The 89,431-nt window shown below is 66.0% G+C and carries 86 protein-coding genes, 2 tRNA genes and 1 riboswitch (1 of these 89 cut by a window edge); of the genes, 32 read left to right on the top strand and 56 right to left on the bottom strand.

Annotated elements, in window-relative coordinates:
• Positions 1–27: 27 nt before the first annotated feature.
• From ACZI8W_RS00995 to ACZI8W_RS00950, 10 genes are all read right to left on the bottom strand, one after another.
• Positions 28–390: a glycosyltransferase family 2 protein gene (locus tag ACZI8W_RS00995; protein ID WP_463366609.1), complete on the bottom strand. Its 363-nt coding sequence runs from the start codon at positions 388–390 to the stop codon at positions 28–30.
• Entirely contained in the window at positions 387–803 is a 417-nt protein-coding gene (locus tag ACZI8W_RS00990) for a hypothetical protein (protein WP_463366608.1), read from the bottom strand. The genes ACZI8W_RS00995 and ACZI8W_RS00990 overlap by 4 nt, the downstream gene beginning before the upstream one ends.
• A complete protein-coding gene (locus ACZI8W_RS00985) occupies positions 793–1,596 on the bottom strand; it encodes an NAD-dependent epimerase/dehydratase family protein (protein ID WP_463366607.1) in 804 nt (267 codons plus the stop codon). Before ACZI8W_RS00985 ends, ACZI8W_RS00990 begins: the two co-directional genes overlap by 11 nt.
• A 3-nt stretch (positions 1,597–1,599) precedes the next feature.
• Complete coding sequence (locus tag ACZI8W_RS00980; protein ID WP_463366606.1) at positions 1,600–2,493, bottom strand: glycosyltransferase family 2 protein; 894 nt, start codon at positions 2,491–2,493, stop codon at positions 1,600–1,602.
• 220 nt (positions 2,494–2,713) lie between these two features.
• Positions 2,714–3,373 carry a nucleoside triphosphate pyrophosphohydrolase gene (locus ACZI8W_RS00975; protein WP_463366605.1) on the bottom strand — a complete coding sequence of 220 codons (660 nt, stop codon included), beginning with the start codon at positions 3,371–3,373 and terminating at the stop codon, positions 2,714–2,716.
• Positions 3,374–3,380: 7 nt separating this feature from the next.
• Positions 3,381–7,037: a transcription-repair coupling factor gene (mfd, locus tag ACZI8W_RS00970; protein ID WP_463366604.1), complete on the bottom strand. Its 3,657-nt coding sequence runs from the start codon at positions 7,035–7,037 to the stop codon at positions 3,381–3,383.
• A gap of 113 nt (positions 7,038–7,150) precedes the next feature.
• Positions 7,151–7,636 carry a PIN domain-containing protein gene (locus ACZI8W_RS00965; protein WP_463366603.1) on the bottom strand — a complete coding sequence of 162 codons (486 nt, stop codon included), beginning with the start codon at positions 7,634–7,636 and terminating at the stop codon, positions 7,151–7,153.
• Positions 7,637–7,791: 155 nt separating this feature from the next.
• Positions 7,792–8,121 (bottom strand): helix-turn-helix domain-containing protein, encoded by a 330-nt coding sequence (locus ACZI8W_RS00960; RefSeq protein WP_463366602.1) that lies wholly within the window; start codon positions 8,119–8,121, stop codon positions 7,792–7,794.
• 44 nt (positions 8,122–8,165) lie between these two features.
• A complete protein-coding gene (locus tag ACZI8W_RS00955; RefSeq protein ID WP_463366601.1) occupies positions 8,166–8,804 on the bottom strand; it encodes a ScbR family autoregulator-binding transcription factor in 639 nt (212 codons plus the stop codon).
• Between the two features lie 231 nt (positions 8,805–9,035).
• Positions 9,036–9,629: a TetR/AcrR family transcriptional regulator gene (locus tag ACZI8W_RS00950; RefSeq protein ID WP_463366600.1), complete on the bottom strand. Its 594-nt coding sequence runs from the start codon at positions 9,627–9,629 to the stop codon at positions 9,036–9,038.
• A 215-nt stretch (positions 9,630–9,844) separates the two neighbouring features.
• Between ACZI8W_RS00950 and ACZI8W_RS00945 the strand changes: the two genes are divergently transcribed.
• From ACZI8W_RS00945 to ACZI8W_RS00930, 4 genes are all read left to right on the top strand, one after another.
• A tRNA-Gln gene (locus ACZI8W_RS00945) sits at positions 9,845–9,916 on the top strand.
• An 83-nt stretch (positions 9,917–9,999) separates the two neighbouring features.
• Entirely contained in the window at positions 10,000–11,478 is a 1,479-nt protein-coding gene (glmU, locus tag ACZI8W_RS00940) for a bifunctional UDP-N-acetylglucosamine diphosphorylase/glucosamine-1-phosphate N-acetyltransferase GlmU (protein ID WP_463366599.1), read from the top strand.
• Positions 11,475–12,452, top strand: a complete 978-nt coding sequence (locus ACZI8W_RS00935; protein WP_463366598.1) for a ribose-phosphate diphosphokinase — start codon at positions 11,475–11,477, stop codon at positions 12,450–12,452. Before glmU ends, ACZI8W_RS00935 begins: the two co-directional genes overlap by 4 nt.
• Before the next feature lie 389 nt (positions 12,453–12,841).
• On the top strand, positions 12,842–13,507 hold the full coding sequence (locus tag ACZI8W_RS00930; RefSeq protein WP_463366597.1) for a hypothetical protein: 666 nt from the start codon (positions 12,842–12,844) through the stop codon (positions 13,505–13,507).
• On the opposite strand, the gene ACZI8W_RS00925 is transcribed toward ACZI8W_RS00930, so the two are convergent.
• Positions 13,500–14,561 carry a hypothetical protein gene (locus ACZI8W_RS00925; protein ID WP_463366596.1) on the bottom strand — a complete coding sequence of 354 codons (1,062 nt, stop codon included), beginning with the start codon at positions 14,559–14,561 and terminating at the stop codon, positions 13,500–13,502. The two genes, ACZI8W_RS00930 and ACZI8W_RS00925, sit on opposite strands and share 8 nt — an antisense overlap.
• 256 nt (positions 14,562–14,817) lie before the next feature.
• Between ACZI8W_RS00925 and ACZI8W_RS00920 the strand changes: the two genes are divergently transcribed.
• Together ACZI8W_RS00920 and ACZI8W_RS00915 are read left to right on the top strand one after the other, a co-directional pair.
• A complete protein-coding gene (locus ACZI8W_RS00920; protein WP_463366595.1) occupies positions 14,818–15,492 on the top strand; it encodes a hypothetical protein in 675 nt (224 codons plus the stop codon).
• 2 nt (positions 15,493–15,494) lie between these two features.
• On the top strand, positions 15,495–17,267 hold the full coding sequence (locus tag ACZI8W_RS00915) for a GMC family oxidoreductase N-terminal domain-containing protein (protein WP_463366619.1): 1,773 nt from the start codon (positions 15,495–15,497) through the stop codon (positions 17,265–17,267).
• 36 nt (positions 17,268–17,303) lie between these two features.
• On the opposite strand, the gene ACZI8W_RS00910 is transcribed toward ACZI8W_RS00915, so the two are convergent.
• The 6 genes from ACZI8W_RS00910 to ACZI8W_RS00885 all read right to left on the bottom strand — a co-directional run bounded on the left by ACZI8W_RS00910 (position 17,304) and on the right by ACZI8W_RS00885 (position 24,280).
• Positions 17,304–18,146 carry a mycofactocin-coupled SDR family oxidoreductase gene (locus tag ACZI8W_RS00910; RefSeq protein ID WP_463366594.1) on the bottom strand — a complete coding sequence of 281 codons (843 nt, stop codon included), beginning with the start codon at positions 18,144–18,146 and terminating at the stop codon, positions 17,304–17,306.
• A gap of 101 nt (positions 18,147–18,247) precedes the next feature.
• Positions 18,248–20,215 (bottom strand): oxidoreductase, encoded by a 1,968-nt coding sequence (locus ACZI8W_RS00905; RefSeq protein WP_463366593.1) that lies wholly within the window; start codon positions 20,213–20,215, stop codon positions 18,248–18,250.
• Positions 20,216–20,231: 16 nt separating this feature from the next.
• A complete protein-coding gene (locus tag ACZI8W_RS00900; protein WP_463366592.1) occupies positions 20,232–20,702 on the bottom strand; it encodes a nuclear transport factor 2 family protein in 471 nt (156 codons plus the stop codon).
• A 295-nt stretch (positions 20,703–20,997) separates the two neighbouring features.
• On the bottom strand, positions 20,998–21,648 hold the full coding sequence (locus ACZI8W_RS00895) for an NAD(P)-dependent oxidoreductase (RefSeq protein WP_463366591.1): 651 nt from the start codon (positions 21,646–21,648) through the stop codon (positions 20,998–21,000).
• Positions 21,649–21,664: 16 nt separating this feature from the next.
• Positions 21,665–23,287 carry an FAD-dependent monooxygenase gene (locus tag ACZI8W_RS00890; protein ID WP_463366590.1) on the bottom strand — a complete coding sequence of 541 codons (1,623 nt, stop codon included), beginning with the start codon at positions 23,285–23,287 and terminating at the stop codon, positions 21,665–21,667.
• A 33-nt stretch (positions 23,288–23,320) separates the two neighbouring features.
• Positions 23,321–24,280 (bottom strand): MBL fold metallo-hydrolase, encoded by a 960-nt coding sequence (locus tag ACZI8W_RS00885; protein ID WP_463366589.1) that lies wholly within the window; start codon positions 24,278–24,280, stop codon positions 23,321–23,323.
• Positions 24,281–24,400: 120 nt separating this feature from the next.
• On the opposite strand from ACZI8W_RS00885, the gene ACZI8W_RS00880 reads away from it, so the two are divergent.
• Positions 24,401–24,940, top strand: a complete 540-nt coding sequence (locus ACZI8W_RS00880; RefSeq protein ID WP_463366588.1) for a MarR family winged helix-turn-helix transcriptional regulator — start codon at positions 24,401–24,403, stop codon at positions 24,938–24,940.
• A gap of 66 nt (positions 24,941–25,006) precedes the next feature.
• Here the strand turns inward: ACZI8W_RS00880 and ACZI8W_RS00875 are convergent, their stop codons facing one another.
• Together ACZI8W_RS00875 and ACZI8W_RS00870 are read right to left on the bottom strand one after the other, a co-directional pair.
• A complete protein-coding gene (locus ACZI8W_RS00875) occupies positions 25,007–26,101 on the bottom strand; it encodes an NADH:flavin oxidoreductase/NADH oxidase (protein WP_463366587.1) in 1,095 nt (364 codons plus the stop codon).
• A 124-nt stretch (positions 26,102–26,225) separates the two neighbouring features.
• Positions 26,226–27,299: an SMP-30/gluconolactonase/LRE family protein gene (locus ACZI8W_RS00870; RefSeq protein WP_463366586.1), complete on the bottom strand. Its 1,074-nt coding sequence runs from the start codon at positions 27,297–27,299 to the stop codon at positions 26,226–26,228.
• Positions 27,300–27,749: 450 nt separating this feature from the next.
• On the opposite strand from ACZI8W_RS00870, the gene ACZI8W_RS00865 reads away from it, so the two are divergent.
• Complete coding sequence (locus ACZI8W_RS00865) at positions 27,750–28,730, top strand: AraC-like ligand-binding domain-containing protein (RefSeq protein ID WP_463366585.1); 981 nt, start codon at positions 27,750–27,752, stop codon at positions 28,728–28,730.
• A gap of 10 nt (positions 28,731–28,740) precedes the next feature.
• Here the strand turns inward: ACZI8W_RS00865 and egtD are convergent, their stop codons facing one another.
• From egtD to egtA, 4 genes are read right to left on the bottom strand one after another with little or no spacing between them, the layout of a single operon-like run.
• Positions 28,741–29,697, bottom strand: a complete 957-nt coding sequence (gene egtD, locus ACZI8W_RS00860) for an L-histidine N(alpha)-methyltransferase (RefSeq protein WP_463366584.1) — start codon at positions 29,695–29,697, stop codon at positions 28,741–28,743.
• Entirely contained in the window at positions 29,694–30,443 is a 750-nt protein-coding gene (egtC, locus tag ACZI8W_RS00855; protein WP_463366583.1) for an ergothioneine biosynthesis protein EgtC, read from the bottom strand. Before egtC ends, egtD begins: the two co-directional genes overlap by 4 nt.
• Complete coding sequence (gene egtB / locus ACZI8W_RS00850; protein ID WP_463366618.1) at positions 30,436–31,743, bottom strand: ergothioneine biosynthesis protein EgtB; 1,308 nt, start codon at positions 31,741–31,743, stop codon at positions 30,436–30,438. The genes egtC and egtB overlap by 8 nt, the downstream gene beginning before the upstream one ends.
• Before the next feature lie 2 nt (positions 31,744–31,745).
• On the bottom strand, positions 31,746–32,972 hold the full coding sequence (gene egtA, locus ACZI8W_RS00845) for an ergothioneine biosynthesis glutamate--cysteine ligase EgtA (protein ID WP_463366617.1): 1,227 nt from the start codon (positions 32,970–32,972) through the stop codon (positions 31,746–31,748).
• 154 nt (positions 32,973–33,126) lie between these two features.
• Between egtA and ACZI8W_RS00840 the strand changes: the two genes are divergently transcribed.
• From ACZI8W_RS00840 to pth, 3 genes are all read left to right on the top strand, one after another.
• Positions 33,127–34,299 (top strand): aminotransferase class V-fold PLP-dependent enzyme, encoded by a 1,173-nt coding sequence (locus ACZI8W_RS00840; protein ID WP_463366616.1) that lies wholly within the window; start codon positions 33,127–33,129, stop codon positions 34,297–34,299.
• A 209-nt stretch (positions 34,300–34,508) separates the two neighbouring features.
• Complete coding sequence (locus ACZI8W_RS00835; protein WP_463366582.1) at positions 34,509–35,108, top strand: 50S ribosomal protein L25/general stress protein Ctc; 600 nt, start codon at positions 34,509–34,511, stop codon at positions 35,106–35,108.
• Positions 35,109–35,256: 148 nt separating this feature from the next.
• Positions 35,257–35,829 (top strand): aminoacyl-tRNA hydrolase, encoded by a 573-nt coding sequence (pth, locus tag ACZI8W_RS00830; RefSeq protein ID WP_463366581.1) that lies wholly within the window; start codon positions 35,257–35,259, stop codon positions 35,827–35,829.
• 51 nt (positions 35,830–35,880) lie between these two features.
• Here the strand turns inward: pth and ACZI8W_RS00825 are convergent, their stop codons facing one another.
• A complete protein-coding gene (locus tag ACZI8W_RS00825; RefSeq protein WP_463366580.1) occupies positions 35,881–37,515 on the bottom strand; it encodes a fatty acyl-AMP ligase in 1,635 nt (544 codons plus the stop codon).
• A 203-nt stretch (positions 37,516–37,718) separates the two neighbouring features.
• Here ACZI8W_RS00825 and ACZI8W_RS00820 point away from each other — a divergent pair, with 203 nt between their 5' ends.
• Positions 37,719–39,437 carry a peptide chain release factor 3 gene (locus tag ACZI8W_RS00820; protein WP_463366579.1) on the top strand — a complete coding sequence of 573 codons (1,719 nt, stop codon included), beginning with the start codon at positions 37,719–37,721 and terminating at the stop codon, positions 39,435–39,437.
• A gap of 105 nt (positions 39,438–39,542) precedes the next feature.
• On the top strand, positions 39,543–40,166 hold the full coding sequence (locus tag ACZI8W_RS00815; RefSeq protein WP_463366578.1) for a hypothetical protein: 624 nt from the start codon (positions 39,543–39,545) through the stop codon (positions 40,164–40,166).
• An 84-nt stretch (positions 40,167–40,250) separates the two neighbouring features.
• Here ACZI8W_RS00815 and ACZI8W_RS00810 read toward each other — a convergent pair whose 3' ends face one another.
• Genes ACZI8W_RS00810 through ACZI8W_RS00800 form a run of 3 tightly spaced genes read right to left on the bottom strand, consistent with a single transcriptional unit; the run spans position 40,251 to position 42,306 of the window.
• Entirely contained in the window at positions 40,251–41,291 is a 1,041-nt protein-coding gene (locus tag ACZI8W_RS00810; RefSeq protein ID WP_463366577.1) for an enoyl-CoA hydratase/isomerase family protein, read from the bottom strand.
• Between the two features lie 56 nt (positions 41,292–41,347).
• Entirely contained in the window at positions 41,348–41,782 is a 435-nt protein-coding gene (locus tag ACZI8W_RS00805; protein WP_463366576.1) for a VOC family protein, read from the bottom strand.
• 38 nt (positions 41,783–41,820) lie between these two features.
• Positions 41,821–42,306, bottom strand: a complete 486-nt coding sequence (locus ACZI8W_RS00800; protein WP_463366575.1) for a nuclear transport factor 2 family protein — start codon at positions 42,304–42,306, stop codon at positions 41,821–41,823.
• Between the two features lie 205 nt (positions 42,307–42,511).
• On the opposite strand from ACZI8W_RS00800, the gene ACZI8W_RS00795 reads away from it, so the two are divergent.
• On the top strand, positions 42,512–43,423 hold the full coding sequence (locus ACZI8W_RS00795; protein ID WP_463366574.1) for a universal stress protein: 912 nt from the start codon (positions 42,512–42,514) through the stop codon (positions 43,421–43,423).
• A 108-nt stretch (positions 43,424–43,531) separates the two neighbouring features.
• Here ACZI8W_RS00795 and ACZI8W_RS00790 read toward each other — a convergent pair whose 3' ends face one another.
• The 3 genes from ACZI8W_RS00790 to ACZI8W_RS00780 all read right to left on the bottom strand — a co-directional run bounded on the left by ACZI8W_RS00790 (position 43,532) and on the right by ACZI8W_RS00780 (position 46,829).
• On the bottom strand, positions 43,532–43,966 hold the full coding sequence (locus ACZI8W_RS00790) for a DUF6069 family protein (protein ID WP_463366573.1): 435 nt from the start codon (positions 43,964–43,966) through the stop codon (positions 43,532–43,534).
• 95 nt (positions 43,967–44,061) lie between these two features.
• Positions 44,062–45,849, bottom strand: coding sequence for an ABC-F family ATP-binding cassette domain-containing protein (locus ACZI8W_RS00785; protein WP_463366572.1), 1,788 nt, complete (start codon positions 45,847–45,849; stop codon positions 44,062–44,064).
• Between the two features lie 53 nt (positions 45,850–45,902).
• Complete coding sequence (locus ACZI8W_RS00780; protein WP_463366571.1) at positions 45,903–46,829, bottom strand: 4-(cytidine 5'-diphospho)-2-C-methyl-D-erythritol kinase; 927 nt, start codon at positions 46,827–46,829, stop codon at positions 45,903–45,905.
• Between the two features lie 86 nt (positions 46,830–46,915).
• Between ACZI8W_RS00780 and ACZI8W_RS00775 the strand changes: the two genes are divergently transcribed.
• Positions 46,916–47,884, top strand: coding sequence for a helix-turn-helix transcriptional regulator (locus ACZI8W_RS00775; protein ID WP_463366570.1), 969 nt, complete (start codon positions 46,916–46,918; stop codon positions 47,882–47,884).
• Between the two features lie 61 nt (positions 47,885–47,945).
• On the opposite strand, the gene ACZI8W_RS00770 is transcribed toward ACZI8W_RS00775, so the two are convergent.
• The 6 genes from ACZI8W_RS00770 to ACZI8W_RS00745 all read right to left on the bottom strand — a co-directional run bounded on the left by ACZI8W_RS00770 (position 47,946) and on the right by ACZI8W_RS00745 (position 53,309).
• On the bottom strand, positions 47,946–48,152 hold the full coding sequence (locus tag ACZI8W_RS00770) for a cold-shock protein (protein ID WP_463366569.1): 207 nt from the start codon (positions 48,150–48,152) through the stop codon (positions 47,946–47,948).
• A 219-nt stretch (positions 48,153–48,371) separates the two neighbouring features.
• The gene (gene rsmA / locus ACZI8W_RS00765) at positions 48,372–49,277 is read right to left on the bottom strand and encodes a 16S rRNA (adenine(1518)-N(6)/adenine(1519)-N(6))-dimethyltransferase RsmA (protein ID WP_463366568.1); all 906 of its coding nucleotides are present in this window, start codon (positions 49,275–49,277) and stop codon (positions 48,372–48,374) included.
• A 39-nt stretch (positions 49,278–49,316) separates the two neighbouring features.
• The gene (locus ACZI8W_RS00760) at positions 49,317–50,444 is read right to left on the bottom strand and encodes a resuscitation-promoting factor (RefSeq protein ID WP_463366567.1); all 1,128 of its coding nucleotides are present in this window, start codon (positions 50,442–50,444) and stop codon (positions 49,317–49,319) included.
• A gap of 373 nt (positions 50,445–50,817) precedes the next feature.
• Complete coding sequence (locus ACZI8W_RS00755) at positions 50,818–51,267, bottom strand: DoxX family protein (RefSeq protein WP_463366566.1); 450 nt, start codon at positions 51,265–51,267, stop codon at positions 50,818–50,820.
• 110 nt (positions 51,268–51,377) lie between these two features.
• On the bottom strand, positions 51,378–52,436 hold the full coding sequence (locus ACZI8W_RS00750; RefSeq protein ID WP_463366565.1) for a maleylacetate reductase: 1,059 nt from the start codon (positions 52,434–52,436) through the stop codon (positions 51,378–51,380).
• A gap of 42 nt (positions 52,437–52,478) precedes the next feature.
• Positions 52,479–53,309: a TatD family hydrolase gene (locus tag ACZI8W_RS00745; protein WP_463366564.1), complete on the bottom strand. Its 831-nt coding sequence runs from the start codon at positions 53,307–53,309 to the stop codon at positions 52,479–52,481.
• Positions 53,310–53,331: 22 nt separating this feature from the next.
• Between ACZI8W_RS00745 and metG the strand changes: the two genes are divergently transcribed.
• The 4 genes from metG to ACZI8W_RS00725 all read left to right on the top strand — a co-directional run bounded on the left by metG (position 53,332) and on the right by ACZI8W_RS00725 (position 58,261).
• Complete coding sequence (gene metG, locus ACZI8W_RS00740; protein WP_463366563.1) at positions 53,332–54,912, top strand: methionine--tRNA ligase; 1,581 nt, start codon at positions 53,332–53,334, stop codon at positions 54,910–54,912.
• Between the two features lie 55 nt (positions 54,913–54,967).
• On the top strand, positions 54,968–56,113 hold the full coding sequence (locus ACZI8W_RS00735) for a DUF2786 domain-containing protein (RefSeq protein ID WP_463366562.1): 1,146 nt from the start codon (positions 54,968–54,970) through the stop codon (positions 56,111–56,113).
• Between the two features lie 103 nt (positions 56,114–56,216).
• A complete protein-coding gene (locus ACZI8W_RS00730) occupies positions 56,217–57,365 on the top strand; it encodes an NAD(P)/FAD-dependent oxidoreductase (RefSeq protein ID WP_463366561.1) in 1,149 nt (382 codons plus the stop codon).
• A complete protein-coding gene (locus ACZI8W_RS00725; protein WP_463366560.1) occupies positions 57,362–58,261 on the top strand; it encodes an RNA polymerase sigma-70 factor in 900 nt (299 codons plus the stop codon). Before ACZI8W_RS00730 ends, ACZI8W_RS00725 begins: the two co-directional genes overlap by 4 nt.
• A 92-nt stretch (positions 58,262–58,353) precedes the next feature.
• Here the strand turns inward: ACZI8W_RS00725 and ACZI8W_RS00720 are convergent, their stop codons facing one another.
• From ACZI8W_RS00720 to rsmI, 3 genes are all read right to left on the bottom strand, one after another.
• Positions 58,354–62,355 carry an NACHT and WD repeat domain-containing protein gene (locus ACZI8W_RS00720; protein ID WP_463366559.1) on the bottom strand — a complete coding sequence of 1,334 codons (4,002 nt, stop codon included), beginning with the start codon at positions 62,353–62,355 and terminating at the stop codon, positions 58,354–58,356.
• 310 nt (positions 62,356–62,665) lie between these two features.
• Positions 62,666–64,063 (bottom strand): alanine/glycine:cation symporter family protein, encoded by a 1,398-nt coding sequence (locus ACZI8W_RS00715; RefSeq protein WP_463366558.1) that lies wholly within the window; start codon positions 64,061–64,063, stop codon positions 62,666–62,668.
• 77 nt (positions 64,064–64,140) lie between these two features.
• Positions 64,141–65,007 carry a 16S rRNA (cytidine(1402)-2'-O)-methyltransferase gene (rsmI, locus tag ACZI8W_RS00710; protein ID WP_463366557.1) on the bottom strand — a complete coding sequence of 289 codons (867 nt, stop codon included), beginning with the start codon at positions 65,005–65,007 and terminating at the stop codon, positions 64,141–64,143.
• Between the two features lie 23 nt (positions 65,008–65,030).
• Here rsmI and ACZI8W_RS00705 point away from each other — a divergent pair, with 23 nt between their 5' ends.
• Positions 65,031–66,584, top strand: coding sequence for a dolichyl-phosphate-mannose--protein mannosyltransferase (locus ACZI8W_RS00705; RefSeq protein WP_463366556.1), 1,554 nt, complete (start codon positions 65,031–65,033; stop codon positions 66,582–66,584).
• A gap of 57 nt (positions 66,585–66,641) precedes the next feature.
• Here the strand turns inward: ACZI8W_RS00705 and ACZI8W_RS00700 are convergent, their stop codons facing one another.
• From ACZI8W_RS00700 to mscL (ACZI8W_RS00675), 6 genes are all read right to left on the bottom strand, one after another.
• Positions 66,642–67,418, bottom strand: coding sequence for a T3SS (YopN, CesT) and YbjN peptide-binding chaperone 1 (locus ACZI8W_RS00700; RefSeq protein ID WP_463366555.1), 777 nt, complete (start codon positions 67,416–67,418; stop codon positions 66,642–66,644).
• A gap of 86 nt (positions 67,419–67,504) precedes the next feature.
• On the bottom strand, positions 67,505–68,806 hold the full coding sequence (locus ACZI8W_RS00695) for a class I SAM-dependent methyltransferase (RefSeq protein ID WP_463366554.1): 1,302 nt from the start codon (positions 68,804–68,806) through the stop codon (positions 67,505–67,507).
• On the bottom strand, positions 68,803–69,216 hold the full coding sequence (locus ACZI8W_RS00690; RefSeq protein ID WP_463366553.1) for a hypothetical protein: 414 nt from the start codon (positions 69,214–69,216) through the stop codon (positions 68,803–68,805). Before ACZI8W_RS00690 ends, ACZI8W_RS00695 begins: the two co-directional genes overlap by 4 nt.
• A complete protein-coding gene (locus ACZI8W_RS00685) occupies positions 69,213–70,817 on the bottom strand; it encodes a BCCT family transporter (RefSeq protein WP_463366552.1) in 1,605 nt (534 codons plus the stop codon). Before ACZI8W_RS00685 ends, ACZI8W_RS00690 begins: the two co-directional genes overlap by 4 nt.
• Before the next feature lie 524 nt (positions 70,818–71,341).
• On the bottom strand, positions 71,342–71,701 hold the full coding sequence (locus tag ACZI8W_RS00680) for a GntR family transcriptional regulator (protein WP_463366551.1): 360 nt from the start codon (positions 71,699–71,701) through the stop codon (positions 71,342–71,344).
• 99 nt (positions 71,702–71,800) lie between these two features.
• On the bottom strand, positions 71,801–72,253 hold the full coding sequence (gene mscL / locus ACZI8W_RS00675) for a large conductance mechanosensitive channel protein MscL (protein ID WP_463366550.1): 453 nt from the start codon (positions 72,251–72,253) through the stop codon (positions 71,801–71,803).
• Positions 72,254–72,378: 125 nt separating this feature from the next.
• Here mscL (ACZI8W_RS00675) and arsC point away from each other — a divergent pair, with 125 nt between their 5' ends.
• Positions 72,379–72,726, top strand: a complete 348-nt coding sequence (arsC, locus tag ACZI8W_RS00670; protein WP_463366549.1) for an arsenate reductase (glutaredoxin) — start codon at positions 72,379–72,381, stop codon at positions 72,724–72,726.
• Positions 72,727–72,733: 7 nt separating this feature from the next.
• Here the strand turns inward: arsC and arcA are convergent, their stop codons facing one another.
• Positions 72,734–73,945, bottom strand: a complete 1,212-nt coding sequence (gene arcA / locus ACZI8W_RS00665; RefSeq protein WP_463366548.1) for an arginine deiminase — start codon at positions 73,943–73,945, stop codon at positions 72,734–72,736.
• 69 nt (positions 73,946–74,014) lie between these two features.
• Here arcA and ACZI8W_RS00660 point away from each other — a divergent pair, with 69 nt between their 5' ends.
• Positions 74,015–74,509, top strand: coding sequence for a heme-binding beta-barrel domain-containing protein (locus ACZI8W_RS00660; protein ID WP_463366547.1), 495 nt, complete (start codon positions 74,015–74,017; stop codon positions 74,507–74,509).
• Between the two features lie 140 nt (positions 74,510–74,649).
• Here the strand turns inward: ACZI8W_RS00660 and ACZI8W_RS00655 are convergent, their stop codons facing one another.
• From ACZI8W_RS00655 to ACZI8W_RS00640, 4 genes are all read right to left on the bottom strand, one after another.
• On the bottom strand, positions 74,650–75,507 hold the full coding sequence (locus ACZI8W_RS00655; protein WP_463366546.1) for an SDR family oxidoreductase: 858 nt from the start codon (positions 75,505–75,507) through the stop codon (positions 74,650–74,652).
• Between the two features lie 75 nt (positions 75,508–75,582).
• Positions 75,583–75,726, bottom strand: a complete 144-nt coding sequence (locus tag ACZI8W_RS00650) for a hypothetical protein (RefSeq protein WP_463366545.1) — start codon at positions 75,724–75,726, stop codon at positions 75,583–75,585.
• 101 nt (positions 75,727–75,827) lie between these two features.
• Complete coding sequence (locus ACZI8W_RS00645; RefSeq protein ID WP_463366544.1) at positions 75,828–76,472, bottom strand: response regulator; 645 nt, start codon at positions 76,470–76,472, stop codon at positions 75,828–75,830.
• A complete protein-coding gene (locus tag ACZI8W_RS00640; protein WP_463366543.1) occupies positions 76,469–77,569 on the bottom strand; it encodes a sensor histidine kinase in 1,101 nt (366 codons plus the stop codon). Before ACZI8W_RS00640 ends, ACZI8W_RS00645 begins: the two co-directional genes overlap by 4 nt.
• A 187-nt stretch (positions 77,570–77,756) precedes the next feature.
• Between ACZI8W_RS00640 and ACZI8W_RS00635 the strand changes: the two genes are divergently transcribed.
• The 6 genes from ACZI8W_RS00635 to ACZI8W_RS00610 all read left to right on the top strand — a co-directional run bounded on the left by ACZI8W_RS00635 (position 77,757) and on the right by ACZI8W_RS00610 (position 82,258).
• Positions 77,757–78,434 (top strand): ABC transporter ATP-binding protein, encoded by a 678-nt coding sequence (locus ACZI8W_RS00635; protein ID WP_463366542.1) that lies wholly within the window; start codon positions 77,757–77,759, stop codon positions 78,432–78,434.
• A complete protein-coding gene (locus ACZI8W_RS00630; RefSeq protein ID WP_463366541.1) occupies positions 78,431–79,198 on the top strand; it encodes an ABC transporter permease in 768 nt (255 codons plus the stop codon). Before ACZI8W_RS00635 ends, ACZI8W_RS00630 begins: the two co-directional genes overlap by 4 nt.
• Position 79,199: 1 nt before the next feature.
• Positions 79,200–79,784, top strand: a complete 585-nt coding sequence (locus ACZI8W_RS00625; RefSeq protein WP_463366540.1) for a DUF998 domain-containing protein — start codon at positions 79,200–79,202, stop codon at positions 79,782–79,784.
• A gap of 3 nt (positions 79,785–79,787) precedes the next feature.
• Positions 79,788–79,985: an alcohol dehydrogenase catalytic domain-containing protein gene (locus ACZI8W_RS00620; RefSeq protein WP_463366615.1), complete on the top strand. Its 198-nt coding sequence runs from the start codon at positions 79,788–79,790 to the stop codon at positions 79,983–79,985.
• Between the two features lie 6 nt (positions 79,986–79,991).
• Positions 79,992–80,083, top strand: a riboswitch (TPP riboswitch).
• Positions 80,084–80,141: 58 nt separating this feature from the next.
• A complete protein-coding gene (locus ACZI8W_RS00615; protein WP_463366539.1) occupies positions 80,142–80,918 on the top strand; it encodes a 3-oxoacyl-ACP reductase in 777 nt (258 codons plus the stop codon).
• A complete protein-coding gene (locus tag ACZI8W_RS00610; protein ID WP_463366614.1) occupies positions 80,915–82,258 on the top strand; it encodes an LLM class flavin-dependent oxidoreductase in 1,344 nt (447 codons plus the stop codon). Before ACZI8W_RS00615 ends, ACZI8W_RS00610 begins: the two co-directional genes overlap by 4 nt.
• Positions 82,259–82,340: 82 nt before the next feature.
• On the opposite strand, the gene ACZI8W_RS00605 is transcribed toward ACZI8W_RS00610, so the two are convergent.
• The 5 genes from ACZI8W_RS00605 to ACZI8W_RS00585 all read right to left on the bottom strand — a co-directional run bounded on the left by ACZI8W_RS00605 (position 82,341) and on the right by ACZI8W_RS00585 (position 86,585).
• Positions 82,341–82,416, bottom strand: a tRNA-Ala gene (locus tag ACZI8W_RS00605).
• Positions 82,417–82,565: 149 nt separating this feature from the next.
• Positions 82,566–83,450, bottom strand: coding sequence for a divisome protein SepX/GlpR (sepX, locus tag ACZI8W_RS00600; RefSeq protein ID WP_463366538.1), 885 nt, complete (start codon positions 83,448–83,450; stop codon positions 82,566–82,568).
• Between the two features lie 265 nt (positions 83,451–83,715).
• On the bottom strand, positions 83,716–84,351 hold the full coding sequence (locus ACZI8W_RS00595; RefSeq protein WP_463366537.1) for a GNAT family N-acetyltransferase: 636 nt from the start codon (positions 84,349–84,351) through the stop codon (positions 83,716–83,718).
• On the bottom strand, positions 84,348–85,610 hold the full coding sequence (gene glp, locus ACZI8W_RS00590) for a molybdotransferase-like divisome protein Glp (protein WP_463366536.1): 1,263 nt from the start codon (positions 85,608–85,610) through the stop codon (positions 84,348–84,350). Before glp ends, ACZI8W_RS00595 begins: the two co-directional genes overlap by 4 nt.
• 63 nt (positions 85,611–85,673) lie before the next feature.
• Entirely contained in the window at positions 85,674–86,585 is a 912-nt protein-coding gene (locus ACZI8W_RS00585) for a UTP--glucose-1-phosphate uridylyltransferase (protein WP_463366535.1), read from the bottom strand.
• A 59-nt stretch (positions 86,586–86,644) separates the two neighbouring features.
• On the opposite strand from ACZI8W_RS00585, the gene ACZI8W_RS00580 reads away from it, so the two are divergent.
• The 4 genes from ACZI8W_RS00580 (at position 86,645) to mscL (ACZI8W_RS00565) (ending at position 89,017) form a co-directional block, all read left to right on the top strand.
• Positions 86,645–87,247, top strand: coding sequence for a 5-formyltetrahydrofolate cyclo-ligase (locus ACZI8W_RS00580; protein ID WP_463366534.1), 603 nt, complete (start codon positions 86,645–86,647; stop codon positions 87,245–87,247).
• A gap of 62 nt (positions 87,248–87,309) precedes the next feature.
• Positions 87,310–87,597, top strand: a complete 288-nt coding sequence (locus ACZI8W_RS00575) for an FmdB family zinc ribbon protein (protein WP_463366533.1) — start codon at positions 87,310–87,312, stop codon at positions 87,595–87,597.
• 114 nt (positions 87,598–87,711) lie between these two features.
• Positions 87,712–88,464 carry an SAF domain-containing protein gene (locus ACZI8W_RS00570; protein WP_463366532.1) on the top strand — a complete coding sequence of 251 codons (753 nt, stop codon included), beginning with the start codon at positions 87,712–87,714 and terminating at the stop codon, positions 88,462–88,464.
• A 118-nt stretch (positions 88,465–88,582) separates the two neighbouring features.
• On the top strand, positions 88,583–89,017 hold the full coding sequence (mscL, locus tag ACZI8W_RS00565; protein WP_463366531.1) for a large conductance mechanosensitive channel protein MscL: 435 nt from the start codon (positions 88,583–88,585) through the stop codon (positions 89,015–89,017).
• Positions 89,018–89,175: 158 nt separating this feature from the next.
• On the opposite strand, the gene ACZI8W_RS00560 is transcribed toward mscL (ACZI8W_RS00565), so the two are convergent.
• Positions 89,176–89,431 carry the 3' portion of an MspA family porin gene (locus tag ACZI8W_RS00560; protein ID WP_463366530.1) on the bottom strand. Its footprint extends 383 nt past the window's final position, so 256 of the gene's 639 nt are visible here — the last part of the coding sequence; the start codon falls outside the window, past its right edge; its stop codon occupies positions 89,176–89,178.

Below are 89,431 nucleotides of genomic sequence, written 5' to 3'. Positions count from 1 at the left end.
TTCCCTGGGGGGCTTGTTCGGCCCTCATCACGCCATTATGTGCTCGTCGGTGTAGGAGGCACGGAAGTGCCCGAGCCAGTCGTGGTGAGCCACTGCGTCGTCGTCCAAGAAGGCCACAACGTCACCGGTGGTCACCTGGACGCCGGTGTCCTTGCCACCGGATAGTCCGCGTTGCTTCCGGTTTTCGACGACCGTCACATCGGGTAGGGCGGCACGGAAGCGTTCGTACAGGTCGGGATTGTGATCGACGACGAGCACGATCTCGTGGGGCGGCGTCGTCTGGTTCCGCACCGAGTCGACGGCAGCGAGGGTGTCGTCCCATCGCTCGAGTGTGTATGCGCAGATCACCACGTCCATGGTCATGCTGCGCGGAGGAATTTCGGCGGTCATGGAACCATGCCCTTCGTATGTGGAATCGAGTGGTGTCCATTCGGCACCAGCCACAGCATGGCCGCGGCACTACCCACTACGACCACTCCTGCGTGAGTCGACCATGCATCTGCCGACAACATCGTCTGCACGACCAGAACGTTGACCACGACAGCACCGGCGGCACCGACGATCAGCACAGGTACAGCGTTGACACCAGGCAGCAGACGGACGATCGCGATCAGCGGTGCCGCAACAACGAACAGCACCACCCACAGCCGACCAGAGTGCCCCGATGAATCGGGAATATTCACGGCGATCGCCACACTTGCGAGAGCAGTCACCGCCGCGGCGAGGAGACGGTGTTCGAGTCGCGGAGTTCGTCGGGGCGGTCTGATCACCATGAGAAGCCGCGCGGCGATGTCACGAAGCACGACGGGCCTCCTCTCCCGATGGGTGCGGGTCTGCTGTCCGGGTCCAGTCGAGATCCCGGCCCGCATACGTGTCGATCCCCCGGCTGTCACCGATTCCGATGTAGTAAGTGCCCGTGATCGAGAGCGGGGCCCGGCCCGCGTGAACGAACGCCTCGACGGCGTCGTCGACGCAGATTCGGTCTCGGGTGAAATCCGCCTGCTCGCCGTCCTCCTCACGCGGATCGTAGACATCGGCGAGGGCCAGGCAGATCGGTGCCAGACCGTACATCTGTGCGTAAGCGGCCAAGTAGAATTCACCCGCGAGTTTCGCTGCCTCGTAGGGTGATCGCGGAGCCGAAGAATTCTCTACCGCTGAGCCCGGGGTTGTTGCGCTGTGCCCGGCGGCAAATCCGCCGGCCTGCCGCCCGGGACTGCCCCATGTGGCATAGACAATTCTGCGTACGCCGGCCCGTCTACCCGCTTCGCACAGATTGATTGTGCCGAGCACGTTGATGCGGGCATCGAATTGCGGATCGGACAACGACACCGCGAGATTCGTCTGTGCGGCGAGGTGGAAGATGACGTCCGGATTCACTCCGGCCACGATGCCGATCAGTTCTGGGCACTGAATATCCCGCTGCACCAGACTGAATCGACCCGCATTGGGATTCCGCCGGAAAGTTGCACGCTCGCCACCTTCGGTGGCACCCGCGTTGACATGGTCGATTCCGACCACGTGGTGCCCCTCGGCGAGGAGTCTATCGACCAGGGCGGACCCGATGAACCCTGCGGCACCGGTGACCAGTGTCCGCACTGTTCATTCTTTCGCGAACTCGGGGGCGCCGCCGCGGGACAGGGCCTGAGCGAGGTAGCCAGACATTCCCGAGTTGTGTCCGCGGAGGACGGTGCGTAGCACCCTGATGCCGTCACGGACCGCGTGGAGGTTCGACTTTCCGGACCGACGCGGCATTTCCAGGCTCGGCACCTCAACGACCCGCAACCCACCCTGCATGGCATGCACCACCATTTCCGCCTCGATCTCGAACCCTGGCGCAGAAAGGGACAACAGGTCCAGGTAGCGACGATGGAATGCGCAGAAGCCGTAACAGAGGTCGGTGAGCTCGGCGTCGTAGAGAGTGTTGAAGACGGTCAGGAGGAAGCGGTTGCCGAGCCGACGGAAGGGAGTGATGTCGAGCGAACCACCGCCTACGATAAACCGAGAGCCCTTGACGAAATCGTATCCGTTGTTGAGGAAGTGCAGATAGTGCCGAATCTCTTGGGGCGCCATACTTCCATCGGCATCCATCATCACGATGATGTCACCGGTCGCAGCCTGGAACCCGGTCCTGAGCGCGCTCCCCTTGCCGGTACCCTCCTGGGGAACGACCTTGATGTCCGGTCTACAGCTGTTGGCAGTGATGAGTGTCGAGTCGGTCGAGTTCCCGTCGACCAGGATGATTTCACCGACCTCGTCGGCGACCTGCTCGAGGACCCAGGCGATGTTCCGCCCCTCGTTTCTGACCGGGATGATCAAACTGACGATGGGCGTCTGCGTGGGGGATGCTGGATCACCTCGGTCGGGGTGTGCGCTGTCGGCGGTCGCTCCGGAGCCCTGCGGGGAACTCCCCTGCCGATAGTGTTCGGCTGGGTCGACAATCCGGGCGGGCGACACTCCGGTCACGAGCCCATTGGGCGGGCGTACCTGGGTCATGCTGGACTCCGATCTACTCCGGGCACGGCGATTTCCGGCGCGTGTGGCAAATTCCGCTTTGTCCGAACCCGACCTTCGTTGACCGGCATTTGCCTTTCCCGACGATTAACCTGTGACAAGTACGATCGTAGGGCATAAAACAGAATCTGGGTTGGTTTTGAGCCGGGAAATAATCTGCGCGTTCTTTCAGTGGGAGAACACGAGGCCGATCGACCCGTATTCAGCGCCCCCAGTGACGACGCCACCCTCCCGCATCGAGGATGGGAGCGGCCTCATCACCACCCGCTGCCGACTTCTCTGCCGCACGGATCGCCGCGGCGAACTCCAATACTGCGCTGCGGAATGTCGCTTCCGTATCGCCGGACTCGCTGATACGAACGCACCCGAGAGCATCCGGCACGAGATCGTCCGGAACCCCCGCCCGTCGCGCCCGCTCGAGCACCTTGTCGGCCAACGCGAGTGCCGGTTGCGTCATGGCGATGCCGTCGAGGCACGACGGTCGCGATTTCTCCAGCGCCTTCGCCGCCTCCCATGCCGCCTCCTGTTCGGCCACCTCGAGCGGGCCGGTGTGCCCGTTGGTCAAATGCGGACTCCGCGCAGCCAGCTTTGCGACTAGCGTCGCCGCGACATCGTCGACGGTGAACTGCCCCGCGGCTTCCGCGATCCGCGAGTGGAACAGCACCTGCAGCAACAGGTCTCCGAGTTCTTCGCGGAGGGCACCGGGGTCACCGGAGTCGATGGCGTCGAGAACCTCGTAGGTTTCTTCGACGAGATACCGCCGCAGACTCTCGTGTGTCTGGTTGACTTCCCACCCACCGAAAGACCAGAGCCGGTCCATCACCTCAGCGGCTATGCTCAGCGCGTCTCCTGTACCGGTCATTGCCGGCTCACACCTGTGCCCCGGCCTCGACCCGCACATCCACCGAACCCTGTGGTTTCCCGTCCATCGCAAGCAGGAAATCGGCGATGAACTGGAGCAATTCGACATCGCGGACGCGGTCGGATGCGATGCCACCGGTGCGGGGCAACGGCAACTGCACGATGCCGCTCGTGGCACGGTACTGCGCCGTCGGGTAGAGGCGCTTGAGTCGCATCTGCTTCGAATCCGGAAGCTCCATCGGCGAGAGCTTCAATTGCGTACCGGTGACCGCCACCTCCTCGAGACCGTACTCGCGAGCGAGCAACCGCAGCTTCGCGACCGAGACGAGCCGGCACACCTCCTCGGGCAGCGGGCCGTAGCGGTCGACGAGTTCGTCGATGACCGTACCGATCGCTGCGTCGTCGCCGGCGGCAGCCAGCTTCCGGTACGCCTCGAGCCGCAGACGGTCGGAGGTGACGTAATCGGCGGGGATGTGCGCGTCGACAGGAAGATCGACCCGCACCTCTTTCGGTGCCTCGTCCGTCGTGATCGGCGTGCCGTCGGCTGCGGCGCGGAACGCCTCCACTGCTTCGCCGACGAGCCGGACGTACAGATCGAATCCGACGCCCGCGACGTGACCGGACTGTTCGGCGCCGAGCACGTTGCCGGCACCGCGAATCTCGAGGTCCTTCATCGCGACGGCCATACCTGCACCGAGGTCGGAGTTCTGCGAGATCGTCGCGAGCCGGTCGTATGCCGTTTCGGTGAGCGGTTTTTCCGGCGGGTAGAGAAAGTACGCGTAACCGCGCTCGCGGGACCGGCCGACGCGGCCGCGCAACTGGTGCAGCTGCGACAGGCCGAGCGCATCGGCCCGCTCGACGATGAGGGTGTTGGCGTTGGAGATATCGAGACCGGTCTCGACGATCGTCGTGCACACCAGAACATCGAATTCGCGTTCCCAGAATCCCTGCACGGTCTTCTCGAGGATGTCCTCGTTCATCTGCCCGTGCGCCACCACGACACGTGCCTCGGGGACGAGGTCGCGAATCTTCTTGGCGGCCTTCTCGATCGAACTGACCCGGTTGTGCACATAGAACACCTGACCGTCGCGCAGCAACTCCCGGCGGATGGCCGCGGCCACCTGTTTGTCGGCGTACCCGCCCACATACGTCAGAATCGGGTGCCGCTCCTCGGGTGGAGTGAGGATCGTCGACATCTCACGGATCCCCGCCATGCTCATCTCGAGAGTGCGCGGAATCGGGGTCGCGGACATCGTGAGGACGTCGACGTGGGTGCGCAGTGCTTTGATGTGCTCCTTGTGTTCGACACCGAATCGCTGCTCTTCGTCGACGATGACGAGACCGAGATCTTTCCAGCGCACCCCGGTCTGCAACAGGCGATGGGTGCCGACGACGATGTCGACCTCACCGTCGGCCATGCCCGCGAGGATCTCCTTGGAGTCGCCGGCATCGGTGAAGCGGCTCAGCCCCTTCACCACCACGGGGAACGACGCCATGCGCTCGGTGAACGTCTGAAGGTGCTGCTGCGCGAGGAGGGTCGTGGGCACCAGCACCGCGACCTGTTTGCCGTCCTGCACGGCCTTGAATGCCGCGCGCACAGCGATCTCGGTCTTGCCGTAACCGACGTCGCCGATCACCACGCGATCCATCGGCACAGGTTTCTCCATGTCGTTCTTGACTTCGGAGACCACCGTGAGCTGATCCTGCGTCTCGGTGAAGGGGAAGGCGTCCTCCATCTCCTTCTGCCACGGGGTGTCGGGGCCGAACTGATGTCCGGGCGAGGCCTGGCGCGCCGCGTACAGGCGTACGAGCTCACCGGCGATCTCCCGAACGGCTTTGCGGGCCTTACGTTTCGTGTTTGCCCAGTCGGACCCGCCGAGCTTGCTGATCGCGGGCAACTCGCCGCCGACATAGCGGGAGAGCTGATCGAGCGACTCCATCGGGACGAACAGCCGGTCGCCGGGCTGGCCGCGTTTGCTCGCGGCGTACTCGATGACGAGGTATTCACGGCGGGCACCGCCGACGGTGCGTTCGACCATCTCCACGAACCGACCGATGCCGTGCTGGTCGTGAACCACGTAGTCACCGGCGGTCAGTGCCAGTGGATCGACCTGGTTACGGCGTTTGACCGGGGTCTTGCGGCCTTCCGTGGCAGTGACGCGATTGCCGGTGAGATCGGCCTCGGTGACCAGTACCAGTCCGGGGACCTGGTTGTCGCCGTTGCCCGCGAGCACGAGGCCCTCGTGAAGCGCACCCTTGATGACCCCGACCTGCCCGCGGACCGGCTCGGTTCCGGGTTCGAGCTTGGCCGCAGGGACCTCGTTCTCCTTCAGCCGCTCGAGGATGCGCAGCCCGGTGCCGGTACCGGCGACGACGATCGCGGCGCGTCCACCGGTGGTGACGTGGGCGCGCAGGTTCACGAACAGCATCGACAGCAGTTCCTCGGAACCGCGCACCTCGGGGGCCGACTGCACCGTGAGCACCGTTTCGGTATCGGCTCCCGACGCGAGCGGCGACAGCGTCCACCACGGGGTGCCGTTCGCCTGCGCAGTGTCGCGCACCTGCCGCAGCGACCGGTAGGCCGACGCCGCGAGGTCCATCGGCTTACCGTCGACACCTTTGAGGTTGCTCGCGTCCAACGGTGCGGCACCGCCGATCGATGCGGCCGTCCACGATGCTTCGAGAAATTCCTGGCCGGTGCGCACCAGGTCGGTCGCGCGGGTCCGTACCTTCTCGGGGTCGCACAGCAGCACGTGCGTGCCGGACGGCAGGACATCGGTGAGCAGTTGCAGTTCGCCGGGCTGCAGGACGGGCAGGAGAGCCTCCATACCCTCGACGGGAATACCTCCGGCCATCTTGTCGAGCATCTCGACGAGCGATGCGTCGGCCGGATTGTCCTTCGCAAGCTGCGCCGCCCGTTCCTTGACGGTCTGGGTGAGGAGTAGTTCCCGGCATGGAGTGGCGATGACTGTGGACACCTCGACGTCGGTGATCGATCGTTGATCGGCGACCGAGAACGGACGCAACTCGGTGACCTCGTCGCCCCAGAACTCGACACGAACGGGATGGTCGGCGGTAGGCGGGAAGAGATCGAGGATGCCGCCGCGCACCGCGAACTCACCGCGCTTACCCACCATGTCGACACGCGCATAGGCGAGCTCGACGAGCCGCTCGACGAGGGAATCGAAATCGTGCTCGGAGCCGACTCGCAGGGTGACCGGTTCGATCTCGCCGAGACCCGGCGCCATGGGCTGCACGAGCGAACGCACGGTCGCGACGATGACACGCAGTTCGGCGCCGAGTTCGCGGTCGTCGGGCCGCGCCAGCCGGCGCAACACCTGGAGTCGCTTGCCCACGGTGTCGGCGCTCGGCGACAGCCGCTCGTGCGGCAGCGTCTCCCACGACGGGAACTGCACGACGGACTGACCGAGCATCTCTGCGAGTTCGGCGGCGAGGTCGTCGGCTTCGCGACCGGTGGCGGTGACGACGAGCAGCGGCGCCTTCTCGGCCAGGGCAGCGGCGACGAACGGGCGCACGGCGGGCGGCGCGACCAGAGCTTGTTCTGCGGATCCGGCAAGTTCGGCGACCGTGCGGAACTGGTCGTCGGCCAGCGCGATCCGCGCCAATCCGGACAGAGGGGTGGCGGCCGGGGACACAGCGGACAAGGAAAGCGCTCCTGGGTGTGAGACGAAGACCGTGACGAGTCTATGCCGTGGGAGTGACATGCGCGGACGGCATAGGGACGAACTGCGCCGACCGGCGTCCCGCTGCGCGGTTGCTACCGCTCCCGGAACCGCGCATCGGCGGCGTATGCGGCGAGCAGGTCGGCGCTGCTGTCGCCGAGCGCGCGCCGAGCCCACCCCGAAAGCCGGCTCAGCAACTCGGCGTCATCGGGTCCGTCGGTCTCCGGTGCCCCGGGCTGCGACGGCAACCATCTGCGGCGCACCAACCGCATCAGCGTGCGCTGCGCGGCTTCGGGTGCCGCGTCGAGGACGAAGGTGACGAAGGCATCGACGGTCCACGACTCGACATCGATCCGTTCGAGTGCGTCCGCGAGGACGGCTGTCTCGGTGACCACGGCGTCGGCGTGGGCGAGCAACGCCACCGACATCACATGGGTCTCTGCGGGGCCGACGACATACGGGACCTCACGCAATACCGTGGCCGGCCACGTGACCCGAGCCTCGGGAAACGCACGCTCGAGTTCCGCAAAGAGATAGTCTCGGGCAGCCCGCGGCAGCTCTGGTGGCAATCTCCGATCCACCTCCGCGATGATGCCGTCGCTCCAGAACGGTCGACAGTGACCGTCTTCAGCAAAAGCCAACGCGACATCACGGATTCGTGGACGAACCAGCGCCGTAGCGCCCAAAACCACCCGAACCGGCACAGTCGTCTCCGCTTCCTTCGAACCGAACAGTGTCAGAACTCGTCGTACAGCCCTTCTCGGTGCGACATTTCGGCCAGGCTGTCGAGGACCTCGGTGCGGATCCGGTTCTGCCGGTCGGCGAGAGCCAGGATGTCCACGCGCGAGACCCTGCGGTGCAGTCCGTGGAACTCGGCGAACAGCGCACCGGAATCGATCAGGTGTGCAATGTGGTGCCGTGAACTCCCGAGAACGTCGGCCGCCTGCCGCACCGTCAGGAGCGCGGGCACCGCGGCGAGGGTGATCGCCGCGTCGGGTCCGAGGAGGTCGATCACGCGCGCGAGGGCTTTCGGGGCCTGAGGTGCGTCGAAAGGTCCGAAGGTCACGGCGGCGATGCTGTCATTCGATGCGTGCTGCACGCAACGGCACGTTACGAGACGCGCAATCTGCGCGACACGAACTGCAGGAAGTATCCGAGCTTGTCGGCAGGTACCAGCGCGGGCAGCAGGATCAACCACATCGATTCGATCTGCTCACTCAGCCGATCCGCACGCCCGATCGCCTCGGACACCGTCCGTGCTCCGATCAACGACTGCAGCAGAAACAGAGAAACCGCTTCCACGTCGACGGTGTCGACGAGGTCGCCTTCCTCGCGGGCTCGTGCCATGAGTTGCAGCATCGACGCAATCCAACGATCGAACGGCACTGCTTCGACGCCGCGGTAGTCGCCGATCTCCACGACCAGCCGGAACATCGCGCGCACGACGTGGTCGGACTCGGACAACGTGGCGTTGAGGACGGAGACCTCGATGACTGATTCGAGTGCTGGAGCGCGTTGCGCCATCTTGTTGCTCGCGGCGACGCCGAATCTCTCGACACCGGCGTCGATGACACCCCGGGCAAGATCTTCCTTGGAGCTGAAATGGAAGTACAATGCGCCTTTGGTCACACCCGCTTCGTCGATGATCTCGTTGAGGCTCGCATTGGCGTAACCGAGCCGCACGAAGATCTCCGCTGCGCCACTGAGAACGGCCTCACGCGTCGCTTCCGCTCGAACCTGACGCGGCATCGGCGTGACCTCCCTCGCTCAACGACCCCGGCATACCTGAACTACCAAAGCCGACGGCAAGTCCGAAACAGCAAATCTCGCCTTACCTCAACTCGGCTATCACTCCGTCTGAACGACAACTCACCTACCGTAACACCGCCGGACAGACTGCATGCAGGTGACGTAGGTCCCGAGTCGGACACGATGCGCTGTATGCACTCTGGCGACCGAACATGATCAGGCGAAGGACGATCAGTCGGATCCCAGCGCGGGATCGGCCTCGAGGCGTGTCAGCCCGTTCCAGCACAGATTCACCAGGTGCGCGGCCACCACTTCCTTCGACGGCGTCCGCTCGTCGAGCCACCAGGTCGCCGTCGTCGCAACCATGCCCACCAGCGCTTGCGCGTACAAGGGCGCGAGCTCGGGATTGAGACCCCGGCGTGAGAAGTCTCCGGTGAGCAACTGCCCGACCTGGCGCATGGCCTCGTTGAGCAGACTCGAGTACGTGCCCTCCTCTGCCGCCATCGGCGAGTCGCGCACCAGAATGCGGAAACCCTCGGTGCGCTCCTCGACGTAGGTGAGCAGCGCGAGAGCGGCACGCTCGACACGCACACGCGAGCGGTTGCGGGTCAGGGATTCGGTGACCATCGACATCAAGATCGTCATCTCCCGATCCACGACCACGGCGTACAGGCCCTCTTTACCTCCGAAGTGCTCGTACACGACAGGCTTGGATACCTGAGCCCGCTGCGCGATCTCCTCGATCGACGCACCCTCGTATCCACGCTCGGCGAACAGGGCGCGACCGATCTCGATCAGTTGCTCACGCCGCTGAGTACCGGTCATGCGGGTACGCGGATTCCGTTCAGCGGAAGGTTGCGATGATCGCGACACCTGGCTCCTTCCCAACGGCACCATTCTCCGGCTTGTCCCGACCACCCTAACGACACCCACGACGTCGCACCCCGCACATTCGACCCACCCCCACATTCGCTCTCCGTACCGTCTCGTGCGAGGATCAGGGGCGCACGTCCGGGGCCCGCGTTCCGGGGATGCCGTAGTCCGCCGTGGTGTAATCGGCAGCACCTCTGATTTTGGTTCAGATAGTTCAGGTTCGAGTCCTGGCGGCGGAGCGGGGGACATTTGCCGGAGCCGTCGAGCTCCAGTGCGCACGTCGTCGGGGCGTGCGCAGGGTACGCCGCGCCGAGGGAGCTACATGCAAGTGCAGACCGCGATGATCGTCCTGGCCGCCGGAGCGGGAACGCGAATGCGATCCAAGACCCCGAAGGTCCTGCACACTCTCTGCGGCCGCTCGATGCTCTCACATTCTCTGCATGCTGCCGCCGCCGCAGATCCAACCCACCTCGTCGTGGTGGTCGGTCACGAACGCGAACGCGTCGAGGCGGCTGTCACCGACATCGCGAAAGAACTCGGACGCACCGTCGCCATCGCGATCCAGGACTCCCAGAACGGTACCGGTCACGCCGTCCAGTGCGCCCTGACGCAGCTACCCGAGGACTTCACCGGCACCGTCGTCGTCACCGCAGCCGACGTGCCGCTGCTCGACGCCGACACGATCGGCGAGCTCCTCGAAACCCATACCGACCCCGAGCCCGCAGCGGTCACCGTCCTGACCACGACGGTGACCGAGCCCACCGGCTACGGACGCATCGTCCGCACCACCGACGGCGAGGTGGCGTCGATCGTCGAGGAGAAGGACGCCACCACCACGGAGCGCGCCATCTGCGAGGTCAACTCCGGTGTGTACGCATTCGACGTCGCACGGCTGCGGACGGCGCTCGGCGAGCTGAGCACCGACAACGCCCAAGGCGAGTTGTACCTGACCGATGTGATCGGCATCGCCCGCGGCCACGGCGACGTCGTCCGCGCTGTACACACCGCCGATGCGATGCGCGTTTCCGGCGTCAACGACCGCGTACAGCTCGCCGCGCTGACGTCCGAACTCAACCGGCACCTCCTCGAACAGTGGATGCGCTCCGGCGTGACCGTTCTCGACCCGTCCACGACGTGGGTGGACGTCGAAGTCGTCCTTGCCCCCGACGTGACCCTGTATCCCGGCGTCCATCTCCGCGGCCGCACCGTCATTGCCGAGGATGCCGAGATCGGCCCCGACACCACGCTCACCGATGTGCAGGTGGGCTCGGGAGCATCGGTGATCCGCACCCACGGATCCGGCTCGTCGATCGGCGCGTACGCGACCGTCGGCCCGTTCACCTACCTGCGTCCCGGCACCGAACTGGGCGCACACGGCAAGCTCGGCGGGTTCGTCGAGACCAAGAATGCGCAGATCGGTGCGTATTCGAAGGTCCCCCACCTCACCTACGTGGGCGACGCCGAGATCGGCGAACACTCCAATATCGGAGCCTCCAGCGTGTTCGTGAACTACGACGGGGTGGAGAAGTACCGGACAGTGGTGGGGTCGCACGTCCGCACGGGTTCCGACACGATGTTCGTAGCGCCGGTGAACGTCGGTGACGGGGCCTACACGGGCGCCGGAACGGTGCTGCGTCGGGACGTTCCGCCGGGGGCACTGGCAGTGTCGGGCGCGCCACAGCGCAATATTGAGGGGTGGGTCCAGCGAAACCGCGCTGGGACCGCAGCTGCCGAGGCAGCAGAGCACGCACAGCAAGCACAGCACGAGAACGAGCGCCAGAAGGACGGCCAGGACCAGTGACCAATTGGATCGACAACCAGAAGAACCTGATGCTCTTCTCCGGCCGGGCACACCCCGAGCTGGCAGAGCAGGTCGCTAAGGAACTCGGTGTCCCCCTGACCCCGCAGACCGCCCGCGACTTCGCGAACGGCGAGACCTTCGTCCGCTTCGAGGAGTCCGTCCGCGGCTCCGACGCGTTCGTGCTGCAGAGCCACCCCTTCCCACTCAACGAGTGGGTGATGGAGCAGCTCATCATGATCGACGCGCTCAAGCGTGGCTCCGCCAAACGCATCACCGCGATCCTGCCGTTCTACCCGTACGCCCGCCAGGACAAGAAGCACCGCGGTCGCGAACCCATCTCGGCACGCCTCATCGCCGACCTCCTCAAGACCGCCGGAGCCGACCGCATCATCACGGTCGACCTGCACACCGATCAGATCCAGGGCTTCTTCGACGGCCCGGTCGACCACATGCACGCGCAGGGTCAGCTCGCCGAATACATCCGCGGCAAGTACGGCGTCGACAACATCGCTGTGGTCTCGCCCGACTCGGGTCGTGTGCGTGTCGCCGAGAAGTGGGCCGACATCCTCGGGGGCGCTCCTCTCGCGTTCATCCACAAGACCCGCGACCCGCTGGTACCCAACCAGGTGAAGTCGAACCGCGTGGTCGGCGAAGTCGAGGGCCACACCTGCATCCTGATCGACGACATGATCGACACCGGTGGCACCATCGCGGGCGCCGTCAAGATCCTGCGAGAGGCCGGCGCGGGCGATGTCATCATCGCCGCCACGCACGGCGTACTCTCCGATCCGGCCGCCGAGCGTCTCGCCGCGTGCGGCGCTCAGGAGGTCATCGTCACCAACACGCTGCCGATCCCGCCAGAGAAGCAGTTCGACTCGCTCACCGTGCTCTCGATCGCGCCGCTGCTTGCCCAGACGATCCGCGAGGTGTTCGAGAACGGCTCCGTCACGTCGCTGTTCAACGGCGTCGCCTGACACTTTCTCGAACCGTTCTGCCCGGCGCAGGGCAGCACACCGACGGGAAGTGTCCAGCGCTCCTCCTCCGGCGCTCGACGTCGGCGAAGACAACACAGCACAGCAATCCGGGCCGCGTACATGGCCGTCCACGACGGCCGGGTACGCGGCCCGATGCGTGCCTTCCCTCACGTATGCGACGGCCCGACCACCGCCGGGGCAGGCCGACCACCGGGCAAACCGATCGGTATGCAAATGCCGTGCGGCGCAATACTTTGTCGTCACCGTCACGCCGCCCGGCCGACCCCGCACGCGCACGGATGATCTTCGTCACGCCACTGGGAAACATCGCAGGTCGGATCGGACCCCGGTCGACCGGGTCCGGTGCGTTTGACCTAAGGTGGCTCCTCGTGATCGACGCGCAGACTCTCGAGGCCCCCATGGAAACCCCGACAAATCGGATTGCGCGAAGGTGGTCGCCCGGCGCGTGCGTGTGGTGCGGTGGCACCGACTCGGTCGAGGAGTTTCGGAACGAACCCCGTTGCGCCACTTGCCACCGTCACGAGTCTGTGATCGACGAGGCGAGACGGTTCATGGGCACCTACGGTCTGCGTCCCATCGGCGGAACACTGCAGTCCGACGACGAAGAAGAGCACGAGCACCGAGTCGCCGCACGCGATGCGCGCCGCGCCCTCAACGACATCCGCCTCGACGAACTGCCGGACCCCGCCGTCGTCCGCAAGGCTCTGCGTCCCCGCGCTGCAGCCATCGTCGCCGACAAGCCCGCGGCGACCAAGTCGAGTTCCGCGCCGCGCTCGTCGAGTGCGCAGTCATCGACTCCGCGCCGTACCACCACCGCGGCCCCAGCAACCACGAGCGTCGATCTGGACGAGATCCAGAGTCGCGCACTCAATTTGCTCGATCAACTCGCCACGATCGATTCGCAACTCGCGTCGGTCGCCGAGCAGTCCGGTCTTGCGGCCCGCGCTCGCCGCAGCGATCTCGAGAAGCAGAAGGCGACCGTGCTACGCACACTCGCTGCGCTGGAAAAGGCTCGGCTCAGCGCCGTCAAGTAAGGGCCCCGTCGGCGATGTCGACCGTCAGCGGAACCAGGTCGCCGCAGGTCGGGGTGTCGCTCATCAGGATCACCGAGGGGACGTTGCGGCCACGCGACCTGTTGTGACGCTCCACACCGGGCCGATTGGTGTCGATCACCGATTCGATGGGCGTCGAGATGCGGCAGGAGTCGCCTTCCTCGCGGACATGCAGTGTCAGGCCGTCGAACGTCACCTCACGGGTGCCGTCACCTTCCCTCGGCACGAATTCGGGTTCGAGCCCGTAGTGGATGCTCCAGGTGGGCGTCGTTCCGTCCTGATTCGGAGTGAGGACGCACCGGTACGGGTCGCTGCCGATCTCCCACCCGACGAGTTCGTCCGGTGCGAAGCTGCCGACGATTTCGCACGGGTCGGCTGCTGCGAGCCGGATTCGGCCCGCGCCGCTGGTCGGCCGCGCCGGCAGCGTGGGCACAAGAGCCAACGTTTCCGACAGGACATCGGCCGCGACCGCGCACACCGGCACACTCTCGCCACCCGTTGCCTCTGAGCGGTACTGCGCGACCGCGATCGTCGCGAACCGCGTGGGTGGGGTCGCGTCGGCGGTCACCGTGACGGGGATGTCGAGCCCGAAGGTCAATGTGCAGCCGAGGGAGGTGTCGTGCGCGGTCGTGGTCCGATACACCTCGGTGTCGCCGAACGACAGATCGTGCTCACCATCGGTATTCACCACTGGCGACAGGTCGATGGTCACCTCCAACTCGTCGTACTTCGAACCCCCGGACGGATGCGCGACGGCGGTGCACGTGTCGAGCGCTTGTTGCGGCCCGAACTGACGCACCTCGCCGTACCTGGCAACCACAGGTTCCGAGAGCAGCCCGCACGGATCGAGGCGTCGGAGCCGCTCCGCGACCTCGAGCAGCATCTTGTCGGATGGGGTGATCGAGCGACTGTGAGTGTTGGGGGCGAGATAGTCGACGTGGGTCGGCGGAGGCTCCACCGGCGTTCCGGCCAGCACGGTCGCGCATCCCGTCAAAGCCGACGGCACGACAACGCCCGCGATGACGGCAGCGGCCATCGAACGCGTTACTCCCAGCACGCCGACCACCGACTTCCCAAGTAATCGTCAACTGATCGCCAAGGACGACGGCACCAACCTAACCCATTGCCCGAAATTCGTCCTCGCTCGGCACGGGCATTCCGAGCGCCGGACGAGACGGTCACCGTACGGCTCGGATCGTCGCACTGCTCTCGCTCGTCCGAGCGTGCCACGCCGTTCCCGGAGATCCCCCGCGAAGTTCCGTAAGCTTCGCCCGGACCGGGAGGGAAGTGGCATGGAGACGAATGCACCGTGGAGTCGACGACGATTCCTGGGGGGTGTCGTCGCGACAGGCGCGGCGCTGGTCGGAGTGGCCTGGTCGTTCACCGGCGAGGCCCGGGCACAACCGACGCCGACGAGTGGCTCCGTCCGCGACACGATCAACGGAATCCTCGCGTTCGTAGCGCCCGGAAGCGACCCGTACTCGCAGCACCAGGGCGTGTCGACCGAGGTGCCCGGCGGAGTCACACCGGGTGCCGCCGAAACGCTCGAACACACCTTCGATCTCGCCGTCCCGATCCCCCTGATCGACATGCTCGGCATAGACGTCACAGGCACGTCGGCGATCACAGCGCTGGTGAACCTGTTCGCGGTGACGGCCGAACCGGCATCCGTGGCGGGACCGTTCGCATCGCCGTTTGCGAATCTGTCGTACGCCACCAAGGCGCACGTGTTCGAACTCCTCGACACCGAGCCGCAGTTCCCCGGTCGCCCCATCGAATACGCGGTCAATGCCATTCCCACGCTCGCCGCGTTCGTCGCCTACTCGGAGGTCTCCGCGTTCGATGGCGACCTTCGTGCGCTGACCGGCCGCCCGGCGGGCTGGGAGCTGACCGGATACGAGGGCGCCAGCGACGGGTGGGACGAGTTCCAGGGCTACTACGGCGGCGTCGATCGATTGGAGGGATGACGTTGACCGATGTGATCGTGATCGGCGCCGGTGGTGGCGGACCGGTCGTCGCGAAAGAGCTCGCCGCGCACGGTCTCGACGTGCTGGTACTCGAATCCGGGCCACGCTTCGACGACCCGGAGAATCAGTGGACGCATTTCGAGAACGACGCCAACAACCCGATCACCGGATTTCTCCGCGAAGGCCCCGGCGACCGGTCGAAGGGCCCGTGGCTGCGCGACCTGCCGCAGAATTCGTTCGTGTGGCAGGTCTCCGGTGTGGGGGGCGCAACGCTGCACTACTTCGGCAACTCACCCCGCGCGGTGCCCGGCGTCTTCCAGGGATACGACGGCGCCGACCGCGAAATGTACGACACCGAGCACCTGTTCCCGTTCGGATACGGGGAACTGCGCCGCTACTACGAGTGGGTCGAGGCGACACTGCCTGTGCAGACAGCGCCGATGGGCACGAAGGAGCAGATTTTCCTGCGCGGGGCCGCGGCACTGGGTCTCCCCCACCTGACATCGCCGGATATCGCCGGAGCCGCGCATCGCGCGCAGCAGAACGCAATCCTGCAACCCGGTGGCACGGCCGGACGCACCCGCGACCCCGCACTGCTCCATCACCCTCAGGCTCGCGGCTGCACCATGTGTGGGCATTGCTACCAGGGCTGCTACCTGCCGCTGGGTGCGCCGCGGAATCTGAAGGCCCGCCGCTCCACCGACAACTCGTATGTGCCGATGATGCTCACCGCCGACGCCTGGTCTCCGCACGGTAGGCCGGTGACTCTCATGACCGACGCCGGGGTCACGAAGATCCTCGTCCACGAGGTCCACGGGGAGACGATCGCCCACGGCGTGCGTTTCCGGACCGCCGACGGCGAGGAACACGAAGCGGAGGCCGACGTCGTCGTTCTTGCTGCAGGGGCCATCGAATCGCCGCGGCTGTGGCTCAATTCGGAACTCCCCGACCCGGACGAGTGGGTGGGTCGCGGGCTGACCGACCATCACATGGACGCGGTGTTCGGAGTGTTCGACGAGTACACGGGAGAGACGCGAGGTGCCGGCTCCAATGCGCGCGTCGACCTTCCGGGATACGGCGCGATCGAGCAGGTAGGCATGCCGCCGGCACTGCTCGCGTACTCCCTGGGCTTCAGCGACTCGGGCATCCACGGCTACGGTCGTGCGGGCGGTGTGGTCGATGCCGCGGGCGCCGACAGCCTCGGCCGGCTGGTCGGTCGCGATCTGCTGACCACTCTCTCCGACGCCGACCGGGTGCTCGGCGCCCTCGTGATCACCGACGACGACGTGGAGCCCGGCAACCGGGTGAGCGTGCCCGGTCTGCTTCCGGCCGACGAGCACGGCGTGGTTCCACGGGTGACGGTACGACACCGTGAAAGATCAGAACGTACCCGACGCAACCGGGAATACTGCACCCGCACGGCCGTCGAATTGATGCGCGCGGCGGGCGCGAAGTCGGTGCACCGCTGCGATTGGCCGCCCCTGATCCTGCACGCACAGTCGAGCATGAGAATGGGTGTGGACGAGAAGGATTCGATCCTGGACTCCTCCGCGGAAGCACGCTGGGTCAAGCGTCTCTACATCGCCGACAACTCGGCGCTCCCGAACAGCCTGGGCGGCCCCAACCCGACCCTGACCACTCAGGCTCTCGCGACCCGCACCGCCGAGAAGATCATCGAGACCTACTTCGGTGGCGACGGATGGGTGGGACGCGAAGCCCCGGTCTCGTCGATCGACGACCGCGTCACGCACGCGGTCGTCTCCCGCGGGTTGTAGTGTCCTTCCGGTGTGCTGCGGCGTCACAGGCTGTCCTCATGCACCGGGCCATTTCACCACTGTCCCGGTGTCGACAGGAAGCGTCACCCCGGTCAGGTACCGCGCTTCGTCCGAGCACAGCCAGAGCACGGCGTTGCTGACGTCGTCACATTCGACCCAGGGCGTGTCGAGCAGGTTGTAGGAGGAGAACGCGCTGATCGCGTCCTCTTGAGTCGCACCGGGGACGTCGGGGCGGAAGTGTTGGTATGTCGCCTCGTTGAGAATCATGGGAGTGGCAACATTGGTCGGGTTGACGCTGTTCACGCGAATACTGTGTGGGGCAAGCTCGTTCGCCAGCGACTTCACCAAACCGTTGACACCGTGCTTGGCGGCGGCATAGTGCGCGAGATACGGCATCCCGATGATGCCGGCGACCGAACCGGTGAGAACGACCGCACCCGGGCCATTCCGCTGCACCATCGAGGGCAGTGCCGCGCGTAAGGTGCGCCACACCCCGGAGAGGTTGATCGCGATCATCTCGTCCCATTGATTCTCGGTCAGTTCCCACGTCGCGGCGAGGGACGTGATCCCGGCGGTCGGAAGCACGATGTCGATGGCGCCGAAGCTGTCGAGCCCGTCGGAGACAGCGGCTTCGAGCGCGGGCAGGTCGCGCACATCGGCCTGGCGCAACCGGAACTCGGCCCCCATCTCAGCCAGGAGTTCACGGGTTTCGTCGAGGTCTGCCTCGGTGGCCCCGGGATAGTGGGTGGTGTCGGCCGGTCCAGCGAGATCGACACCGATGATCCGCGCACCCTCTCGGGCAAATCTGACGGCATGGTTGCGCCCCTGACCGCGGGCGACCCCGGTGATGAACACCGTTTTGTTCTCGAATCGGTTCATGTTGTACTCCTCCGTCGAGGCGGTGCCGATTTCCAATCGGCATCATCGCCCCGGCAATGGTCGACACTGTGTCGTGATCGTCATCGGGCCCCACCCGGTGATCAGATATCGGCTGTTGCCCAGAACCCGTCCTGGGTCGCCTGATAGAGGCGCCCGGCCGGGGTGGCCACACTGCCCAGGAAGCGCAGCTCTTCTGTGCGCTCCCACTGTTGCACGCCGGATCTCGGTACGGCGGAAACCACCACGTTCGAGACAGGTAGAGAGGTGACGCCGTCGGGCCCACACACCTCGACCTCCCAGCCGATCCCATTGCGGGCGGCGGACGTCACGGTCGACCCCTCCATCAGGTGCACACCGGCACGGCGCGCCTGGTCCAGCATTTCGTTGCGCATGAGGTCGCTGATCTCGGCACCGATCACCGCCGGCTCCACCAGTGTCGTGTCCCGGCCCACCTCGGCCAACGCCAGCGCCGCATTGAGGCCGGCTTCGGTCCCACCAACGACGAGAACGGATCCATCGACCTGCGTCGGGTCCAGCAACACGTCGTGTGAGGTGGGCCCCGGACCGAACACCTCGAGCAGATGCTGCGGAATCTCCCACAGCGCCCCGGACGCAACGAGCACCTGATCAGCCGAGAATTCCTGCAGCATAGCCCGATTCACACGAGTACCGACTCTGACGTCAACCTCGAGCCGCTCCAGTTCACCCTTCCACCACGCCAGCAGGGCCGACATCTCACGGTGGTGGAACCGGGGACGTGTGGAATGGCGCAACTGACCACCCACCTCGTGTTCGGCCTCGAGCAACACCACGTCGTGCCCGCGGAGCGCCGCCGAACGTGCGGCTTCCATGCCCGCCGGGCCTGCACCCACCACCGCGATGCGACGCTTCGGCCCACTCTGCCGCAGCGTGCGACGGAACTCGTTGCCCAGTTCGGGATTGACCACACACTGCATTCGCTTCTGCTTGGCGATGAACTCGCGAGCGCACTCTGCGCACGCGATGCACGGCCGGATCTCCCCGGCACGGCCCTGCCGTGTCTTGGCGACGGTGAACGGATCCGCGAGTTGACTGCGCCCCATCCCGACCAGATCAATGGCACCGGAAGCCACGAAACCCGCAGCCCTGTCCAAATCCATTCCGAGGCGGCTGATGCCGATGACCGGCTTGCCTGTCGCCTGCCGTACCGCGGTCGCGAGCGGAACCAGCACACCGGGCTCGACCCCTGCCGGAGGATAGATCCACTGTCGGGCCTCGTACGTTCCCGCCGACACGTTGAACACGTCGATACCGTCGTCGGACAGCCATCGGGCCAACTGCAGGTTGTCCTCGATCGACGCACCTCCGGGGACGCGTTCGTCCGCACTGAAGCGGCAGATGAGCGGGTAGTCCGGGCCCACGACCTCACGGACCCGCCGTACGATGCGACGCAGGAAGCGCGCGCGGTTCTCCAGGCTGCCACCGTACTCATCGGTGCGGTGATTGGTCTGCGGGGAGAAGAACTGAGTGAGCAGGTAGCCGTGGACGGCGTGCACCTCGATGACGTCGATACCCGCGTTCACCGCCCGAAGCGCGGCGGCGGCGAACTTCTCCACCATGTCGTCGATCTCGCCGGTGTTCATGGGGCGCGGCTGGTCGCCGATCGCGGTGGACGTGACGTCCGACGCGGACAGCGGTGCCGGCTCGTCGGTCGCGATGCCCGCTTTGACCAGGCGTGCACGGGCGTCGCTCTGCCGGCCGGCGTGATAGAGCTGCACGCCGATCTTGGCGCCCTCGCGATGCAGTGCGTTGGCCAGGTCGTTGAGTCCGGGAATGAAGCGGTCCTCGTCGATGCGGATCGGGATGCCGGAACCGCGCCCGGTCGCCCAGTCCACGCACGTGTTCTCGACCATGATGAGTCCCGCACCCCCACGGGCACGTTCGGTCATGTAGGCGAAGTGCCGTTCGGAGACCTCCCCTTCCGAGGTGGCGAACCAGCTGTACATCGATGTTTGAACCAGCCGGTTCTTCAGGGTCAGGTTCCGAATGGAGTACGGCTCGAACAGGACGCCGGTGGCGGGGTTGATCATTGTCGTCATCCTCGGCTCAGAACGGGCTGTCGAAGCCACCGAACACGCGAGCGATCACCCAGACACCGTTCCGCTTCGCCAGCTCGAACTTGTAGAAACCCGTGGTCACCAACCGTGGTTGCCCGTCGGCGACCGCAGTCAGCACGAGGTAGGTGTTCACCACGGCGGACGACTCGGTCTGGGAGACGAAGACCGGGTTGAGGAGCGAGTGGCGGCGCTGCTCGGCCTGGGCCGCCATGTGGCCCTCGAGCCAGACCAAGATCGCGTCGCGGCCCTCGTAGGGCCCGACGGGAACGGAACCGGCGACGTTCCCGTCGAACACCGCATCGTCTGCGAAAGTGCGTCGCAACGAGTCGACATCGCGTTCGTCGTAGCTCCACCCGTACCGATTGATCACGTCGAGTACCAGAAGTCGATCCTTCACCTCTGGGGCCGACAGATCCGCTGCCGATACACCGACGTCGACGAACCCGTTGCTCCGACCCACCCGGGGCTGTCCACCGACTGCGATTGAGTCATCTCATCTCCTTGTTCACGATGCGGTATCTGTAACGGGCTCCCGCGGAATGACACCGACTGCGGGCGGTCCTACGAATTCCTCGAGATTCCCGACGATCCGGTCCGGCGCTGTTGCGCCCGGCTGTCGCCGTATCCGCCACGGTGACCCACTGCATCCGATCGTGCCACTGTTGTTGTCGTCACTCTTGCCGTTCCCGGTACCAATCTTGACTCCGGTGGCACAGCATCTCGGAGAGCGCACCGCAGGTTGCGCCGTAGTCACGTCAATAGGCGACGGTGAACCGCTGACGGGCATGCCTCGGGTGTTCGATCTCGTCGAGAACGGCGACCGCGAAGTCCTCGACGGAGATCGCGCTGACGCCTGCTTCGTCGGTGATCAGATCGTCGTCGCCGACGCGGTAGGTTCCGGTTCGTCGGCCGGGCAGAAATTTCGCCGCGGGACTGATGTTGACCCAGTCGACATCGGTGACTGTCCGGTAGTAATCCAGCGCATCCCCGTGGGCATGCATCGTCAACAGAAGGTCGTCGGGCAGACCTGGGGCATCCCAGACCAGCTGCCCGTTCGCAGTACGCAGCGATCCCGCTCCCCCGACCGTGATGAGACGAGGGGCGTCATCGCCGAGGGCGCGCATCGCCTCGACGAGGGCACGCGCGGCGGGTTCGACGATCGCCTGATTGCCGGGGCCGTCACCGCCGCCGACCGCGCTGACAACCACGTCCTGGCCCTTGACGGCAGCCACGATCGCGTGCACATCCAGAACGTCGCCGACCTTGACGGTCACGCGTGGATCGGCGTCGGTGAGGTTCGCGGCATCGCGAACCACGGCGGTCACGACGTGACCGCGGGCCATCGCCTCGGCTACGGTTCGGGATCCGGTGGTGCCATTGGCACCGATGATGGCAATGTTCGCCACTGGGACTTCCTTTCGATCAGACGTGCGGCGCCACAGCAGGGGCGCCCGCAGGTTCGGCGTGGAGACTGCGGCGGAGCGCCGCATGTGTCTCGTCGACGTCCGGTGCGTCGAGGACGGCGGCGATGTAAGCGTCGGGGCGCACGATCCACACCTCGTGCGTCCGGGCTCCCAATGTGGTCGCGAGCGCTCCGGTCGGATCGAGGTCGTTCATCGCCGCCACTGTGACGCGGGGGGCGTCCGCCAGCACGGCCAACTCGGCCGCATCGTCGCAGTCGATGGTGAGCAGCAAGAACCCGTCGCGTGCGATCTTCCGTAGCCGCGTCGACCGGCCGCTGTGGGTGATCGGCACGTCAGGGACGAGCACACCTGGTGCGGGGGCGGGTGTGTGACCACGATCGGGTCGACCGGCGAACGGCCGCGCCGGGTGCGGGGTCACGAGGGAGGAATCGACATACCAGTAGGGTTCAGCGAGGCGTCCGGAGTCGACCCGATGGTGGGCGTCGGCGTTGCTGCGGGCGGCAGTGAGGACCTCTTCGCGGGTACGTGCCTGCAGCTCGTCCTGGGGCACGAGGAAGTCCATGGTGGCCCCGGTGACGGCGAGGTTCTCGCGTGCGGCGCTGTGCCGTTCGTCATGGTAGGTGTCGAGCAGGCTGTCATCGGCCCACCCGTGCAGCACGTAGGCCAGTTTCCAGGCGGCATTCTCGGCGTCGGCGACCCCGGAGTTGAGCCCGCGCGCACCGAACGGAGACACGATGTGCGCCGCGTCGCCGGCGAGCAGGAATCGCCCCACCCGCATGCTGTCCGCAATGCGGGAGTGGAAGCGGTACACCGATTTCCAGACGATACGGTAGTCGAGGTCACCGACGATCGCCCTGATCCGGGAATCGAGGCCACCAGTTGACTCCTCGGCGTCGAGGTCGTAGTCACCGGGGACCTGCCAATCGATGCGGAACGTGGAGTCCGGACACGGGTGAATCAGCACCTGTCTGCCCGGGTTCCACTCCGGATCGAAGTAGAAGCGGCGTTCGTTGGCCCAGTCGGGGATGTCGGCCTCGATATCGCAGATGAGAAACTTGTCGTCGAACGAGCGCCCGTCGAAGCTCACCCCGAGTTGCGCCCGGATGTCGCGTGCGCCGGAGCCGAGGGCGACGACGCCGTAGTCGGCGGACACCGTGACAGTACCCTGATCGGTGACGCACTCGATATGCACTGCCTCGCCGTCCTGACGGACCGCCTCGATGCGGTGCCCCCACCGCACGTCGATCAACGGTGTGGCGGCGATGCGCTCATCGAGCAACTGTTCGGTGCGGGTCTGAGAGATGTTGACGAACGGCGGGAAGCTGGAGCGGCCGTGGTCGACGAAGGCCTGCGCGAACAGTTCGGTGTCGCCGTGGAAGGTGCGCGCCAGTTCCCAGGTCAGGCCCTCCGCAGCTATCCGGCTGCCGGCGCCGACGGCATCCCAGATGTCGAGGACGTCGCGCTGCTGGCAGATCGCCTTGGAGCCGATCGGATCCCGACCGGCGCGCCCGTCGAGCAGGAACACCCGGACGCCCCAGCGGGCCAGTAGCAGTGCCGTGGTCTGCCCGACCGGGCCGTTACCCAGTACCGCCACCGCGCCTGGTGTTTCGTGGATGGTCATCATGTTGCCCTTGTTCGCTCGAAATCGGTCGGGTCAGCTCTGCAGTTGGGCCCACACGGCGCGGTCCCGCTCGGCGGTCCAGATCACCGGTCGTTCGATCCCCGACAGTTCATCCCACACGCGGGATACGTCGAAGGGCAGGCAGTGCTCGAAGATCGGCCAATGCCCGTAGCGCTCGTTCAGGGCGGCATGGGTCGCCTCGAACGCTTCCTTCAGCGTGCCGCCGCGCTGCTGCACCGCACTGACCTCGGCGAGCATCACCGACAGGAAATGCCGAGTCTGGGCGATGGCGGCATCGACCTCGTCCCGGCCGCGCGAGACCGCGCCGCGCCCACCGATCAAGATCTCGGCCTCGAGGTTCGCCAATCTGTCCAGTGTGGTCGTGGACCAATCACGGTGGAACGCATCACCGGTGTAGAGCGCCGCTTGCGCCTCGACCAGATCGCCGGCGAACAGGATCTTCTGCTGCGGCAGCCAGGCGACGATGTCACCCTCGGTGTGGCCACGGCCGTGGAACTCGAGCACCAGGTCGCCGCGGTCACCTCCGAGGTCGATCGTGAGCCGGTCTGCGAAGGTCAGCGTCGGCCACGTCAGGCCCGGGACCGAGTCGGGATCCTTGGCCAGGCGGGGCATCCGACCGAATTCGGATTCCCAATCCTGCTGTCCTCGTTCGGCAATCAAGGCTGCTGTGGACTCGTGCGCAACGATCGCCTCGGCATCGTATGCGGAGGCACCCAGCACACGCACCGCGTGATAGTGCGAGAGCACCAGATAGCGCACCGGCTTGTCGGTGTGCTCGCGCAGCCGTGCGAGCCACTCGCGCGCCGCGGTGGGTGTGGCAAGCGCCTCGAAGCAGACCAGGAAGTCCTCGCCCTCGATCGCGCCGATGTTCGGATCACCTTCTGCCGTCAGGGCATACACACCGTCGGCGAGGACTTCGAGGGTCTGCTCCTTCTCACCGAGGTCGGCCGAGGAAGCGAAAGAAATGGACATTCGGAACCACCCAACTTAGTCAAAGGTTTGATTGATGTGCTGCCATCACTGTAACTGGTGCCACACATAAAGAAAAGGGTTTGATTAAAAACTGGGAGTGTTCGGCGCTATCGTCGGTGCATGGCGCAGCAACTCCCGGACCCGTCGACGCTGAATTTCCTCACCTTCGTCGACTACGCAGTCGACAAGGCCCAGGCCGAGTTCCCCGATTTGGACACGACCGCGATGCGGCTGGTGCTCGAACTGCACCGGATCACGAGTGCACTCGTCTACGACCTGGAATCCAGCGTGCACCGCCCCCGCGGGTGGACCTGGCCCGGCTTCCGCGTGCTGTTCGTCCTCCGCCTTACCGGCCCATGCGAAGCCAAGACCGTAGCTGCACTATCGGGCATGAGTCGTTCGGCGGTATCCGCACTCATCAAGACCCTGCACCGGGACGAACTCGTCGTCCGCACTCCATCCCCCGTCGACGGCCGCGCGATCCACGTCGCACTATCGGACAAGGGGCGCGAGATGCTGGCCGACGCCTACACAAACCACCACCGGCGCGAGCAGGCGTGGGCCGCCGCATTGACCAAACCCGAACAACTCGTCCTCATCGGACTGCTCGAAAAACTCGCCTCCGGATCCGCCGCTCGCGACGCGGTCAAACGATTCTGAGCGTGCGGCTCCCAGAGTCCCCCGACTACCAGAGTCCCCCCGACAACCAGAGTCCCCCGACAACGGTCACACAGCCCAGCCGTACTGGAGGGGCCATCGCGGTACGGCACCAAGTTCGGCGGCAGCATGCAGCGGCCAGTTGGGGTTACGCAGCAGTTCGCGGCCGAGCAGCACCGCGTCGGCATCCTGATTGGTCACGACGGCGTCGGCCTGCACAGGCTCGGTGATCAATCCGACCGCGGAGACCGGAAGGTCGGCACCGTCTCGGATCGCACGTGCGAAAGGTACCTGGTAGGCGGGCCCCACCTCGATCTTGGCGTCGTGCACCAATCCCCCGGTGGTGACGTCGATCATGTCCACACCGCGGGCCTTCAGTTCGGCGGCCAGCGCGACGGTCTCATCCAAGGTCCAACCCACGCGCTCGTCCTCGGGGTTCTCGGTGAGCCAGTCGGTCGCGGAGAGCCGGAACAGGATCGGCAGCTCTTCCGGCCACACGTCACGAGTTGCCTCAGCAATCTCGAGTGCGAGACGGATGCGGTTGCCGAAACTTCCACCGTAGGCGTCGGTGCGGGTGTTACTCGCCGGCGACAGGAACTGGTGCACGAGGTACCCGTGGGCGCCGTGTAGTTCGATGACCTGGAACCCGGCGTCGCGGGCGCGGCCGGCCGCCGCTGCAAAGTCACGCACGACCCGCTCGATCTCGTGTCGAGTCAGCGCGCGCGGCGCTGGATGATCGCGGTACGGCACGGGTGCCGCACCGACGGTCTGCCAGCCACCCTCCTCGGGGGTGACGTAGGTCGCGTCGTCCCACTGAGCGGCGGTCGAGGCTTTACGTCCCGCGTGGCCGAGTTGCACGGCCGGCACGCACCCTCGGTCGCGCAGGAACCCGGTGATCCGGGCGAATGCGTCGACCTGGCGGTCGTTCCACAGGCCGGTGTCGTAGAGCGAGATCCGCCCGTCCGGGGACACCGCCGTCGATTCGGCCATGACGAGGCCGGCGCCGCCGAGCGCCCGGGCAGCGAGATGCGCGAAGTGGAAGTCGGTGGGTGCTCCCGCATCCGCGCCGTGGGAGTCGCTCGAGTACATGCACATCGGTGACATCCAAGCGCGGTTGATGATCTCCAACGATCGCAGTCGGAGCGGATCGAACAGTGAGGGCATGATCGTTGTCCTTTCGGTGGGTGGCTGTGGTGAACGAGAGGGCCGATGCCGTAGTCGAGCGCAAATAGCACGATGCCCGGAGTCCGGGCGCTGGTTGGACGGCACCGATCGTCGGCGAGGAAAGTTACTGCTGGGAATACAGTTCGGCGGCCGGCGCAAGTGCCTCGAAACGATAGATGACCAATCCGTTCGGACCGGAGGCCACCGCGTACGCGTCAGTGGCACCGGGGCGGATCGCGAAATTGCACACGAGGTTGTACCCCTCCGGGTCAGGGAACACGATATCGGCGACGAGCACGCCCGAGGAGTCGATGACGTATCCGACGCCCTTCCCGAACGAGCCCACGTAGATGTTGCCGTCACGATCCACTTCGTTCGAATCCGGTAGCACCGCGGGGTCGAAATGATGGATGGCTGCAATGTCGCGCCCGAATGGGCCATCGGCCACCGAACCGTCCTCGTTCAGGTCGATCGTCAGGATCCTACCCGTGGGAAACTCGTTCACCACCAAGTGCTTACCGTCGGGCGTCAGCGCGATCCCATTGGGCTGTGTGATTCCGTCCACCACTACGTCGGTGGTCTGAAGGTCAGCCGACGTTCGATAGATGTGCCCCTCCGACCGCAACGCGTCGCCGCGGAAGTCCGACCAGTAGAGGTTTCCGCTCGCGTCGAAGACAAGGTCGTCAGGGTTGATCGGATGTTCCCTCGTGCTGGCAGCGAGGAGTCGGTAGTCGGAACCATCCGGATTGATCGAGAACAGTCGTCCTCCACCGCCCAGGGCATTGTCGCTGATGGCGGCGACGAACAGCCGGCCGTTCGCGTTGATGGCGATCGACGAGAGGGCAGCGCCAGGAAACCGGGCAACCACATCCAGCGTCTTGTCGGACATGCGGAGGCGGTAGACCTTGGTGTTCTCGGTGAAGTAGAGATTCTCGCCGCCCCGGTCGAAGGCCGGTCCCTCGAGATACGCCTGGGGCCAGGCAGAATCGCCCGCAAACGCCACCTCCGGACCACCGACCTCGGCGAAGACCTCGGGCCTGATGACATCTACTGCGGCAGCTGCACTCTTCTCGACTGCCTGCAGTTCACTCGACAACCCGCAGGCAGTCGACATCATGAGAACCGACGACATCAGCAATGTGGGTATCGCCATCCTCTGGCGAAGCGCCGCGCACCAACGAGCGGATCGCGCGTCCATCACGCCGGTCCTCGGCCCAGGACGACACGGCCTATCGGAGCAAGCCCTGTGAGAAGCCGCGGGGTAGTTCGATTCGAGAAATACACGTATCCGTCCTCCACAATGTCTCACACGGCCATGAGTGGCCGTTCATGAAGATCGCCTTCGGCGTGCTCACGCGCCGTATCAGGCACGACCGTCACAGTGCGGCTCGCTGTCGCGGTGTGGGTGACAGTGCGGCACTCCGTTCGATCGTGCCAGCGTTGCTGTCGTCACTCTTGTCGATCTCGGTACCGGTATTGACTCCCGCGGCACATGCGCACCGGAACCCCAGCGGTCTCGACTCTCCCGCCAGCCGGGTCACCCTGGGTCTCCCCAACTCGACCGATCTCAGGTACGCTGATTTAATCAAACCTTCCACGATGTGTGGTGAGCGTCTTCACCTCGAGACCTGAACGGACGGGAGAAGCGATGGTCGCCCTAGCGGTCACACCCCGACACACGCCCACGCGTCGAGACCGATCATTCGACCTGTTCCGCGACGACCTGTCGCAGACGTTCGTTCCCGTACTCGCCGAGGATGGAGACCGTGCGACGTTCCGAGGAAACCTCCACGTCGCCACCCTCGGCGCCGTGCGCCTGGCCGAGATCACGGCCGACGCACACGTCGTCCACCGCACCGAACGCATGATCAGGCGCGCGGACCCCGACCTCTACAAGATGACAATGCAGCTCGCCGGCCACTCCACACTCAGCCAGGACGGACACGACAGCACACTCATCCCCGGCGATCTCGCTATCTACGACACCACCCGTCCGTACGACCTTCGCCTCGATGGCCCGTTCGCCATGGTGGTGCTGATGTTCCCGCGCGCACTTCTCGACATCCCCGAGCGGTCGGTCAAGCGGATCGCAGGCCAGCGGATTCCCGGCGATCACAGCCTCCCCCGACTGATCGGTCCGTTCATCACCGAACTGGCCCGGCGCGTGCACAACCGCACGCCGGAAGCCAACCAACTCCTGTGTGAAGGACTGCTCGACATGCTCGCGGCTGCAGTGTCCGACGAACTCGACTTCGATACCGCACCGTCACCAGAGACGCCTCGAGGCGCATTGGTGCGCACCATCAAGAGCTACATCGATGATCATCTTGCCGATCCACTCCTCGGCCCCACCAGTATCGCTGCAGCACATCATATCTCCGCGCGATACCTTCGAAAGCTCTTCGAGTCCGAAGGTGAGAGCGTCTCCCGCTGGATCCGACAGCGTCGTCTCCACAACTGTCGGCGTGACCTCGCCGACCCGCAACTGCTGGACAAGACAGTGACGACGCTGGCCGGCCGCTGGGGATTCACCGACGCGGCGCACTTCTCGAGACTCTTCCGCACAACCTACGGGCAATCCCCACGCGAGCATCGAGGCAACAGCACGGGCATCGTGCAGGAAACGTGACCCGACAGCGTCACCGCCGAGATGCGGCGAGAAGCACGAACCTTCCGTCCGGATCGATCCATTCGTGCCGGAGCGCGAACCCCGCTGCATCGAGTTCCTTACCGAGCCCCTCCAGCCGGAACTTCGCAGAGATCTCGGTGCACATCTGCTCCCCAGCGGCGAAGTCGAGATCGAGATCGAGATCGCGCACGTGCACCGTCATCGCCTCGGTCGCTTCGAGTCGCATCTCGATCCATTCGTTCTCCGCGTCCCACACGGCACGGTGCACGAACTTGTCGGGATCGAAATCGGCGCCGAGTCGGCGGTTCACCACGCGCAGCACATTGCGGTCGAACTCGGCCGTCACACCAGCGGCGTCGTCGTACGCCGGGATCAGCACATCGAGATCGACGACAAGACCGGCGCCGAGCAGTAACCACTCGTCGGTGTGCAGGATCGTCCCGAGGTGCGAAAGGAACTCGATGCGTTCGGCCGGCGCGAAGTTGCCGATCGTGCCGCCGAGGAACGCAACCATGCGATGTCCGCAGGCAGGCAAGTGCTCGAGGGAGTCGGTGAAATCGCTGACCACGCCGCGCACCGTGAGGTTCGGATAGTCGACGGACAGGCGACGCACCGCGGCGGTCAATGCCGGCTCGGACACATCCTGCGGGACATACGTATGAATGTACGGTTTCAGCGCGTCCAGCAGCACACGAGTCTTCTCCGACGAACCCGATCCGAGCTCCACCAGCATCTCGGGTTTCGCCGCCTCCGCGATATCTGCGGCATGGCTCTGCAGCAACGCGAATTCGGTCCTGGTGGGGTAGTACTCGGGCAGCGACGTGATCCGATCGAACAGCTCGCTTCCCCGCTCGTCGTACAGCCATGTCGGCGACAGGCGTTTCGGGGTGGACGTGAGCCCACTGCGCGCATCAGCACGCAGGGTCTCGTCCAATTGTTCGGGCGTGATGAACACATCGGTAGTCACGTAGCAGACACCTCCAAGGGAGTGACGACGAGCTTGCCGGGCATGGCATTGACGAGGTGTTTGTCGGCGACTTCCTGCCAGCGCGGGTCGTCGTCGACACGCTCGGAGCTCACAATCGCGACGTTCTCGTCCACGAGCGTCCACAAGGAGTGATACCACGCGGTCGCCCACATACCACTCCCGTTGCACAACAACATGTTCAAGCGGGAATCCGGCGCGTGTGCGAGGACGTCGTGGACGAGTGAGATCAGCGCGGGCTCCGGCTCCGCCGAACGGAGTCGCGACCGCAACAGCATCCACAACGCAGCGGAATCAGTGGGGGCGTTCAATTCGAGCAGTTCCGACACGGGGAGATTCTCCGCGAGACCGACCAGTGAGCCAGGCCAGCCGCGCACGACCCCGTTGAGGCTGAAGGCCCACTGCCCATCCGAGAACGGCGCGCTGGCACTACGTTCCACCGGCATACCCTCCGTTGCAGACCGGAGAGCGATCATCACAGCGTCCGACCGGATCGTGGGCAACCCTTCGGTGACGAACGGATCCGACCAGACCGGCTGCGACGAACGGTAGCGACCGAGGACACCGACGTCCGACCACCACGCGACGCCGAAACCGTCGGCGTTGACGGTGCCACCGCCTCGCATGTCGGTAGGAGCCCAAGATTGCCGTAGGAGCGAATTCGGGCCGTCGGTGAGCACGGACGCCACCGACTCGACCGGGCCGAGGTACCCCAGGTGTCTACACATTCGAGACCTCCGCCGACCCCGGCACATCGTGTGCAAGGCGGAACCCGGCGAAGATCTGACGGCGGATCGGGAGATCCCAGTTCCGGAAGGTTCCACGGCACGCCACGTGATCGGTCCCGAAGGAACCACCACGGAGGACGCGGAAGTCGCCGCCGAAGAACACTTCCGAGTACTCCGGGTACGGAAACGCGCGAAAGCTAGGGTACGGCTCGAAACCCGACGACGTCCACTCCCACACGTCGCCGATCAGTTGATGCACGCCGAGCGGCGATGCCCCCGCCGGATAGGCCCCCACCACTGCGGGGCCGAGGTGCCGCTGGCCGAGATTGGCGTGTTCCGGACGGGGGTCGTCGTCGCCCCACGGATACCGGCGACTACGCCCTGTCTCGGGATCCCACCGCGCAGCCTTCTCCCATTCCATTTCGGTGGGGAGGCGCGCCTCGGACCAGCGCGCGAAGGCGTCGGCCTCGTGGAAACACACGTGTACGACCGGTTCATCGGGGCACACTTCCGCGGTACGGCCGAAACATCGTCGCCACCAACGTCTGTCGCGGTCGCGATACCAGAACTGCGGCGCCTCGAGACCTGCGTCGCGGCGATGGGCCCACCCCGCGTCACTCCACAATTCGCGGCGCCGGTAGCCGCCGTCGTCGATGAATCGGGCAAAGTCCCGGTTGGTGACGGGCACTGCGTCGAGCGCAAAGGCGGGCACATGCACCGTATGCGCCGGCTTCTCGTTGTCGAGTGCCCACGGATCGGCCGAGGTGCCCATTTCGAATTCCCCCGCCGGGATCAACACCCGCTCCGCTTCCGGAATCTTCGGTGCCCGAGGCGCCTCCGGCGCTTCGAGTACGGGAGGCCCGGAGCGCAATTGATGGGTCGCGAGCATCGTCTCGTCGTGCTGCTGCTCATGCTGCGCGATCATCGAGAAGACGAAACCGTCGCGGGTGAGCTCGGTATTGAAATTGTTTCGCCACAATATGTTTCGTGCAAGATCGCGCACCTGATCAGCATAGCGGCGCGCGTCGCAGGGAGAGAGCAACGGAAGCGCGGGCCGCCCCGCACGAGGGTGCAGGAACGCATCGTAGAGTTCGTCGATCCCCTCACGCACCGAGCCGTACCCCGCGACCTCACGCAGTAGCCAGCGCTCCTCCTGATTCGCGATGTGCGCGAGATCCCACACCAGAGGGCTCATCAACGGCGAATGTTGCTGCGTCAGTTCGGCATCGTCGACATTCGTGAGCGCACATGTCCGAGCACGAGCGCGTTCCAGATCACGTTCGAGACGGTCGCGCAGCATCCTCACCGTTCGGCCACCCCCGGAGAATGCCCTCGCATGCAGCGCGCCGCAGCGGCGTCGAGAGCCGTAGTGAACCTCATATCCGGGGAGGACTCCGCCGCCAAGGAGAGCAAACCCACTGCAGCCGCCCGTAATTCGACTGCGGCGAGCCCTTGCTGGGCAGCCTCACCCCACAGCTGACGGACGGGTTCGGCAATCGCCGATGCTTCCTTCATGACGTCGGTACTCCTGAGCAGAGCTTCGATGGTTGCGATCGGAACCTGCCACAGATCGCCCGGCTGCGCGTCCAGGTAACGGACCTCGAGATGCCCGCACGGGCGCACCGGCGGGAACAGCGTGCTCAAATGATAGTCGAGGTCGGCAAAGGTAGGCCGGCGACCGAGCTCGTCGTCGAGACTGCCGTTCAGCCACTCGGCGAACGACACTCCGGGCGGTGCGTGCCATTCCGGATCTGGCGCTCGGACACACATCAGCGGCGCGTCGAGCGCCCAGACCGGATACTTCTGCGGATCGGCCACGACTTCGGTGCGTTCGGGATCGAGCGACAGCCACGCGCGCATCCGCTGCGACGCCCAGTCTCCTTCCGGAGCGCCGCGCAGCGCGGGCGAACACCCGAACGCCGCGATCATTGCGGGGCCGATCGCGTGGAGCAGCTCCCAGCGCCGCGCGAGATCGACGTCGTCGACCCCCGCATCGACACTCACCTGCACGGCAGCCGTGCTGTTCATCATCAACCGCCCGAGAGGACCGATCCGGTCGAACCGCAATTCCATCGCGGCGTACCGCGGTGTGCGCAGCAGACGATGCGGCGGCCGGATCTCGTCGGCCGCGCGGTCGAGCATCGACACCGCGCGGCGCGCGAGCAACGACCGCAGCATCTTCGCGTCGGCCCCCAGACGATCCACCGTCTGCCGGGCCGAGGTGCACGGTACGCTCGCCAACTCCACTTGCCCGCCCGGCTCCAGACTGACCGCGCTGCCCGACGGCAACGGACGAGCCGACGACGACGGGGCGACGGACTTCGGTGCGTGCGGTCCGAGTGCCTCGACGATCGACGCGAGTTCCGGGCGCGACGCGGTTCCGTCCGCACGCGCGGTCAGCCATTCGAGTTCCGCGCCGATCAGCCGCGGTGGGCCGAATCGGAAGCTCACCTGCCGTACGTATTCCTCGGCGGAGGCGCGCGGACCGAGCTCCTCGTCGGCGCGCGGCACCGCCGCGTTCATCGCCATCACCACTCGATCCACCCTCCTTCGTCGGTGGGCCAGGTCACTGAGCGAGCCTAACGCGCGTATCGCCGCAACGCTCACAGAACGCTCCGGCGGCGCACTGACCACACTAGATTCGACACGTAGATCGTGCCGACCGGAAATGGAGGCCACTTCCATGCTCGATGTGCAGCAAGCCCGCCGCGACACCCCCGGCTGTTTCGAACGGGTGTTCCTCGACAGCGCGGGGTCGTCGCTCCCCCCGACTCCGGTCGTCGACACCGTCGTCGCCCACCTGCGGCGCGAGGCCGAGATCGGTGGATACGCAGCCGCCAACGAGCGACTCGACGACCTGGCCGGGGTCAAGACGTCCCTCGGACGGCTGTTCGGGGTCGACGCCACCTCCGTGGCGCTGTCCGACAGTGCCTCGCGGGCGTGGACGTCGTTCTTCTACTCGGTGCCACTCGAACCGGGCGACCGCATCCTGCTGTCGGAAGCCGAATACGCAGCCAATGCGGTCGCGGCACTGCACCGCGCGCGCACGACAGGCGCGAGCGTCGAAGTGATTCCCTCCGACGACGACGGCCGCATCGACGTCGAGGCACTGCACGATCAGCTCGATGAACGTGTCAGGCTCGTCTCGGTGGTGCACGCACCGACCAACGGCGGTCTCGTCAATCCGGTGCGCGAAGTCGCGGACGCGGCACATTCCGTGGGCGCACTGGTATTGCTCGACGCATGTCAGTCGGTGGGACAACTGCCCGTGAGCGTCCCCGAGTTGGACGTCGACGCGCTCTCGGGGACCGGCCGCAAATGGGTACGGGGCCCCCGTGGCACGGGCTTTCTGTACGTGCGGCCGCGACTGATCGCCGATCTCGAGCCGGCGATGATCGATCTGCACAGCGCGACGTGGACGTCCCCCGAAACATACGAACTGGCACCCGACGCAACGCGCTTCGAGATGTGGGAGACCGACGTTGCGGCCAGGCTGGGGCTGGGCACCGCCATCGACTATCTGCTCGACCTCGGCATCGATGCTGTGGTGGAGGCCATCGGCTACCGCTCCGAGCACACTCGTGACGGGCTCGAGCGGATCCCCGGTGTCACCGTGCATGATCGCGGCGCGGGGCTCAACGGGATCGTGTCGTTCACCGTCGACGGCATCGACCCGACCGCGGTGCGCGACGCGCTGGCCGCGCAGTCGATCACCGTCACCGTCAGCTCACGCAGTTCCACACTGCTCGATATGTCCCAGCGCAAACTCGATGCCGTGGTGCGTGCGTCGCCGCACTATTTCGTCTCCCCCGCCGACGTCGACCGCTTCCTCGTTGCAGTGCGTTCACTCATCTGACGAGGCCCGTTCGCATTGCACATTCGGATCCGGTAACGTATGTCGAGTTGTCTCGGCGAGGGTGAACCGCGTAATCGCTGGCTCACCGTGATCGACGCGGCTGCGGCTCCGTCAGGGCGTAGAAGCGCTCCACTGCCGCGCGTGTCCGGTCCCGCGTTCGCCGAGAAGACCGACCCGTGAGAGTTCACTAGCGTAGGAGCCGTTGCACCATGTCCACCGAGAACCGTCTCGTAGCCGCTGTCCGCACCGAGTTCGGCAAGGGCGCGGCGCGCCGCACCCGCCGCGCCGGTCAGGTCCCCGCCGTCCTGTACGGCCACGGCACCGACCCCAAGCACCTGTCGCTCCCCGGTCTCGATTTCGCCGCTGTCCTGCGTAACCACGGCACCAACGCCATCCTGACCCTCGACATCGAGGGCACCGAGCAGCTCGCGCTCACCAAGTCGGTCACCACCCACCCGATCCGCCGCAACATCGAGCATGCCGACCTGCTGGTCGTGAAGAAGGGCGAGAAGGTCACCGTCGAGGTCCCCGTCGTCCTCGCCGGCATCGCGGGCTCCGGCGCGCTGGTCGTCCACGAGATCAGCACCATCAAGATCGAGGCCGACGCCCTCAACATCCCCGAGGAGATCTCGGTGTCGATCGAGAGCGCTCCCATCGGTACCCAGATCCTCGCCGGAGGCATCGAGCTTCCCGCAGGCGCGACCCTGCAGGACGATCCCGAGTTGCTGATCGTGAACATCGTCGAGGCCGCAGCTCAGGCGAACGCCGCCGATGTGGACGAAGAGACCGACGAGGCAGCAGAGGCCTGAGCCTCACCTGCGTGAACCTTGTGCGGGCTCAGTGAAGTCTTTCGTGCGGCGCGTCATCCTTCGGGGTGGCGCGCCGCACGTGTGTTCTGCCGAGCAGGACACACCCGCGCATGATGCCACCACCCGAAGTTCGAGGAAGGACCCGCACGTGAGCGAGGACACCGTGCTCGTCCTGGGGCTGGGAAACCCCGGACCCAAGTACGAGACCACCCGGCACAACATCGGTTTCATGGTTGCAGATGCGCTGGCCGGCCGGGTGGGCGGGAAGTTCAGCACACACAAGAAGAGCAACGCCGAGATCCTGCAGGCCCGCCTCGACGGGAGGCAGGTGATCATCGCGAAGCCCCGCACGTACATGAACGTGTCGGGTGGTCCTGCCGCGGGCCTGGCGAAGTTCTTCTCGGTCTCACCCTCGAACATCGTCGTGATCCACGACGAACTCGATCTCGACTACGGCACGATCCGCCTCAAGCAGGGCGGCGGCGAGAACGGGCACAACGGCCTGCGGTCCACGTCCTCGGCACTGGGCACGAGAGACTACCTGCGGGTGCGCATGGGGATCGGCCGGCCGCCGGGTCGTCAGGATCCGGCGGACTTCGTCCTCAAACCGTTCTCCGCTGTCGAACGCAAGGATCTCGGGGTGCTCTGCGAGGAGGGCGCAGATGCAGTCGAACTGCTCCTGAAACTTGGACTCGAGAGCGCGCAGAACCGCATCCACTGACCCGTGCGCGCTTTCGGTAGTGGCCCCTACCGAAAGCGCGCACGGGCCGCTTCACTGGTGAAGCAGTGATGCAGACGTGCCGCGGCGCAGCTTGCCCGACGACGTCTTCGGGATGTTGCCCGGGCCGAGCACGGCAACCGTACGAGGCCGCGCCCCCACCTCCGCGCACACCGCGTGCGCCACGTCGTGTTCGATACGGTGCACTTCGTCGAGGTCGTCGATGAGGTCGGTCTCGACCGCCACCGCGAAGGATTCCCGCTTGTCGCCCGCATCCAGCCGGATCGCGACCGCATTGCCGGGGCGCACTCCGGCCACAGCGCACGCAGCGCGTTCGATATCAGTGGGATAGATGTTGCGTCCACCCATGATGATCACGTCCTTGACCCTCCCGCACACGACGACAAAACCGTCTTCGGTGAAGTAGCCGACGTCGCCGGTGTCGAGCCAGCCATCGCGGTCCTGCGCAGGTACCGGCCCGTCGACCGTGACGTATCCGTGCGTGACGGCCTTTCCACGCAACTGGATGATGCCGACCCCGCGGGGAGGCAGTTCCTGCCCGTCGTGACCCACGACTCGACCTTCGAGACCTGCGACGAGGTGCCCGAGGGTCGGCATGCGACGGGCGTTCGAGTGGGCCGACGGCACGGCCATCCCGCCCGACTCGAGCAGATCCGGGTCGACGAGGTCGAGCACTTGCCCCTGACCGGGGTCGGGTACCGACACCGCCAGCGTCGTCTCCGCCATCCCGTAGACGGGAGCAAGGGCCATCGGGTCGAGCCCGAATCGAGCCCCGGACTCCGCGAGAGCGTTCATCGTGTCGGGATCGACGGGTTCAGCCCCGTTCCACATCCATTTGACCGACGACAGATCCACCGCACCGTCCTCGGCCTGCGCCAACTTACGCGCCAGCAACGAGTACGCGAAATTCGGCGCAGCCGTGACAGTTCCGCGATACTTGGTGATGAGATCCGCCCACAACATGGGGGCCCGCAAGAAGTCGAGCGGAGTGACCGAGACGACCTCGCCACCCATCTGCATGGGAACACTGAGGAATCCGACCATGCCCATGTCGTGGAACAGCGGAAGCCAGCTGATCATGACGTCGTCGTCGAGCGAGAACTTGATGCGGTCGAACATCGCGTACGCGTTGACGTAGAAGTTCTCGTGCGTGATCTGCACGGCCTTCGGCGAACCGGTGGATCCGGACGTCAGTTGCTGCAGCACGATGTCGGACTCCACGGTATCGACGGGCTCGATCGCCCTGCCCGCACGCAGTTCCTCGACCGTGACGACCTCGATGCCGCGTTCCCGGAGCAGCGGTTCCGCGATGTCGAACGGAGCTCCGAGCACCACGATCCGCGCGCCGATCATGCGCAACACGGTCTCGGTGTCGCGGGTCCACCCGTCGAGGTCGGTACGAGGGGTGGGCTGGTGCAGCATCGTGATGCTTGCGCCGCGCATCCACACACCCTGACTGATCGGGGCGATGTCGACCGGGAATCCGGCCAGGATTGCGACTGCGTCGCCCGGTACCACCCCGTTCGCGGCCAAGCGCCCCGCCATGCACCGCGCCTGCTCGTGGATCTGCATCCAGGTCTGCCGCCGCGGCGAGTCCGGCTCGCCGGTGACCAGACCCCGCGTACATTCGCGCCCCGTCGCGTACATCTCATCAGTGAACCTGCTCACGAATACTCCTCGTTCCGATACGGCGGAGCCACCCCGTGGCGAAATCCCGGCCCCACGAATCAGGGTGACGTCGAATCGGGTAGCCGGGGACCCACTCCCGGGAAACGTGATCGAATCTCAGGGAAAACGACACCGAATCGCCGAGTAACATGGACGAGTTGCCTGCGATAGTCCCCGACAGAAGTTTCGAGAGGTTTCCCGCGTTGAGTACCCCGCCCGCCTCCGCCAGCGAATCCACCAACGCCGCGAAGCCCGCTTCGGCGCACGAGTCGAAGCCCGCTTCGGCGCACGAAGTCCGTTCCGAGGCACTACGTCGACGCACGTTCGCCGTCATCTCCCATCCGGATGCCGGTAAGTCCACTCTCACCGAGGCCCTCGCATTGCATGCGAAGGTCATCTCGGAGGCGGGCGCCGTGCACGGCAAGGCCGGCCGCAAGTCCACGGTGTCCGACTGGATGGAGATGGAGAAGGCCCGAGGCATCTCCGTCAGCTCCACCGCACTGCAGTTCAACTACGCATCGTCCGAGGCCCCGATCTCGGAGGACGGTGCTGACACCATCAACGTCATCAACCTCGTCGACACTCCCGGCCACTCCGACTTCTCCGAAGACACCTACCGGGTGCTCACCGCGGTCGACGCGGCCGTGATGCTCATCGACGCCGCCAAAGGCCTCGAGCCGCAGACGTTGAAGCTGTTCCAGGTGTGCCGTCACCGCGGGATTCCGGTGATCACGGTGATCAACAAGTGGGACCGCCCCGGTCAGACACCGCTCGAACTGCTCGACGAGATCAACGAACGGATCGGGCTCACCCCGACGCCGTTGTTCTGGCCGGTCGGTATCGCAGGCGACTTCCGCGGTCTCCTGCGGCGCGGTTCCGACGACAAGGCCGGCGAAGCGATCGAATACATCAAGTTCACTCGCACCGCCGGCGGCGCGAAGATCGCTCCCGAGGAGATCCTGACTCCCGAGCGTGCGCTCGAGCGCGAGGGCGACACCTGGATGGAGGCCGCCGAGGAATCGGAGCTGCTGTCGGCGAGCGGGCAGGATCACGACCAGGAGATGTTCCTGGCGGGTCAGACGTCGCCGGTGATCTTCGCATCCGCCATGCTCAACTTCGGTGTCCGCCAGATCCTCGACACCCTCGTCGCGCTTGCCCCGCCGCCGCGGGCACGTACGTCCATCGACGACACGCCCCGCGAGGTCGATGACCCGTTCTCTGCGGTGGTGTTCAAGGTGCAGGCGGGCATGGACACCGCCCACCGCGACCGCCTCGCGTTCATGCGGGTCGTCTCGGGCGTATTCGAACGCGGCATGGTCGTGACCCACGCCCAGACCGGCAAGCCGTTCGCGACGAAATACGCACTCACCGTCTTCGGACGCGAACGCACCACCGTCGAGAACGCCTATCCGGGCGATGTGGTCGGGCTGGTCAACGCCACTGCGCTGGCTCCCGGCCACACTCTGTTCGTCGACAAGAAGGTGGAGTTCCCGCCCATCCCGTCGTTCGCGCCCGAGCACTTCGCGATCCTCCGCGCCGAGAGCGCGTCGAAGTACAAGCAGTTCCGCAAGGCCGTCGACCAGCTCGATTCCGAGGGCGTCGTGCAAATCCTCCGCAACGACGTCCGCGGTGATGCGTCGCCCGTGATGGCGGCGGTCGGTCCCATGCAGTTCGAGGTGGTAGCGGCGCGGATGAAGGCCGAATACAACGTCGAACCGAAGATCGAGCCCCTGGGGTACGCGCTCGCACGCCGCACCGATACGAAGTCGACCGTCGAACTCAACCGTCAACGCGGCGTCGAGGTATTCGAGCGATCCGACGGTGTGTTGCTCGCCCTCGTGAGCGACAAGTGGCGACTGCAGTACATCCAGAAGGAACTTCCGGATCTCACCCTCGAGCCCTTGGTCGCCGCGACGGACTGATCCGCCAACGGTGGATACCGGACATACGGGGTGACGCAGACACCCTCCTGCTGGTAATTTGCTGCCGTCGAGCACGCACGCTCGGGTGATCTCAGGAGCTTTTCAATGAACGACGACGATGCATCGTCCGTGCCGTCGGGAGAACTGCCGAAGAGCGGGGCGACCGAGACCAGCGCCACCGGGGCCGGCCAGTCTCGGCTCGGGGGGCGACCGAAGGGACCGAAGCGGTCGGGTACCTTCGTCTACCCGCTGCCGAGCGCGCCGCTCCCGAGCAGCACACCCATGACCGTGCTCACCGGGGGCGATACGCCTGGTGTGCACGCGATCGACCGCAACCCGGCCGGCGGGGTGGGCGCCGGAACCACGAACGAAGGGACGTCCTCGGTGACGAGCACCAGCACCAACGGCAGCACGAGCAGCACGAACGGCTCGGCCGCCGACACTTCCAGCGCAGTGAGCCCGGTCGGCACGGCATCGACGTCCGGCGCACCCGCGCGGCGCAACTCGATGGGTGTCGCATCGGTCCGGATCGCTGCGCGCCTGGCCCAGGGCGAACTCGGTTCGCGGTCGTCCCTCGGCATCGATCCCACCACCGACAACGACGAACTGCTACAACTTCTCGGTGAGTACCTCGTGGCCGGCGGCCTCGAGAAGCCCGAAATCCACGCGACCCTCGGTGGTCAGCCGATCGTCGTCGATCTGCAATCGCCGCATCGATACGCCCGCTGATGCCGTAGGGATCAATTGCCGTAACGATCAGTCGCGGCCGTTACGATCAGTCGCGGCCGTTACGATCAGTCGCGGCCGTTACGATCAGTCACCGAACAGCGCGGCGATGGTTACCGGATCGATCTCTTCGATCACCGACGGTGACCATCGCGGCGCGCGGTCCTTGTCGACCAGCACTGCGCGCACACCTTCGACGAAGTCGGGCATCGCACTGATTCGCACGGCCACCTCGAGTTCACGAGCCAGGCACTCGTCGAGGGTGCTCTCGGCGCCCCGGCGCAGCAGTTCGACGGTGGCACGAACACTGGTCGGCGACGCGGTGCGCAGCGCCGAGCGAGTTCGTTCGGCCCATTCGGGATCGACACCGGTGTCGATGGCCGTGAGACGGCCGAGGAAGTCGTCGACGGTTCCGTCGCCGAAGACTGTCTCGATGTCGGCAAAGCGCTGTTCCAATTCGGATTCGGGTGCAGGTGCGACGAATTCGTCGAGGGCCTCCTGCCAGTGCCCCGCGCGGATGCGGTCGGCGAGATCACCGACGCGCACGCTGGGCACGAAATGGGTGGCCAGCCCCACCGCGAGTGCGTCGCCCGCTCCGATACGGCCTCCCGTTACACCCAGATACATTCCGACGGCGTCGCAGCGCACGGCGGTGCCGCGCAGCCTGGGAAGGAAGTGGCTCGATCCGACGTCGGGGATGAAACCGAGTGCCGTCTCGGGCATCGCGAACGACGCTCTCTCCGTGACGACCCGCACCGCGCCGTGCACCGAAATACCGAGCCCGCCGCCCATGGTGACGCCGTCGACAATCGCGAGGTACGGCTTCGGATAGGTGGCCACGAGTTCATCGAGGCGGTACTCGGCCGCGAAGAACTCACGCACGGCGTCGAAGTCGCCCGACAAGACCGCATCGCGGGCGGGCTTGACGTCGCCGCCGGCACAGAAGGCACGCGCTGAACTACTCGTGACCAGCACCGCCCTGACGGCAGGGTCGGTGCGCCAGTGCAGCAACGCATCGTGCATGTCTCGGATCATGGACGGGTCCAGCGCATTGAGTGCTTCGGGCCGGTCGAGTTGCACCTCGCCGAGACCATTGGCGACACGCGTGCGGATGAACGACTCTTTCACGGGCCGGAGCCTACCGGTCGCGTGCGATTCGAGCGCGGTGCGCAGGGCTTGGCCGGTCAGGGTTCGCCGGTCGCGGGATCGCCGGTGAGCGGACCGACGAGCATCCACCGATGCCCGAACGGGTCGATCAATGTGGCGTTTCGGTGACCGTGATTCTCCGAGATCCACCGTTCGACCGTTCCTCCGGCCGCGCGGGCAAGGTCGAGGACGGTGTCGGTGTCGGTGACCGGAAGCATCAGACTCACAGACGACGCCCCTCCGACCGGTGCGGTCAGGCCCATCTCCGGGAACTCCTCCGCGAGGTAGACCATGCCGGTGGGGAACCCCAGTTCAGCGTGGCCGAGCCTGCCGTCGTCCATGAAGATCGGCTCGCCCTGTAATACTGCGCCGAACGCGCTTGCATACCAGTTGATTGCGTCGCGGCCGTGCCTCACCGTGAGATACGGGATCGCACCGGCCGGGGGGAACACCGTGTCGTCGGGGGTCGCCATGCACATCTCTCCTTTCGGACGTCTCACTCTTGTGCGGTTCAGGACGCGCGCGGAGACTGCTGGAGCTGCGTCCATCGACTGCTGCTCAGCCGGAACGAGGGCATGTCGGCAAGGGATACGACCGTCTCCCAGTTGCGTTCGTATCCGGTGTGCGCGATCCGCCAGGCACCGTCGTCGCAGCGGACGTACCGATCGTGGTAGTACGCCGACCCCCGCAGGATCATGCCGTCCTCCGGAACGATGACGGTATCTGCGAGCAGCCAGGTGCCCGTCGCTTTGCGACCGTCCGCGTCAATCCGGATTTCGGGGTGACTGCAGTGATGTTCTGTGACCATGTGGAGGCCGAGCGTATTCTCGAGGAAGTTGATGAAGACGTCGCGGGATTCGAAACTGAGATGTTCGCCGTATACCGCTGTGGCCTCAGGCACCAGGGTGTCGGCGAGCTCGTCCCAGTCCTTCGTATCGAGAGTTCTCGCGTAGCGATACTTGACCTGCGCGATTTGTTCCGTCGCCTCCAGATCCATCGCCGATCTCCCATCACCGTGTACCTTCTGCAAGGCTATCCCGGATCACGGCCGGACGATGTCCGAATGACAGACTCGCCGGTCAGCTCTATTACAGTTCGATTACGCTCTGGCTCTTGCGTTTCGGATCGGACACCGTCCCAGCGCGGAGGATCGGGGGCCGAAGTCCACTGCGCGCGACCGGACACACGATAGCCTCGAGTTCGTGAAGCCTCATGGTGCAGTGCCGCAGGACCACGACCACATCACGGTCGGAGCAGACGGATCGTCCGCATCCGACCACGCCGTGCGGTGGGCCGCGGCTACGGCTGCAGGACGCAGGCTGACGCTACACATCGTCCACGCCGTGGACTTCGGCCCCACAGCGTGGACCGACATGCCGTTCTTCCGGCCCGCCGAGATCTTCGAATGGGCAGAGGAGAAAGCCCGTGTCGTCCTGTCGGACGCCGAGAAGATCGCGCGCTCCACCGCGCCGGACCTCGAGATCACCACTGCGACGTCGATGACGGGTGGCTCCGCTTGGCTGGTGGAACTCTCCCTTCGCGCGCGGATCCTGGTGCTCGGCGCCTCGGGCCACGGCAGGGTCGGCGAGGCCGTGCTCGGCTCGACGCCCAGCGCCGTCACCTCTCACGCCGGTTGCCCCGTCGTGGTCGTCCGTGGAACCGAACCGGTCGCAACACCCGACGTGCGTCCCGTCGTCGTCGGCGCCGACGGCAGCCCCCTGAGTGAGGCCGCCGTGGCCTGTGCGTTCGAGGAGGCGTCGTGGCGCGGCGTCGACCTGGTGGCGGTGCACGTCTGGAGTGATATGAAGGTCGGAAGTTTCGAGTCGCTTCCTCCCTCACTCGACCCGCAGTCGCTCGAAGAGAACGAGCACGCAATATTGGCCGAGCAGCTGGCCGGGTACCGCGAGCGCTATCCCGACGTCACCGCCGTCCGTAAGCTCTACATCGATGGGCCCCGTTCCCGCTTGCAGGACTGGAGCGAACAGGCGCAGCTTCTGGTTGTGGGCAGTCGGGGTCGTGGCGGGTTCACCGGATTGCTCCTCGGTTCCACCAGCAACGCACTCCTGCGGCAAGCCCAGTGCCCGGTCATGGTGGTACGCCCCCGTCAGTCCTGACCGCCGTCGCCCCGGTCACGGGACGCGGCCAGAGCCTGGTTCCAGGTGTGACCGCGTCCCGTCCCGAGCCCGCGCCCCCTGACTCGGCGCCGGGGCTTCGCATACCCTCTAGCGATCGCGCATCTTCTCGAGCCCGAGCACGGCCACCACCGCGATGACGACGTGCATCAGCACCAGCGTCGTCATGCTCGGGCCGTCGAAGTCCGCACTGACCGTTCCTGCGATCGTCGCGAGCGGCAGGAGCGCGCCGACCACCTGGGCGATTCGGACGATCGGATTCCACCACAGGCTCAGCAGCGCCGCGACGGCGAGCCCGACCGCGAGTGGGACGACGGTCATGAGCACCACGTCACCGGGCGCGGCGCTCACGATCGTCCCGGCGTCGGTGTGCTCGAACGATCCACCTGCCAGCAGACCCACCAACCAGAGCACGAGGTTGGCGATCAGCGCGACGAGGACCGAGGCGACAACGATCGTGGGACGCCCGTAGTCGCGTGACCACACGGATGTCGATGAAACAGAAGATGTTCGGGTGACAGACATGTTGCTCTCCTCTTGGCGTGTTCCAACTGGCTGCACCCAGCCTGCAACCTCGAGCAGACTCGAGGTCAAGAGGAAAGATCATGGATTCAGCCCCGCTAGTCCAGCGTGTCGGCAAGCTCCATCCACTGCTCCTCGGCGGCTTCCTTGTCCGCAACCACCTGACGCAGCTCGGCGTCGAGCTTCTGGAGTCGCTCGGGATCGGTTGCCGCGCCGGCGAGTTGCACGTGCAGCTTCGATTCGCGCTCGTCGCACTTGGCAATCGCCCGCTCGAGACGTGAGAGTTCCTTACGCGCAGCGCGCTCTGCGGCGCCGTCCCGCTTCGGTGCCGGCGCTTCGGCGCCCTTCGACACCTGAGACGCCACCGACGGCACCCCGCCGTCGCCCATCGCGGCACGTCGTCGCAGGTACTCCTCGATACCACCGGGCAGGTTTGTGAGCTTGCCGTCGCCGAACAACGCCCACGTCGAATCGCAGATGCGCTCGATCAGGTACCGATCGTGACTGATGACCACGAGTGTTCCGGCGAAACTGTCGAGCAGGTCCTCGAGCTGTTGCAAGGTGTCGATATCGAGGTCGTTGGTGGGCTCGTCGAGCAGCAGCACGTTCGGCTCGGCCATGAGCACCCGCGTCAACTGCAGGCGCCGACGTTCGCCACCGGAAAGATCGCCGACGGGTGTGCGCTGGCGAGCAGGAGTGAACCCGAGTCGCTCCGCCAATTGACCTGCCGATACTTCCTTGTCGCCCAGCATGATTCGCTCGGCGACCTCCTTGACCGCGTCGAGCACCCGCATGTCGGTGGGCAGGTCGTCGAGTTCCTGTCGCAGCCAGCCGATCTCGACCGTCTTCCCCTCGACACGCCGACCTGATGCCGGTTCGCGCTCACCCGCGAGTGTGCGCAGCAATGTCGTCTTCCCGGATCCGTTGACCCCGACCAGACCGATCCGTTCCCCCGGTCCGAGCCGCCACGTCAGATCGTGGACGAGCTCGCGGCCGTCCGGGGTGGTCAAGGAAGCATCCTCGAGTTCGACGACGACGCGCCCCAGCCTCCGCTTCGCGAACGACGCGAGTGCCACCGAATCGCGCGGCGGCGGGACGTTGGCGATCAGCGCTTCCGCGGCCTCGATACGGTACTTGGGCTTGGACGTGCGCGCGGGAGCACCGCGCCGCAGCCACGCCAATTCCTTGCGCGCCAAGTTCCGTCGACGCTCCTCCATGGCGTCGGCCTGGCGGGCACGCTCGGCCCGCGCGAAGATCCAGTCGTTGTAGCCGCCTTCGTACGACTCGATCTTGCCGCCGACGACCTCCCACGTGCGAGTCGCAACGGTGTCGAGAAACCACCGGTCGTGGGTCACTACGACGAGCGCGCTGCGCCGCGAGAGCAGATGCTCGGCCAGCCACTGCACGCCCTCGACATCGAGGTGGTTGGTGGGCTCGTCGAGCACGAGTACGTCGAGCTCTTGCACCAGCGCCGCCGCCAGCGCGACACGTCGTCGTTCGCCGCCGGACAGGCCGTCGACGACGGCGTCGAGGCCGAGTTTGTCGATACCGATTCCGGCGAGCACCGAGCGGATCCGCGCATCACCCGCCCACTCGTGTTCGGCGACACCGAGCGGGCCGAGCACCACGTCACCGACCGTCGAGCCCTCGGGGAGCACACCTCGCTGCGTCACCACCGCCAGCCGCAGACCGCCGACCCGGCTGACGCGACCGGAGTCCGGTTCCTCGAGGCCGGCGAGCACCTCGAGCATCGTGGTCTTGCCGCCGCCGTTGAGGCCGACCACGCCGATGCGCTCGCCCTCGTCCACGCCGAGAGACACGGCGTCGAGTAATGGCTTGATACCGAAGGATTTCGAGACCTGTTCGAGGTTGATCAGATTCGCCACGTGGTGCAGAGCCTTCCGGAGTTGTGTATCGGTGTATCGGGAACGGACGAGGGTCAGGACCGAGTTGGATCGACAACGCGCGCCCCCGGTACCGGGCCCGACGCGATGCGCACGGTGCGGCACACCCCGGCGCCTGAGAGCTCGGCACTGACCTCGACGGCGGCGCGTTGATCGTCGACGAGGAACGCGCAGGTCGGCCCGGAACCGGAGACGATACCGGCGAGGGCTCCCGCTTCGACCCCTGCCCGCAGGGTTCGGCGCAGCGCCGGGTTGAGCGACAGCGCGGCCGCCTGCAGATCGTTGCCGAGCAACGGAGCGAGTGCGCGGGGATCGCCGGCGCCGAGCGCGTGCAGCAATCCATCTGCTTCACCCACTCGCTGGGGGTCGCCGTTCGCACGCAATCGGTCGAGTTCGCGGAACACAACGGGGGTCGACAGGCCGTCCTTCGCAATCGCGAGCACCCAGTGGAAGGGGCCACGCGACAGCACGGGCACGAGTTGCTCGCCGCGTCCGGTTCCGAGTGCGGTGTTGCCGTGCAGGCAGAAATTCACGTCGCTGCCGAGCTCGGCGGCGATCTCGTCGAGGTCCGCTCGACTGGCCCCGAGCCCCCACAGCGAGTCGAGGGCGACGAGAGTCGCGGCCGCATCGGCGCTGCCGCCGGCCATGCCACCCGCCACGGGGATGCCCTTGTCGATGGTGATCTCGACCTCCGGGGCGCGTCCGGCGCGTTCGGCGACCATCTCTGCGGCGCGCCAGACGAGGTTCGACGAGTCGGTGGGGACCGACGCCGCGTCGGGGCCACGGACCTCGACACCGAGGGCGGCGGCGGGGGCGACGGTCACGTCGTCGTGCAGCGACAGCGCTTGGAACACGGTGCGCAGGTCGTGGTAGCCGTCGGAGCGTAGGTCTCCGACCGCGAGGTGCAGGTTGACCTTGGACGGAGCCCGCACGGTGACGGAGGCGGGAACGACGGAAAGCACGAATACACAGCTTACTCGTGCTGCGGATACCACCACGACCTCAATCGAGGACAGAAGTTGTCCGTTATCCGTGGCAGAGTCTGATCATGCGCGAAACCTCGGCCCGCCTCCTGCGCCTTCTGTCGCTCCTGCAGACGCGACGGGAATGGTCCGGCGCCGAACTCGCCGAGCGCCTGCAGATCACCACCCGCACCGTACGTCGCGATGTCGACAAGCTCCGCGACCTCGGATACCCCGTCGACGCGAACGTCGGGGTCGGAGGCGGGTACCGGCTCGGTGCCGGCGCCGAGATGCCGCCTCTACTGCTCGACGACGACGAAGTCATGGCCGTCGCGCTCGCGTTGCGCGCGGGCACCGGTGACGCGGTCACCGGCATAGTCGACGCCGAGACGCGCGCGCTCGCGAAACTACGGCAGGTCATGCCGTCACGGCTGCAGCACCGACTCGAAGCTCTGAGGGTCGATGTCGTGGACAATGGTCCGATCGCCTCCGCCGTCGATGCGGAACTGCTCGCCGCTGTCACGACGGTGTGCCACAACCACGAGCGGCTGCGCTTCGACTACCGCACCCATGACGGCACGGCGTCGCGGCGGGAAGTGGAACCGTATCGGGTGGTGCGCGCAGGATTGCGCTGGTACCTCGTCGCGTGGGACCTCACCCGCGACGATTGGCGCTCGTTCCGCGTGGATCGCATGGAACCGAAGATTCCCACCGGACCGCGGTTCGCTCCGCGAGAGCTTCCGCCGGGAGGTGCTGCCGAATTCGTCTCGCGCGGCATCTCGCGCGGCGCGGCACCGGTGACCGCGAGGGTGCTGTTGCACGCACCGTTCGAGGCGATCACCCCGATGGTCGACGACAGGTGGGGAAGTCTCGAACAGATCGACGCCGACACCTGCGCGATCGTGCTCGGCGGACGGTCACTCGACGGGATCGCCGAATGGCTCGTCGCCTTCGATGTGGACTTCACCGTGCTCGAGCCCGCCGGCCTACGCGACGCATGCCGGGCACAGAGCAATCGGCTCCGGCTCCTCGCCGACAGGTACTCGCGCGCCTGACGTGAAACGGCAGGGCCGGCACCCGAAACGAGTGCCGGCCCTGCCGTTGAGAAGCCGGGTGTCAGCCGATGACGCTGACGCCGGTGGCCTGCGGGCCCTTCTGGCCCTGGCCGATCTCGAAGCTCACGCGCTGGTTCTCCTCGAGGGTACGGAAGCCGCGGCCCTGGATCTCGGAGAAGTGCACGAAGACGTCAGCCGAACCGTCGGACGGCGCGATGAAGCCGAAGCCCTTTTCGCCGTTGAACCACTTCACAGTACCTTCAGCCATTGCTGTTCCTTCACTTGCAGGCAGGACGCACGATGCCGTCCTGTCTCGTCGGAAGCCGGTATCGGCTTCCGGGTCTGTCACTCGACGGCTGGGACGATTCCGTGGTGGTATCGCATCCGCTCGCAACTAGAAATGTGCGAGGGCTATCCACAAACACACTACCTAACGACCAGATGCAAGTAGACCACACATCACTCGACGGCGCCAACGCACGGTGACTCAGCCCTCATTTCCGACCGACGCGAGCCGGACGAATGCGGGCGCGTCGAGCCGTTCCCCTCGCGCTCCGGGCTCGATACCTGCTGCGACCAGGCGCCGTTCGGCCTCCACGGGGGATCCCGCCCACGTGCTCAACGCGGCACGCAACGTCTTGCGTCGCTGAGCGAACGCTGCGTCCACCACGGCGAACACGGCCTTCCGATGAGCTGGATCCGTGGGCCACGGCGAGTTTTCGTAACGGTCGATCCGCACGAGACCCGACTCGACCTGCGGCACAGGCCAGAACACCGAACGCCCCACCGAACCGGCGCGACGCACGGTACCGAAGTACCGGGCCTTCACACTCGGCACCCCGTAAACTTTGCTACCCGGTTGCGCCGCAAGCCGATCGGCCACCTCCAGCTGCACCATCACCAGCGCGGTGCGCAGCGAGGGGACTTCGGCGAACAGGTGCAGCAACACCGGGACCGCCACGTTGTAGGGAAGATTCGCGACGAGCGCGGTCGGTGGCGACGGAAGGTCGGCGACCGACACCTTCATCGCATCCATCGGCACGACGTCGAGGCGATCCGCGAGCCGTGGGGCGCGCGCAGCGACAGTTTCGGGCAGACGCTCGGCCAGCCGGGGGTCGATCTCCACCGCGACCACACGGTCGACGACGTCGAGCAGGGCCAGGGTCAATGACCCCAGCCCCGGCCCGACCTCGAGCACCACGTCATCGGGGCCCACTCCTGCGGCCGACACGATGCGCCGCACCGTGTTGGCGTCGTGCACGAAGTTCTGACCGAGTTGCTTGGTCGGACGCACCCCGAACTCCTCCGCAAGGGTCCGTACCTCTGCGGGTCCGAGCAACGCGGCGAGGCCGCGCGGAGAGGCCGGGGTGGCGTCTGAATCGTCTGCTTGCACGAGGCGAACCTAGCGCACCGGAATCGGCGGCACGCCGTCCTAGCGCAGACCGAGCTTGCTGGTGCAGGAAGGCCATGCGCCCCAGCCTTGCGCGGCCTGAACCTTCTCGGCGACCGCGATCTGCTGTTCACGGGTGGCCATGTCGGCGCGCGGCGCGTACTCGGTGCCACCGAATCCGGCCCAGGTCTGTTGCGTGAACTGCAGGCCGCCGTAGAAGCCGTTGCCCGTGTTGATGGCCCAGTTTCCGGTGGCCTCGCACTGCGCGATGGAATCCCAGGTGGATGCTCGGCTGGAGGCGGGAACGGCCGGCTTGGGCATGGTGCCCACACGGAGGGTCGCGGGCTGCGGTTCGGTCAGCACGGTCGATGCCGTCTCGGTGCGACCGACCTCGACACCGTTGACGGTGTGGACGTCGAAGGTGACGGAACGCTCACCGGGTGCGCCCGGGCTGTCGAGGACCGTCTCGCCTTCGGTCATGTTCGGGTCGTCGACCCGGTTCTGCGGCGCCTCGATCGGCAGGGTCTCGGTCCGGCTCTCGATGCGATCGCGAGTGACGACGATCTCCATTCCCTCGTCGAGCGCGGCGTCGGCCGGGATGTTCACGCTGTCGGACTGTTCGAGCGCAACGTTGTGCACCTTCAGGAACTCGCCCACGGTCGGGGCCGCGATACGTACCGGCGCGGCGGGTGCACCATTGTCGGCGAACTGCACGGTCTTGGGGCTGACGACTTCGAGTTCGGTGCCGTCGAGCGGCAGGCGGTGGGAACGCGAGGCCGAGACGTAGACGTCGTCGCCCAGCTCGAATTGCGCGAGGGCTTCATCGACGGTGAGCGCGGTGGTCCACACGGTGCGCTCGCCGCCGTCGACGGTGAGTGTGACCTCGCGGGCCTGACGCAGCACGATGGTGTCGCCGTCGGATACCGCAGAATCGACTCCGGGGGCGACGACGTCGTGTTCCTCGACCTCGTAGCCGGCAGCGGCGAGAATGTCGCCGACATTCGAGCTCATCGTGCCGAAGGCGCGCTGCTCGCCGTCGATGTCCAGCGTGACGTCCTTGTGCTTGACGAGTGCGGTGATTCCGCCGGCCGCAAGGGTTACGAACAATGCCGCAACGACCGCGAAGAACACCGGCGATTTGATTCGGTTGATCTTGGTGAAGGGTGACACAACAATTCCAGACAGACGGCGACTTGGATCACGGCACGGTAACGAAAGCAAATTGATATGGCAACTTCACGCGTTCTACCTGGAATTATGCTGATAACTATTCGGTTATGAATCGTCATTTTCGATAACAACTCAGGCTGCTACAACAGGGCGATTTCCGCCCTGTTCACACGATGTGTGACCCGAGTTACACTCACGCCCGGATATTGATGAATTTCCTATTGTCAGCTCCCCATACTGTCGATCTTCCGGCTCCGGACGAACCCGGCAGCAAACAGAGAACGAAAAAGGGCGTATCGCAGGTGACCGTGAGTCACCTGCGATACGCCCTTCGGCTGCGGTCGGCAGTCGCCGCCGCAACCATCGGGATCGGCTACGCAGCGGTGCGAGCCGGAGCCGCCTGCGCGAGGAAGGGGAGCTTCGGCGCAAGGAATCGGTCGACGCTGAACCGTCCGGCACCCACTGCGGCAAGGAGCAGCGCCCCGAGGCCGAGCGCGGCGACGAGTTCGAAGCCACCGTCGCCCACGTAGACACCGTTCTCGAGGTGGGTGATGAAGAACGCTCCCGTCATGACCAGGAACAGCAGGACACCGAACACTGGCGTGAGGACGCCGAGGATCAGTGCGATCCCACCGAGAGTTTCGATCCAGGTCGCGGCGAACGCACTCACGGACGGCGCCGGCACCCCCATGCCCTCGAACGCGGTAGCAGTACCGGACTGCCCCCACACGGTGAGCTTCTGCAGACCATGGGTCAAGAAGATGATGCCGAGGCCGAGGCGTGCGATCAGGATGCCGATGTCGCGGACGAGTGGAGCGTTCACGGAGATGACCTTTCGGTTGCGAGGCCGAAGGCCCCTTCTAGTTGACAACGCAATCAAAAGTATCAGGACGATGGTTGTATGTTCAACCTAATCGGAGGGTGTAGTCGGAGTCACTCCGGTCTCGACCCCGCGAACGCCTCCCCGAGCAACCGGCGCACCCCCACGAACGTCACCTCCCTCGGATTCGGATACTCCTTCTCCGTCGCCTTCTGTGCGGCACCGTCGAGATCGGTCTCCCGCATACCGAGATCCGCAAGACTCGTCGGCCCTCCCGCCGAGACAATGAGGTCGTAGACGCCGGCAGGTGCCGAGTCCACGGCGAGCGCGTCGGCGATCCGCGCCATCACCCCCGGGACCGACGGTGCGTTGTATGCCATGACGTGCGGCAACATCACCGTGTGCGTCGCGGCGTGCGGAAGATCGAACGACCCGCCGAGCACATGACACAGCTTGTGATGCAAAGCCATCCCCACCGACCCGAGACACACCCCCGACAACCACGCGGCGAGCAACAGATCGGAGCGGCCCTCGAGGTCCGCACCGTCCACACCGAGCGCGGGAAGACCCCGGCCGATCGAGGCGATCGCCTGCAACCCGAGGACGTCGACGAGGGGATTGGCATGCTCTGCGTACAACGCCTCCACCGCGTGCGCCATCGCATTGACGGCGCTGGTGACGGCCATCGGCACCGGCAGCCCGGCACTGAACTCCACGTCGTAGATCACCGTCTCCGGCAGGATGTCCGGCGACGACCGCGTCGTCTTCACCCCGTGAGCGGTCTCGCCGATCGTGGGCGTGACCTCCGAACCGGCGTAGGTGGTCGGCAGGATCACCTGATCGATCCCGGTTCGCACTGCCAACGCCTTTGCCAGTCCGGTCGTCGATCCACCACCGACGGCGACGACCACGTCCGCCTCATGTTCGGTGACGTACTTCAGAACCCGCTCGGTCACGGCGACGGGCGTGTGCATCACCGCACCGTCGAACCGTGCCACCTGCAGCGGCCCGAGCGCACGTTCGACGAGATCCGCCTGCGGACGCACATGCTCGCCACCGAGCAGTAACGCGCGCGATCTACCGAGTCGGCGCACCTCGTCGCCGACCGTCGACGCGGTGCCCGTGCCGAAGATCACCCGAGCCGGGTGTGCCGTGTAGACGAAGTTGTGCATGCGTCCACGGTCTCACGCCCGAGGGACCGACACGGGGCCTGTTCACGAAAGTCCGTACACCCGTTCGGCATTCGCGGTGGTTGCCGCGGCGAGTTCGCCCGGGTCGTCGCCGCGCACCTCGGCGAGAGCACGCACCGTGTAGGGCAGACAGTACGACTCGTTGGGTGCGCCGCGGAACGGATGCGGGGTGAGAAACGGCGCGTCGGTCTCGACGAGCACCTGCTCGCGCGGCACGAGGGGCGCGGCCTCACGCAATGCCTTGGCGTTCTTGAAACTGACGGTGCCCGAGAAACTGAGGTGGTAGCCGGAAGCGACGCAGGCCTGCGCCATCTCGGGACCCGAGGAGAAGCAGTGGAAGATCACGGTCTCGGGCGCGCCCTCGTCGTGCAGCACCCGCAACAGATCGTCGTCGGCCTCGCGGTTGTGGATCATCAGCGGCTTACCGAGGCGCTTCGCGAGATCGATGTGCCAGCGGAAACCTTCCTCCTGCTCGGCCGGTTCGGCGCAACCGTCGAGTGTGCCCGGCCAGTACAGATCAAGACCGGTCTCACCCACCGCGACACAACGCGGGTCGGCGGCGAGCCGCTCGATCTCGGCGCGTGTCGCGTCGTCGAGGCTGTTCGCGCGCGTCGGGTGGATCGCTACTGCCGCGAACACCCGCGGATCCCAATGCGCGGCCCGCACCGCGAACTGGGCCGCGTCCAGGTCGTCGGCGACGGTGACCACGCGGCCGACGCCCACCGCTGCAGCCCGGTCCACGATCGCGGCGGTGGTGACGGCATCGGTCGCACCGCACGCATCGAGGTGGGTGTGGGCGTCGACGAGCGGCGTCAGCGGTTCTGGAGCTTCGGGGGCAGGACGGCTTTTGCTCACGCCCTATAAAGTAGTTGCCACCATGACTGTCGCCGATCCCACCCACCCGCCGTTCGCCGATTCCGGCCGCCCGCCGTTCTACGTGACCACCGCGATCGCGTACCCGAACGGCACCCCTCACATCGGGCATGCCTACGAGTACATCTCCACCGACGCTCTCGCGCGGTTCAAGCGCCTCGACGGCTACGACGTCCGGTTCCTCACCGGTACCGACGAACACGGCTTGAAGATGCAACAGACAGCCGCCAAGGAGGGCATCTCCGTCACCGAGCTGGCGCGCCGCAACTCCGACGTGTTCGAGGCACTCGACAAGTCTCTCAACGTCTCGTACGACCGGTTCATCCGCACCACCGACGATGACCACCTCGAGGCCAGCAAGGCGATCTGGCAGCGCATGGTCGACAACGGCGACATCTACCTCGACACCTACGCGGGCTGGTACTCGGTCCGCGACGAGGCGTTCTACACCGAGGCCGAGACCACCCTGCAGGACGACGGGACTCGCCTGTCCACCGACACGGGTACGCCCGTCGAGTGGACCGAGGAGTCGACGTACTTCTTCCGCTTGTCGGCCTACCAGGACAAGCTCCTGAAGCTCTACGACGAGCACCCCGAATTCATCGCCCCCGCGACACGGCGCAACGAGATCGTCAGCTTCGTGGCAGGCGGACTCAAGGACCTGTCGATCTCCCGCACCACCTTCGATTGGGGTGTGCCCGTCCCCGGTCAGCCCGATCACGTGATGTACGTGTGGGTCGACGCCCTGACGAACTACCTCACCGGCGTCGGGTTCCCCGACACTCAATCGGAGTCGTATACGCGGTACTGGCCGGCGGATCTGCACATCATCGGCAAGGACATCACCCGGTTCCACACCGTGTACTGGCCGGCGTTCCTCATCTCGGCCGGTCTCGAACTGCCCAAGCGGGTGTTCGTGCACGGCTTCCTGTTCAACAAGGGCGAGAAGATGTCGAAGTCGGTCGGCAACGTCGTCGACCCGATCGAGATGGTCGAGAAGTACGGCCTCGATCCTCTCCGATTCTTCCTGCTCCGCGAGATCTCCTACGGCCAGGACGGCAGCTACAGCCACGAGGCCATCGTGACCCGCATCAATGCTGATCTGGCCAACGACCTGGGCAACCTCGCACAACGGTCGCTGACGATGGTCGCGAAGAACCTCGACGGGCAGGTCCCGACGCCGGATGAGTTCACAGCCGATGACGAGGCGATGCTCGCACAGGCCCACGCCCTGCTCGAGAAGGTCCGCACCGAATTCGAAGAACAGCAGATCCACCTCGGGCTCGAAGCGATCTGGCATGTGCTCGGTGAGACCAACCGGTATTTCTCGGCGCAGGAGCCGTGGGTGCTGCGCAAGTCGGATCCTGCCCGGATGGCCACGGTGTTGTACGTGACGCTCGAGGTCGTGCGTGTCGTGGGCATCCTGGTTCAGCCGGTGATGCCCGATGCCGGCACCAAGATCCTCGGCCTGCTCGGTCAGGGGCCGGAGGCCCGGCAGTTCTCCGACATCGCGACCCGGCTCGTGCCGGGTACCGCGCTTCCGGCGCCGTCACCCGTGTTCCCGCGTTTCGTCGACGAGGAATAGTCGCGCACCACAGCGAGGATCGGAACTTGTCGGTGGCTTCCGCCACACTCGCCCCATGCCGAGCAATGGAACATACATTCGAACCGATGAGGTACGCGCAGAGATCCTCCTCGACGAACTGAACGGCGCCTACGAACGCGGGTGGCAGCCCGCCGACGTACTCCACATGGCCGCCCACTCGGGCGACCCCACCGACGTCCCCCTCGCCGCCGCCTCCGTGCTGTTCGATGCCCACCGCACCCGAGCGGCCCACCGCGCACCCACTGAATGGCTGCACCAGGTCCGCACCATCAGCGACCGCCACCCCGCGATTGCCCGCATCATCGGAGTCGAGCACACATTCGAAGTCGGCCTGTTCCGCGTGCTCCCGCACGTGTCGCGGTTCCAGGTCGGCGGGCTCGCCTACACATGGAAGTACCTGCCCCGGTTCACCCACCTCACGACACCTCCGTCGCAGTGGCCCCACATGCGCACCGCGCCGGACGGCACCGCCCCCGCCACCCCGGATCCGCGTGTGCTCGAACGTATCCGCGGATTGCTCTCGAAGGCCGAATCCACCGAATTCCCCGACGAGGCAGAGGCGTTCACCGCCAAAGCCCAGGAGCTCATGACCCGGTACGCGGTGGGCGCCGCGGTGCTGGGTTGCGCCGCGGCGGCCACCGATCCCGTGCGGGGCCGACGCATCCATCTCCAGCGCCCCTACGCAAAAGAGAAAGTACTGTTGCTCACCGCGATCGGCGACGCGAACCGGGTCCGCACCGTGTGGTTCACCCGCGTGCAGATCGCGACCATCGTGGGTACCGTCGTGGATCTCGAGCAGGTCGAAATGCTGTTCACGTCACTGCTCGTCCAGAGCACACGCGCCATGAACACCGCCGGTACCGCGGGCCGCCGCGGCGGCGGCGCCACGTCGTTCCGTCGCGCCTTCCTCACCGGATTCGCGAACCGCATCGGCGAACGACTCCGTGAAGTGGGGGCCCACGCCACCGCCGAGGCTGCCGCCGACGCACGGGTCCCGATGACCGATCTCGCACCCATCCTCGCGCGACGCTCCGAGGCGGTCGACGCGGAGTTCCGTCGCCTGTTCCCCACCACGCGCTCGTCGGGCGGTCGCGGTGTCGACTCCGTCGGTTTCCACGCCGGCCGCGACGCCGCCGAGATCGCGTCACTTGCGCCAGGACAGTCACCATTGGGGCACTGAGCGTCGTCAGCCGAGATCTCCCTTTCACTCGATGTCACATTCTCGGTCCGCGCGGTGTCCCCTCACCGACACATCCGATACGACTGCATTTGGGGCGAGAACCATGAACAACACCCGATTTCACGTAGTGGTCGTCGGCGCCGGGTACGCCGGGGTCATGGCGACGAACCGGCTGCTCTCCGAACATCCCGAGGTCGCGGCGACCGTGGTGAATCCGCGATCGGTGTTCGTCGAACGAACCCGGCTGCACCAGCATGCCGCCGCGACCGGGTCGGCAACCCATGCCCTACCCGACCTCCTCCATCCCCGCGCCGAACTGCGCGTCGACACCGCCGAACGGATCGACGACGGTGCAGTACTTCTCGGCAACGGATCGGCCCTGACCTGCGACGCCGTGGTGTACGCGGTCGGGAGCGGACCAGCCCGGGTCGACCTTCCCGGTGGCGATCGGGCGTATTCGGTGTCCGACCTCGAATCCGCGTCGGCGTTGCACACGGCGATCGAGTCGTTGCCCGGCGGAGCCACGGTCACGGTCGTCGGCGCCGGATTCACCGGTATCGAAGCGGTCACCGAGTTGGCCGCCGCGCACCAGGACCACCGCTACGTTCTCGTCGGCGACCCGGGTCCGGATCTGCCCGACACCACCCGCCGGTATCTGCGGCGTACCCTGACCGGATTCGGCATCGAGATCCGCACGGGGGTGGCCGTCACCGAGATCACCGACAGCAGTGTCCGATTCGACGACGGCACCGAGCAGCGCTCCGATCTCACGGTGTGGGCGGGAGGATTCGCGGTACCCGAACTCGCACGCCGAAGCGGGCTCGACGTCGACGACTCCGGTCGTCTGCAGGTCGACGCCACACTGCGTTCGACGAACCGCAGCAACGTGATCGGCGTGGGCGATGCCGTCACCATCACAGACCGGCCCTACATCCGGATGAGCTGCCAGGCAGCGATTCCGCTCGGCGTGCACGGCGCCGGAACCGTGTGGGATGTATTGCAGGGTCGTGCCCCGGAGTCGCTGTCGCTCGGGTTCGTCGCTCAATGCATCTCGCTGGGCCGCGGCCGGGCCGCGCTGCAGTTCACCGACTCCGCCGACACACCGCGCCGGGCAGCGGTGCGAGGACGGCTTGCTGCGCCCGCCAAGGAGGGCATCCTGCGTGGCACCATCTGGTTCATGCAACGTCAAGCCCGCGGCCACACCCCGTTCGTCCCGGCAGGTCCCGCACCGGCGGAGGTGGTCGCGCAGTGAACCCCGACGACCCGTCGCCGGCCCAGGTGTTCACCGAACACCGCGGCCTGATGTTCTCGATCGCGTACGAGATCACCGGCAGCGTCGCCGACAGCGAAGACGTCCTCCAGGACAGCTACCTGAGGTTCGCGAAGGTCGAACCCGGCACCATCGAGGATCCGCGCGCATACGCGGCGCAGGTCGTCACACGGCAGGCACTCAATGCGCTGCGTTCCGCGCAGCGGCGGCGCGAGGAATACGTCGGACCGTGGCTGCCCGAACCGCTTCTCACCGCGACGGACGAGCTCGGCGCCGATCCGTCCGCACGAGTCGAACTCGCCGAATCGGTATCGATGGCAATGCTGCTCGTGCTCGAGACATTGAGTCCGCTCGAGCGGGCGGTGTTCGTGATGCGCGAGGTCTTCGGGTTCGACTACGCGTACATCGCCGACGCCGTCGACCGCACCCCGGCCGCCGTCCGGCAGGTCGCCCACCGTGCCCGCGACCACGTGCAGGAGCGTCGGCGGCGGTTCACCCCGGCAAACGACGAAACCGATCGCGTGGTCGGTGAGTTCTTCGCGGCCGCGATGACCGGCGATCTCGACGGATTGCTCCGGTTGCTCGCCCCCGACGCCGTATACATCGCCGATGGCGGAGGCAAGGTCGCCGCAGCCAAGGTACCGGTCCACGGTGCGCAGAAGGTGGCGCACCTGTTCGCCGGACTCGCACGTGTGGGGCTTCCGGACATGACGATCGACACCGCGATCGTCAACACGGCACCCGCCGTAATCGTGTACTCGCGTGGCCTGATCGACCTCGTCCTGCTCTTCGAGATCGTGGACGGCCTGATCACCGGCGTGTATGCGGTGCGCAATCCCGACAAACTGACCCGATTCGGTGCATCGTCCCCGTCATGACAGGACGGCGTGCTGCGGAGGAAACGACTCGGACACAGAAGACACGGAGACTCCCGCGCAGATGCTCGACGCCACGCCGCGCATCCTGCTTCTCAGCACACCTCGTCGCTCGGAATCGGCAGCCCGAACTGCGGTAGGAATTCCCTGAGCTGCCCCGAGGTCGAGGAACAGATCCGCTCGACGACCACGTCGGGGTCCAGACTCCAGGTGCGCAGCACACCATCACCACCTGCAGCGATCACCGCACCGCTCGGATGGAACATCACCTGCCATCGCCCCACACCGGTGTCGGTGATCGGTCCCCCCACCGCGTGCATACCGTCAGGGTCCGACACCTCCCACAACCGGACCGTTCCGTCATCGCTACCACTGACGACGCGCCCGCCGTCCGGCGACACCGACACCGAGTACACCGTGCCGGTGTGACCACGCAGCGTCGTGGCGCGAGCGGTGAAATCGCCCGCGTCGTCGCGATCCCACACCACGACCTGATGATCGTCACCACCGGTGACGAGGACCGAACTGTCGGGAGCGAACCCCAGACCGTTCACGCCCGCGGTGTGTCCCTCGGTGACCGTCACAGGGCGGGGAGCCGACCGGTCCGTGATGTCCCAGGCGTAGATCTCGCCGTCGGCGCTGGTCGCGACGAGGCTGCGCCCGTCGGGACTGATCGCGGCGTGCCGCACCAGGTTGGTCGGTCCGCGGAGTGGTTCACCCCACGGCGTCGGCGCACTCGGATCGGACAGATCCCACATTTGCACCGAATGATCGTCGTTGCCCGTGACCAGCGTTGTGCCCTCCGGACCGAACGCGAGCGCCGAGGTGAATCGGGTGGCGAGAGCAAGGGGTTCGCCCAGCCGCCGCGGCGCCGCGGGCTCGGCGACATTCCACAGCTCGACGCTTCCCCCCGACGTTGCCGCCGCCGCCAGCAACTCACCGGACGGTGACAGTGCGCTCACGTAGCCGCCGCCCAGTGGACGGGGGAGCTCCACTCGGCCGACCCGAGACCACCCGCCGTCGTCGACGTGCCACAGCCGGACGACCGAGTCGTAGCTTCCGGTGGCGACGATGTCGCCGGTCCGGTCGGTCACCGGCAGTGTCAGAGTCGCTTGAGAGACGAACACGCGGCGATGCGGCATGGTCCAGATACGCAGGTTCGCATCCTGGCCTCCGGTGATGATCGTGTCTCCGGTGGGTGTGGCCGTCAGCGCTGGCACACCCCCGCCGTGTCCCGTGAGCGCGGGCGTGAGCTCGTCGATCCGCCGGGCTTCTTTGTCCACCGACCACAGCTTCGCGGTGCCGTCCCACGACGCGCTGGCAAGGGTGCGGCCGTCCGGCAGGAAGGACACACTCCACACGCCACCGGTGTGAGCCCGCACCGGTGTACCCAACTGCTCGGGTGCTCTCGGGTCGGTGGTGTCGAACAACCACAGCACACCGTCGTCGCTGCTCACGGCCAGGAGGGTGCCGTCAGCGTTGAACCCGACAGAATGCGCAACATCACCGAACCCGGTCAGCGGCGTCCCCAACGGGACCGGCGCCGAACGGTCGGACAAGTCCCACAATCGCACCGTGCGATCATCGCTGGCCGTGGCCAGCACCGATCCGTCGGTGCGGAACGAGACAGTCCGTACACCGCCCGAGTGTCCATGTATCCGAGTCTCGGGAAACCGTCCGGTCGCAGGTGCCGAAGTGTCGAGGAGCACGACCGAGCCGTCGTCGTAGGGCACCGCCAGTGTCCGCCCGTCCGGGCTGTATCGGACGTTGTGCACAGCGCCCGACCCCAGAACGCGATGGTCCAGAACCGGTCGCGGTGACCCGCGGTCGGACATGTCCCAGATCCACACGCCCCCGTCGCCACCGCCGGCAGCGAGATAGCGTCCGTCCGGGCTGAACGACACCGACGCCATGTAGCTCGGCGACGACACCAACGGATCACCGAGCAACGAGGTGTCCCCCGCCAACGACCACAACCGCACGGTGCCGTCGTCACTGGCCGAGGCCAACGTCGCGCCGTCTGGCGAGACCGCAACTCCGTAGATGGGCCCGGTATGCCCCACCAGGACACGAGCAAGCGGCACACCTTGCGTGGCAAGGAGCCGCGAGTAGGCTACCTCGGCGTCCCCTTCGAGGGAGGTCGCGGCCAGCGCGAGGTGCGCCGACATTGTCGGGTTGTCGGAGCGGGTCGAATCCGACAGCGCCACGACCTGCTGGAACTGCGCGGCTCGTCGTTCTTCGTCGGCCTGGTTCTTTCCGACCCAAGCCAGACCACCCATCACGAGCGCGATCACCGTCAGCAGGACCAGGCCCGCGAGCGCTCCGCCGCGGCGACGTCGCTGCCAATCGATCTGACGGCGGGACGCCCGGAGGAATTCGAGAGCGGCCGGACTGACCGCAGCGATGAACCGTTCCCGTGCCGCCCCACCGCCGAACGACGCGCCCTGTTCGGAGAGCAGGTCCATCCGGCTGCGCTGATAGAGCATGCCCCTGTTGCGGTCGCTCTCGATCCAGTTCGCAGCGTCGGCCTCGATCTGCTGGCGGGATGCAGCAAACTGCCGATCCTCCTGGATCCACGACCTCAGGCGCGGCCACGCCACGATCACCGCGTCGTGAATGAGTTCGACGGTCCCCTCGTGGGCGACGAGGACGCGCGCCGACACGAAATGATCCACTACTCTCGCCGTGGCCGCGCGGTCCTCCCCACCCACCGCGAGTAGCGCGGAGAGTGTGCGGGCCATCTTCACATCCGTGCCGGTGTTCGTCACGTAGACGAGCTGGACCATCAATCTTCGCACGATCTCCCGATCGTGTTCGTCGAGACTCACCCAGGCCCGTTCGGCGCCGGCCGCAATCGAACCACGCACACCGCCGGTCGCGCGATAGCCGGCCACTGTGAGCGCACTCCCGGTGCGTTTGTCCCACATCGTGTCGAGCAGATGCGACAACAGCGGCAGTTCGGTGCCTGTGATGTCCCCCGGCGCCAGCACACCCAGGTCGTGGAGGATCAGGTCGACGAGCCCCGATTCGAGTCGTACACCGAGCAACTTGGCCGGCGCAGAGATGACCTCGACGAGATCGTCCCGACCCAAAGGCTGGACGGCCTTGCTTCGGCGTTCCAGCGCGCGGGCGAGCACCGGATACGTCACTGCCTGCTCGTAGAAATCGGAACGCATCGTCGCCACGACATGCGCGGGTGCATCGGTGTCACCGACGTGCTCGGACGCATCGGTGTCGCCGACTGTCGACATGTGTTCGAGCAGCGTGAGGAAGAGGGCGCGGCTCTCGTGGTCGTCGCACTGGGTGAACAGATCCTCGAGCTGGTCGACCACGACCAGCAGCGTCGATGCCGATGCCTTCTGCGCTTCGGTGGCCATCGCCTCGTGCACTGCTGCCCGATCTGGCGCCCCATCGCCGGATGCACCTTCGAGTCCGGCGAGAGTCGGCAATGCCTCTACGAGACGACCGACGGGGTCCGCCCCCGGAGTGAACACGACGGGAGCGCAGTCGCCGCCACCGCACATCAACGGGATCACACCGGCCTGAACGAGTGACGACTTCCCGACACCGGACGCGCCGGTCACGATCACCGGGCCTCGACCGTGCGCCGCGACAACGGTGTCGGCCAGCACGCGCATGCTGTGGGCCCGGCCGAAGAACATCCGCGCGTCGTCGGCACGATACGCCGACAGCCCCTTGTAGGGGCGCGTGTCCACGATCACTGGGGAGGACCTGTCCATCGACCGGGCACCACCGGTCTCGCCACGCGCGGCCTTCCACCACGTCTCCCACTGCTTGAGGGAATAGAGGCCGGGCGACGGGGGCTCGTCGGTGAGTTCGCGGGCGGAGCGGATCAACATGACGAGTACCGGATGGATCGACTCGAAGCTCGCCGGCACGCGCTTACCGCTACGCCAGTCGCTGATCCGCTGCACCGAGACGCTGCGGTCGCTTCCGACCGCACGGGAGATCGATGACGCGCCCGACACGACCTTCTTCAGCGCGGGACGACCCGCAGCCGCGAACAGTACGCGGAGTTGGTCGGCGAAGAAGCGCCGATGGTCTGCGTCCCGCGTCGAGTCCTCGTCCTCCCTCACGTTCCGCGCCCTTCCGATCTGCCTTCCGCGGGAGGATCCACCTCCGAAAATCCGCTGCGGAAAAATTCCTCACCGTGTCCGAACTGGGATGATATCGGTTCAGAGCGATTGCGTATTGGTAATGCGTTGCCAACCGACGGAAAGATGATCACCACGCAAGGGCACCTTGCACCAGGGGCGAGCGCTCCGCACCGAGTGGAACTGATCGAGGGGTAGTTCCATTCGGCGCGGCGGGCGCCCTGAATCGGGAGAGCGACGGCCGGACGATCATCGATCGTCCGGCCGTCGCGTTTCCTCGGCTACGTTCCCGCTACGCGGTGTCGGTCTCCCGAGCCGGCGGTTCCCCCAGCAGGTATGGGTCGCGGTCGAGGTACGCCTTCGTTTCCCGCGCGATCATTCCGGAAAGGATGACCAGGCCGATGAGGTTCGGCAGCGCCATCAGACCGTTCATCACGTCGGAGAAGTTCCACACCACCTCGAGTTCGGTGGTCGCGCCGATGAACACAACGATCACGAAGATCGCGCGATAGGGCACCACACCACCGCGCCCGACCAGACGTTCGACGCAGCGCTCACCGTAGTACGACCATCCGAGGATCGTCGAGAACGCGAAGAACACGACAGAGATCGCGACGATCCAGCTGCCCCACTCACCGCCCAGTCCGTCCGCGAATGCTGTGGACGTCATCGCGGCGCCCTGCTCACCCGATGTCCACGCGCCAGTCGTGATGATGACCATGCCGGTGAAGGTCACCACGATGATCGTGTCGATGAATGTCTGGGTCATCGACACGAGACCCTGACGCACCGGGTGCGTCGTCCGGGCCGCTGCGGCCGCGATCGCGGCGCTGCCCATGCCCGACTCGTTGGAGAAGATGCCACGCGCAACGCCGTAGCGCATCGCAGCCATGAACACCGATCCGATGAATCCGCCGGTCGCAGCGGTCCCGGTGAATGCATCGGTGAACACCAGGCCCAGGGCCGCGGGAATCTCGCCGACATTGACGGCGAGCACGAGAATGCCCGCCCCGACGTACAGGATGATCATGGCGGGCACGAACCCTGCGGTGACCCTGCCGATCGACTTGATTCCGCCGAGGAGCACCGCGGCGGCGAGCACCGTCATGACCGCGCCGCTCACCCATGTCGGCACCCCGAACGTGCCGTCCATCTGCGTCGCGACGGTGTTGGCCTGGGTCATGTTGCCGATTCCGAAGCTCGCGAGCACCGCGAAACCCGCGAACATCAGACTCAGCACCAGCCCGAAGTTGTTGGGGATCGCGCGGGCCAGATAGTACTGCGGCCCGCCGCTCATTTCGCCTTTCGCGTCTGTCTTGCGGTACTTGACTCCGAGGAACGCCTCCGAGTACTTGCTCGCCATGCCGACGAGACCTGTCACCCACATCCAGAACAACGCACCGGGGCCACCGAGGTAGATGGCCGTCGCGACACCGGCAATGTTGCCGACACCCACCGTGGCCGCCAACGCGGTGGTCAATGCCTGATACTGCGAGATGTCGCCTTCGGCGGCACCGGGGTCGTTACGAGTGACCAGCCCCAGTCGTAACGCGGGCCCGAGCTTGCGGAACTGCACTCCACCGAGCCGGATGGTCAGGAGCAGGCCCGTGCCGAGCAACAGCGGTATCAGCAGGAACGGACCCCACACCACCCCCGCCACCTCGACCAGGAAATCGTTGACAGCGTCCATACACTTCTCCTGCTCGTCGACCGATGGCTGGCTCCGATGAAGGAAAAGTGTAGGCCCGCGGCGCTCTGAAGGAGAGGTCAGACGCGCCGAGCGGCCAGCACCGCGTCGTACAGTTCTCTCTTGGACACGGCGCTCCCCGCGACCTGCGCGCACGCATCCTTCAGTCGCACGCCCTCCGCGACCAATTCTTCTACGTCGTCGACGAGATCGGCGGGATCACTGCGGCGCGGGGCAGCACCCTCGAGCACGACAGTGATCTCACCCCGAACCCCGTCTGCTGCCCACGCCGAGAGTTCGGCGAGGGTTCCGCGTGCGACTTCCTCGTAGGTCTTCGTCAGTTCACGACACACCGCGGCACGGCGCTGCCCGCCCAGAACCTCGACGGCATCGGCGAGGCACGCGGCCAATCGGTGCGGTGCTTCGAAGAAGACGACGGCTCGGGGCTCGGTCGCGAGCGTCGCCAGCCAGGTGCGGCGCTGGCCCTGTTTACGCGGCGGGAATCCGTCGAAGCAGAATCGTTCGACAGGCAGACCCGACAAGGCAAGCGCGGTGGTGACGGCGGAGGGGCCCGGCAGGCACGTCACGGGAAGGCCCGCCTCGACGCATGCCGAGACCAGCCGGTAACCGGGGTCACTCACCGACGGCATACCCGCGTCGGTGACGAGCAGCACCGTGCGACCACCTTCCATATCGGCGATCAGCGCGGGTGCCCTCGATACTTCCACCTGGTCGTAGAAGCTCACGACACGGCCGGTGATCGTCACGCCGAGTGCAGCGGCGAGAGATCGGGTGCGGCGGGTGTCCTCGGCGGCGACGACATCGGCGGTGGCCAGCGCGTCGCGGAGCCGCAGGGAGGCGTCGCCGATATCGCCCATCGGTGTTGCGGCCAGCACGAGCCGGCCCTGCCCCGGATGCGCATGTTGTGCCGGATTCTCTGCCTGCATGCGGTTCAGCCTACGATCGGGTGGTGATCGCGACGGACCTGCGCCCTTCCGAGGCCCCGCCCCGTCGCCTCTCGAGCCCCGCTCCGCAAGTACCACCTGTGCAGTCCGGACCGACCGATCGAGCCCGCGGCTGGATTGTCACGGCCTTCGTCACTGTTCTCGCCGCCATCACACGGTTCACGATGCTGAACTATCCGACGGACGCCAGGACTCCGGTGTTCGACGAGAAGCACTATGTCCCGCAGGGCTGGCAGATCCTCACCGGCGGCTGGATCGAGGACAACCCCGGGTACGGGCTCGTGGTGCATCCGCCGGTAGGAAAGCAACTCATCGCGGTGGGCGAGGCACTGTTCGGGTACAACGGCTGGGGTTGGCGAATCTCATCCGCCGTCGCCGGCGTCGTCCTGGTGTTGTTGGTGGTGCGCATCGTGCGCCGGATGACACATTCGACGATGCTCGGTGCCGTCGCCGGGTTGCTCCTCATCGTCGACGGGGTCACGTTCGTCTCGTCGCGTATGGGCATGCTCGACATATTCCAGGCGGTGTTCGTCGTCGCCGCGCTCGGATGCCTGCTCGTCGACCGCGACGACATCCGGCGACGAATGGCCCGTGTGCACGCGGAGGGCCGGCTCGGCGCCTCGGTGTGGGGGCCTCGATTCGGGGTGCGGTGGTGGCGTTTCGGAGCCGGCGTTCTGCTCGGTCTCGCGGTGGGCACCAAATGGTCGGGGCTGTACTTCATTGCGTTTTTCGGTCTGATGTCGGTGGCGTTCGACGTCGCTGCGCGCCGGGCCTACGGCGTGCAGCGACCGTGGGTCGGCACCGCGCTTCGCGACATCGGTCCCGCGCTGTACGCGCTGGTGGTGATTCCCATCGGCATCTATCTGGCTACGTTCTGGTCGTGGTTCGCCAGCGAGACCGGCGTCTACCGACATGCGGTGGGCAATCAGATCGGCCACGACAGTGCCTTCTCGTTCGTGCCGGACGCGCTGCGCTCGCTGTGGTACTACAGCGCGAGTGTCCTGCAGTTCCACTCGGGCCTGACCAACTCCGCGGGCAACATCCATCCGTGGGAATCGAAGCCGTGGACGTGGCCTATGGGGTTACGCCCGATGCTGTACTACTTCGCGGACGGGTCGACGATCGACGGTTGCGGCGCCGACGAATGTGTCAAGGCCGTGATGCTCATCGGCACTCCGGCACTGTGGTGGGTGTCGCTGCCCGTCCTCGGGTGGGGTCTGTGGCAGATGCTGGTGCGCCGGGATTGGCGTTGGGCGGTAGTGCTCACCGGCTACGGGGCGGGCATCCTGCCGTGGCTCGCGAGCCTCGATCGGCAGATGTACTACTTCTATGCGGTTCCGCTCGCACCGTTCCTCGTCATGGGGGTCACGCTGGTGCTCGGCGAAGTGCTGGGACAGCGCCACGCGTCGCCGGAGCGGAGAACCACGGGGTTGCTCGTGGTCTGTCTCTATGTGGGTCTGGTGGTCGCGAATTTCGTGTGGTTGTGGCCGATCCTGACCGGGTTGCCCATCACGGTGGAGCATTGGCACAACGAGTTGTGGTTACCCAGCTGGCATTGATGCTCCGGTTCGGCCCGGTGCCTGATCAGCCCAGTACCTGATCAGCCCAGTACCTGATCAGCTCGGTTCGTCGAACATCGTCGGCTCGTCGAATGCGGTGGACTCCGCATCGGTGCCGCCCGCGTACCGCTCCCCGTCGAAGCGTTGCGCGAACCCGGTGTCGACGGTGCCGAGGAGCACCCTCAGGGCACCGAAGAGGTCGGCGAGGTGCCTGGGCACGAACGGGTCACCCATTACGTCGATCGTGGCCACCAGCCGGTCTTCGACAAGAACGAGTTTGATGTGCGGCCATGCGCGGTTGAGTTCGAGCAGTTCCTCGGCTGCCTGCGCCCGCCCGGTGATGCCGTGCAGCAGAGGCGCCCACAGCTGGATTGTGCGGGCACTGTCGTCTACCACGACGAACACCGCCTGCGAATCGACGATGACGACATAGTCTCCGTCGGCGTCGAGGGGGATCGGCCGGCCGAACTGCAGCTGCAGGGCCTCGCCCACACGGGAGCGCAGTGTGCGGGGAGAGCGTGGTTCGTCGCTACGCAAGAAGATGGGGTGCAGCACGCTGTAGGTCTCGCGCAAAGCCCAGACGATGCGTTGCGCGATCTCGTCGGCCTGACGTGCCGGGCTGATGCTCGGTGCGGTGCCCCTCATCTCGACCTCGATTCGCTGTGCATCGAGCGCGACGATCTTCACGAGCGTGGTGTGACCTTCACCTGCGGTCTCGGCTGCGAGTTCGATCTGCTCGCCCTTTCCGAGAGCCGCGATCCGCCCGGCAAGCCGAGTGCGGAAACGGTTCCAGCCCCGTTCCAGAATTCCGTCGAAGCGGTCTGTGCGGGCCATCCGTGACTCCCCTCTCGCAGTGCAACAGCGGGTAGCGGTCACGCTACTGCGGGGTGCCGACAACTGCGGTCAGGCACACCGGTGGTCTATCGGTCTGCGAGCCATTCGTGGCGGGTTCGTGGCATTCCGCTCGCGCCGGTGGCGGAGGGACGTACCGCAAGTACCTGGTGGATCGTCAGTCGTCGCGGCTCTTCGAATCCGAGTGCGCTCGCCGTGAGGTACAACAACCAGGTGCGGGCACGTTCGGCGCCGACGAGTGAGACCGCGTCGTCCCACGATTCCTGCAGGTTCGCGACCCAGGAGCGCAATGTCAGCGCATAGTGTTCGCGCAGGGCCTCCGAGTCGCGAACTTCGAGCCCGGCACGCTCGAACGCGTCGATGGTGCGGCTCAGCGGCAGGATCTCTCCGTCTGGGAAGACGTAGCGGTCGATGAACGTCGCAGGGCGTTTCCGAGGTTCGGCGCGGTGCACCACCGACGCGATGGCGTGGTTGAGCAACCGGCCACCCGGGACGAGCAATTCGTGCAGGTGGCGTGCATACTCGGGGAGCATTACAGCTCCGACGTGCTCGGACATGCCGATGCTCGAGATGGCGTCGAACGGACTCTCGTCGATGTCGCGGTAATCCTGCAGCCGGATTTCGATACGATCCGACATGCCTGCCTCGGCGACGCGCGCCCGCGCGAAGTCGCGTTGTTCGGCGCTGAGCGTGACGCCCAGGACGTCGACGCCGTAATGCTGTGCCGCGTGCAATGCCATCGATCCCCACCCGCAGCCGACGTCGAGCAGCCGCATACCCGGTTCGAGTCCGAGTTTGCGGCAGACGTGATCGAGCTTGTCGTGCTGTGCGTCCTGAAGGCCGCCGGTGCCGGTACCGGGCCGTGCCCAGTACCCGCACGAGTACACCATCGACGGGCCGAGGAACACCCTGTAGAAGTCGTTTCCGACGTCGTAATGGTGGGAGACCACCTGTGCGTCGCGACGTCTGCTGTGCAGCGCGCCGCGGCGGCGGGGGATCTCGACGGATGGGGGCCGAGGTGGTGGCCCGACGATGCCGAGTGCGGCGAGCTGCCGGGCGAAGCGCGCCATTTCACGCGGCGATGTGTCGTGCAGGGTGCGGCTTCCCAGCCTGCCGACGAGGTCCGGAAGCCCGAGAACCGCATAGAGATCGCCGTCGACGACGAGATCGCCGCTGACGTAGGCGCGGCTCAGGCCGAGTTCGTTGGGCGCCCACAGGACTCGGCGCAGCGCCCTGCGGTTTCGGAATTCGACGCGGGCCTCGGCATCGGGCGGTCCGGCCTCCGAGCCGTCCCAGCATCGCACACGGATTGGCAGCTGTACCCGCAGGAACTCTTCGAAGCAGGTGAGAAGGTCACGTGCCGCGCTCATCCTTTCACCATGGCACAGACCCCGATCACGCACCGGTCTTCGACCATGTCGACGACCGCGAGTCCTGCGTGCGCAAGGATCGTGCTGATCCGCATCGACAGCGACCCGGTGGAATCGCCGTGCCCCGGTGAATCGAAGACCCACAGTTGCCCGGCGGGTCCGAGCAGGTCGGGGATACCGACGAGCCGCGACACATCGCTTCCGCGGAATTCCGGTACCCCGAACGCACAGACGAGATCCGAGGCTCCGGTCGCGTCGGCCAGGGCGCTGCCGGTGCGGATCACGTGCCCTGGCCCGACGTACGTCGTGAACGCGCCGGCTGCGGTGCCTGTCCCGATCACGAAGATGCTGCATCCCGGGTGCGGGTCCGTCACTTCGATCGCGAATGCCACCGCATGCGCTGTGGTCACCCGACGCGTTTGAGCAGCCGCCGTCGCCGTCCTCCGGTGATGAGCGGATCTCGTCTCAGATCGCGGTACAGCGACACGCACAGACCGATCATCACGATGACGAACGGTGCGGCCGCGATGATCGTCATCGTCTGCAGGGCGTTGAGTGCCTCGGAGCCGCCCGTCCACAGCAGCAGCGCCGCGACACCACCGGTCAAACCACCCCAGAACACCACGACGCCGCGGGTCGGCGTGAGCGTTCCCCGCTGTGTGAGGCTGCCCATCACCATCGACGCCGCGTCGGCGCCGGAGACGAAGAAGATGGACACGAGCACCATCACGACAACCGTGGAAATACCCACGAGCGGCAGGTGATCGAGCATCCCGAACAACTGTTCCTCGACGCTTCCCGCACCGGCGATGTCGTACCCTTCCTCCTGCTGATTGATTCCGGCTCCGCCGAAGACAGCGAACCAGGTCAGGCTCACAACGCTCGGCACGATCATCACGCCGACCACGAATTCACGGATGGTGCGGCCACGGCTGATCCGCGCCAGGAACATCCCGACGAACGGCGCCCACGAGATCCACCAGGCCCAGTAGAAGATCGTCCAGCTGGACAACCATTCGCCTGCGTCCGGCCCGGACGCGGCGGTGCGGGCCGACATCTCGGCGAGGTCTGCGGCGTAGGCGCCGAGCGTGGTGGGGATGAGGTTGAGAATGAAGATCGTCGGACCGAGCACGAACACGAACAGGGCCAGCACACCCGCGAGCACCATGTTGATGTTCGACAGCCATTGGATGCCCTTCGCGACGCCCGAAACGGCAGACGCGACGAACGCAAGGGTGAGGACCGCGACGATGGCCACGAGAAGCCCCACTCCGGCGGTCTCGAGCCACCCGGTGACCTCGAATCCCGATCCGATCTGCAAAGCGCCCAGGCCGAGCGATGCAGCTGTGCCGAACAGCGTCGCATACAGGGCGAGGATGTCGATGATCTTGCCGATGGGGCCTTCGGTGCGGCGTCCGAGGAGGGGGATGAAGGCTGCGCTCACGAGCTGCTTCCGGCCCTTCCGGAACGTCCCGTAGGCAATCGCCAGACCCACCACCGCGTAGATCGCCCACGGGTGGAGGCTCCAATGGAACATCGTGGTCGCCATCGCCACCCCAGTCCCGCCATCGGTTCCGGGCGGCGATGTCACATAGTGCGACACCGGCTCGGACACGCCGAAGAACATCAGTCCGATACCCATGCCGGCACTGAACATCATGGCGATCCAGCTGACGGTGCGGAACTCGGGCCTCTCGTCGTCCTTGCCGAGCGGGATCTTCCCGTATCTACTCACCGCAATCCACAACACGAAGATGACGAAGGCGGTGGCGCTGATGACGAACAACCAGCCCATCTCGATGACGATCCAGTCGAGTACGGATCCTGTCACGGAGTTGAAGCTGTCCGGAGCGGCGAGACCCCACACGACTATGGCGACAACCATGGCCGCGGAGATTCCGAACACGACGTGGTCGGTGCGGACTCGCGGTGGGTCAGTCGGCGGAATATCCGGTGGTTCGACGGCCACAGCGGATCCTGCGTCGTCAGTCCGGTCGTCTGGCACAGTCATATGTCCCAACTTTCCTTCATCGACTCAAAATTGTGCGGCTTTCGCAGAACTGGATGGCAAACTGTCCGGTCTGTCCTGCATAGGCCCGGCCACTCCCCGGGTTCGTCGCCGCCGGTGACGAATGACACCACGGGTGTCCCGTCGGACCGCGAAGGCGGGCGCGGTGCCGGAATTTCCGACGATGACCCCATCGGTGCGGCGAAATCATTTGAAATGCACGTTTTTCCGTGATCGCGAGATCACGGGGCCACGTAGGTTCCGTTCGGTCCGGTGAGTTTCTCGTCTCAACGAGCCCTGGATCTGCTGATCCACCGGGCCGAGGCTCGTCACGAGTAGCCTGTGTACCCCTGACCGGCTCGTCGCAGCTGCAGCGGACTTGCAGGGGTCGGGCCTTGTCGCGGGAACGCCTCGTAGTGATTGTTCCGTGCCATGGTTTTCGATCGTCTCATGTCCACGGCGCTTGTTTGCGTAGGGACGGGCCGGAGACTGCAGGCGAGGTTGTGCTATCGCACGAGGGTCGTACGCTAAGCACGTAGCGCAGTCTCGACGAATTCGAGGATCTCAGCGTCCGACATTCCCAGTACACGCGCAGAGGCGACGTATTCGATGGTCGCCTGCTGTGCGAGCGACCGTGTCGGGTCGCCGGAATCCACGATGAACGTCCCGGCTCTCCCCCGCGTTTCGAGGACGCCGAGTTGCTCGAGTTCCCGATATGTCTTCGCCACCGTATTCGGCGCGATACCGAGATCCTCGGCCATCCCACGCACGGTGGGTAGCTTCGCACCGGCAATCAACTCCCCGTCCCGGACGAGTTCCACGATCCGCCGTCGGAGTTGCTCGAACGGCGGGACAGGCGAGTCCGAATCGATCACGATATCGAGCATTATTGCAGGCTAGCAGCGTCCCACGGAGGTTTCGACCGGAGAATTCCGGCGGCCCCGCGCGCCGTGGGACCCCCGGTTCGTTCGAGTGACCGCGAAAGGTCAGACGCGAACGTTGTCGCCGTGCCGACCGTCGGTGCCGTCGGTGCCGTCGTCGACGGTACGGTAGCTACCCTTCTCGAGCAGGTCGCGGATCTGGATGAGCAGGTCTGTCTCGCTCAGCGGCTCGTCTTCCGGTTCCTTGTCCGGGGCGAAGCGCGCCTTGGCGGCGTTGACCGGCACGATCAGCACGAAATACACCACCGCAGCGATGATGAGGAAGTTGATCACGGCGGAGATCACCGCGCCGAGATTGATGAAGGTCGCCTCGTTCGACGCGAGAATCTTGAAGCCGAAGCCCATCTCGTTGTTGCCGCCGACCACCGCGACCAGCGGATTGACGATGTTGTCGGTGAACGCGGTGACGATCGCAGTGAACGCCGCACCGACCACGACTGCAACCGCAAGTTCGATGACGTTTCCGCGCAGCAGGAAGTCCTTGAAACCTTTGAGCATTTCCCGTGCCTTTCACGGTGGAGTCACATGGTGCAGATACATTGACCCGGGAATATTAAAGGTGCGATCGACACCGCTCAACAGAGACATTTCCGACAGCCCTACCGGGAGGGCACAATCGAGACATGGCACACACCGCAACGATCTATCACAACCCCCGCTGCAGTACGTCCCGCAACACCCTCGCGCTCCTGCGCGAGGAAGGACTCGAACCGACGATCGTCAAGTATCTCGACACCCCTCCGTCGCGCGACGGTCTGCGCACACTCCTCGACGACGCAGGACTACGACCCAGCGAAGCGATCCGCAAGAAGGAATCGCTCTATAAGGAGTTGAGTCTCGCCGAGGCATCCGAGGACGATCTCCTCACCGCGATGGTCGAGAATCCTATCCTCATCGAACGTCCCCTCGTCGTCACAGACAAGGGCACGGTGCTCGCGCGTCCCGTCGACAAGGTCCGCGACATCCTCTGACCACCCCCTACAGCGCCGCCCTCCCCAGCGGGCACGACATGCATCGCGGACCGCCGCGGCCGGAACCGAGCTCCGACCCGGCGATCCGCAGCACCTCGATGCCGGAATCTTCGAGCCGCGTATTGGTTTCGACGTTGCGCTCGTACGCAACGACCACCCCCGGCGCGACCGCAAGGGTGTTGTTCCCGTCGTCCCACTGTTCTCGTTCCGCCACAACGGAATCCAGACCTGTATCGATCACCCGGAGCTTCTCGATTCCCATCGCGTCGGCCGCCGCTTCGAGGAAAGGGCGCGGTCCGGATATTCGGGCGGTGCCGTCCTCTCGTCGAATCGTGAACGCCTCCAACGTGTCGCGGATGGCGGGATACATCACTACGGCGTCGACGTCGACCATGGTGCAGACCGTGTCGAGATGCATCGATGCGCGTCTCTGCTCGATCGGCACCGCGAGCACAGTATGCGCGAGACCGTCTTCGAATACGCTACGCGCCAATGCTTCCGCGCCTGCCGGACTGGTCCTCTCCCCGACTCCCACGGCGATCACGCCAGGAGCGAGAAGCAACACGTCGCCACCTTCGACCGGAGCTGTGTGCGACTCGTACGCTCGCCGCACCCCGAGGAAATCGGGATGGAACGCGTATATGAGGTCTGTGAGGTTGGTTTCCCGCCTCCGCGCCGGCAGCGCCAGGGTCGAGATCGCCACCCGAGAGCCCACCCAGAACGATGAATCCCGCGTGAAGAGCAGATTGGGGAGCGGATCTATCACGAAATCGGGGCCATGATGCATCAGTCGCACGAGGGACGGCGCCGAACCCATTCCCGCCGCGGGTAGTTCGTCGAAAGTCATTCCGGAGATCAGGATTTGAGCGAGTTCGGCCGCGGCAGCGGTCCGCAGATGACCGGCGAGTTCCTGCGCCAGCGAGTGCCCGAGTCGACGCGGATCGACGGCCGACGAAATACTCTGCACTCGCGCGGCTCCGCTGACCTCGAGGGTTTCGGTGAGCAGGTTCGACAGGAGAAGCACCTCGACACCGCGGCTCCGCAGCACGTCGGCGAATGCGTCGTGTTCCTCCTGCGCCCGCGCTACCCACGGCAAGGCGTCGAACAACAGCTGATCGTTGTTGCGGGGTGTGAGTCGCTCGAGTTCTGCGCCGGGGCGATGCAGCATCACGGAGGTGAGCGCGCCCACCTCGGAATCGACACCCCACTGCTGGTTCATGCGACAACGGTAACTCTCTACGGGATGATGACGGGAGCACACGCCCAGCCCATCCGCGAGGAGTTTCCGATGTCCGACAATCCGGCCGCGAGCAACCCTCTCGGCGAACTCGCTGTCTTCGCGGGTCGCTGGGTGGGAGGCGGCGAAGGCCACTATCCCACTATCGACGACTTCTCGTACGACGAGACGATCGAGTTCGCTTCGATCCCCGGAAAACCATTTCTGACGTATGTGAGCCGAACCCGCCACCGCACCGAGGCCCGGCCACTCCACACCGAGAACGGGTATCTGCGCAGCTGTGCACACGACGACGGGGGCAACGATATCGAACTACTCGTGTCGCAGCCCACGGGGTTCGTCGAGATCCAGCGTGGCCGGTTCGACCACGGCGTGCTCGACCTGGTCACTGTCGTCCTGGAACGCTCCCCCGACGCCAAACCCGTACACGAACTGAAACGCCGGTTCGTGCTCGACGGCGACACCCTCGCCTACGATCTGTGGATGGCGCACGCCGACACGCCACTCACCCATCATCTGCACGCGCAACTCCAGCGCGACACATAATTCGGTTTTGCGCGGTTGAGGCTCGCACACCATTGGTCAGGTTCACAACGTCAATGGTTGACCACCAGCGTTGCGAACCTTACGTTTGCGGTGCTCACCTCCGACCCTGAACGCGCCGCGATGAAGACGGGCAACTCCGGCTACTTCGACAGGGTCGAGCGTAGGACCTTGCGGAAGTAGTCGTTGGCACCCTGCATGACGAGGTTGTAGGGCGGCGCGAACTTTCGGGCCCACCAGAAACCGAACCGGGTGTCGAACGACGTGTACACCATGAAGCGGTTCTTCTTGATTCCCGTGAGGATGCACCCCGCGACCTTCTCTGGCGACGCCGCGTGCTTGACGAAACGACCGGTGAGTTTGCGGACCGCGGGTGCGTCGCGATCGACGCCGACGATCTGCACAGTGTCTACCAATGGCGTGGCCACCGCACCCGGCACGACGAGTGAAACACCGATCTTGTCGCGTCTGAGGTCGAAGCGGAGCACCTCCGACACACCCCGCAGACCGAACTTGCTGGCGCTGTACGCCGAGTGCCAGGGCAGGGCGAGCAATCCCGCGGCCGACGACACGTTGACGAGGTGCCCGCCGCGTCGGGCTGCGATCATCGGTGGCACGAAGTTCTCGATGACGTGGATCGGGCCCATGAGGTTGACGTCGACCATGAGCTTCCAGTGCTTGTGCTCGAGTCGGTCGACGGTGCCCCACACCGACACCCCCGCAACGTTGGCGACGATGTCCACGGACTCGCATCGCTCGTGGACGTCGTTCGCGAACGCGGTGACGGCGTCATAGTCGGAGATGTCGAATGCTGCGGCATGCAGCACGGCTCCACCGCGATTGCGGACGGCCGTCACGACGTCGTCGAGGCCATCCGCGTGGAGGTCGGTGAGAACCAGTTCGGCACCCTCGTCGGCCGCAGCAAGCGCGAGAGCCCGGCCGATACCACTGGCCGCGCCCGTGACGAGAAACCTTGTGCCACGCAGATCCTTGATCGCCATGGCGACACCATAACCGCCACGACGCTCCCGAGTCTGCAACCTCCACTCGAAGCCGCTCCGGAGTCACACCTCCGGTCAGAGTCGCTGCGCCATCTCCTCCTGATAGTCGTGAATGGTCCGTTCCAGCATCGCGGCGTCATCGTCGCGTCCCTCGCTCCGCGCAAGATCCGAGCGGTCGCGCAGCACCCGAATGGCGCGCCGCAGTTCGTCGTCACTCATTCTATGGTCCATGTCACACAGTGTGCCGGGTTCTGCCGACGGGCGCCATCGCGCACATAGCAGTTCACCCGATCGAGACCCTGCTCACAGCCCGGTAGCGGTCAACGTAAGACGCCGTCGTGGAGCGCTCTCAGCACCGCGTTGGTGCGGTCGCGGGCACCGAGTTTGAGCAGGATCGACGACACATGATTCTTCACCGTGCCTTCGGCGAGGAACAACGACTCGGAGATCCGACGGTTGCTGAAGCCCTCCGCCATCAGGCGCAGCACCTCGAGTTCGCGATCGGTGAGGGACTGCACGTGCGCAGCGTCGGCCGCCGCTGGGGGCGGCCCGGACCGGATCGCCCGGAGCAGGCGGTCGGTGATCGACGGGGCGATGAGGGTGCCGCCGTCGGCCAGAGTGTGCACCGCGTTCGTGAGCTGTTCCAAGGTGACGTCCTTGAGCATGTAGCCCCGCGCGCCGGCGCGGAGCGCCTCGAGCACCAGGGTGTCGTCGTCGAAGGTTGTGAGGACGAGAACAGGCACCACGCTGCCCTGCTCGCGCAGCCGGTCGAGAGTCCAAATACCGTCGTATCCAGGCATTCTCAGATCCAACAAGACCACATCCGGTTCGGCACCGGAGATGACGTCGAGGGCCACCCGACCGTCGTCGGCCTCACCGACCACCTCGATTTCGGCGACCTCGAGCAGGCTCCTGATCCCTTGGCGCACGAGGGTCTGGTCGTCCACGACCACGACGCGGGTCATGAGGCAGGCACCTGCGCGGTGACACGGAAACCCCCGCTGCCGTCGAGCGTCACCCGGCCACCCAGCGCCTCGAATCGCTCGGTCAACCCGCGCAGCCCGTTGCCCGGCATGACCGTGCGAGCGCCGGAACCGTCGTCGGTCGCCGACATCACGGTGCCGTCGTCACGGGCCGATACGTCGATGTGTAGTTCGCGGGCATCGGCATGGCGCAAGGTATTGGTCACGATCTCCTGCAGTGCCCGCACGAACGCCACGGTTTGTTCTTCACCTACCCGCACGTCGGGAGCGACATCGATCGACACGTCCAATCCGGGCAGATCCCGGGCCACCCGGTACAGCGCATCAGCAAGATCCGGAGGTTCGGCGCGGAGATCGCCGACGGTGGTACGCACGTCTGCGAGCAGATCTCGGGCCACACGATTGGCTCGTTCGACGTGGCCGCGCGCCCGCTCGCCGTCACGGTGTCGGGCCGCCTCGAGTTCCAGCGCGAGCACAGTGAGCTGATGGCCGATCAGGTCGTGCAGTTCCCGGGAGATACGGAGCCGCTCGGTGGTGCGCGCGGATTCGGCGAGCAGTACCGTCGCCGCCTGCAGCTCGACGTGCGTTTCGGTCAGTTCCCGGCGCAGTCGTTGTTCTCTGAGTAGCGACACCGAACCGAACAGTGTGGCGATCTGGATGAGCACATAGAAACCGACGAACATGATGGTCTCGCCGGTACCGGTAAGGGCCGCGATGACGGCGATGAGCACCATCGAGTTGAGTACCACCACCACCATCCCGGCCCACACCGGCACCACATATGCACTCAGTGCAGCAGTGACGACCATCAGGATCGGGAGGAGGCCGATATCCGGCGAGGACGCCACCACACACCACGACGACACGACTGCGACAACGAAGGCGATCGTCATCTTTCTCGAGGGGCGCTCGCAGGCAGCCACCACGAACAACGCAACGATATGCACGAGGAACAGCACGGCCCACGCGACACGCGGAATCTCCGGCGACGAGACCCCGAGCAACACAGGCCCGCCCACCGCCACGACGACCACGAGCATTGCCAAGCCCGACAGCCCCTCAGCAGTCCAATGACGCACGCCCCCACTGTAGGCGGCACCCCCGCGCGATGGACCGTGCCGAAAGTCATGGGGCACATTCCTGACGTCCGGCACACGCGCGGAGGCCGGCTCTCTCAATAGCGTCACAATCATGAACAGCTCAGGGAGACAAGAGGGCCCACCGGCGATCGTCGCTGAGCACCTCCACAAACGATACCGAAGCAAAGTGGCCGTGCACGATGTGAGCCTGACGCTCGGGGTCGGCGAAACCGTTGGGATCGTCGGCGCGAACGGTGCGGGTAAGACCACCACCGTCGAGATGATCGCGGGGTTGCGCGCACCGGACGGCGGGAATGTACGGGTACTCGGCCTCGACCCGCGCCGTGATCGCACTGCGCTTCGGCAGGTTCTCGGCGTCCAGTTGCAGCAGGCGGAACTCCACAGTGCGCTCACCGCCGCCGAGCTCGTCGACCTGTATCGCAGCTTCTACCCGAACCCAGTTCCCGCCGAGGAACTCCTGGGCTCCGTCGAGCTGACCGCCCAGCGCGACACCCGGTTCGAGAAGCTGTCCGGCGGTCAGAAACAGCGACTGTCGGTGGCTCTCGCCCTCGTCGGCCGGCCCCGCGTGGTGATCCTCGACGAACTCACCACCGGACTGGACCCTCGCGCGCGGCGCCGCATGTGGTCGACGATCGAGCGGCTACGCAACGACGATGTCTCGGTGCTGCTGGTCAGCCACGCGATGGAAGAGATCGAGCACCTGTGCGACCGCGTCGCGCTGCTCGACGACGGACGTGTCGTCGCGGTGGACACCCCGGCGGGCCTCGTCGAACGCGCGGGCGCCGCCACCCTCGACGACGCCTTCGTCTCACTTACCGGAAAAGAACTCCAGGAGCAGGAATGACCGCGACAGTGCAGAACCACCGCCCCGGCTTCGCGTCGTGGCTGACCCTGATCCGCTGCGAAGCGAAGATGGTCGCCCGCGACACCGCCGGCCTCGTCGTACCGATCGGATTGCCGCTCCTGATCCTCGTGATGAGCGCATCCAGCGCGAGCACCGAAGTAGTGGTCAACGACCGCACCGCACTGGACGTGTTCGTCCTTCCCCTCGTGTTCACCATGGTCGTCGCGACGATCGGCATCATCAACATGCCCAGTTTCCTCGCCTACTACCGGCGCACCGGCATACTGCGCAGACTCGCGGTGACCCCGGCATCACCCGCGATGGTGCTCGTCGCCCAGGTCGTCGTCAGTGTGCTGCAAGCCATTCTCGGTATCGGCGCGGCGATGGCTGTTGCGATGCTGGCCTTCGACACGAATCTTCCCGCTGCTCCGCTCGCGACACTCGGGATGCTGGTGCTGGCCGCGGCGTCGATGTACGCGGTCGGGATGATCGTCGCGGCCGTGTCGCCCACGCCGAACTCCGCGGTCGCCATCGGGCTCATCGCGTTCTTCGCTCTCGGCGCATCCGGGGGAATGTTCGGGAGCCGCGACGCGCTGCCCGGCCCGGTCGCGCAGATCGGTGAGTGGTTGCCATTCGGTGCCGCCGTCGAAGCGATTTCCGCGACGTGGGCGGGCACACCGGTGGACGCCGCCCACCCGATCGCGCTCGGCGTGTCGATCGTGGTGGGTGTAGCGATAGCGGGTGCCCTGTTCCGGTGGGACTGAGGTGATACCGACGCTCGGGGCGCTCGCACTGATCCTGTTCGCGGTGGTGTTTCTGGTCGACGGCATGACCCGGCCGGGCTACGACAGCATCCGCCAACCCGTCAGTGCGCTTGCCTTGGGACGGCGCGGCTGGGGCCAGATTTCGAACTTCGTGGTGTGCGGCGCAGCAGTCACCGTGGCTGCCTTTACGATCGACGGTGCGATGCTGCTGACGATCGCGGTCGCAGTGTTCGGGACGGCGCTGATCGTGTCGGGTATCCCGATGGACCCGATGCGCGGATATCCACCCGGCACGCCGAACACGACTCCGGCGCAGTACTCGTGGCATCACCGCGTACACGACCACGCGGGGGCCGTGGTGTTCTCGGCACTTCCGGCCGCCGCGCTGATCGCGGTGTTCACCGTTCCCGGCACGGGCTGGAAATGGTATTCCGCACTCACCGCGGCGGCGCTCGTCGTCGGTTTCGGGTGGTTCGGTCAGGCATGGGAGAACGATTCACCGCGCGCGGGCCTGATCCAGCGCGTGGTGATCGTCGTGGGGTGGTGCTGGCTCGCCGTGATGTTCGCGTTCGCGCTCGCACCGTGAGGGCTGTCTCTCGACGGCATCAGACCCGATGAGGTCCTGGTCACGATTGCTGCGGTGGGCCTGTGGCACACAGACCTCGCGGTTCAGCACGGCGACATCCCGGGCGACTTCCCGCTGGTACTCGGTCACGAGGGTGCCGACCACATCGCTCAGGTCGGCACGGGCGTCACCGGCTTCGAAGTGGGCAACCTGTTAACCTGACCTTCGAAACTCGACACGGGGTGCCGGACACGGCTGAGAACACACCCGTAGAACCTGATCTCGATCATGCGAGCGAAGGGATGCCGAGTCGGCGACGGGCCATCGGTCCCACGCCGTCTGCGTATCCCTTCGGTCCGAAGGGAAGGCGTCACAGCAATGTCCACAAGAACATCTCTGAAGAACCGGATCGTTCTGATCACGGGTGCCGGCCGCGGGCTCGGCCACAGCATTGCACAGGCCTTCGCGGACGAAGGTGCGTCCGTCGTCGTGAACTACCGGCACAGCAGCGATGGGGCACGGGCGCTCGCGGAGAGTATCGGCGCCGAACGCGCGATTGCTGTGCAGGCCGACGTCACCGACCGCACGCAAGTAGCGGCGATGTTCGACACAGCGCGCGCACATTTCGGACGTCCGGTGACCACCGTGGTGAACAACGCCCTGCCCGACTTCTCGTTCAACGGAGATGCTCGCGAAAAAGCGGATCGAATCGGCTACAGCGCCTTCGCAGCCCAGCTCGAAGGCATCGTCGGTGGTGCGGTGAACACCATCCAGGCCGCTCTGCCGGGAATGCGGGAGACCGGCGGAGGCAGCATCGTCAATATCGGGACCAACCTGTTCCAGAACCCGGTTGTGCCCTACCACGACTACACCGCGGCCAAAGCGGCCCTGCTGTCGACCACCCGTACTTTCGCTGCGGATCTGGGCCCCGAAGGCATCCGTGTGAACATGGTGTCGGGCGGACTCCTGCGCACCACCGATGCATCGTCCGCGACACCCCCGGAGGTCTTCGACCTGATCGCCGCGTCGACCCCGCTGCGCAAGGTCACGACCCCGGAGGATTTCGCCGCCGCCGTGCTGTTCTTCGCGTCCGATTGGTCGCGCTCGGTCACCGGGCAGAACCTCGTCGTCGACGGCGGGCTGGTGATGAACTGATGGCGGCGCGCACCCTGCATCTGAACGCATTTCTGTACGGCGCCGGTCACCATTCCTCTGCGTGGCGGCACCCGGACTCCGCAGCCGAACGCATCGGCGACATCGCCTACTTCGAGGAACTCGCGCGCACCGCCGAACGGGGATGCCTCGACGCAGTGTTCTTCGCCGACGGTCACAGTGTGAACCCCGCGTATACGGCCGGTACAACATGGTTTCTCGAACCGATCACGGCGCTCTCTGCAATGGCCCGGGCGACCGACAAAATCGGGCTGGTCACCACGGTGTCCGCAAGCTTCTACACACCGTTCCACGCAGCCCGTATGCTCGCGTCGCTCGATCACATCAGCGGTGGACGCGCCGGGGCCAACATCGTGACATCGATGTTCGACGCCGAAGCCCGCAACCATGGATTCGATTCGCTCCCCGTTCACGCCGAACGGTACGGCAGGGCGGAAGAGTTCATCGCCGCGATTGTCGCGCTGTGGGATTCGTGGGACGAAGACGCTGTGATCGCGGACCGTGCGGCCGGACGCTTCCTCGATGCCGATGCGATCCACCGGATCGAGCATCGCGGCAGACACTTCCGTGTAGACGGTCCGCTCACAGTGCCACGCTGCCCGCAGGGGCGCCCGGTCGTGTTCCAGGCCGGAGCCTCGGAAACCGGACGGGACCTTGCGGCCCGCCACGCCGAGGCCGTGTATTCGGTCGCCTGGGATCTTCCGGCAGCGCTCGAATTTGCCACCGACCTGCGTGCCCGTGCCGCCTCCGCGGGACGTGATGCCGCGTCGATCGCGATCCTGCCCGGTCTCGTCACCTACGTCGGACGCACCGACGACGAGGCCCAGGCGAAGAAGTCGGAACTGGACGCGTTTCTCGACATCGAGGGCGCTCTTACCCAACTCGGGGCCTTCACCGGCCAGGACTACACCGGCCACGACCTCGACGCTCCCGTCTCGGACCTGCCGCCCATCTCGGAATTCACCGGCCCACAGGGGCGATACGCGACGGTGCAACGAATCATCGAGACGCAGCGACCGACCCTGCGAGAGCTGCTCGGTTTTCTCGCTGCCGGCGGCGGTCACGCCACCATGATCGGCACACCCGAGTCGGTCGCCGACCGAATCGAGGAGTGGTTCGTCGCCGGTGCCTGCGACGGCTTCAACCTGATGTGCCCCGCTTACCCGGATTCCCTCGACGACTTCGTCGACCTCGTGGTGCCGGAGTTGCAGCGTCGCGGCCTGTTCCGCACCGAGTATCCGGGCAAGACCTTGCGCGATTCGCTGGGGCTGGAGGTGCCGTCTCCGCACACGCCCGAAGCCGTAGCGGCACACTCGGGGTGATTCGGGTGTGCAGTTGTTGTCGATTCTGCGCTGGAAAACGTACTACAACTGCGCTCTCGACAGACACCTGGACCGCGACAAATGGTGGAGCTGAGGGGAATCGAACCCCTGACCTCTTCGATGCGAACGAAGCGCGCTACCAACTGCGCCACAGCCCCGAAGGTTCCGTAGAACCAACTCGCAAACCTTAGCAAACCCCGACCTCCAACACGAAATCGGGATATATGCGCAGGTCACGGCCACACAAGCCGAAAAGCCCGCACGGTGTGGTGCAGGCTTTTCGGGGTCGTTCTCCCAGGTCTTCCGATCACGCACCAGAGGCGTGCCGGACCGGAAAGTCGTCGGGGTCGTCGTAGCTCGGGTCGGCGTAGCCAGCGTCGTCGTAGTGGTGGTCGGCGTAGTCGGGATCGGCGTAGTCGTCGTACTCGTCGTCGAACCTGTCGAGGTGCTCGAATTCGGGATCTTCGTCGTCGAGGTCGAGCACCACCGCACCAGGGCGCCGCAGCCGAGACGGAACACCACCGCCCTCGCCCGCGCCGCGCACGTGCACTCCGGTCGCCGCCGACCGCTGGAGGCGGGCCATCCTACGTCGACGAATGTCCTGTTCGAGCCGGACCTGGCGCCTCAGATAGAACAGGTAGCCGACCAGGCCCGCCACCACGAGGCCACACACCCACCACATCACCGACGACAAGATCAAGGCCAGCGCTGCGGTCATGATGGCGCCGATGAGCAGCCCCAGGACGACGCGCTGACGGAACTCGTATCGTTGGGCTGACGCCTCTGCGTCGGCCTGGGGATCGAATCCGCCGCGGCCGCGGCGGCGCGGAACGCTCTGCCGAACCGGCGGACCGTCGACCTCGTACTGATCGGCGTCGGGATCGATGGGCGCAGCGTCGTCCGGACCGGTGAAGTCGAGTTCGGTGTCGGGCCTGTCGTCGATTTGAGTGTTCATACGAGCCTCCGCATGACGGTGCGTGTGATCACGACTCGGACGCCAGTTCGGATCAGTGCGGTGACCTGCCGCGGGACCCCGGGGGGTCTTCGGCTTCTCGTCACCGCGATGCAGAACCCGTGTTGCGAGTGCGGCGTCGGTCGTCTGACGGATACGAGGGCGCTTCGTGACCAGCATGGGAACCAGGACGAACAACCACACGGCAACGAGTCCGATCCACAGGAGTGAGTTCGGCATTCCGGCGGCCCTCCTCCCAGCTGTCGTCTACCAGTCCGTCGACGCCACTGACCTTTTCCAGGTTAACGGCATCATCACTCTTATCCCTACAGAAACGCCGACTCAGACGACTACTGCCGTCACTCGAGTCACGCGAAACCATGTGACACATTATTCACTCTAGTCACACAGATATACATCTGCGCTGGGGATTGTTACTCATGTTGCACGTAACGTGCATTACACGCAGCGCGTGGTCCCCACCGAATCAGGCAGCCACAGGCACTCAAGCCCAGGTCGCGCGGCCACTTCGCACCAACCGGTCGGCCACCGAACCCGGCACTTCCTCGACCGTCATCGCAACGAGAAGATGATCACGAAACCGTCCGTGCACATCGAGGTACCGCTGCAGCAGACCCTCCTCACGGAACCCGACGTTGCGCAGCACGGCGCGGCTGGGCTCGTTCTCCGGGCGCACTGTGGCCTCGACCCGGTGCAGGCCGATAGGTCCGAAGCAGTGATCGAGGCCGAGGGCGACGGCCGCCGTCGCCACCCCGAGCCCGTTGACGTCCTTCTCGACCCAATAGCCGATCCATGCCGACCGCAACGCACCGCGCACGATGTTGCCCACCGTGATCTGACCGCAGTACCGACCGTCGAGCTCGATCGCCATGGGCACCATCAACCCTTTGCGCGCCTCCGCTCGCAAACTCCGGTACAGGCCCGGCCACACGGAGACGTGGTGCCGCATGTCCCACGGAGACTCCCCCGTCGGCTCCCACTGCTCGAGATGTTCGCGGTCGCGCGTGCGCAGCCGACTCCACACCGCGGCATCCCTCAGCCGCACCGACCGCACTGTCACCAACCCACCCGCCACGCGAAGCGGCCCCAGATCGGCCGGCCACCCGGGGTGACGACTCATCCACGCTGCCCGAGGAACGACACGTCCACCGGGTCCCCGGTGCGGATCTCGGACACCTCCGGCGGAACCAACACCAGGCAATTCGCTTCCGCGAGGGTCGCAAGCAGGTGCGACGACCCGCCCGCAGCACCGCCGAGGGCCTGCACGAGATAGTCGCCCGTCGCCTCGTCGCGCATGAGCTGCCCGCGCAGAAATCCCTTGCGTCCGGGAATCGATGTGATCGGAGCGACCGTCCGGGCCGCGACGATCCTGCGCATCGGCTGACGTCGACCGAGCGCAATCCGGATCAGCGGACGCACCATCACCTCGAACACGACCAGAGAACTGACCGGATTCGACGGAAGCAGAAAAGTGGGTACCTCGTCGCGACCGAGCTGCCCGAATCCCTGCACAGAGCCCGGGTGCATGGCCACCCGCTCGACCTCGAGCTTCCCGAGGTCGGTCAGGGCCTCCCGGACGTCGTCGAGCGCACCGCCACCGACAGCACCCGCGATCACCACGATCTCGGAGCGGATCAACTGGCCCTCGACCACCTCGCGCAGCCGCCTCGGCTCGGTACCCGCGATCCCGACCCGGTTGACGTCGGCGCCGGCGTCGCGCGCAGCCGCCGCCAGCGCGTAGGAGTTCACGTCGTAGACTTGCCCCGGCCCGGGTGTGCGATCGATGTCGACGAGTTCGCCACCGACCGAGATCACCGACAGTCGCGGCCGCGGGTGCACGAGTACCTTGTCGCGCCCGACAGCGGCGAGCAGACCCACCTGGGCGGCGCCGATGATCGCGCCCGCACGCACCGCTACGTCGCCGGGCTGCACGTCGTCGCCGGTGCGTCGCACATAGTCGCCCGACCGGACCGGTTCGAGCACCTTGATCCGAGCGTCGCCCCCGTCGGTGCTGCTGAGCGGGAGCACCGCGTCGGCGAGGGTGGGCAGCGCCGCACCGGTATCGACGCGCACCGCCTGTCGCGGCTGCAACCGGATCGGCTGGCGCGACCCCGCCCGGACTTCGCCGACTACCGGCAACGTCACTTCTACGGGCTCTTCACCGGGTTCCGGTTCGGGACGTGCACGCACCGCCTGCACATCGACGCTGCGGACCGCGTAGCCGTCGATCGCGGCCTGATCGAAACCCGGCAACGGCCGCTCGGTGACCACTTCCTCTGCGCAGAGGAGGCCTTGTGCCTCGGAGATCGCCACCCGCACAGGCCGGGGCGCCACGGCTGCCGCCGTCACCCTGGTCTGCTGATCTTCAACCGACCGCATACCGCTACTCGTCCTCCAGCCCGCGCTACCCAGCGTCACCGTTCACAGATCACCCGTTCGACGTCATCGTTCGAGACGTTCGACCAGCCACTCACGAAGCGAGGGACCGTACTCCTCCGTGTTCAACGCAGAGTCAACCGCAGCGCGCAGGTAGCCACCGGGATTTCCGAGATCGTGTCGAGTGCCGCGGTGCACCACGACGTGGACGGGGTGCCCCTCGGAGATCAGGAGTGCGATCGCGTCGGTCAGTTGGAGTTCGCCACCCGCGCCCGGCTCGATGCGACGCAGCGCGTCGAAGATTGCTCGGTCGAGGAGGTACCGGCCGGCCGCAGCGAACGTCGACGGTGCATCCTCGATGGCCGGCTTCTCGACCATGCCGAGGACCTTGAGCACGTCGGGGTTGGCGGCATCGGGCACGGATTCGACGTCGAACACGCCGTACGCGCTCACCTGGTTCTTCGGCACGTCGATCGCGCACAACACGGAACCGCCACGCTTGCTGCGCACCTTCTGCATGGTTTCGAGGACACCGACGGGCAGCACGAGGTCGTCGGGCAGGAGCACTGCGATCGCATCCTCGTCGTCGTCCAGCGCATTCTCGGCGCAGGACACGGCGTGACCCAGCCCCAGCGGCTGCGCCTGGACCACCGAGTCCACCTCGAGGATCCCGGACGACTTGCGGACCTTCGCAAGAAGCTCGTACTTGCCCTTGGCCTCGAGCTTCGATTCCAGGACGAGATCTTCGACGAAGTGTGCAACCACACCGTCCTTGCCGGGCGAGGTGACGATCAGCAGCCGCTGAGCGCCCGATTCCGCCGCTTCGCCCGCCACCAGCTCGATTCCCGGCGTGTCGACCACGGGAAGTAGCTCTTTCGGCACGGTCTTGGTGGCGGGGAGGAAGCGGGTCCCCATACCCGCCGCCGGCACGACCGCGGTTCTGAAATGCCGCGCGACCTCGGTCGAATTGTTCGTCATAAGCTCCAACCCTAACTTTGCCGACGAAGTGATGGCTCGGTGATCCTAAGGTGACGACTATGCATCCCCCGACCAAGGCCGATTGGCGCACCAAGGTCCTCGATGGACGGCGCACACTCGGCACCGAACGGCGGCGCAGCGAGAATGCCGCTTTGGCCACGTTAGCCGCAACGCTCGTTCCCGCCGACACGACCGTGTGCGCGTACGTGCCCGTCGGATCCGAACCGGGCGGCCTCTCGATGCTGGACGCGCTGAGCAATGCGGGTGCCGAGGTCCTTCTACCGATCACCCGGCCGGGTGCACCACTGTGCTGGGCGCATTTCCTCGGCGCGAAATCACTGGTCGCGGCAGGGTTCGGACTGCACGAACCCGCAGGCGACGTACTGCCACCCGAGACGGTGGGCCGGGCACACACTGTTCTCGTCCCGACTCTTGCGGTGGACCGGCGCGGGGTGCGCCTCGGCCGGGGCGCCGGGTTCTACGACCGCACCCTGCACCTGGCTGCGGCGGATGCGCGGATAGTTGCGGTGGTGCGCGACGACGAACTCGTCGACGAGCTACCCGAGGATCCGCACGACATTCGGATGGGGTGGGCGTTCACCCCGGGATCGGGGCTGGTCCGTCTGGGCCTCCGGGATGGTGCGGAACAACACAGACCCTAGATTTGTTGGCACTGTCGGCTGTAGAGTGCTAAAGCTGATCGTATACGCGGAGGAGTCCCCCGGTGCCCACTTATTCATATGCCTGCACGGCCTGCGACAACAAGTTCGATATCCTGCAGTCGTTCAGCGACGAGTCGTTGACCGAATGCCCCCAGTGCACCGGCAAGCTTCGTAAGCTCTTCAACTCCGTCGGCATCGTCTTCAAGGGGAGCGGCTTCTACCGCACCGATTCGCGCAGCGGCAGCACCTCGAGCGAGTCCGCTACTCCCGCGAAGACGGAGACGAAATCGGAACCGGCGCCTGCCGCGGCATCCACGTCGTCGACCACAACGGCCGCAGCAGCCAGCTGACACGATTCCGACTCCTCCCCGGAGTTGTCCACAGGCAGCCTGTTCATCCACAGGTTGCCCGAATACGCCGGTTTCTCGAGTCCGGCGGGCTGGCCCGACCCCTAGGTTCGGAGCATGCCCGTCGGACTTTCGTCGTTTCGAGATCAACTGCCGTTTCGAGATCAACTGCCGTTTCGAGATCAACTGCCGTTTCGTGACCGCGCTCCGCGACCCGCATCGCCTCTGGAGCCGAACCTTCCCGACCGCATCCGCACCCTGCTACGCCCCGGCTGGGCCCGCACCGTCGCCGTCAGGCGCGCCGTAGCGGCCCTCCTCGTCCTCCTGGCTGCGGTCCTCGCGCTGCGAAACGACCCCGCTGCCGAACGGACTGCCGTGGTGGTCGCCGCTCGTGACCTGGCCCCGGGTGTCGCGCTCACCGCCGACGATGTCGAGTTCGCCGATCGCGACACCTCCACCCTCGCGACGGGCACCCTCACCGATCTCGCCGACGCCATAGGCCACACGCTCGCCGGTCCGGCACCGGCCGGTGAGGCGCTCGTCGACACGAGGATCCTCGGGCCTCGGCTCGCGGCGGCGGCCGTCGGTGCCGACGATGCGCGGGTCGTGCCCATCCGGCTTGCCGATGCGGGGGTGGGCCGCTTGTTGCGCGAGGGAGACAAGGTGGACGTGCTGACCGTCACCGGTGAGCACGACGCTGCAACGGGTGATGCTCACGTGCTGGCGCGAGGAGCGGTGGTGGTGCTCGCTCGGCACGAGGAGGCGTCCGATCAGCGCGAACGCGTCATCCTCGTGGCACTCGAACAAGAGCAGGCCGTGTCGGTGGCGGCTGCGTCGCTGACAAGTGCTTTGACCGTCACTCTCCACTGAGGCCACGCGGACGGTCTGCGCGGTTTATCGTCCCACTATCGGCAGGTGATGTGGAACACGCCGCATCACGGTCACGTCGATGCCGCGTTCAGGCGGCCGGGCCGAAAGGGAAAGCACCATGTTGAAGGGATTCAAGGACTTTCTACTGAGGGGCAACGTCCTCGATCTTGCCGTCGCAGTGGTGGTCGGTACCGCGTTCACCGCCATCGTCACCGCATTCACCGAGTACATCGTCAACCCGCTCATCGCGGCGCTGGGCGGCGACAACGAGATGGGCTGGGGCTTTCAGCTTCTCGGCGACAACCCCGCCACATTCATCAACATCGGCGCGGTGATCTCGGCGGCAATCAACTTCATCATCATCGCCGCAATCGTGTACTTCATCCTGATCGTGCCTGCCAACGCAGCGAAGAAGCGGTTCACCACCGAGCCGTCCGACGAGAAGGCCAGTGCCGAGGACCTGCTCATCCAGATCCGCGACATCCTCGAGGCCCAGACATCGCAGGCCGGACAGGGCGGCGCACACGCCAAGCCCGCACCCGACCAGCCCTAGGTGCGCCCGAGGCTTCCTCCGCCCGTGCGGGTTTCCGTTGCCTCACGACCTGCGGGAACCCGGGTAAGCGGCGGAAACTCCACCGGTGAATACGAAAGAAGCTGGGCCCGCGAACGGGCCCAGCTTCTTTCGTGCTTCGGCGTATGCCGGACGTCTCCCTAGACGGTCCAGGCCTGGCCGTAGGTGGTGACGTTGTCGCCGTTCGCGGTGATCGCGCGGACGAACGGACGCACCTGGACAGCGCCGAGGACACCGGAGGCGGTGCCGTGGACGTTGGAGAACTGGACGGTCTTGAAGTCGCCGTCGAATTCGCCCTCGGCAACGACGAGCTCTTCGATGCCCGGAGCCGGGGTCAGCTCGAGCTCGGCGTAGGCCTGCGGGAGGATGTCGGTGATCTTGGCTTTTCCGCCTCCA

The sequence above is a fragment of the Rhodococcus ruitaii genome (assembly GCF_055230935.1).
The sequence above is the reverse complement of the archived record's forward strand: the minus strand, read 5'-3'. Positions and strand labels throughout refer to the sequence as shown.

Bases quoted from the DNA above. Each gene is read 5' to 3' on its own strand.
- ACZI8W_RS00995 (WP_463366609.1), bottom strand. From the start codon at position 390: ATGACCGCCGAAATTCCTCCGCGCAGCATGACCATGGACGTGGTGATC.
- ACZI8W_RS00980 (WP_463366606.1), bottom strand. From the start codon at position 2,493: ATGACCCAGGTACGCCCGCCCAATGGGCTCGTGACCGGAGTGTCGCCC.
- ACZI8W_RS00975 (WP_463366605.1), bottom strand. From the start codon at position 3,373: ATGACCGGTACAGGAGACGCGCTGAGCATAGCCGCTGAGGTGATGGAC.
- ACZI8W_RS00955 (WP_463366601.1), bottom strand. From the start codon at position 8,804: ATGCCGCGTCAGGTTCGAGCGGAAGCGACGCGTGAGGCCGTTCTCAGT.
- ACZI8W_RS00950 (WP_463366600.1), bottom strand. From the start codon at position 9,629: ATGACCGGTACTCAGCGGCGTGAGCAACTGATCGAGATCGGTCGCGCC.
- glmU (WP_463366599.1), top strand. From the start codon at position 10,000: ATGCAAGTGCAGACCGCGATGATCGTCCTGGCCGCCGGAGCGGGAACG.
- ACZI8W_RS00925 (WP_463366596.1), bottom strand. From the start codon at position 14,561: ATGGCCGCTGCCGTCATCGCGGGCGTTGTCGTGCCGTCGGCTTTGACG.
- ACZI8W_RS00920 (WP_463366595.1), top strand. From the start codon at position 14,818: ATGGAGACGAATGCACCGTGGAGTCGACGACGATTCCTGGGGGGTGTC.
- ACZI8W_RS00910 (WP_463366594.1), bottom strand. From the start codon at position 18,146: ATGAACCGATTCGAGAACAAAACGGTGTTCATCACCGGGGTCGCCCGC.
- ACZI8W_RS00905 (WP_463366593.1), bottom strand. From the start codon at position 20,215: ATGATCAACCCCGCCACCGGCGTCCTGTTCGAGCCGTACTCCATTCGG.
- ACZI8W_RS00890 (WP_463366590.1), bottom strand. From the start codon at position 23,287: ATGACCATCCACGAAACACCAGGCGCGGTGGCGGTACTGGGTAACGGC.
- ACZI8W_RS00885 (WP_463366589.1), bottom strand. From the start codon at position 24,280: ATGTCCATTTCTTTCGCTTCCTCGGCCGACCTCGGTGAGAAGGAGCAG.
- ACZI8W_RS00880 (WP_463366588.1), top strand. From the start codon at position 24,401: ATGGCGCAGCAACTCCCGGACCCGTCGACGCTGAATTTCCTCACCTTC.
- ACZI8W_RS00875 (WP_463366587.1), bottom strand. From the start codon at position 26,101: ATGCCCTCACTGTTCGATCCGCTCCGACTGCGATCGTTGGAGATCATC.
- ACZI8W_RS00870 (WP_463366586.1), bottom strand. From the start codon at position 27,299: ATGGACGCGCGATCCGCTCGTTGGTGCGCGGCGCTTCGCCAGAGGATG.
- ACZI8W_RS00865 (WP_463366585.1), top strand. From the start codon at position 27,750: ATGGTCGCCCTAGCGGTCACACCCCGACACACGCCCACGCGTCGAGAC.
- egtC (WP_463366583.1), bottom strand. From the start codon at position 30,443: ATGTGTAGACACCTGGGGTACCTCGGCCCGGTCGAGTCGGTGGCGTCC.
- egtB (WP_463366618.1), bottom strand. From the start codon at position 31,743: ATGCTGCGCGACCGTCTCGAACGTGATCTGGAACGCGCTCGTGCTCGG.
- egtA (WP_463366617.1), bottom strand. From the start codon at position 32,972: ATGGCGATGAACGCGGCGGTGCCGCGCGCCGACGAGGAGCTCGGTCCG.
- ACZI8W_RS00840 (WP_463366616.1), top strand. From the start codon at position 33,127: ATGCTCGATGTGCAGCAAGCCCGCCGCGACACCCCCGGCTGTTTCGAA.
- ACZI8W_RS00835 (WP_463366582.1), top strand. From the start codon at position 34,509: ATGTCCACCGAGAACCGTCTCGTAGCCGCTGTCCGCACCGAGTTCGGC.
- ACZI8W_RS00815 (WP_463366578.1), top strand. From the start codon at position 39,543: ATGAACGACGACGATGCATCGTCCGTGCCGTCGGGAGAACTGCCGAAG.
- ACZI8W_RS00805 (WP_463366576.1), bottom strand. From the start codon at position 41,782: ATGGCGACCCCCGACGACACGGTGTTCCCCCCGGCCGGTGCGATCCCG.
- ACZI8W_RS00800 (WP_463366575.1), bottom strand. From the start codon at position 42,306: ATGGATCTGGAGGCGACGGAACAAATCGCGCAGGTCAAGTATCGCTAC.
- ACZI8W_RS00790 (WP_463366573.1), bottom strand. From the start codon at position 43,966: ATGTCTGTCACCCGAACATCTTCTGTTTCATCGACATCCGTGTGGTCA.
- ACZI8W_RS00775 (WP_463366570.1), top strand. From the start codon at position 46,916: ATGCGCGAAACCTCGGCCCGCCTCCTGCGCCTTCTGTCGCTCCTGCAG.
- ACZI8W_RS00770 (WP_463366569.1), bottom strand. From the start codon at position 48,152: ATGGCTGAAGGTACTGTGAAGTGGTTCAACGGCGAAAAGGGCTTCGGC.
- ACZI8W_RS00750 (WP_463366565.1), bottom strand. From the start codon at position 52,436: ATGCACAACTTCGTCTACACGGCACACCCGGCTCGGGTGATCTTCGGC.
- metG (WP_463366563.1), top strand. From the start codon at position 53,332: ATGACTGTCGCCGATCCCACCCACCCGCCGTTCGCCGATTCCGGCCGC.
- ACZI8W_RS00735 (WP_463366562.1), top strand. From the start codon at position 54,968: ATGCCGAGCAATGGAACATACATTCGAACCGATGAGGTACGCGCAGAG.
- ACZI8W_RS00730 (WP_463366561.1), top strand. From the start codon at position 56,217: ATGAACAACACCCGATTTCACGTAGTGGTCGTCGGCGCCGGGTACGCC.
- ACZI8W_RS00715 (WP_463366558.1), bottom strand. From the start codon at position 64,063: ATGGACGCTGTCAACGATTTCCTGGTCGAGGTGGCGGGGGTGGTGTGG.
- rsmI (WP_463366557.1), bottom strand. From the start codon at position 65,007: ATGCAGGCAGAGAATCCGGCACAACATGCGCATCCGGGGCAGGGCCGG.
- ACZI8W_RS00700 (WP_463366555.1), bottom strand. From the start codon at position 67,418: ATGGCCCGCACAGACCGCTTCGACGGAATTCTGGAACGGGGCTGGAAC.
- ACZI8W_RS00695 (WP_463366554.1), bottom strand. From the start codon at position 68,806: ATGAGCGCGGCACGTGACCTTCTCACCTGCTTCGAAGAGTTCCTGCGG.
- ACZI8W_RS00685 (WP_463366552.1), bottom strand. From the start codon at position 70,817: ATGACTGTGCCAGACGACCGGACTGACGACGCAGGATCCGCTGTGGCC.
- ACZI8W_RS00680 (WP_463366551.1), bottom strand. From the start codon at position 71,701: ATGCTCGATATCGTGATCGATTCGGACTCGCCTGTCCCGCCGTTCGAG.
- mscL (WP_463366550.1), bottom strand. From the start codon at position 72,253: ATGCTCAAAGGTTTCAAGGACTTCCTGCTGCGCGGAAACGTCATCGAA.
- arsC (WP_463366549.1), top strand. From the start codon at position 72,379: ATGGCACACACCGCAACGATCTATCACAACCCCCGCTGCAGTACGTCC.
- arcA (WP_463366548.1), bottom strand. From the start codon at position 73,945: ATGAACCAGCAGTGGGGTGTCGATTCCGAGGTGGGCGCGCTCACCTCC.
- ACZI8W_RS00660 (WP_463366547.1), top strand. From the start codon at position 74,015: ATGTCCGACAATCCGGCCGCGAGCAACCCTCTCGGCGAACTCGCTGTC.
- ACZI8W_RS00655 (WP_463366546.1), bottom strand. From the start codon at position 75,507: ATGGCGATCAAGGATCTGCGTGGCACAAGGTTTCTCGTCACGGGCGCG.
- ACZI8W_RS00650 (WP_463366545.1), bottom strand. From the start codon at position 75,726: ATGAGTGACGACGAACTGCGGCGCGCCATTCGGGTGCTGCGCGACCGC.
- ACZI8W_RS00645 (WP_463366544.1), bottom strand. From the start codon at position 76,472: ATGACCCGCGTCGTGGTCGTGGACGACCAGACCCTCGTGCGCCAAGGG.
- ACZI8W_RS00630 (WP_463366541.1), top strand. From the start codon at position 78,431: ATGACCGCGACAGTGCAGAACCACCGCCCCGGCTTCGCGTCGTGGCTG.
- ACZI8W_RS00615 (WP_463366539.1), top strand. From the start codon at position 80,142: ATGTCCACAAGAACATCTCTGAAGAACCGGATCGTTCTGATCACGGGT.
- sepX (WP_463366538.1), bottom strand. From the start codon at position 83,450: ATGCCGAACTCACTCCTGTGGATCGGACTCGTTGCCGTGTGGTTGTTC.
- ACZI8W_RS00595 (WP_463366537.1), bottom strand. From the start codon at position 84,351: ATGAGTCGTCACCCCGGGTGGCCGGCCGATCTGGGGCCGCTTCGCGTG.
- glp (WP_463366536.1), bottom strand. From the start codon at position 85,610: ATGCGGTCGGTTGAAGATCAGCAGACCAGGGTGACGGCGGCAGCCGTG.
- ACZI8W_RS00585 (WP_463366535.1), bottom strand. From the start codon at position 86,585: ATGACGAACAATTCGACCGAGGTCGCGCGGCATTTCAGAACCGCGGTC.
- ACZI8W_RS00580 (WP_463366534.1), top strand. From the start codon at position 86,645: ATGCATCCCCCGACCAAGGCCGATTGGCGCACCAAGGTCCTCGATGGA.
- ACZI8W_RS00570 (WP_463366532.1), top strand. From the start codon at position 87,712: ATGCCCGTCGGACTTTCGTCGTTTCGAGATCAACTGCCGTTTCGAGAT.
- mscL (WP_463366531.1), top strand. From the start codon at position 88,583: ATGTTGAAGGGATTCAAGGACTTTCTACTGAGGGGCAACGTCCTCGAT.